The 106,395-nt window shown below is 70.2% G+C and carries 131 protein-coding genes and 2 tRNA genes (2 of these 133 running past the window's edge); 52 read left to right on the top strand and 81 right to left on the bottom strand.

Translation table 11 applies throughout. The features are described 5' to 3' along the window. Both ABD875_RS16880 and ABD875_RS16875 read left to right on the top strand, forming a co-directional pair. Window positions 1–212, top strand: partial view of an ABC transporter ATP-binding protein gene (locus ABD875_RS16880; protein WP_345180284.1) — the final stretch only. The gene continues 1,525 nt to the left of window position 1, outside the view; the window shows 212 of its 1,737 coding nt (coding positions 1,526–1,737); the start codon falls outside the window, past its left edge; it ends in the stop codon at window positions 210–212. Continuing rightward, the gene (locus ABD875_RS16875; RefSeq protein ID WP_345180282.1) at window positions 212–2,149 is read left to right on the top strand and encodes an ABC transporter ATP-binding protein; all 1,938 of its coding nucleotides are present in this window, start codon (window positions 212–214) and stop codon (window positions 2,147–2,149) included. Before ABD875_RS16880 ends, ABD875_RS16875 begins: the two co-directional genes overlap by 1 nt. A gap of 286 nt (window positions 2,150–2,435) precedes the next feature. Here ABD875_RS16875 and ABD875_RS16870 read toward each other — a convergent pair whose 3' ends face one another. The 30 genes from ABD875_RS16870 to ABD875_RS16725 form a co-directional block, all read right to left on the bottom strand. Further along, window positions 2,436–2,744, bottom strand: coding sequence for a hypothetical protein (locus tag ABD875_RS16870; RefSeq protein WP_345180280.1), 309 nt, complete (start codon window positions 2,742–2,744; stop codon window positions 2,436–2,438). Window positions 2,745–2,754: 10 nt separating this feature from the next. Beyond that, window positions 2,755–4,806, bottom strand: a complete 2,052-nt coding sequence (gene flhA, locus ABD875_RS16865; RefSeq protein ID WP_345180279.1) for a flagellar biosynthesis protein FlhA — start codon at window positions 4,804–4,806, stop codon at window positions 2,755–2,757. Between the two features lie 76 nt (window positions 4,807–4,882). Beyond that, on the bottom strand, window positions 4,883–6,022 hold the full coding sequence (locus ABD875_RS16860) for an EscU/YscU/HrcU family type III secretion system export apparatus switch protein (RefSeq protein WP_345180277.1): 1,140 nt from the start codon (window positions 6,020–6,022) through the stop codon (window positions 4,883–4,885). A gap of 7 nt (window positions 6,023–6,029) precedes the next feature. Further along, window positions 6,030–6,791, bottom strand: a complete 762-nt coding sequence (locus ABD875_RS16855; RefSeq protein WP_345180275.1) for a flagellar biosynthetic protein FliR — start codon at window positions 6,789–6,791, stop codon at window positions 6,030–6,032. A 7-nt stretch (window positions 6,792–6,798) separates the two neighbouring features. Then, window positions 6,799–7,068 carry a flagellar biosynthetic protein FliQ gene (locus ABD875_RS16850; protein WP_243056460.1) on the bottom strand — a complete coding sequence of 90 codons (270 nt, stop codon included), beginning with the start codon at window positions 7,066–7,068 and terminating at the stop codon, window positions 6,799–6,801. 8 nt (window positions 7,069–7,076) lie between these two features. Continuing rightward, window positions 7,077–7,880, bottom strand: coding sequence for a flagellar type III secretion system pore protein FliP (fliP, locus tag ABD875_RS16845; RefSeq protein WP_345180273.1), 804 nt, complete (start codon window positions 7,878–7,880; stop codon window positions 7,077–7,079). Beyond that, window positions 7,877–8,284, bottom strand: a complete 408-nt coding sequence (locus ABD875_RS16840) for a flagellar biosynthetic protein FliO (RefSeq protein WP_345180272.1) — start codon at window positions 8,282–8,284, stop codon at window positions 7,877–7,879. Before ABD875_RS16840 ends, fliP begins: the two co-directional genes overlap by 4 nt. Before the next feature lies 1 nt (window position 8,285). Continuing rightward, window positions 8,286–9,041 (bottom strand): flagellar motor switch protein FliN, encoded by a 756-nt coding sequence (gene fliN, locus ABD875_RS16835; protein WP_345180270.1) that lies wholly within the window; start codon window positions 9,039–9,041, stop codon window positions 8,286–8,288. Then, window positions 9,038–9,997 carry a flagellar motor switch protein FliM gene (locus tag ABD875_RS16830; protein WP_345180268.1) on the bottom strand — a complete coding sequence of 320 codons (960 nt, stop codon included), beginning with the start codon at window positions 9,995–9,997 and terminating at the stop codon, window positions 9,038–9,040. The genes fliN and ABD875_RS16830 overlap by 4 nt, the downstream gene beginning before the upstream one ends. Window positions 9,998–10,089: 92 nt before the next feature. Next, entirely contained in the window at window positions 10,090–10,533 is a 444-nt protein-coding gene (locus ABD875_RS16825) for a flagellar basal body-associated FliL family protein (RefSeq protein ID WP_345180266.1), read from the bottom strand. Next, window positions 10,530–11,510 (bottom strand): OmpA/MotB family protein, encoded by a 981-nt coding sequence (locus tag ABD875_RS16820; RefSeq protein WP_345180264.1) that lies wholly within the window; start codon window positions 11,508–11,510, stop codon window positions 10,530–10,532. Before ABD875_RS16820 ends, ABD875_RS16825 begins: the two co-directional genes overlap by 4 nt. Further along, on the bottom strand, window positions 11,510–12,277 hold the full coding sequence (locus ABD875_RS16815; protein ID WP_345180260.1) for a motility protein A: 768 nt from the start codon (window positions 12,275–12,277) through the stop codon (window positions 11,510–11,512). Before ABD875_RS16815 ends, ABD875_RS16820 begins: the two co-directional genes overlap by 1 nt. Continuing rightward, entirely contained in the window at window positions 12,277–12,555 is a 279-nt protein-coding gene (locus ABD875_RS16810; protein WP_345180258.1) for a flagellar FlbD family protein, read from the bottom strand. The genes ABD875_RS16815 and ABD875_RS16810 overlap by 1 nt, the downstream gene beginning before the upstream one ends. A 161-nt stretch (window positions 12,556–12,716) precedes the next feature. Then, entirely contained in the window at window positions 12,717–13,580 is an 864-nt protein-coding gene (locus ABD875_RS16805; protein WP_345180256.1) for a flagellar hook protein FlgE, read from the bottom strand. Between the two features lie 51 nt (window positions 13,581–13,631). Beyond that, window positions 13,632–14,135 carry a flagellar hook capping FlgD N-terminal domain-containing protein gene (locus ABD875_RS16800; protein WP_345180252.1) on the bottom strand — a complete coding sequence of 168 codons (504 nt, stop codon included), beginning with the start codon at window positions 14,133–14,135 and terminating at the stop codon, window positions 13,632–13,634. A gap of 9 nt (window positions 14,136–14,144) precedes the next feature. Continuing rightward, on the bottom strand, window positions 14,145–15,374 hold the full coding sequence (locus tag ABD875_RS16795; protein ID WP_345180250.1) for a flagellar hook-length control protein FliK: 1,230 nt from the start codon (window positions 15,372–15,374) through the stop codon (window positions 14,145–14,147). Next, complete coding sequence (locus ABD875_RS16790) at window positions 15,371–16,312, bottom strand: transglycosylase SLT domain-containing protein (RefSeq protein ID WP_345180246.1); 942 nt, start codon at window positions 16,310–16,312, stop codon at window positions 15,371–15,373. Before ABD875_RS16790 ends, ABD875_RS16795 begins: the two co-directional genes overlap by 4 nt. Continuing rightward, window positions 16,309–16,707, bottom strand: a complete 399-nt coding sequence (locus ABD875_RS16785; protein ID WP_345180244.1) for a flagellar FliJ family protein — start codon at window positions 16,705–16,707, stop codon at window positions 16,309–16,311. The genes ABD875_RS16790 and ABD875_RS16785 overlap by 4 nt, the downstream gene beginning before the upstream one ends. 44 nt (window positions 16,708–16,751) lie before the next feature. After that, window positions 16,752–18,059, bottom strand: a complete 1,308-nt coding sequence (locus ABD875_RS16780) for a FliI/YscN family ATPase (RefSeq protein WP_345180242.1) — start codon at window positions 18,057–18,059, stop codon at window positions 16,752–16,754. After that, the gene (locus ABD875_RS16775; RefSeq protein WP_345180240.1) at window positions 18,056–18,733 is read right to left on the bottom strand and encodes a FliH/SctL family protein; all 678 of its coding nucleotides are present in this window, start codon (window positions 18,731–18,733) and stop codon (window positions 18,056–18,058) included. Before ABD875_RS16775 ends, ABD875_RS16780 begins: the two co-directional genes overlap by 4 nt. Then, window positions 18,717–19,709: a flagellar motor switch protein FliG gene (fliG, locus tag ABD875_RS16770; RefSeq protein ID WP_345180238.1), complete on the bottom strand. Its 993-nt coding sequence runs from the start codon at window positions 19,707–19,709 to the stop codon at window positions 18,717–18,719. The genes ABD875_RS16775 and fliG overlap by 17 nt, the downstream gene beginning before the upstream one ends. A 20-nt stretch (window positions 19,710–19,729) precedes the next feature. Next, the gene (fliF, locus tag ABD875_RS16765) at window positions 19,730–21,328 is read right to left on the bottom strand and encodes a flagellar basal-body MS-ring/collar protein FliF (protein WP_345180235.1); all 1,599 of its coding nucleotides are present in this window, start codon (window positions 21,326–21,328) and stop codon (window positions 19,730–19,732) included. Next, window positions 21,325–21,648: a flagellar hook-basal body complex protein FliE gene (fliE, locus tag ABD875_RS16760; protein ID WP_345180231.1), complete on the bottom strand. Its 324-nt coding sequence runs from the start codon at window positions 21,646–21,648 to the stop codon at window positions 21,325–21,327. Before fliE ends, fliF begins: the two co-directional genes overlap by 4 nt. Next, on the bottom strand, window positions 21,648–22,040 hold the full coding sequence (locus ABD875_RS16755) for a flagellar basal body rod protein FlgC (RefSeq protein WP_345180229.1): 393 nt from the start codon (window positions 22,038–22,040) through the stop codon (window positions 21,648–21,650). The genes fliE and ABD875_RS16755 overlap by 1 nt, the downstream gene beginning before the upstream one ends. Next, window positions 22,040–22,357: a flagellar basal body rod protein FlgB gene (locus tag ABD875_RS16750; protein ID WP_345180226.1), complete on the bottom strand. Its 318-nt coding sequence runs from the start codon at window positions 22,355–22,357 to the stop codon at window positions 22,040–22,042. The genes ABD875_RS16755 and ABD875_RS16750 overlap by 1 nt, the downstream gene beginning before the upstream one ends. Before the next feature lie 172 nt (window positions 22,358–22,529). Then, window positions 22,530–22,913, bottom strand: coding sequence for a hypothetical protein (locus ABD875_RS16745; RefSeq protein ID WP_345180224.1), 384 nt, complete (start codon window positions 22,911–22,913; stop codon window positions 22,530–22,532). Beyond that, window positions 22,910–23,296, bottom strand: coding sequence for a flagellar export chaperone FliS (gene fliS / locus ABD875_RS16740; protein WP_345180220.1), 387 nt, complete (start codon window positions 23,294–23,296; stop codon window positions 22,910–22,912). Before fliS ends, ABD875_RS16745 begins: the two co-directional genes overlap by 4 nt. Window positions 23,297–23,307: 11 nt before the next feature. Continuing rightward, window positions 23,308–24,663 carry a flagellar filament capping protein FliD gene (gene fliD, locus ABD875_RS16735; protein ID WP_345180216.1) on the bottom strand — a complete coding sequence of 452 codons (1,356 nt, stop codon included), beginning with the start codon at window positions 24,661–24,663 and terminating at the stop codon, window positions 23,308–23,310. A 132-nt stretch (window positions 24,664–24,795) separates the two neighbouring features. Continuing rightward, window positions 24,796–25,590: a flagellin N-terminal helical domain-containing protein gene (locus tag ABD875_RS16730; protein ID WP_243056483.1), complete on the bottom strand. Its 795-nt coding sequence runs from the start codon at window positions 25,588–25,590 to the stop codon at window positions 24,796–24,798. Window positions 25,591–25,731: 141 nt separating this feature from the next. Continuing rightward, window positions 25,732–26,613: a sigma-70 family RNA polymerase sigma factor gene (locus ABD875_RS16725; protein ID WP_345180208.1), complete on the bottom strand. Its 882-nt coding sequence runs from the start codon at window positions 26,611–26,613 to the stop codon at window positions 25,732–25,734. Between the two features lie 300 nt (window positions 26,614–26,913). Between ABD875_RS16725 and flgN the strand changes: the two genes are divergently transcribed. The 7 genes from flgN to ABD875_RS16690 all read left to right on the top strand — a co-directional run bounded on the left by flgN (window position 26,914) and on the right by ABD875_RS16690 (window position 32,574). Beyond that, complete coding sequence (flgN, locus tag ABD875_RS16720) at window positions 26,914–27,405, top strand: flagellar export chaperone FlgN (protein WP_345180204.1); 492 nt, start codon at window positions 26,914–26,916, stop codon at window positions 27,403–27,405. 5 nt (window positions 27,406–27,410) lie between these two features. Further along, window positions 27,411–28,784, top strand: a complete 1,374-nt coding sequence (gene flgK / locus ABD875_RS16715; protein ID WP_345180202.1) for a flagellar hook-associated protein FlgK — start codon at window positions 27,411–27,413, stop codon at window positions 28,782–28,784. Between the two features lie 4 nt (window positions 28,785–28,788). Continuing rightward, window positions 28,789–29,697 carry a flagellin N-terminal helical domain-containing protein gene (locus ABD875_RS16710; protein WP_345180200.1) on the top strand — a complete coding sequence of 303 codons (909 nt, stop codon included), beginning with the start codon at window positions 28,789–28,791 and terminating at the stop codon, window positions 29,695–29,697. Window positions 29,698–29,753: 56 nt separating this feature from the next. Then, on the top strand, window positions 29,754–30,158 hold the full coding sequence (gene fliW, locus ABD875_RS16705) for a flagellar assembly protein FliW (protein ID WP_345180197.1): 405 nt from the start codon (window positions 29,754–29,756) through the stop codon (window positions 30,156–30,158). Between the two features lie 17 nt (window positions 30,159–30,175). Next, window positions 30,176–30,412, top strand: a complete 237-nt coding sequence (csrA, locus tag ABD875_RS16700; protein ID WP_345180195.1) for a carbon storage regulator CsrA — start codon at window positions 30,176–30,178, stop codon at window positions 30,410–30,412. 108 nt (window positions 30,413–30,520) lie between these two features. Next, on the top strand, window positions 30,521–32,113 hold the full coding sequence (locus ABD875_RS16695; protein ID WP_345180193.1) for an MDR family MFS transporter: 1,593 nt from the start codon (window positions 30,521–30,523) through the stop codon (window positions 32,111–32,113). Window positions 32,114–32,115: 2 nt separating this feature from the next. Continuing rightward, a complete protein-coding gene (locus ABD875_RS16690) occupies window positions 32,116–32,574 on the top strand; it encodes a MarR family winged helix-turn-helix transcriptional regulator (protein ID WP_345180192.1) in 459 nt (152 codons plus the stop codon). On the opposite strand, the gene ABD875_RS16685 is transcribed toward ABD875_RS16690, so the two are convergent. Genes ABD875_RS16685 through ABD875_RS16675 form a run of 3 tightly spaced genes read right to left on the bottom strand, consistent with a single transcriptional unit; the run spans window position 32,571 to window position 35,916 of the window. Further along, entirely contained in the window at window positions 32,571–34,178 is a 1,608-nt protein-coding gene (locus ABD875_RS16685) for a glycoside hydrolase family 13 protein (protein WP_345180190.1), read from the bottom strand. The two genes, ABD875_RS16690 and ABD875_RS16685, sit on opposite strands and share 4 nt — an antisense overlap. A 30-nt stretch (window positions 34,179–34,208) precedes the next feature. Further along, complete coding sequence (locus tag ABD875_RS16680) at window positions 34,209–34,913, bottom strand: hypothetical protein (RefSeq protein WP_345180187.1); 705 nt, start codon at window positions 34,911–34,913, stop codon at window positions 34,209–34,211. Further along, a complete protein-coding gene (locus ABD875_RS16675; protein ID WP_345180183.1) occupies window positions 34,906–35,916 on the bottom strand; it encodes a hypothetical protein in 1,011 nt (336 codons plus the stop codon). The genes ABD875_RS16680 and ABD875_RS16675 overlap by 8 nt, the downstream gene beginning before the upstream one ends. Window positions 35,917–36,041: 125 nt before the next feature. Here ABD875_RS16675 and ABD875_RS16670 point away from each other — a divergent pair, with 125 nt between their 5' ends. Together ABD875_RS16670 and ABD875_RS16665 are read left to right on the top strand one after the other, a co-directional pair. Further along, window positions 36,042–36,728 carry an iron-dependent transcriptional repressor DtxR gene (locus ABD875_RS16670; protein ID WP_345180180.1) on the top strand — a complete coding sequence of 229 codons (687 nt, stop codon included), beginning with the start codon at window positions 36,042–36,044 and terminating at the stop codon, window positions 36,726–36,728. Window positions 36,729–36,912: 184 nt separating this feature from the next. Next, on the top strand, window positions 36,913–37,266 hold the full coding sequence (locus ABD875_RS16665) for a hypothetical protein (RefSeq protein ID WP_345180177.1): 354 nt from the start codon (window positions 36,913–36,915) through the stop codon (window positions 37,264–37,266). Here the strand turns inward: ABD875_RS16665 and ABD875_RS16660 are convergent. Continuing rightward, entirely contained in the window at window positions 37,236–38,057 is an 822-nt protein-coding gene (locus tag ABD875_RS16660; RefSeq protein WP_345180174.1) for an NAD-dependent protein deacetylase, read from the bottom strand. The two genes, ABD875_RS16665 and ABD875_RS16660, sit on opposite strands and share 31 nt — an antisense overlap. 7 nt (window positions 38,058–38,064) lie before the next feature. Continuing rightward, on the bottom strand, window positions 38,065–38,334 hold the full coding sequence (locus tag ABD875_RS16655) for a DUF2277 domain-containing protein (protein ID WP_345180170.1): 270 nt from the start codon (window positions 38,332–38,334) through the stop codon (window positions 38,065–38,067). Window positions 38,335–38,387: 53 nt separating this feature from the next. On the opposite strand from ABD875_RS16655, the gene ABD875_RS16650 reads away from it, so the two are divergent. Next, window positions 38,388–39,533 carry a saccharopine dehydrogenase family protein gene (locus ABD875_RS16650; protein WP_345180168.1) on the top strand — a complete coding sequence of 382 codons (1,146 nt, stop codon included), beginning with the start codon at window positions 38,388–38,390 and terminating at the stop codon, window positions 39,531–39,533. Between the two features lie 16 nt (window positions 39,534–39,549). Here the strand turns inward: ABD875_RS16650 and ABD875_RS16645 are convergent. Continuing rightward, a tRNA-Arg gene (locus ABD875_RS16645) sits at window positions 39,550–39,622 on the bottom strand. A gap of 237 nt (window positions 39,623–39,859) precedes the next feature. Here ABD875_RS16645 and ABD875_RS16640 point away from each other — a divergent pair. Then, complete coding sequence (locus ABD875_RS16640; protein WP_345180166.1) at window positions 39,860–41,032, top strand: LCP family protein; 1,173 nt, start codon at window positions 39,860–39,862, stop codon at window positions 41,030–41,032. Beyond that, on the top strand, window positions 41,029–41,202 hold the full coding sequence (locus tag ABD875_RS16635) for a hypothetical protein (protein WP_345180163.1): 174 nt from the start codon (window positions 41,029–41,031) through the stop codon (window positions 41,200–41,202). The genes ABD875_RS16640 and ABD875_RS16635 overlap by 4 nt, the downstream gene beginning before the upstream one ends. Here the strand turns inward: ABD875_RS16635 and ABD875_RS16630 are convergent. Genes ABD875_RS16630 through ABD875_RS16615 form a run of 4 tightly spaced genes read right to left on the bottom strand, consistent with a single transcriptional unit; the run spans window position 41,199 to window position 43,185 of the window. Next, window positions 41,199–41,570, bottom strand: a complete 372-nt coding sequence (locus ABD875_RS16630) for an MscL family protein (protein WP_345180161.1) — start codon at window positions 41,568–41,570, stop codon at window positions 41,199–41,201. The two genes, ABD875_RS16635 and ABD875_RS16630, sit on opposite strands and share 4 nt — an antisense overlap. A gap of 9 nt (window positions 41,571–41,579) precedes the next feature. Beyond that, window positions 41,580–42,203 (bottom strand): SAF domain-containing protein, encoded by a 624-nt coding sequence (locus tag ABD875_RS16625; protein ID WP_345180159.1) that lies wholly within the window; start codon window positions 42,201–42,203, stop codon window positions 41,580–41,582. Between the two features lie 50 nt (window positions 42,204–42,253). Next, on the bottom strand, window positions 42,254–42,550 hold the full coding sequence (locus ABD875_RS16620; RefSeq protein WP_345180156.1) for an FmdB family zinc ribbon protein: 297 nt from the start codon (window positions 42,548–42,550) through the stop codon (window positions 42,254–42,256). 41 nt (window positions 42,551–42,591) lie between these two features. Further along, the gene (locus ABD875_RS16615; protein WP_345180154.1) at window positions 42,592–43,185 is read right to left on the bottom strand and encodes a 5-formyltetrahydrofolate cyclo-ligase; all 594 of its coding nucleotides are present in this window, start codon (window positions 43,183–43,185) and stop codon (window positions 42,592–42,594) included. Window positions 43,186–43,208: 23 nt separating this feature from the next. Between ABD875_RS16615 and ABD875_RS16610 the strand changes: the two genes are divergently transcribed. The 9 genes from ABD875_RS16610 to ABD875_RS16570 all read left to right on the top strand — a co-directional run bounded on the left by ABD875_RS16610 (window position 43,209) and on the right by ABD875_RS16570 (window position 49,625). Continuing rightward, on the top strand, window positions 43,209–44,588 hold the full coding sequence (locus ABD875_RS16610) for a UTP--glucose-1-phosphate uridylyltransferase (RefSeq protein ID WP_345180152.1): 1,380 nt from the start codon (window positions 43,209–43,211) through the stop codon (window positions 44,586–44,588). Continuing rightward, entirely contained in the window at window positions 44,581–45,810 is a 1,230-nt protein-coding gene (glp, locus tag ABD875_RS16605; RefSeq protein ID WP_345180148.1) for a molybdotransferase-like divisome protein Glp, read from the top strand. Before ABD875_RS16610 ends, glp begins: the two co-directional genes overlap by 8 nt. Continuing rightward, window positions 45,810–46,280 (top strand): cyclic pyranopterin monophosphate synthase MoaC, encoded by a 471-nt coding sequence (gene moaC / locus ABD875_RS16600; protein ID WP_345180146.1) that lies wholly within the window; start codon window positions 45,810–45,812, stop codon window positions 46,278–46,280. Before glp ends, moaC begins: the two co-directional genes overlap by 1 nt. Further along, complete coding sequence (locus ABD875_RS16595; protein ID WP_345180143.1) at window positions 46,277–46,753, top strand: MogA/MoaB family molybdenum cofactor biosynthesis protein; 477 nt, start codon at window positions 46,277–46,279, stop codon at window positions 46,751–46,753. Before moaC ends, ABD875_RS16595 begins: the two co-directional genes overlap by 4 nt. Then, window positions 46,750–47,349 carry a GNAT family N-acetyltransferase gene (locus ABD875_RS16590; RefSeq protein WP_345180140.1) on the top strand — a complete coding sequence of 200 codons (600 nt, stop codon included), beginning with the start codon at window positions 46,750–46,752 and terminating at the stop codon, window positions 47,347–47,349. Before ABD875_RS16595 ends, ABD875_RS16590 begins: the two co-directional genes overlap by 4 nt. A gap of 61 nt (window positions 47,350–47,410) precedes the next feature. Beyond that, window positions 47,411–48,232, top strand: a complete 822-nt coding sequence (gene sepX / locus ABD875_RS16585) for a divisome protein SepX/GlpR (RefSeq protein WP_345180137.1) — start codon at window positions 47,411–47,413, stop codon at window positions 48,230–48,232. Window positions 48,233–48,293: 61 nt separating this feature from the next. Then, a tRNA-Ala gene (locus ABD875_RS16580) sits at window positions 48,294–48,369 on the top strand. A 425-nt stretch (window positions 48,370–48,794) separates the two neighbouring features. After that, on the top strand, window positions 48,795–49,280 hold the full coding sequence (locus ABD875_RS16575; protein ID WP_345180133.1) for a hypothetical protein: 486 nt from the start codon (window positions 48,795–48,797) through the stop codon (window positions 49,278–49,280). 96 nt (window positions 49,281–49,376) lie between these two features. Further along, complete coding sequence (locus tag ABD875_RS16570) at window positions 49,377–49,625, top strand: hypothetical protein (protein ID WP_345180130.1); 249 nt, start codon at window positions 49,377–49,379, stop codon at window positions 49,623–49,625. 439 nt (window positions 49,626–50,064) lie between these two features. Here the strand turns inward: ABD875_RS16570 and ABD875_RS16565 are convergent, their stop codons facing one another. Next, window positions 50,065–51,555: a hypothetical protein gene (locus ABD875_RS16565; protein ID WP_345180126.1), complete on the bottom strand. Its 1,491-nt coding sequence runs from the start codon at window positions 51,553–51,555 to the stop codon at window positions 50,065–50,067. Window positions 51,556–51,728: 173 nt separating this feature from the next. Beyond that, a complete protein-coding gene (locus ABD875_RS16560; protein WP_345180123.1) occupies window positions 51,729–51,863 on the bottom strand; it encodes a hypothetical protein in 135 nt (44 codons plus the stop codon). Between the two features lie 363 nt (window positions 51,864–52,226). On the opposite strand from ABD875_RS16560, the gene ABD875_RS16555 reads away from it, so the two are divergent. After that, window positions 52,227–52,736: a hypothetical protein gene (locus tag ABD875_RS16555; protein WP_345180120.1), complete on the top strand. Its 510-nt coding sequence runs from the start codon at window positions 52,227–52,229 to the stop codon at window positions 52,734–52,736. 491 nt (window positions 52,737–53,227) lie between these two features. Here ABD875_RS16555 and ABD875_RS16550 read toward each other — a convergent pair whose 3' ends face one another. From ABD875_RS16550 to ABD875_RS16500, 12 genes are all read right to left on the bottom strand, one after another. Beyond that, window positions 53,228–54,520: a tyrosine-type recombinase/integrase gene (locus ABD875_RS16550; RefSeq protein ID WP_345180116.1), complete on the bottom strand. Its 1,293-nt coding sequence runs from the start codon at window positions 54,518–54,520 to the stop codon at window positions 53,228–53,230. After that, the gene (locus ABD875_RS16545) at window positions 54,520–55,188 is read right to left on the bottom strand and encodes a recombinase family protein (protein WP_345180113.1); all 669 of its coding nucleotides are present in this window, start codon (window positions 55,186–55,188) and stop codon (window positions 54,520–54,522) included. The genes ABD875_RS16550 and ABD875_RS16545 overlap by 1 nt, the downstream gene beginning before the upstream one ends. A gap of 282 nt (window positions 55,189–55,470) precedes the next feature. Then, the gene (locus tag ABD875_RS16540) at window positions 55,471–56,124 is read right to left on the bottom strand and encodes a DUF4145 domain-containing protein (RefSeq protein ID WP_345180110.1); all 654 of its coding nucleotides are present in this window, start codon (window positions 56,122–56,124) and stop codon (window positions 55,471–55,473) included. Between the two features lie 203 nt (window positions 56,125–56,327). Continuing rightward, window positions 56,328–56,840, bottom strand: coding sequence for a hypothetical protein (locus tag ABD875_RS16535; RefSeq protein WP_345180107.1), 513 nt, complete (start codon window positions 56,838–56,840; stop codon window positions 56,328–56,330). 45 nt (window positions 56,841–56,885) lie between these two features. Further along, entirely contained in the window at window positions 56,886–57,242 is a 357-nt protein-coding gene (locus ABD875_RS16530) for a hypothetical protein (protein ID WP_345180103.1), read from the bottom strand. A gap of 213 nt (window positions 57,243–57,455) precedes the next feature. Beyond that, entirely contained in the window at window positions 57,456–58,607 is a 1,152-nt protein-coding gene (locus ABD875_RS16525) for a DUF3631 domain-containing protein (protein WP_345180101.1), read from the bottom strand. Next, complete coding sequence (locus ABD875_RS16520; RefSeq protein WP_345180096.1) at window positions 58,604–59,395, bottom strand: DUF3854 domain-containing protein; 792 nt, start codon at window positions 59,393–59,395, stop codon at window positions 58,604–58,606. Before ABD875_RS16520 ends, ABD875_RS16525 begins: the two co-directional genes overlap by 4 nt. A 114-nt stretch (window positions 59,396–59,509) precedes the next feature. Then, the gene (locus ABD875_RS16515; protein ID WP_345180093.1) at window positions 59,510–59,887 is read right to left on the bottom strand and encodes a hypothetical protein; all 378 of its coding nucleotides are present in this window, start codon (window positions 59,885–59,887) and stop codon (window positions 59,510–59,512) included. A gap of 107 nt (window positions 59,888–59,994) precedes the next feature. After that, complete coding sequence (locus tag ABD875_RS16510; protein WP_345180088.1) at window positions 59,995–60,468, bottom strand: hypothetical protein; 474 nt, start codon at window positions 60,466–60,468, stop codon at window positions 59,995–59,997. Between the two features lie 167 nt (window positions 60,469–60,635). Further along, the gene (locus tag ABD875_RS16505; RefSeq protein ID WP_345180084.1) at window positions 60,636–60,854 is read right to left on the bottom strand and encodes a hypothetical protein; all 219 of its coding nucleotides are present in this window, start codon (window positions 60,852–60,854) and stop codon (window positions 60,636–60,638) included. Window positions 60,855–60,988: 134 nt separating this feature from the next. After that, window positions 60,989–61,180, bottom strand: a complete 192-nt coding sequence (locus ABD875_RS22610; protein ID WP_379187888.1) for a helix-turn-helix domain-containing protein — start codon at window positions 61,178–61,180, stop codon at window positions 60,989–60,991. A gap of 665 nt (window positions 61,181–61,845) precedes the next feature. After that, the gene (locus ABD875_RS16500; protein WP_379187952.1) at window positions 61,846–62,271 is read right to left on the bottom strand and encodes an organic hydroperoxide resistance protein; all 426 of its coding nucleotides are present in this window, start codon (window positions 62,269–62,271) and stop codon (window positions 61,846–61,848) included. 43 nt (window positions 62,272–62,314) lie between these two features. Here ABD875_RS16500 and ABD875_RS16495 point away from each other — a divergent pair, with 43 nt between their 5' ends. Beyond that, window positions 62,315–62,758 carry a MarR family winged helix-turn-helix transcriptional regulator gene (locus tag ABD875_RS16495; RefSeq protein ID WP_345180076.1) on the top strand — a complete coding sequence of 148 codons (444 nt, stop codon included), beginning with the start codon at window positions 62,315–62,317 and terminating at the stop codon, window positions 62,756–62,758. Window positions 62,759–62,768: 10 nt separating this feature from the next. On the opposite strand, the gene ABD875_RS16490 is transcribed toward ABD875_RS16495, so the two are convergent. The 6 genes from ABD875_RS16490 to ABD875_RS16465 form a co-directional block, all read right to left on the bottom strand. Beyond that, window positions 62,769–64,091, bottom strand: coding sequence for a DUF2252 domain-containing protein (locus tag ABD875_RS16490; RefSeq protein WP_345180073.1), 1,323 nt, complete (start codon window positions 64,089–64,091; stop codon window positions 62,769–62,771). A gap of 21 nt (window positions 64,092–64,112) precedes the next feature. After that, window positions 64,113–65,678, bottom strand: coding sequence for a peptide chain release factor 3 (locus ABD875_RS16485; RefSeq protein WP_345180069.1), 1,566 nt, complete (start codon window positions 65,676–65,678; stop codon window positions 64,113–64,115). A gap of 104 nt (window positions 65,679–65,782) precedes the next feature. Continuing rightward, the gene (locus ABD875_RS16480; RefSeq protein WP_345180065.1) at window positions 65,783–66,958 is read right to left on the bottom strand and encodes a ScyD/ScyE family protein; all 1,176 of its coding nucleotides are present in this window, start codon (window positions 66,956–66,958) and stop codon (window positions 65,783–65,785) included. 98 nt (window positions 66,959–67,056) lie between these two features. Next, complete coding sequence (locus tag ABD875_RS16475; RefSeq protein ID WP_345180062.1) at window positions 67,057–67,320, bottom strand: DUF3263 domain-containing protein; 264 nt, start codon at window positions 67,318–67,320, stop codon at window positions 67,057–67,059. A gap of 49 nt (window positions 67,321–67,369) precedes the next feature. Further along, a complete protein-coding gene (locus ABD875_RS16470; RefSeq protein ID WP_345180060.1) occupies window positions 67,370–67,768 on the bottom strand; it encodes a PPOX class F420-dependent oxidoreductase in 399 nt (132 codons plus the stop codon). 12 nt (window positions 67,769–67,780) lie between these two features. Continuing rightward, on the bottom strand, window positions 67,781–69,508 hold the full coding sequence (locus tag ABD875_RS16465) for a dolichyl-phosphate-mannose--protein mannosyltransferase (RefSeq protein WP_345180057.1): 1,728 nt from the start codon (window positions 69,506–69,508) through the stop codon (window positions 67,781–67,783). Between the two features lie 32 nt (window positions 69,509–69,540). Between ABD875_RS16465 and rsmI the strand changes: the two genes are divergently transcribed. From rsmI to ABD875_RS16450, 3 genes are read left to right on the top strand one after another with little or no spacing between them, the layout of a single operon-like run. Beyond that, window positions 69,541–70,389, top strand: a complete 849-nt coding sequence (rsmI, locus tag ABD875_RS16460; protein WP_345180054.1) for a 16S rRNA (cytidine(1402)-2'-O)-methyltransferase — start codon at window positions 69,541–69,543, stop codon at window positions 70,387–70,389. A gap of 1 nt (window position 70,390) precedes the next feature. Further along, window positions 70,391–71,227, top strand: a complete 837-nt coding sequence (locus ABD875_RS16455) for an alpha/beta fold hydrolase (protein WP_345180050.1) — start codon at window positions 70,391–70,393, stop codon at window positions 71,225–71,227. Beyond that, window positions 71,224–72,051, top strand: coding sequence for a TatD family hydrolase (locus ABD875_RS16450; protein WP_345180047.1), 828 nt, complete (start codon window positions 71,224–71,226; stop codon window positions 72,049–72,051). The genes ABD875_RS16455 and ABD875_RS16450 overlap by 4 nt, the downstream gene beginning before the upstream one ends. Before the next feature lie 89 nt (window positions 72,052–72,140). On the opposite strand, the gene ABD875_RS16445 is transcribed toward ABD875_RS16450, so the two are convergent. Then, a complete protein-coding gene (locus ABD875_RS16445) occupies window positions 72,141–73,346 on the bottom strand; it encodes an alpha/beta hydrolase domain-containing protein (RefSeq protein WP_345180044.1) in 1,206 nt (401 codons plus the stop codon). Between the two features lie 233 nt (window positions 73,347–73,579). Here ABD875_RS16445 and ABD875_RS16440 point away from each other — a divergent pair, with 233 nt between their 5' ends. From ABD875_RS16440 to ABD875_RS16425, 4 genes are read left to right on the top strand one after another with little or no spacing between them, the layout of a single operon-like run. Then, window positions 73,580–74,743 (top strand): resuscitation-promoting factor, encoded by a 1,164-nt coding sequence (locus tag ABD875_RS16440; RefSeq protein ID WP_345180040.1) that lies wholly within the window; start codon window positions 73,580–73,582, stop codon window positions 74,741–74,743. 17 nt (window positions 74,744–74,760) lie between these two features. Beyond that, entirely contained in the window at window positions 74,761–75,624 is an 864-nt protein-coding gene (rsmA, locus tag ABD875_RS16435; protein ID WP_345180036.1) for a 16S rRNA (adenine(1518)-N(6)/adenine(1519)-N(6))-dimethyltransferase RsmA, read from the top strand. Further along, window positions 75,612–76,520, top strand: coding sequence for a 4-(cytidine 5'-diphospho)-2-C-methyl-D-erythritol kinase (locus ABD875_RS16430; protein ID WP_345180032.1), 909 nt, complete (start codon window positions 75,612–75,614; stop codon window positions 76,518–76,520). The genes rsmA and ABD875_RS16430 overlap by 13 nt, the downstream gene beginning before the upstream one ends. Next, entirely contained in the window at window positions 76,513–78,300 is a 1,788-nt protein-coding gene (locus tag ABD875_RS16425) for an ABC-F family ATP-binding cassette domain-containing protein (RefSeq protein WP_345180029.1), read from the top strand. Before ABD875_RS16430 ends, ABD875_RS16425 begins: the two co-directional genes overlap by 8 nt. On the opposite strand, the gene ABD875_RS16420 is transcribed toward ABD875_RS16425, so the two are convergent. Beyond that, the gene (locus ABD875_RS16420; protein ID WP_345180026.1) at window positions 78,297–78,785 is read right to left on the bottom strand and encodes a MarR family winged helix-turn-helix transcriptional regulator; all 489 of its coding nucleotides are present in this window, start codon (window positions 78,783–78,785) and stop codon (window positions 78,297–78,299) included. The genes ABD875_RS16425 and ABD875_RS16420 overlap by 4 nt on opposite strands. 67 nt (window positions 78,786–78,852) lie before the next feature. Here ABD875_RS16420 and ABD875_RS16415 point away from each other — a divergent pair, with 67 nt between their 5' ends. The 6 genes from ABD875_RS16415 (at window position 78,853) to ABD875_RS16390 (ending at window position 83,035) form a co-directional block, all read left to right on the top strand. Then, complete coding sequence (locus ABD875_RS16415) at window positions 78,853–79,611, top strand: trans-aconitate 2-methyltransferase (RefSeq protein WP_345180023.1); 759 nt, start codon at window positions 78,853–78,855, stop codon at window positions 79,609–79,611. Next, a complete protein-coding gene (locus ABD875_RS16410) occupies window positions 79,608–79,994 on the top strand; it encodes a VOC family protein (protein WP_345180020.1) in 387 nt (128 codons plus the stop codon). The genes ABD875_RS16415 and ABD875_RS16410 overlap by 4 nt, the downstream gene beginning before the upstream one ends. Continuing rightward, entirely contained in the window at window positions 79,982–80,104 is a 123-nt protein-coding gene (locus tag ABD875_RS16405) for a hypothetical protein (protein ID WP_345180016.1), read from the top strand. The genes ABD875_RS16410 and ABD875_RS16405 overlap by 13 nt, the downstream gene beginning before the upstream one ends. Then, window positions 80,098–80,766: a PH domain-containing protein gene (locus ABD875_RS16400; protein WP_345180013.1), complete on the top strand. Its 669-nt coding sequence runs from the start codon at window positions 80,098–80,100 to the stop codon at window positions 80,764–80,766. Before ABD875_RS16405 ends, ABD875_RS16400 begins: the two co-directional genes overlap by 7 nt. Before the next feature lie 105 nt (window positions 80,767–80,871). Continuing rightward, window positions 80,872–82,098, top strand: a complete 1,227-nt coding sequence (locus tag ABD875_RS16395) for an HNH endonuclease signature motif containing protein (RefSeq protein ID WP_345180009.1) — start codon at window positions 80,872–80,874, stop codon at window positions 82,096–82,098. A 607-nt stretch (window positions 82,099–82,705) separates the two neighbouring features. Then, on the top strand, window positions 82,706–83,035 hold the full coding sequence (locus ABD875_RS16390) for a hypothetical protein (RefSeq protein ID WP_345180005.1): 330 nt from the start codon (window positions 82,706–82,708) through the stop codon (window positions 83,033–83,035). A 122-nt stretch (window positions 83,036–83,157) separates the two neighbouring features. Here the strand turns inward: ABD875_RS16390 and ABD875_RS16385 are convergent, their stop codons facing one another. The 5 genes from ABD875_RS16385 to ABD875_RS16365 form a co-directional block, all read right to left on the bottom strand. Beyond that, a complete protein-coding gene (locus tag ABD875_RS16385; RefSeq protein WP_345180001.1) occupies window positions 83,158–83,613 on the bottom strand; it encodes a hypothetical protein in 456 nt (151 codons plus the stop codon). Window positions 83,614–83,830: 217 nt separating this feature from the next. Further along, window positions 83,831–84,505 (bottom strand): hypothetical protein, encoded by a 675-nt coding sequence (locus ABD875_RS16380; RefSeq protein ID WP_345179999.1) that lies wholly within the window; start codon window positions 84,503–84,505, stop codon window positions 83,831–83,833. A gap of 12 nt (window positions 84,506–84,517) precedes the next feature. Next, window positions 84,518–84,676, bottom strand: a complete 159-nt coding sequence (locus ABD875_RS16375; protein WP_345179997.1) for a hypothetical protein — start codon at window positions 84,674–84,676, stop codon at window positions 84,518–84,520. A 2-nt stretch (window positions 84,677–84,678) separates the two neighbouring features. Continuing rightward, window positions 84,679–85,518, bottom strand: coding sequence for a patatin-like phospholipase family protein (locus tag ABD875_RS16370; protein WP_345179995.1), 840 nt, complete (start codon window positions 85,516–85,518; stop codon window positions 84,679–84,681). A gap of 9 nt (window positions 85,519–85,527) precedes the next feature. Beyond that, window positions 85,528–86,547 carry a phosphotransferase family protein gene (locus ABD875_RS16365; protein WP_345179991.1) on the bottom strand — a complete coding sequence of 340 codons (1,020 nt, stop codon included), beginning with the start codon at window positions 86,545–86,547 and terminating at the stop codon, window positions 85,528–85,530. A 41-nt stretch (window positions 86,548–86,588) separates the two neighbouring features. Here ABD875_RS16365 and ABD875_RS16360 point away from each other — a divergent pair, with 41 nt between their 5' ends. After that, window positions 86,589–87,050, top strand: a complete 462-nt coding sequence (locus tag ABD875_RS16360; protein WP_345179986.1) for a hotdog fold domain-containing protein — start codon at window positions 86,589–86,591, stop codon at window positions 87,048–87,050. Here ABD875_RS16360 and ABD875_RS16355 read toward each other — a convergent pair. The 7 genes from ABD875_RS16355 to ABD875_RS16325 all read right to left on the bottom strand — a co-directional run bounded on the left by ABD875_RS16355 (window position 87,034) and on the right by ABD875_RS16325 (window position 92,588). Next, window positions 87,034–88,530, bottom strand: coding sequence for a CehA/McbA family metallohydrolase (locus ABD875_RS16355; RefSeq protein WP_345179982.1), 1,497 nt, complete (start codon window positions 88,528–88,530; stop codon window positions 87,034–87,036). The genes ABD875_RS16360 and ABD875_RS16355 overlap by 17 nt on opposite strands. A gap of 17 nt (window positions 88,531–88,547) precedes the next feature. Next, the gene (locus ABD875_RS16350; protein ID WP_345179978.1) at window positions 88,548–88,892 is read right to left on the bottom strand and encodes a hypothetical protein; all 345 of its coding nucleotides are present in this window, start codon (window positions 88,890–88,892) and stop codon (window positions 88,548–88,550) included. 21 nt (window positions 88,893–88,913) lie between these two features. Next, window positions 88,914–89,741, bottom strand: coding sequence for an amino acid ABC transporter permease (locus ABD875_RS16345; protein ID WP_345179974.1), 828 nt, complete (start codon window positions 89,739–89,741; stop codon window positions 88,914–88,916). A 4-nt stretch (window positions 89,742–89,745) separates the two neighbouring features. Beyond that, a complete protein-coding gene (locus ABD875_RS16340) occupies window positions 89,746–90,396 on the bottom strand; it encodes an amino acid ABC transporter permease (protein WP_345179972.1) in 651 nt (216 codons plus the stop codon). 38 nt (window positions 90,397–90,434) lie between these two features. Beyond that, on the bottom strand, window positions 90,435–91,328 hold the full coding sequence (locus ABD875_RS16335; protein WP_345179969.1) for a glutamate ABC transporter substrate-binding protein: 894 nt from the start codon (window positions 91,326–91,328) through the stop codon (window positions 90,435–90,437). A gap of 38 nt (window positions 91,329–91,366) precedes the next feature. After that, window positions 91,367–92,110 (bottom strand): amino acid ABC transporter ATP-binding protein, encoded by a 744-nt coding sequence (locus tag ABD875_RS16330; protein ID WP_345179965.1) that lies wholly within the window; start codon window positions 92,108–92,110, stop codon window positions 91,367–91,369. A gap of 64 nt (window positions 92,111–92,174) precedes the next feature. Beyond that, window positions 92,175–92,588 carry an NUDIX domain-containing protein gene (locus tag ABD875_RS16325; RefSeq protein ID WP_345179962.1) on the bottom strand — a complete coding sequence of 138 codons (414 nt, stop codon included), beginning with the start codon at window positions 92,586–92,588 and terminating at the stop codon, window positions 92,175–92,177. A gap of 62 nt (window positions 92,589–92,650) precedes the next feature. On the opposite strand from ABD875_RS16325, the gene miaB reads away from it, so the two are divergent. From miaB to ABD875_RS16310, 3 genes are all read left to right on the top strand, one after another. Next, window positions 92,651–94,129 carry a tRNA (N6-isopentenyl adenosine(37)-C2)-methylthiotransferase MiaB gene (miaB, locus tag ABD875_RS16320; protein WP_345179957.1) on the top strand — a complete coding sequence of 493 codons (1,479 nt, stop codon included), beginning with the start codon at window positions 92,651–92,653 and terminating at the stop codon, window positions 94,127–94,129. Beyond that, window positions 94,119–94,850, top strand: a complete 732-nt coding sequence (locus ABD875_RS16315) for a Type 1 glutamine amidotransferase-like domain-containing protein (RefSeq protein ID WP_345179953.1) — start codon at window positions 94,119–94,121, stop codon at window positions 94,848–94,850. Before miaB ends, ABD875_RS16315 begins: the two co-directional genes overlap by 11 nt. A 97-nt stretch (window positions 94,851–94,947) precedes the next feature. Next, entirely contained in the window at window positions 94,948–95,622 is a 675-nt protein-coding gene (locus ABD875_RS16310; RefSeq protein WP_345179950.1) for a hypothetical protein, read from the top strand. 36 nt (window positions 95,623–95,658) lie between these two features. On the opposite strand, the gene ABD875_RS16305 is transcribed toward ABD875_RS16310, so the two are convergent. The 5 genes from ABD875_RS16305 to ABD875_RS16285 are packed head-to-tail and all read right to left on the bottom strand — an operon-like array spanning window position 95,659 to window position 96,904. After that, window positions 95,659–95,880 (bottom strand): hypothetical protein, encoded by a 222-nt coding sequence (locus ABD875_RS16305; RefSeq protein ID WP_345179947.1) that lies wholly within the window; start codon window positions 95,878–95,880, stop codon window positions 95,659–95,661. Next, entirely contained in the window at window positions 95,877–96,128 is a 252-nt protein-coding gene (locus tag ABD875_RS16300; protein WP_345179944.1) for a hypothetical protein, read from the bottom strand. The genes ABD875_RS16305 and ABD875_RS16300 overlap by 4 nt, the downstream gene beginning before the upstream one ends. A gap of 10 nt (window positions 96,129–96,138) precedes the next feature. Continuing rightward, a complete protein-coding gene (locus tag ABD875_RS16295) occupies window positions 96,139–96,600 on the bottom strand; it encodes an NUDIX hydrolase (protein WP_345179940.1) in 462 nt (153 codons plus the stop codon). After that, on the bottom strand, window positions 96,597–96,773 hold the full coding sequence (locus tag ABD875_RS16290; protein WP_345179936.1) for a hypothetical protein: 177 nt from the start codon (window positions 96,771–96,773) through the stop codon (window positions 96,597–96,599). Before ABD875_RS16290 ends, ABD875_RS16295 begins: the two co-directional genes overlap by 4 nt. Next, the gene (locus tag ABD875_RS16285; protein WP_345179932.1) at window positions 96,773–96,904 is read right to left on the bottom strand and encodes a hypothetical protein; all 132 of its coding nucleotides are present in this window, start codon (window positions 96,902–96,904) and stop codon (window positions 96,773–96,775) included. The genes ABD875_RS16290 and ABD875_RS16285 overlap by 1 nt, the downstream gene beginning before the upstream one ends. 18 nt (window positions 96,905–96,922) lie before the next feature. Here ABD875_RS16285 and miaA point away from each other — a divergent pair, with 18 nt between their 5' ends. The 9 genes from miaA to ABD875_RS16240 all read left to right on the top strand — a co-directional run bounded on the left by miaA (window position 96,923) and on the right by ABD875_RS16240 (window position 104,777). After that, entirely contained in the window at window positions 96,923–97,840 is a 918-nt protein-coding gene (gene miaA / locus ABD875_RS16280) for a tRNA (adenosine(37)-N6)-dimethylallyltransferase MiaA (protein WP_345179927.1), read from the top strand. After that, on the top strand, window positions 97,837–98,889 hold the full coding sequence (locus ABD875_RS16275; RefSeq protein WP_345179921.1) for a serine hydrolase domain-containing protein: 1,053 nt from the start codon (window positions 97,837–97,839) through the stop codon (window positions 98,887–98,889). The genes miaA and ABD875_RS16275 overlap by 4 nt, the downstream gene beginning before the upstream one ends. 156 nt (window positions 98,890–99,045) lie before the next feature. Continuing rightward, window positions 99,046–99,945 (top strand): helix-turn-helix domain-containing protein, encoded by a 900-nt coding sequence (locus ABD875_RS16270; protein ID WP_345179918.1) that lies wholly within the window; start codon window positions 99,046–99,048, stop codon window positions 99,943–99,945. Next, window positions 99,942–100,478, top strand: coding sequence for a dihydrofolate reductase family protein (locus tag ABD875_RS16265; protein ID WP_345179915.1), 537 nt, complete (start codon window positions 99,942–99,944; stop codon window positions 100,476–100,478). Before ABD875_RS16270 ends, ABD875_RS16265 begins: the two co-directional genes overlap by 4 nt. Window positions 100,479–100,494: 16 nt before the next feature. Further along, window positions 100,495–102,234, top strand: coding sequence for a gamma-glutamyltransferase (gene ggt / locus ABD875_RS16260; RefSeq protein ID WP_345179910.1), 1,740 nt, complete (start codon window positions 100,495–100,497; stop codon window positions 102,232–102,234). 9 nt (window positions 102,235–102,243) lie between these two features. Beyond that, a complete protein-coding gene (locus ABD875_RS16255; protein ID WP_345179906.1) occupies window positions 102,244–102,528 on the top strand; it encodes a hypothetical protein in 285 nt (94 codons plus the stop codon). Continuing rightward, a complete protein-coding gene (locus ABD875_RS16250; RefSeq protein WP_345179901.1) occupies window positions 102,525–103,166 on the top strand; it encodes an MSMEG_1061 family FMN-dependent PPOX-type flavoprotein in 642 nt (213 codons plus the stop codon). The genes ABD875_RS16255 and ABD875_RS16250 overlap by 4 nt, the downstream gene beginning before the upstream one ends. Further along, on the top strand, window positions 103,159–103,947 hold the full coding sequence (gene dapF, locus ABD875_RS16245) for a diaminopimelate epimerase (RefSeq protein ID WP_345179899.1): 789 nt from the start codon (window positions 103,159–103,161) through the stop codon (window positions 103,945–103,947). The genes ABD875_RS16250 and dapF overlap by 8 nt, the downstream gene beginning before the upstream one ends. A gap of 53 nt (window positions 103,948–104,000) precedes the next feature. Further along, window positions 104,001–104,777 carry an SDR family NAD(P)-dependent oxidoreductase gene (locus ABD875_RS16240; protein WP_345179893.1) on the top strand — a complete coding sequence of 259 codons (777 nt, stop codon included), beginning with the start codon at window positions 104,001–104,003 and terminating at the stop codon, window positions 104,775–104,777. Between the two features lie 69 nt (window positions 104,778–104,846). Here the strand turns inward: ABD875_RS16240 and ABD875_RS16235 are convergent, their stop codons facing one another. Then, entirely contained in the window at window positions 104,847–105,368 is a 522-nt protein-coding gene (locus ABD875_RS16235) for a maleylpyruvate isomerase family mycothiol-dependent enzyme (protein WP_345179890.1), read from the bottom strand. A 51-nt stretch (window positions 105,369–105,419) separates the two neighbouring features. Here ABD875_RS16235 and ABD875_RS16230 point away from each other — a divergent pair, with 51 nt between their 5' ends. Further along, entirely contained in the window at window positions 105,420–106,238 is an 819-nt protein-coding gene (locus tag ABD875_RS16230; RefSeq protein WP_345179887.1) for an AraC family transcriptional regulator, read from the top strand. Here ABD875_RS16230 and ABD875_RS16225 read toward each other — a convergent pair. Continuing rightward, window positions 106,201–106,395 carry the 3' end of a nucleoside/nucleotide kinase family protein gene (locus tag ABD875_RS16225; RefSeq protein ID WP_345179885.1) on the bottom strand. Its footprint extends 396 nt past the window's final position, so only the last 195 of its 591 coding nucleotides appear in the window; its start codon lies beyond the right edge, outside the window — the gene reads right to left on this strand; it ends in the stop codon at window positions 106,201–106,203. The two genes, ABD875_RS16230 and ABD875_RS16225, sit on opposite strands and share 38 nt — an antisense overlap.

Here is a 106,395-nt window from a genome sequence, read left to right as displayed (position 1 = left end):
CGCGGCTCCGCGCGGCGCTGAGACCCGAGACCGTCGACGCGACGGTGGTGATCGTCGCCCAGCGGGTCACCACCATCAAGGACGCCGACCTGATCCTCGTGCTCGAGGACGGCCGGGTCGTCGGCAGGGGCACGCACCACGAGCTGCTGGCCGACTGTGCGACGTACCAGGAGATCGTCACCTCGCAGATGAGCGCGGAGGAGGCGGCCTGATGGCGAAGACGCAGGAGTTCAAGGCCACCGAGCGGATCGAGGCGCCGCAGGGCGGTCCGGGCCGCGGGGCGATGGGCGGCGGCATGGTCGGCCAGAAGGCGATGGAGTTCGTCCCGTCCGGCAAGCGCCTCGCCGCCCGGCTGCGCCCGGACCGTGGCAAGGCCGTGCTGGTCGTGCTGCTCGGGGTCGTCAGCGTCGCGCTGATGTCGGTCGGTCCGCGCATCCTCGGCCACGCGACCGACATCGTGTTCAACGGCTTCATCGGCAAGCAGATCCCGCCCGGTACGCCGGAGTCCGAGTGGCCGCAGGCGGTCCAGGGCATGGACGTCGTCCCCGGCCAGGGTGTCGACTTCGACGCGGTCGCGCACGTGCTGATGATCGTGCTCGCGATCTACGTCGGCGCCTCGGTGCTCGGCTGGCTGCAGGGCTTCATCCTCAACACCGTCGTGCAGAACACCGTCCGCACGTTGCGCCAGGACGTCGAGGACAAGATCAACCGGCTCCCGCTCGGGTACTTCGACCGGTCGCCGCGCGGCGAGCTGCTCTCGCGGGTCACCAACGACATCGACAACGTCAGCACCACGCTGCAGCAGACGATGAGCCAGCTGCTGACGTCGGTGATGACGGTGTTCGCGGTGCTCGCGATGATGTTCTGGATCTCGCCGTTGCTGGCCCTGGTCGCGCTGGTCACCGTGCCGATGTCGCTGCTGGTCACCGCGCAGATCATGAAGCGGTCGCAGGGGCAGTTCGTCGCCCAGTGGCGGCGTACCGGCGCCCTGAACGCGCACGTCGAGGAGTCGTTCTCCGGCCACGCGCTGGTGAAGGTCTTCGGTCGCCAGGAGGAGGTCGAGGCGAAGTTCGCCGAGGAGAACGACGAGCTGGCGAAGGTCAGCTTCGGCGCCCAGTTCGTGAGCGGGCTGATCATGCCGTCGATGATGTTCATCGGGAACCTCAACTACGTGCTCGTCGCCGTGATCGGCGCGCTCCGGGTCGCGAACGGCCAGCTCTCGCTGGGCGAGGTGCAGGCATTCATCCAGTACAGCCGACAGTTCACCCAGCCGCTCACCCAGATCGCGTCGATGGTGAACCTGCTGCAGTCCGGCGTCGCCTCGGCGGAGCGGGTCTTCGAGCTGCTCGACGCCGACGAGGAGCCGGTCGACGCGACCGGCGCCGCCGCACCCGGTCGACGTGGCGAGGTGGCGTTCGAGCACGTGTCGTTCCGGTACGACGAGGACCGGCCACTGATCACCGACCTGTCGTTGGTCGCGCGGCCCGGGCAGACCGTCGCGATCGTCGGTCCCACCGGTTCCGGCAAGACCACGCTGGTGAACCTCGTGATGCGGTTCTACGACATCGACGCCGGCCGGATCACCCTGGACGGCGTGGACATCACCGCGATGCCCCGGGCCGCGCTGCGCAGCCAGGTCGGCATGGTGCTGCAGGACACCTGGCTGTTCGCGGGCACCATCCGCGACAACATCGCCTACGGCCGGCCGGGCGCCACCGAGGACGAGATCCTCGCGGCCGCGCGGGCGACGTTCGTCGACCGGTTCGTGCACTCGCTGCCCGACGGCTACGACTCGCTGATCGACGAGGAGGGCTCCAACCTCTCCGCGGGGGAGCGGCAGCTGATCACGATCGCCCGGGCGTTCCTCACCGACCCGGCGCTGCTGATCCTCGACGAGGCGACCAGCTCGGTCGACACCCGCACCGAGCTGCTGCTCCAGCACGCGATGGCCGCGCTGCGCACGGACCGGACCTCGTTCGTGATCGCCCACCGGCTCTCCACGATCCGCGACGCCGACCTCATCCTGGTCATGGAGGAGGGCGCGATCGTCGAGCAGGGCACCCACGAGGAGCTGCTCGCCGCCAGTGGCGCCTACGCCCGGCTCTACCAGTCGCAGTTCACGGCGGCGGCGGTGGGCGAGGAGGTCTGAGGCGGCGGCGGTTTCCCCGGTGCACCGGGGAAACCGGCACTTCTCGGCCGATGCAACGCCTGAGAAGTGCCAGGAAAGCCTGAGCAGTTAATCCCTTGAACGGCGTGGGGCCACGACCTACCGTGAACGCACACGGGAAAGGAGGTGGTCCGAAGAATGAGTTCTTTCAGGACGCGTGAGGTGACTGCTCGCTAGCAGTCCATCAGCAGTTGGCTGCTGGTGAATCCCAAGCAGTCGCCCGACCCGCAGACGATCCGGTCAGTCACGTCCGCCGGAGTGGCTCCCCTCAGGGGGCCGCGTCTGCGGGTCGTTCCATTTCCGCCTCGAGGCGCGCGGCCTCCCGCTCGGCCTCCGCCTCCGCCTCGGCGTCCGCGATCGCCTTCTCGGCGGCGCGGACCGCCGCCTCGTTGGCCTCGACCACGCCGCGCGACAGGTTCGCGACCAGTGAGCAGCCGGCCCACGCGGCCAGCAGGCAGACGAGCAGCCGCTGGTAGGCCACGTCCGCGGACAGCGTCCCGTCGACCTGAGCAGCCCACAGCGCCGGCCACCCCATCAGCAGGGTGCACGCGACGACGGGCAGCGACCAGGGCGTCATGCGGGGCCCCTCATGCGTGCACGAGCCTCGGCTCGGCCCCGACGACGCCTTCGGAGCGGATCTGGTCGGCGCCGGTGAGCTCCTGGTAGGAGAGCACGGCCAGGCGCGGCGCCATCGGGCTCACCAGGCGGTGGACCGCGGCACGGATCTGCGGCGCGCACACGAGCACCGGACGGATGTTGCGGTTCTCGACGTCGGCGGCCATCTGCGCGAGGTTCGTGAGCAGTGCCTGGCTGGTGTCCGGGTCGAGCGCGATCGCGTGGCCGTGCTCCGACGGCCGCAGCGACTCCAGGATCCGCTGCTCGAGCTGCGGGTCCAAGGTGATGACGTGCAGGGCCTTGTCCACCAGGTACGGCGCCACGATCGCGGGGCCGAGCGCCATGCGGGCGGCCTCGACGAGCGGGTCGAGCTCCTTGGTGCGGGCCGCGCGCAGCGACAGGGCCTCGAAGATCCGGACCAGGTCGCGGATCGAGACTCCCTCCGCGAGCAGGGACTGCAGCACGCGCTGGACCTCGCCGAGGCTGAGCTGGGCGGGGGTGAGCTCGTCGACGACGACGGGGTGGGTGCGCTTGACGACGTCGGTGAGCATCCGCACGTCCTCGCGGCCGAGCAGCCGCGCGGCGTGCGCGGTGATGACCTCGGCGAGGTGGGTCGTGATGACCGACGCGCGGTCGACGACGGTGGCGCCGGACAGCTCGGCCTGGCTGCGCAGCTCCGCCGGGATCCACTTCGCCTCGAGGCCGAACACCGGCTCCTGGGTGGGTACGCCGGGCAGCGAGCCGAGGTAGTCGCCGATGGCGAGCACGGTGCCCGGAGGCGCCTCGCCGCGGGCGACCTCGACGCCGAACAGCATGATCGCGTAGGTCCGCGAGGGCAGCTGCAGGTTGTCGCGGGTCCGCACCGGCGGCGCGACGATGCCGAGGTCGGTGGCGATCTTGCGACGCAGCGACTTCACGCGGTCGAGCAGGTCGCCGCCGCTGGACGGGTCGACGAGGTCGATGAGGTCCGCGGAGAGCTCGAGGCCGAGCGGGTCGACCTGGATCTGCTCGGCGAGCAGCTCGGGGGTGTCCGGCGTCGCGAGCGCGGTCGACGGGACGTCGGCCGCGGCCTCGGCCGCGACGTCCTCGTCCTTGGGGAGCCGGGCCGAGAACAGCAGCAGGACGCCGCCGGCCAGGACGAACGGGAGCTTGGGCATCCCCGGGATCAGGCACAGGCCGAGCGCGGCGAACCCGGCGACGCGCAGCGGCATCCGGTTCGCGCCGAGCTGGCGGATGATGTCCGAGCCCATGTCGGACTTGCCGACCGAGCGGGTCACGATGAGGCCGGTCGCGACCGACAGCAGCAGCGCGGGGATCTGGGACACCAGCCCGTCACCGACGGACAGCAGGCTGTAGGTCTCGATCGCCTCGCCGAAGGACATGCCCTGCTGGGCGACGCCGACCGCGAAGCCGCCGATGAGGTTGACCAGCGTGATGATGACCGCCGCGATGGCGTCACCCTTCACGAACTTCGAGGCGCCGTCCATCGAGCCGTAGAAGTCGGCCTCGGCGTGCACCTCGGCGCGCCGGGCGCGGGCCTCGTCCTCGGTGATCAGGCCGGAGTTGAGGTCGGCGTCGATCGCCATCTGCTTGCCGGGCATCGCGTCGAGGGCGAAGCGGGCCCCGACCTCGGCGACGCGGCCGGCACCGTTGGTGATGACGACGAACTGGATGACGAGCAGGATCGCGAAGACGATGAGGCCGACGATCAGCGAGCCGCCGACCACGAAGTGGCCGAACGTCTCGATCACCTTGCCGGCGTACCCGTCGAGCAGGACGAGGCGGGTGGCGCTGACGTTGAGCGCGAGTCGGAACAGCGTCATCACGAGGACGACGGCTGGGAAGCCGGCGAAGTCGAGCGGCCGGTTCACGAACATGGCGACGAGGAGGACCAGGAGCGCGCCCGAGATGTTGAACGCGATCAGGAGGTCGAGCACCACGGCAGGCAGCGGCACGACCAGCATCACGATGATCATCACGATGCCGACCGGTACGGCCAGCTGGGACAGCCGCTTCAAGGGCACGGAACGCCTCCATGAGTCGATTCGACGAGCGCCGTCCCTGGCACCACACTCCGACTCCGTCCTGGCGTCAGCAGTCTCATCGGCCGGCGGTGGCGTGATCTGAAGGGTTACGGCGACCAGGTCGCGAGATCTCCGGGAGCGGGGCGTCGATGCGCGGGCTCTTGTGCTCGCCGCCGCGCTGGCCCTTGGTACGCCGGCTGATGACGAACGCGAGCACCTGGGCGACGGCGCCGAAGAGCTCGACCGGGATCTCCTGGCCCACGGTCGTGCTGTGGTACAGCGCACGCGCCAGCGGCACGTCGCGCACCAGCGGGACCTCGGCGTCGTTCGCCTTCTCGCGGATGGTCTGCGCGATGACGCCCGCGCCGCGAGCCACGACGCGCGGTGCGCCCTTCTCGGCGTCGTACTTCAGTGCGACCGCGAAGTGGGTCGGGTTCACCAGGACGACGTCGGCGGTCGGGATGTCGGCCATCATCCGGTTGCGGGCCATGGCCAGCTGGCGGGAGCGGATCGCGCCCTTGAGCAGGGGGTCGCCCTCGGACTGCTTGTGCTCCTGCTTGATGTCTTCCTTCGACATCTTGGTCTGCTTGCCCGTCTTGTGCCGCTGGAAGCCGTAGTCGGCGACCGCGAGCACCACGCCGACGAGCGCGACGTTGCGGATCATCCCGAGCGCGTTGTCCTTGAAGCCGTCGATCACGGCGGCCATCGGCACCATGCCACCCACGTAGGGCAGCATCGCCTTGATCGACATCCACACGAGCAACGCCACCAGGCCGCTCTTGATCAGCATCTTCGCGCCGTCCCAGAGCAGGCGCATGCCGAACATCCGCTTGAAGCCGGCGAGCGGGTTGATCTTGCTGAGCTTCGGCTTGAGGGACTTGGTCGCGAGGAAGAAGCCTCCCTGCGCGAGCGCACCGGCGACACTCACCAGCATCACCCCGACGCCGAGGAGCAGCAGCGCGAGCAGCACGTGCATGAGCCCCCGGCCGAGCAGCTCCAGCGCGAGCGCGATGTCGGCCTCGCCGGCGGCCGAGAGGCAGGTCGCCATCAGGTCCTTGAGCACGCCGATCTCGTGGCCGACCAGCTTGGGGATGGTGCCCGCGAACAGCAGCAGCGCCGCCCAGGCGCCGACGTCCTGGCTCCGCGGGACCTTGCCTTCCTTGCGGTTCTCCTTGTTCTTCTTGGCTGTGGGCTTCTCGGTCTTCTCACCGCTCATCGGTCACTCACCCCGCTCCCGACATCGTGGACATCGCCTGCGTCGAGAGGTCGACCAGGTGGTCGATCGCGCCGGGCAGCACGGGGAAGGTCAGCCCGACCAGCAGCAGGGTCAGCCCGATCTTGACCGGGAACATCACGTTGATCGCGTTGAGCTGAGGGGCGACCTTCGTGAGCAGCGCCAGGCCGATGTCGGCGATGAACAGCACCGCGATCAACGGCAGCGCGATCTGCACGGCCGTGGTGAAGAACAGGTCGAACGCCGTGAGCAGCACGCCCTCGAACGTGTTCCACTCGGGCGACGTGCCGAGGGGAAGGAACTCGAACGTCTTCAGCAGGCCACCGATCACGATCAGGTAGCCGCCGCTGACGAACAGCAGGACGGTCGCGAGCATCTGGTGGAACTTGCCGAACACGGTCGTGTTGTTCATCGACATCGGGTCGAACCCGGAGGCGAGCGAGAACCCGCCGAAGACGTCGATGAGCGAGCCGGCCGCGGCGATCGCCTCGAAGAGCAGGCGGCACACGAACCCCATGGCCACGCCGATCAGGACCTGGGTGAAGACGTTCATCAGCAGGCCGATGGTGGTCGCCGGGATCTGCTGGCCGCTGGGAGCCACCGCGAAGGCGAGACCGAGCGAGAGCACGGCCTTGGCCATCGGGGGCACGCTCCTGCCGGAGAACGGCGGGACCACGGCCATCCAGGCCGCGATCCGCACCGACGCGAGCAGGAACGCGATCAGTGGCTCGCCGGCGACGGTGAGCGTCATCGGCCGGTCAGTTGAGCATCGCGGGCAGCCCCGCGAACAGGTCGTTGGTGAACGTCACCAGGGTGTGCATCATCCAGTTGCCGCAGAACAGGAGCGCGATGCCGACGCCGAGGAGCTTCGGCACGAACGACAGCGTGACCTCCTGGATCTGGGTCAGCGACTGGAAGAGCGAGATCGTGAACCCGATGACGAGCGAGGTGACGAGGATCGGCGCCGAGAGCTTCAGCGCGACGACCATGGTGTGGAGCGCGATCTCGATGATGGCGGTGTCGGTCATGAAGGCCCCTAGGTTCCGTAGCTCGAGACGAGCGCTTTGATGACCAGCGCCCATCCGTCGACGAGGACGAACAGCAGCAGCTTGAACGGCAGCGACACCATGACCGGCGGCATCATCATCATGCCGAGCGCCATCAGCGCCCCGCTGACGACCAGGTCGATGACCAGGAACGGGATGAAGATGATGAAGCCGATGATGAACGCCTGCTTGAGCTCGGTCAGCACGAACGCGGGGATCAGCGTCGTCATCGACACCTCTTCCCGGTTGGCCGGCAGCTCGCGGTCGGCGACGTTCGTGAGCAGCACCAGCTCGTCGTCGTCGGTGTTGTCGAGCATGAAGGTCTTGAGCGGCTCGGTGCCGGCGTCGATCGCCTGCGACGCGGTCTTGTCACCGTTGAGGTAGGGCTGCAGCGCGACCTCGTTGATCTCGGAGAGCACCGGGCCCATCACGAAGAGGCTGAGGAACAGCGCCAGCCCGGCGAGCACCTGGTTCGGCGGGGTCTGCTGGAGACCGAGCGCGTTGCGGGTCAGTCCGAGGACGATGAAGATCTTGGTGAACGCCGTGCAGCTGAGCAGGATCGCGGGCAGCAGGGAGATCAGCGTCAGGCCGATCAGCACGACGACCGAGTTGCTCGGGTCGTTCGTGACGCCCTCGAGGTTCACGGTCACGTCCGAGCCGCCGTTGCCGCCGCTCGGTCCGTTCGGCCCGTTCGGACCGCCGGGAACGGCGGTGGCCGCGGCCGGGAGCAGGAACACCGTGACCAGGACGGTCGCGGCGACGAACAGGGCCCGGCCGAGCTTGCGGCCGATCACGACGCCCTCTTGGTCGCGGCCGCGAGGGCCTGCTTCCAGGTGTCGACGCTCAGGACCGAACCGGCGAGCGGGGACGTCGAGACACCCTGCTTGGGGAGCGAGACCAGAGGCTTCTCGGACGCGCCGTCCTCGACAGCCTCCTCGAGCTCGGGGAGCTCGATCTCGTCGGGGTCGAGCTCGGTCAGCACCCGGACCTGGTGCTCGGTGGTGCCGAGGACGAGGACCTTCGAGCCGACCGACACGACGGAGATCGTCGAGCCGCGGGTGATGTGCTGGCGGTGCAGGATCTGCACCATCGCACCGCTCTTGCCGCGGAACTTGCGGCCCCCGACGCGTGCGAGGAGGAGCAGCAGGCCGAGGACGAGCGAGAGCGAGAGGACCAGGCGTACGGCGAGCTCGACCACGTCAGCTCGCCGCGCCGTCGGTGATGATCTCGGTGATGCGCAGGCCGTAGTCCTCGTCGATGACGACGACCTCGCCGCGGGCGATCAGCCGGCCGTTGACCAGCAGGTCGGCCGGGCTGCCGGCGGCGCGGTCCAGCTCGAGGACGGTGCCGGGGGCGATGTCGAGCAGCTCGCGGACGGTCATCCGCGCGCGGCCGATCTCGACGGTGACCTCCATGTCGACGCCGTGCAGCATCTCGATGCCGCGGGGCTGCGTCGGTCGCGGCGCCTCGGCGGCAGGGGCGGCCGGCGCGGCGGCCGGCGACGACGGGACCGTGAAGGCGGCGTCGAGCAGGACTGCCTCGGGGACCAGGATCGCGGCGGCGGTCTCGGCGCCGTTCAGCGGGATGGTCACGAACGGGAAGCCGACGTCGCCGACGACCAGGCCCGGCTCGATCTGGCGGGCGGCGCCGGCGCGAGCGCCGAGCGCCTGGGCGAACGAGTCGATCGCCGGCTGGAGCGCGGCGGCCAGGTCGAGGCCACCCAGCGGGCTCGAGGCCAGGGCGGCGACGAGGTCGTCGCCGACCAGCACCGCGACCCGACCGGTCGCGTCGCCCTCGAGGTCCGCGATGACCGCGCCGGCGAACGGCTCGGCGACACCCTCGCCGCCCGGCAGCGGGGTGCCCGCGGTGAGCGGCTCGGCGGCCGGCAGGACGGCGGCTGCGGCCGCGGCGGCCGTCAGGGCGATCTGGATGTCGGCGGTGGGCGCGGTGGTCATGCGTTCTCCTTCGAGGTGCCCACGATGAGGGCGGCGAGTCGGTGTCCACTGGCACCGGCGGTGGCGTGGGCGAAGCTGATGCCGTCGACGACCACCTCGAGGGGGGCCGCGGCGGGGTGGGCGAGGCGGAGGGCGTCACCGGGCTTGAGGGCGGCCAGGTCGACCGGGCCGAGGTTGGTCGGCCGGAGCCGGACCGCGACGTCGACGGGGACCCGCTGGAACTGCTGCTTCAGCTCGGCGGCGGCGCGCTCACGCTTGACGCGCTCGTGGTCGGACAGCTCGGCGGGGGCGCCGGCACGGACCAGGTGGGGGAGCAGGCCGGAGAACGGCATGCAGAGCGTCATGCGGAAGCTGCGCTCGTTGATCCGGAGCTCCAGCGCGGCGGCGACCATCACGTCGGCCGCGCCCGCGACCTGGGCGAACTGGGGGCTGTACTCGACGCCGCGGACCTTCGGCTCGAACGAGCCGATCGTCGTCATCGAGTAGCGCATCTCGCCGAGCAGCCGCTCGATCATGCCGCCGGCGACGCCGGCCTCGATCTCGGTCAGGGGGCGCTCGGGCTGGTCGATGCGCCCGGGGCCACCGAGCATGTGGTCGACGCAGGTCATGATCGCGACGAGGGGGAGCTCGAACACGCCCTGGGCGAAGAGCGGGTCGGCGGAGAAGATCGTCAGGTACGTCGAGTTGTCGAGCGAGTCGATGTACTCGGCGTAGGTTCGCTGGTCGACCGACGTGAGCGTGACGAGGCAGACGGTGCGCAGGGACGACGTGAACACGGTCGTCGCCTGGCGGCAGAAGCCGTCGAGCGCCAGCTGCAGCATCCGCGAGTGCTCGCGCGACAGCTGGATCGGCTGCCGGAAGTCGTACGGCTGCGGCTCGGGCCGCCGGTCGCCTCGGGCAGGCGCGTCGGACGTAGCCGCCTCGGGGTGCGCGGTGAGCTCATCGGTGGGGGGCACACCCAACCATTCGGCGCTACGGACGCCGACTTGAGTGGATTCGAAGATCCGCCCGAAGTGTGACCCAGATCACATATCGGGTAACGAAGGGGTCACTGGGTGACGAAGTCGGTGAAGTACACCTCCAGAACCTCGCCGTGGTACAGGTGCTCGAGCTCCTTCTGGAGCTCCTCCTTCAGGTGCTTGCGCTCCTTCGGCGCAGTGACCTCCTCGATGCTCTTGCCGCTGAACAGCTCGATCGTGGCGTCGAGGGCCTTGCTGCCGTCGACCTCGTCTGCACCCTCCACCAGCTGCAGGGCGAGACCGACGCGCAGGTAGTGCCCCTCGTCGAGGTTGATCTGGATGGCCTCCAAGGGCGCGACCTCGCCGGGCACGGGCGCCGCCTCGGCGCCGGACGGCTTGAGGAAGAACCAGTAGCCGGCGCCCGCCACCAGCACCACCACGAGGGCGATGATGATCAGCTTCTTCTTGCTCTTCTTCGGCTGGTCCGCGCCGTCGGCAGTGGTCTCGGCCTCGTCCTTGGTCTTGGTGCTCATCCTTCGTCTCCCTCGTGGGTGCCCGCATGGGGGGCTGCTGACTCGTGGGTGCCCGACTGGGCGTTGGTCTCGTGGGTGCCGGACGTGGCCTTCGTCTGCTGCGTGCCCGAGCGGGCGTTGATCACGTCGTCGATCAGCTGGCTCGACATCGCGTCGGTCGCCGGGAGGACCACGATGTCGACCCGCTTGTTGATGTCCTGTGAGCTGGCCAGGCTCGGGTCGATCAGCGGCTCGGTGTGGCCGAAGGCGGACGCGGACAACCGGGTCTGCGGGATGCCGTGCAGCTCGTTCAACCGGCGCAGCACCGTCACCGCGCGCGCGGCCGACAGGTCCCAGTCGGTGGCGTAGAGGCGCGGGCGGACCTTCTCCTGGTTCGTGTGGCCGTCGAGCCGGAGTGCGTTCGGGATGTCGGCCAGGACGGGTGCCAGGGTGTCGACGACCTGCTGGCCGCGCGGGCTCAGCGTGGCGACGTCGGGCTGGAAGACGACGTGCCGGGACACCAGGCTCACCACCAGGCCGCGCTCGTCGATGACCGTGCGCACGTCGTTGCTCAGACCCTTCGCCGCCAGGGCGCCCAGCAGCTTCGCCTCGACCGCCTTGAGGCTGTTCGCCTCGGCGCGGGCCGCGGCCAGCTGGCGCTGGCGCTCGGTCTCCGCGTCGGAGGTCACCGGGCTGCCGGGCGTGCTGTCGAGGCTGTCGATCAGGGCACCGGTGACCAGGTCGGGCTCGACCGCGGACTCCTTGTCCTCGAGGATCGACTGACTGCCCTGGAGCACGCTGCTCTCGGCGCCGAACCCGACGGACAGGCTGTCGCGGAGCGCCTCGTACTTGGTCTGGTCCACCTGGCTCATGGCGAACATGACGATGAACAGCACCATCAGCAGCGTGAGCATGTCGGCGTACGTCACGAGCCACCGCTCGTGGTTCTCGTGCTCCTCGTGATCCTCGTGCCGGCGGCGCCTGCGGGCGGCTGACATCAGGCGGCCTCCTCCTCGCGTTGGCTGGCCGGGAGCAGCGACCGCAGACGCTGGGCCACCAGGCGCGGGTTGGACCCGGCCTGGAGGGCGCCGACGCCCTCGATCACGAGCTCCATCTGGGCGACCTCGAGCTCGCCGAGGCGAGTGATCCGGGCGCCGAGAGGCAGGAAGAGCGCGTTGGCCGACAAGACGCCCCACAGGGTGGCGACGAACGCGCCGGCGATCAGGTGGCCGAGCTTCTCCGGCTGGGCGAGCTGCTCGAGCACGTGGATGAGGCCCATGACGGTGCCGACGATGCCGATGGTGGGGGCGTAGCCGCCGGCCGCGGTCCAGAACTTCGCCGCCTGCTTGGTCTCGGCCTTCTTGGCGTGGACCTCGGCCTCCAGGATGTCGCGCAGCTCCTCGGGGTCGGTGCCGTCGATCGCCATGGTCAGCGCCTTGACGAGGAACGGGTCGTCGAGGTCGGCGACGTAGTCCTCCAGCGCGAGCAGGCCCTCGCGGCGGGCCTTGTCCGCCAGCGTGACCAGCTCGGGAACGAGCTGGGCCGCGCTCGGCGCGGGGCTCGTGAAGGCCTTGACCATGCCCTGCATCGCGAGCTTGGCGTCGCCCATGGTGCCGCCGGCCAGGCAGATGACCAGGGTTCCACCGAACACCAGCAGCATCGGGGGGATCAGGATCATCGCCATCGGGTTGCCACCCTCCATGACGTTCACCACCACGACGATGATGAAGGCCAGGGCGATGCCGATCAGGGTTGCCGGATCCATCAGCTTTCCGTCCCGTCGATGCGGTGGAGCTCGGTCACGGTGCCCAGGTGTGGCGGAGCGGGCTCACTGAACGGCTCGACGTCGAGCAGGGTGCTCAGGGCGAGGATCTCGCCACGGTGGCGCCGCACGGCGGAGACGACGTCCTCGAGGGCGTCCACGACGACGTACTTCTTGCCGTCGACGAGCGTGATCACCGTGTCCGGAGTCGCGTCGATGCGCTCGATCAGGTCGGAGTTCAGAGCGAACACCGTTCCGGAGAGTCGCGTGAGCGTGATCATGGGTACCGTCCTTGGGCTGTGGTGCGAGCGGCCGTCCGTGGCTGCTCGGTCTATAGATCGGCGTCAGCGGTCCAGACCTGAGACGTACGTCCGAAAAAGCAGGGCGCCCGGCACCGCTCCCGGAGGAGCCGGTGCCGGGCGCGCAGGCCGGCCGTTCGTCGTCAGCGCTTGATGTTGACGAGCTCCTCGAGGACCTGGTCGGAGGTCGTGATGACCCGCGAGCTGGCCTGGAAGCCGCGCTGGGCGAGGATCAGGTTGGTGAACTCCTGGGCGAGGTCGACGTTCGACATCTCGATCGCGCCGGAGATCATCGAGCCGCGGGTGCCCTGGCCGGAGATGCCGAGCTGCACGCCGCCGGAGGCGGTGCTCTCGCTGAAGCTGGTCTCGCCGGACTTGTTCAGGCCCATCGGGTTCGCGAAGTCGGCGATCGCGATCTGGGCGATGACCTCCTTGGAGCCGTCCTCGAACGTGCAGGTCACCTTGCCGTCACGGCCGATCTCGTACGACTGCAGGTCGTAGGTACCGGTGGTGTCCTGGGCCGGGAGCGAGATGTTGATGAGGTCGCTCGCGTCCGACGGGGTGCTCATCACGGCGTCGCCGGAGGCGTCGACCGCGTAGCCCTGGACGTAGCCGCCGCCGGGGTTCACCAGGTCGCCGTTCGGGTCGAAGTTGAAGGCGCCGGCGCGGGTGTAGGTCGTCGTACCGCCGCGGTTGATCACGTAGAACCCGTCGCCCTGGAGCATCAGGTCGGTCGGGCGGCCGGTGGTCTGCGCGGAGCCCTGGTTGAAGTTGGTGTTGGTCGCCGCGACCTGGACACCGAGCCCGACCTGGATCGGGTTGCTGCCGCCGACGCCGGCGCCGGCCGCGGAGCCCGCGGTGAGCATCTGCGACAGCGTGTCCGAGAAGACCGTCGAGCTGGACTTGAAGCCGGCGGTGTTCGCGTTGGCGATGTTGTTGCCGGTCACGTCGAGCATGGTCTGGTTGACGCGCAGGCCGCTGATGCCGGCGAAGAGGGAGCGAAGCATGTGGATCTCCTGGGTGGTGTCAGTGGAGCTGGGGGGTCAGAGGTCAGGGGTTCAGGGAGCGGGGGTGTCGTCGGTGGGGGTCTCGTCGGTGGCCGTGTCCGTGTCCGTGGCCGGGGTCCCGGTGGCCGGGGTGCCCGGGGCAGGCGGCGTCCCGACGGACTGGACCTGGCCGAGCGAGACGCTCTGGCCGCCGATCTGGAGCATCGGCCCGCTGGCGTCGAAACTGACCGAATCGACCACACCGGAGATCGCCTCACCGTCGGCGTCGATGTAGGTGACGCTGCGGCCCACCATGTTGCTGGCGCCGAACGACACCGACGTGGCGAGCAGGGCCGCGGTCTGGTCGGCGACGTCCTGCATCTTCTCCAGCGACGTGAACTGCGCGGACTGGGCGAGGAACTCGCCCGAGTCGGCCGGGTTCAGCGGGTCCTGGTAGCGCAGCTGGGCGACCATCAGGTTGAGGAACATCTCCTTGTCCTCGCTGCTGGTCGAGCTGGGGGGCGTGTAGAGCCCGGGCTGCGTCGTCCCGACGGCTTCAGTGGCTCCAACAGTCACGGTGGCTCCTCACATGGTCACGTCGAGGCCCGTGTGGGCCCGCGTGACGGAATCGGTGGACCGCGACGGGTTCGTCGGGGCCGGGGTGCCATCCGTGGCGTTGCTGCTTCCGTTCGTGTGGTTCCGGGACTGCTCGCCGGTGGCGGCCTCGCCACCCGGTCGCCCGGTTCCGGTGCCGGCACCGCCGGCGAGGTCGGTGGGTACGCCGGAGCCGCTGGCCGCGGGCGCCGGCTGGCTGACCGTCGTGCTCGGCACGGTGCCCGCGAGGTCGCGGACGACGATGCGCGAGTCGCCGCGGCCGATCAGGTCGAGCAGGCGGTGCAGCTCGGACGCGCCGTCGGTGATGGCGGCCCGTGCCTCGGCGCCGCCGGCCAGGCTCACCTCGAGCTGGCCGCTGCGGCTGGTCAGCACGACCCGCACCTCACCGAGCGCCTCGGGGTTCAGCTTGATGGTGACCCGCTGGGGACCGTTCGGGTTGTTGACGACCCGGACCACCTCGGGGAACACCTGCTGGGTGACCTGGCTGGAGTCGACCGGAGCGGCCGTGGTCGTCGTGACGACCGGCGCGGGCCCGGCGACCGGGGCCAGCGCAGTGGGCGTGGTGGTCGGGGCGGTCGTCGACGCGGCTGCCGGGCGCTGCTCGACGCGCGTGACCGCGACGTCGGGCAGCTCGGCGTCCGGCGTGGACGACTCCGGGGTCGTGGTGGTGCCGGTGGCGGGCTCGTCGGCCTTCGCCGGCTCCTCCCCGACCGGAGCTGCCGGAGCAGCCGCGGGGGCGGCAGCCGCGACGGCGGCCGTGACCGCGGGCGGGCTCGCGAGCGTCGCGACCGCGGCGACCGTGGGGGCTGCGGCGGCTGCCGCCGGTGCCTCCTCGGCCGGGGCGGCCGGCTGGGCCTGAATGATCATCGGCACCACGACCGGGACGACGGCGGCGGCCGCGGTGAGGTCGGGCAGCGCGACCGGCGCGACCTCGACGGCCGGCGACCCGGCGGGCACGGGCTGCGCCGCGTCCTCGGCCGTCGGCGCGACGAGCGTGTCGACGAGGTCGGCGTTGGCGGGGTCCGGGGTGGCCGCGGCGAGGTCGACGGCCGGCTGGGCCCCCGCCTCGTCGAGCAGACCCTGCACCAGGGCGAGGAAGGCGTCGCCGGTCGAGCCGGAGGTACCCGGCTGCCCGGTGGACGCACCGGCCTGGCCGGCACCGAGCCCCGGGAACAGACCGGCGATGGGAGTGGTGGTCATGCGGCCTCCAGCTTGGACATGATGGAGCGGACGTAGTTCGTTGTCTCCGTGTACGGCGGGATGCCGTTGTAGCGGAGCACCGCGCCCGGGCCGGCGTTGTAGGCCGCCAGGGCGAGCTCGGTGCTGCCGAACCGGTCGAGGAGGCTGCTCAGCAGCCGGGCGGCGCCGTCGACGGCCTGGGCCGGGTCGTAGGGGTTGGTGACACCGAGGCCCTGCGCGGTCGCGGGCATCAGCTGCATCAGGCCCTGGGCGCCGGCCGGGCTGGTCGCCCGCGGGTCGAAGGCGGACTCCTGGCTCGCGACGGCGGCCAGCAGCTGCGCGCTCACGCCGTACTTCTGGCTCGCCTGCTCGAACAGGCCGGCGTACGGCGTGCCCGCGGCGACGCTGCCGCCGGTGGCGACCGCCGGGCTCACCGCAGCCGACGGGTCGGGGAGGACGCGGCGGATCGCGGTCGGAGTCTCGTAGACCGAGCTGATCTTCACGTTCTCGCCGGGGCGCGGCGCCTCGATCATCTTGTTGTCGCCGATGTAGATGCCGACGTGGTGCACGGGCGAGCCGAACGCGAGGATGTCGCCGGGCTGGGCGTTGGCCAGGCCGCCCTCGACGGGCCGGCCGGCCTCGGCCTGCTGGTAGGACACCCGCGGGAGCTCGTAGCCGAGGTCCTTGTAGACCCGCTGCACCAGACCGGAGCAGTCGAGACCGTTGTTCGGGTCCGTGCCGCCCCACACGTAGGGGACGCCGAGGTACTTCTTCGCCGCGGCGACCACGGCCTCGCCCTGGGTCCCGCCGGTGGCGGTGGTCCCGGCGGTGAGCTGGCTGAGCTGGTCGGCGAACTGAGTTCCCGCGGTGCTCGTGGTGCCCGCGCTCTGCGCCGGGGCGAGCGCCGCCAGCTGCGCCTGGATCTGCGCGATCCGGCTGGTCACGTCCTGGACACTCATGCCGATGCCTCCAGCTCGGTCTGGGCGCGGCGCCAGAGGTCGGTGCCGACCTCGTCCTGCTCGCGGTCCTCGCGACGGCGGCGCTCCTCGAGCGCGGCGGCGACGCGGCGGGCGACGAGGGACTCGACAGCGGCGAGCCGGCTGCGGTCCTCGATCCAACGGTTGCGGGCCAGGAGCGTCAGCGCCTGGGCGGACTCGAGCTCGACGCGCGCGGCGACCAGCGCCTCCCCGAGGGCCTCGCGGTGGTGCTGGCTGGCCTGGAACGACGCCACGTCGGTCGTGCCGGCGGTCGAGACCTCCCGCAGCTGACGCTCGAGCTCGGCGATGCGGTCGAGCACCGCACGCTCCTCGCCGAGGGCGGCCGCGAGACCGATCCGGCTGTCGCGCTCGCGCACGCTGCGGAGGCGGACCAACCCACGGAGGTTCGAGCCGGCGCGCTTCACGAGGCCATCAGCTCGTGCAGGGCCGACCAGGTGTCAGCGGCGGGCGTGGTCTCGTCCATGTCCTGGCGCAGGAAGGCGTTGATCTGGGGGAGCAGTGCGATCGCCGCGTCGGCATCGGCGTCCGCGCCGGCGACGTACGCGCCGATCTCGACGAGCTCCTTGACCGAGCGGTGCGCGGCCAGCAGCCGACGCAGCCGGTTGGCGTCCTGCTTGCCCTCCGGGCTCGTGATCGCCGAGGCGACCCGGGAGATCGACTCGAGCACGTCGATGCTCGGGAAGTGGGCCGAGGTCGCCAGCTCGCGCGAGAGCACGACGTGGCCGTCCAGGATGGAGCGGGCGGCGTCGCCGATCGGGTCCTGCAGGTCGTCACCCTCGACGAGGACGGTGTAGAGGCCGGTGATGCTGCCCTCGGGCGAGGTGCCGGCGCGCTCCAGCAGGCGGGGGAGGAGCGCGAAGGCGCTGGGCGGGAAGCCGCGGGTCGCCGGCGGCTCGCCCGCGGACAGGCCGATCTCACGCTGGGCGAGGGCGACGCGGGTGAGGCTGTCCATCATCAGCACGACGTGGCGGCCGCTGTCGCGGAACCACTCGGCGATGCGGGTGGCCACGAACGCGGCCCGCAGCCGGACGACGGGGGGCTCGTCGGACGTCGCGACGACGACGATCGAGCGCGCCAGGCCCTCGGGACCGAGGTCGTTCTCCAGGAACTCGCGGACCTCTCGGCCACGCTCGCCGATCAGCGCGATCACGGAGATCTCCGCGTCGGTGCCGCGGGCGATCATCGAGAGCAGGCTGGACTTGCCGACGCCCGAGCCGGCCATGATGCCGAGGCGCTGGCCGCGGCCGCAGGCGATCAGGGAGTCCATGGCGCGGACGCCGAGTCCGAGCTGGGTGTCGATGCGCGGTCGGCTGAGCGCGGCCGGCGGGGTGTTGTCGACGACCACCGTGTCGAGGTGGCCGAACGCCGGGCCGCCGTCGATCGGGCGACCGAGACCGTCGAGCACGCGGCCGCGCAGCGCCTCCCCGACGGGGATGCGCAGGCCCTCGCCGGTCGCGCGGACGTGGTCGCCGGCGCGCAGGCCGGTGGTCTCGGCGAGCGGAAGGCAGGTGAGCAGGGACTTGTCGCTGGCGACGACCTCGATCGGGACGATCCCGGCTGCGCCGTCGACCTCGAGCAGGTCGCCCAGCGCCGCGGAGACGCCGGCGACGGTGACCCGCAGGCCGAGCAGGCCGACGACGCGACCGCGTTGGGCGGGACGGACCGCGAGGCGCGCCCGCTCCACGCGGGTCTCGGTGAGCACGGTCATCGCAGCGCCTCCCGGAGCCGGTCCAGGGCGGTGTCGATGCGCAGGTCGATGGCGTTGGTCTCGGTCTCCACGACGGCGTCGTGGAGCGTGAGCTGGGGGTCGACCACGAGACGGACGCCGTGCTCGGCGAGCGCGGCGACCGCGTCGCTGTGCACGACGGAGGGGTGCAGCCGGACGGTCGTGGTGGGGTCGTCGGGGAGGACCGCGAGGACCCGGGTGACGACAGCGGCGCCGGGGTCGGCTTCGCACGCGAGCTCGTGCCCGACGATCGTCTCGGTCAGGTCGAACGCGAGGTCGACCGCCTGGTCGGCGATCCGGGTCGCGACGTCGTGGGCGGCGGAGCGCAGCGCGTCGGCGGCGGCGACCAGCGCGGCGACTGCGGTCTGGTGCTCGCGCTCGCGGCGCAGCTCCTCCTCCCGGTGGCGTTGCTCGACCATCGTCGCCGTGGTGGTGGCCAGCTCGAGCGCCTCGCGGCGGCCCTCGGCCCAGCCGACGGAGTAGCCCTGGGCGCGCGCAGCGTCCCGGGTCCGCTCGGCGAGCAGACCGAGGGCGGCCTCGGTGACCTCGTCGCCGAGGACCGCGTGGTCGCCGAGGCGGGTCCAGACTCCGTTGCGCAGGTCGGGGCGGGCCACGGACTCGTAGCCGGCCGCGTCCAGCTCAGAGGACAAGCTCATCGTCACTGCCCCGGTGGATGGTGATCTGGCCCTGCTCCTCGAGCTGGCGGATGACCCGGATCACCGACTGCTGGGCCTCCTCCACCTGGACCAGGCGGACGGCACCGAGCAGCTCGATCTCCTCGACGAGGTTCTCGGCGGCGCGGGACGACAGGTTCGACGTGATCTTGTTGCGGACCGGCTCGCTGACGCCCTTGAGCGCGAGGGCGAGGTCGGCCTCGACGACCTGGCGGACGACGAGCTGGATGGAGCGGTCCTCGAGGTGGATGATGTCCTCGAACATGAACATCCGGCTGCGGACCTCGTCGGCCAGCTCGGCGTCGAGCGCCTCGAGGCCCTCGACGATCTGCCGCTCGGTGAGCCGGTCGGACCGGTTGATGATGTTGACCAGCGGGTCGACGCCACCGACGCGCGACATCTCGCTCGGCTGGAGCACCGACGACAGCTTGCGCTCGAGGTTGGCCTCGACCGTCCGGATGATCTCCGGGGAGGTCCGGTCCATGACCGCGATGCGGTGAGCCACCGCTGCCTGCTGGCTCGACGGCAGGCCGGACAGCACCAGCGACGCCTTGTCCGGCGTCATGTGGGCCAGCACCAGCGCGATCACCTGGGGGTGCTCGTCGGCGATGAAGGTCCGCAGCTGGACCGGGTCGGCCCGGTGCAGGAACTGGAACGGCATCTGGATGGCGGCGGCCTGGAGCCGCTCCATGATCTCGGCGGCCTTCTCGGAGCCGAGGGACTGCTCCAGCATGTTCTTGGCGAAGCCGAGGCCACCCTGCGCCCAGTTGGCGCGCGCCTTGGCCATCTCGCGGAACTCCTCGAGGACCGAACTGCTCTCCGAGGCGTCGACGTACTCCAGGCGTGCGATCTCGGCGGAGATCGCCTCGACCTCGCTGTCCGAGAGGTGGCTGAGCACCTGCGCGGCAGCGTCCTTGCCCAGCTGGATCAGGACGATGGCGGCCTTGCGGACGCCCATGCTTGCAACGTTGACGGTCATCAGGAGCGCTCCACCAGCCAGCCGCGCAGCAGCGTGGCAACGTCTTCAGGCTGGCCGTCGGCGAGGCTCGCGAGCTCGAGTCGCATCTCGTCGGCCACGTTGTTCTCGGCAGCCTCGAGCGCGGCGAGCGCCGGGTTCGGCTCGATCGCGACGGCGGACGCGGCCCGCTCGGCTGCGTCGAGACGCAGCTGCTCGACGAGGTAGGCGGTCTGCTCCTCCTTCTTCTTGGCGCGGCGGCGAGCGCTGAGCCAGGCGATGAGGACGATGAGCAGGACCGCGACGCCGATGCCCAGGTTGCGGGCCAGGCGCCAGGTCTGAGCCTGCTTCTCGGCCGCGGCGGCGGCGGCGAGCTCCTTGGCGGCGGCCTCGTCGGCCGTGCGGTCGAACGGCATCGTGGAGACCTCGACGGTGTCACCGCGCCGGAGGTTGATGCCGAGCGTCCCCTCGATCAGCTCCTGGACGTCGGCGACGTTGACCGCCTGGGCGGCCGTGGTGTCGAGGACGGCACCCACGTGCATCGAGTTCACGCTGCCGGGGGCGGTCTCGCGGTGCTCGACGGTCTTGTCGACGCCCCTGTCCTCGGTCACCGAGCTCTTGGTGTAGGCGGAGTTGCCACCGGTGCCGGCGTTCCCGAAGGAATCCATCTGGCCGTCCGGGCCGACGACGCCGGTCGCGCCGGTGCCGCCCGCGGGGCCGCTGTACTTCTCGGTGTTGCGGTTCGACGAGAGAACGGGGGCTTCCTCGTCCGTGCCGTAGGTCGTGGACTCCTGGACGGACTTGTCGAAGTCGAGGTCCGCGGTCACCTGCACGATGGAGTTGCCGGGGCCGAGGATCGTGTCCAGCATGGTCTGGATCCGCTTGACGGTCGCCTGCTGGAAGTCGTTGAGCTGCTGGTCGCGCGAGCTCGCACCCATGGCACCACCGTCGTCGCCGTTCGACAGCACCTTGCCCGATGCGTCGGTGACGGTGACGTCGGCCGGGTCGAGACCGTCGATGCTGGAGGCGACCAGGTGGACGACGCCCTGGACCTGCTCGGGCTCGAGGCTCGTGCCGGCGCTGGTGTCGACCAGGATGGACGCGGTCGGCGGGTCCTGCTCGTCGGAGAAGACCTCCTTCTCCGGCAGCGCGAGGTGGACGATGGCGGTGTTGACGCCGTCGACGGCCTCGATGGTGCTGGCGAGCTCGCCCTCCATCGCGCGCTTGAAGTCGGTCTGCTCCTGGAACTCCGAGGTGGAGATGTCCTGGCCGTCGAGCAGCGAGTAGCCGGTGTCGCCACCGGACTCGGGCAGGCCCTTGCCGCTCAGCGCGATCCGCGTCGAGTAGACGTCGTCGCGCGGCACCATGATCGTGCCGCCGCCGTCGGCCAGCTGGTACGGCGTGCCCTCGGCGGTGAGCTCGTCGACGATCGCCGACGCGTCCTCCGAGGCCAGGTTGCTGTACAGCGGTGCGTAGTTCGGGGTCGAGACCCAGCGGAAGACCATGAACGCCGCCAGCACGAGCGCGGCGACACCGACGACGGTGACGACGCGCTGACCCGGCGTGAACGCCATGAACGTGGTACGGACGCGGGTGAGCGTCCGGTTGAGGTTCTGCTTCATCCGATCGGCATCCGCATGATCTCGTTGAAGGCCTCCATCGCGCGGTTGCGCACGGCGACCGTGAGCTGAGCGGTGACGGAGGCTTCAGTGGCGGCGATGGTGTAGTCGTGGATGTCGTCCAGGTCGCCGGTCGCGGCCTGCACGGCCAGCCGGTCGGACTTGTCCTGGACGGCCTCGAGGTGGTCCAGGCCCTCGACGAGCATGTCGCCGAACTTGGCGCCGGTGACCTGCGAGGAGCCGTTCACGGCCTCGGTGCCGGCGGGCATCACGGGAGCGACGCTCGGCGTGAAGCCGAGGGCCTCGATTGCGTTCACACTCATCAGGCACGTCCGATCTGAAGCGCCGACCCGTAGGTCTCCTGCGCGTCCTTGGTGACCTGGGCGGCGGCCTGGAAGCCGCGCTGCGCCATCACCAGCTGGGTCATCTGGGAGGAGAGGTCCATCTCGGGGGCTCGCACGTAGCCGTCGGCGTCGGCGAGCGGGTTCGACGGGTCGGAGACCAGTCGGCCGGCCGGGTCGCTGACCGCGATGCCGGCGACCTCGACGCCACCGCCCTGCGACTCGCGCATGATCAGCATCTGGGCCTGGAACGCGTCCTGGTCGGTGCTGGTGACGGTGTTGACGTTCGCGATGTTCGACGCGAGCGTGTCGAGCCAGGTCTGGTGCGCACCCAGCGAGGAGCTCGCGATGCGCAGCGTGTCGAAGGCGCCCATTACTGAGCCACCGTCTTCATCAGGTCGAAGCGGTCGGTCGTCGCCCGCGTCATGATCTGGTACTGGAACTGGGTCTGGACCGCGGCCATCGTCTCCTTGCGGAGGTCGACGTTGTTGCCGTTGGCACCCACCGGGGTATCCGTCGCGAGGAGCGCGGGCTGGAGGTCAGCGGTGAAGTCGCCGGAGTCGATCGCCGCGCGCAGGCTCGTCTCGAAGTCGACGTTCACGGCGCGGTAGCCCGGGGTGTCGACGTTCGCGATGTTGTCAGCGATGACTCGCTGCCGCTGGGCGATTCCGTCCAGTGCTGAGTCGAGCACCGCACCGACCGGACCTGAAATGGCGAACGACACGCCAGCCTCCGTAGATACGAGGGTGGTGCCGGTCCTTCGGCCAAGGGGGAGAGCAATCCGTCGCTCAGTGATTACTTCGGCGTGCGGGCGCTCGACTTGAGGAGATGTCGAGGGAGATTCGCCCTGTTTTGAGCGTGATTCAGGCGTCGACGTCGAGGTACAGCGAGGGAACGCTGCGTCCTCCGGTCGCGCGGTCGACGCGTGCGGCGAACTGGTGCTGCCGGCGGGTGCGGTCGACCACGTGGGCCAGTGCGCGCTCGGCGCGCTCCTGGCGGGCGCGGATCTCGACCGCGCGCTCGACCAGGTCGTCCGGGATGGGACCGGCCAGCTGCGGCTCGTCCCACGGGTCCAGCGCCTCGTGGTCGGACTCGGGGTCGACGAGGAGCCGCTCGACGTAGATGACCTCGAGCTCGAGGCGGTCCAGCGCGGTCTCCCAGTGCAGGTGGTGGCGCGCGTCGAGCGCACCCGGCTGCAGGTCGTCCGACGTCAGTCGGGTGATCCGGCGGTGCGCGGTGGTGCTCATGCCGAGGCCTGGAGGAGCGACATCGCGGCGGCCCGCCAGGTGTCGCGGAGCTCCGCGACGAGGGACAGGCAGGACTCGGTGATCTTGAGGTCCTTGCCCATGTTGGCCTTGATCAGCTGCGAGTGCAGGAAGTCGTAGATCGCCGCGAGGCCCGGCCCGCCCTCCCAGGCGTCGACCTTGAGGCTCGCGCGGAGCTCGAGCACGATCTCCTGAGCGTGGAGCAGCGGCTCGTGGGCGTCGCTCGGACGGCCCTGGCGCAGCGCTTCGGCGGCACGCTCCATGTCGAGGTTCAGCCGCTCGCAGAGCATCACCAGCAGCTGGGCCGGGCTGGCCGTCTGCACGGTCGCGGCGAGGTAGGTGTCTCGGGGATTCTGCATGCTCATGGCTTGGTACCTCACGACCAGCTCGGGAGGCCGGCGATCTGGCTGGCGAGCCAGTTGCCCTGGCTCTGCAGGCCGGACAGCGCGGTCTCGAGTGCGGAGTACTGCTTCTCCAGTGCCGCCCGGCGAAGCTCCAGGCGGTCGTCCCAGTCGGCGATCGACTTGGTGAACCGGGTGACCGTCGCGTCGCGGCTGGCGATCGCGGAGGTGAGCGTGCCGCTCACCCGGTCGCAGGCCAGCGTCGCGGTCGACTTGAGCCGGGCGGCCCAGCCGTCCTCCGCGGTCGTGGCGCCTGCCGTGAACATCGCGGCCACGGCAGCGGGGTCCTTCGCGTAGGCCTCCTTGAACTTGGCCTCGTCGAAGACGAGCTTGCCGTAGCGGTCGGTCTGGATGCCGACGTCGGCCATCGTGCTCGTGCCGCCCTGGACGAACACCGTCTCGAGGAGCGAGTTGCGGACGCCGCGCGCGGTGGAGTCGCCGGCGAGAGCGCCCCCCGCGGAGGTCGCGGTCTTGGTGGCGGTGAGGCCGTCGATGCCGCCCAGCAGCGAGTTGAGCTGGGTGACCAGGGCCTTGACCGTGTCGGTGATCGTGGTCGGGTCCTGCGCGACGGTGACCGTCGCCTTGGAGCCGATGGTGGCGCTCGGGTCGAGCGTGACGTCCACGCCGGGCGCCAGGTTCGTGAACGTGTTGCTGCTCGAGGTCGCGGTGATGCCCGCGCCCAGGCTGATCTGGGCGTCGGAGCCGGCCGAGACGGTCGCGCCGCCGAGCAGGTCGCTCTCGTCGTCGTTGGTCAGCGTGAAGTCGGTGGTCGCGCCGGTGGCCGTGGACTGGGCCAGCAGCCGGTAGGTGCCGTCGGCGGTCTTGACCGCGGTCGCGGAGACGCCGGTGTCCTTGCTGGACGCGTTGATCGCGGAGACCAGCTCGGTCAGCGTGCCGCCGCCGGTCGCGATGTCGTGCACCGTGCCGTCGTGGGTGGTGATCTTGATGCCGGCGCCGGCGACCACGACGTCGCTCATGTCGGCGGAGTCGGTGAAGCCGAGCTGGGTCCGTGCGGCCAGCTTGTCGACGGTGACGTTGAAGGTGTTGGCGAGAGCGGTGCCGGCGACCTTGACGGTCACGCCGGTCGCACCGGGACCAGTCACGGTGCCCTTCACGGTCTGCCACGTGGTGGCCTTCGAGAGGGCGTCGGCCTTGTCGCGCAGCAGCGTCGTGTCGGTGTTGGTCGCACGGAGCGCAGCGAGCTTGGCCTTCTCGGTCGCCTGCTGGTTCTCGAGACGGGTCTGCGGGAGGGCTTCCAGCTGCATGAGCTGGTCGATGATCTCAGCGGTGTTGAGCCCGCTCGCCAGCCCGCTGATGCTGCTCGTAGCCACGAAGTCCTCCTGCTGTGTTCGAAATGGTGGGCAGGCCTAACTGCCCGGAATCCCCGGGGGAGTGGTGACACTCCCCCGGGGATTCCATGGGAACCGTCGGTGGATCAGCGGGTGGCCGATCCACCTACGAGATCAGCGCAGCAGGGAGAGAACGCCCTGCGGGGCCTGGTTCGCCTGCGCCAGCATGGACGTACCAGCCTGCGACAGGATCTGCGAGCGGGTGAAGCTCATCATCTCCTGGGCCATGTCGGTGTCGCGGATGCGGCTCTCCGACGCGGACAGGTTCTCGATCGCGGTGTTGACCGAGTTGATGGTGTGCTCGAACCGGTTCTGCAGGGCACCGAGCGACGCACGCTGCGTGGAGATCGAGTTGATCTCGGTCTGCACCGTGGTGGAGTCGGTGATGACCGCGCCGGAGACGTCGAACGCCTTGAGGGCGGCCGCACCGTCGACGGTGATCGTGTCGGCGGTGTCGTAGCCGACCTGGAAGGTCAGGTCAGCGTCGTTGAACAGGGCCACACCGTTGAACTTGGTGTTGTCCTTGATCCGGACGATCTCCGAGTGGAGCGCGTCGAACTCGCCCTGCAGGGCGGCCTCGGCGTCGGCGTTGCCGGTGACCGCACCGCTCTGGTACTGGACCGAGAGGTCGTTCATGCGCTGCAGCATGGAGTGAACCTCGGTCAGCGCACCTTCAGCGGTCTGCACGACCGAGATGCCGTCCTGGGCGTTGCGGGCGCCGACCTTGAGGCCGCCGACCTGGGCGCGCAGGCCCTCGGAGATCGCGAGACCGGCGGCGTCGTCGCCGGCACGGTTGATCCGGTAACCGCTCGACAGCTTCTCGAGCGACTTCGACAGCTGACCCTGGGTGACCGAGAGGTTCCGGTACGAGTTGAGGGCGTCGACGTTCTGGTTGATGCGGAGTGCCATGAGGGGGGTTCCTTCCTTGGGGGGTGTGACTGCTGGACCCCATCCGTGGGATCCGTCAGGAGATCTATCGGTCGGTCTCGAGGCGGCTTGAGGAGGATTCCGAGAAAACTTCGAAGAATCTTCCGCGGCCGTCGGTCACGGTCAGGCGCTGGCGTTGTACGACGTGCTGGGGGCGCTCATCATCTGGCCGGTCATCTGGCCGGTCATCTGGCCGCGCAGTCCGGCGGCGTGCCGGTCCGCGACGGCGGTGAAGTACGCCTGGCGGCGCCGGGCGGCACAGCCGTTCGGGCGCGCGGCCGGCTCGACGAGCTCGGGGTCGAGCGCCATGTTCAGGGCGTCGCGCAGCAGCACCATCGCCTCGGCGCGGAGCTGGGAGACCCGCGACTCGGTCACGCCGAGGGTCTCGGCGATCTCGCCCATCGGGCGCTCGGCCAGGAAGTACTGCTCGACGACGAGCCGCAGCCGGTCGGGGAGCTCGGCGATCGCCTCGGTCAGGTACGTGAGCCGCTCGCGGTGCTCGAGCATCGCCTGCGGGTCCGGGGCGTTGCTGACCAGGCGCTCGCCGATCATGTCGTCCTCGGAGGCGCTGAGCGAGAGCACCTGGGCGCGCGACACGTCCTCGTCGTTGGCGATGACCTCTTCGAGGGTGATGCCGGCGGCCTGGGCGACCTCGGCGGTCGTCGCGGTCCGGCCGAGCACGGTGGCCAGGTTGGCCCGCGTCATGTCGAGCTCGCGGGACCGGCGGCGCACGGAGCGCGAGGCCCAGTCGATGCTGCGCAGGTCGTCGACGATCGCACCGCGGATGCGGGTGGCGGCGTACCGGTTGAAGGGCACACCGCGCTCGGGGTCGTAGGCGTTCGCTGCTTGGACGAGTGCGGTCAGTCCGGCGGAGGTGAGGTCGTCGCGGTCCACGTGGGACGGCACGCGGGACATGGTCTCGCGGACGATGTGTCCGACCAGTGCCATGTGCTGCACGATCAACGCCTCGGAGCCCGGCGGGACGTCATTCTTCGGGGGATTCACGCCGGAAAGCGTGCATAGAAAATCCGGCGTTGTCATCCAATACCGGGGAATTCGGGCCGAATTCGAGAAGTGGGCTGAATCACCCTCAAGTCCCCCTAAATCGGTGCCGATGCATGACCCAGGAAAGTCTCGCACTCCGGTGCGAAAGCCGGCGTTCTGAAGCCCTCTGAGGCTCCGCCCGTCCCGCGTGCGTCACGCGTGCTAATCCGTGCGCGCAGCACAGCGAAAGCTCTCGGCAAAATCCCTCAACACCGCCGCGCGCTGTCCGATGGAGTGATCTAGACCAAGAAATCACCATCGATGGGAGCAGGACACGTGGAGAAGCTGACGTGGGTCCTCTGGAGGGAGCGCGAGCTCCTGGAAGGTCTGCTGTACCGGCTCGAGCTCGAGGAGCTGGTCATGTCCAGCGGGCGCACCCGATGGATCGCGGCCTCGGCGCGCGACGTCGAGGAGGCGGCCCGCCAGATCCGCGAGGTCGAGGTGCTCCGCGCCGTCGCCGCGGACGAGGCCGCCGAGACCGTCGGCCTGCCGCCGAACCCCAGCCTGAGCGCTCTGGCCACCGCGGCTGACGAGCCCTGGGCCACGATCCTCACCGAGCACCGCGACGCGCTGATGGTGCTCAGCGACGAGATCATCAAGGCCGCCGCCACCAACCGCAGCCTGATCTCCTCCGGCCTGCGTGCCGCGCACGAGACCCTCCTCGGCCTCGGCAACGGGGCCAAGACCTACACCGCCGACGGCGCTGTCGCTGTCGGACAGACCCGCTCGGCCGTCCTCGATCGGAGCCTCTGACACACATGGCTGGCACCTTTTCCTCCATCAACACGGCGCTGACGGCGCTGCGCTACCAGCAGGTCGCGCTCGACATCGCGAGCACGAACGTCGCGAACGTCGGGACCGACGGCTACGTCCGCCGTCGCGTGGTCGGCGAGACCCTCGGCGCGGCCAGCGGGCCGGCCCTGTGGGCCCGGTCGAACGACACCGCCAGCGGTGTCCAGACGTCGCGGGTCGACCGGATGACCGACGCCCTGCTCGACGTCCGGGTCCGTCGCGAGCGCGGCCGCCAGGCCTACCTCGACATGCGCGCCCTGTCGATGGCTCGCGTGGAGACCGGTCTCGCCGAGCCCGGCGACAACGGTGTCGCGAACGCCCTCGGCAAGTTCCGCGCCGCCCTGGGCGACGCCGGGAACGCCCCGGGCAGCGACGCCGCCCGCAGCCAGGTCCTGGCTGCGGCGAACACGCTGGTCGACGCGATCAACCTCCAGGCCACGCACGTCAACGACGAGATCTCGGACCAGCAGGCGCACCTCGACGCCGGTGTCACCGAGATCAACACGCTGGTGAAGAACCTGGCGGAGACCAACCGGACGATCTCGGCCGCCAAGGCGGGCGGCTCCGACACGACCACGCTGATGGACGCCCGCGACGCGATCGCGCTGCGGCTGGCGACGCTCACGGGCGCGAAGGCGACCGAGGGCGCCGACGGCCTCATGAGCGTGACGCTCGACGGCAAGGAGCTCGTCACGGGCTTCGACTCGGCCACGCTCAAGGCGACGGCCGGACCGCCGGCCACCACGTTCGAGCTCGACCCCGACGCCACCGGCGCCACGGTCACGCTGACCAACGCGGGTGTGGGCGGCGACCTCGGCGCCACGGCCGAGCTGCTCGACAACGACCTCCCGCAGTACCTCGCCGACCTCGCCGTGGTCGCCCAGGACCTGGCCGACCACGTCAACGCCCAGCACAACGCCGGGTACGACGCAGCGGGCAACGCCGGCGGCGACCTCTTCTCCTACACCGCCGGCGACGTGCTCGCGACCCTCAAGGTCCAGATCACCGACCCGAACGAGCTGGCCCTCTCCGAGGTCCCGGGTGGCGGCAAGGACGGCAACAACGCCGCCGCGCTGTCGAAGTCCGTCGACGTCGACGACTCCTACCAGCGCCTGGTCAACGGCTTCGGCAGCAAGGTGAACTCCGCCAAGCAGCTCGCCGACAACCAGCAGGCCCTGACCAAGCAGGTCGACAACGCCCGCGAGCAGCTCGCCGGAGTCAGCCTCGACGAGGAGACCGTGAACATGGTCAGCGCGCAGCGTGCCTACGAGGCCGCAGCGCGAGTGATGTCCACCATCGACCAGGTGCTCGACACCCTGATCAACCGAATGGCGGTGTAGTCGCATGCCCACCGTGCGCATGACGCAGACGATGATGAGCCACCAGGCCATGGGTGGCATGCAGATCGGCCTCAACCGGCTCGCGAAGGTGCAGGAGCAGCTCGCCACGGGCCGGATCATCAACCGACCGTCCGACGACCCGACCGGGGCGACCTCCGCGATGCGGATCCGCACCTCGGTCGCGGCCCAGGAGCAGTTCACCCGCAACGGCGAGGACGCGATGGGCTGGTTGAACCAGCTCGACGCGAGCCTGGCCGACGCCACCGACCAGGTACGCCGGGCCCGCGAGCTCGCCGGTCAGGCGACCAGCGGCGCCGTGGGTCAGCCGTCGCGCGACGCGCTCGCCGCCGAGATCGACCAGATCCGCGACGGCCTGATGGCCACCGCGAACGCGACGTACCTCGACCGCCCGGTCTTCGGTGGCGTCACGTCCGGCAAGGTCGCCTACGAGAAGGACGGCGCGGGCGTGATCACGTACGCGCCGACGGCCACCGCGACCCAGGGCGTGCTGCGCACCGTCGGCGACGGTGCGGTCGTGCGCGTCGACATGGAGGGCCCGGACGCGTTCGGCCCCGACGGCGACTCGGTGTTCGACCACCTCGCGGCGCTCGCGACCGCCCTGCGCAGCGGCGACGCCGCCGGGGTGACCGCCGCGGCCGACGCCCTCGACCTCGACGGCAAGAACATCATCAACTCCCAGGCCGAGATCGGCGCGCGCACCAACCGCGTCGAGTACTCGCTCACGGCGGCGTCCGACGCCGCCCTGCGTCTCAAGTCGTCGCTCTCGGAGATCGAGAACACCGACATGGTGAAGGCGACCGTCGACCTCCAGCTGCAGACCGTGGCGTACCAGGCCGCCCTGGGCGCCACCGCCAAGGTCATGCAGCCCAGCCTGTTGGACTTCCTGCGATGATGATGACCACGACCCTCACCGGGGAGTCCCGGACGTCCCGACCCGATGGAGACACCGTGACTGTGACCGAGACCGACTCCGAGCTGCCCGTGATCGAGCTCGTGCACCCGATGCCCGGGTTCCCCGACCTCCACAAGTTCGCCCTGGTCCAGCTCGACGACGCCGGCCGGCTCTCCAGCCTGACCTCGCTCGAGCAGCCCGACCTGCGCTTCCTCGTGGCGCCCCCGGCGCCGTTCTTCCCCGACTACGAGCCGGAGGTCGACGACGAGGTCGCCTCGGAGCTCGGCATCGTCGAGGTGGAGGACGTCCTCCTGCTCGTCGTGCTCAACGCGGGCCGTTCGCTGGCCGAGACGACCGCCAACCTGGCGGCTCCGGTCCTTGTGAACACGGTCACGCGACGCGCCGCTCAGGTGATCTTGGACCGTCCGGGCCTGCCCGTCGCCGCACCTCTCATCGCATGAGTGGGTAACGTGGGCGCATGCTGGTTCTGAGTCGCCGTGCCGGAGAGAGTGTCGTGCTCGGTGAGGACATCACCGTCACGGTGCTCGAAGTGCGTGGCGACGTCGTCCGCATCGGTATCGATGCCCCACGTTCGCTGAAGGTCCACCGCGCCGAGCTGCTCGCCCAGCTCGAGGAGAGCAACCGGCAGTCGGCGTCCCCGAGCGAGGACGTCGTCGCGGAGCTCTCCAAGGCGCTGGGCCGCGACAAGGAGTAGGGCCACCCCCGCTCCGCACCACCCGGGCGCCCGTCGCGAGACGGGCGCCTTCTTTCGGGAATATAGTTGTCATTGACAACCTTATAGTCGTTCGTGAAGAGAGTCACCGTGCCCCAGCCCCCCACCTCCGCAGCGCCCGCCGGTGCGCCGGCCGCCGACGTGCCGATGTCGCACCGCGAGATCCTGGAGGCCCTCAGCGGCCTGCTGCTCGCGATGTTCGTCGCCATGCTGTCCAGCACCGTCGTGTCGAACGCGCTGCCGGTGATCGTCAGCGACCTGAAGGGCAGCCAGACCGGCTACACCTGGGTCGTCGTCGCGACGATGCTGGCGATGACGGTGAGCACGCCGATCTGGGGCAAGCTCTCCGACCTGTTCAGCAAGAAGATGCTGGTCCAGCTGGCGCTGGTCATCTACATCGTGGGCTCGGTCCTCGCCGCGTTCGCGCCGAGCATGGAGGTGCTGATCGGGGCCCGGGTCGTCCAGGGCCTCGGCGTCGGCGGCCTGACCGCGCTGGTGCAGGTCGTGATCGCGACCATGGTGTCCCCGCGCGAGCGCGGTCGCTACTCCGGCTACATGGGCGCCGTCTTCGCGATGGCGACGGTCGGCGGCCCGCTCATCGGCGGCGTCGTGGTCGACTCCGCCCTCGGCTGGCGCGGCTGCTTCTTCATCGGCCTGCCGTTCGCGGTGGTCGCGTTCTTCCTGCTCCAGAAGACCCTGCACCTGCCGGTCATCAAGCGGCCCGTGAACATCGACTACCTGGGCGCCACGCTGATCACCGGCGGCGTCTCCACCCTGCTCGTGTGGGTCTCCCTCGCCGGCAACCAGTTCGACTGGGCCTCGACGGCGACCGCCGCGCTGGTGGCGCTCGGCGTGCTCCTGCTCGTCGCGGCGGTGTACGTCGAGGCGAAGGTCGCGGTCGACCCGATCATCCCGATCCGCTTCTTCAAGGACCGCACGATCGCGCTGGCGACCATCGCCTCGGTGATGATCGGCGTGGCGATGTTCGGCTCCACGGTCTACCTCAGCCAGTACTTCCAGATCGCTCGGGGCATGACGCCGACGGAGGCCGGCCTGATGTCGATCGCGATGGTCGGCGGGCTGTTCGTGTCGAGCATCGTCACCGGCAGGATGATCACCGCCACCGGCCGGTGGAAGCGGTTCCTGGTCGGCGGCATGGCCTTCGTGGTCATCGGCCTCGCCCTGCTCAGCACCATCGACGACACCACGAGCCTGGTCGCGATCGGCGGTTTCATGCTGGTCCTCGGCCTCGGCCTGGGCGCAACGATGCAGAACCTCGTGCTCGCCGTGCAGAACAACGTCTCGATGTCCGACATCGGCTCGGCCAGCGCGGTGGTCGCGTTCTTCCGCTCGATGGGTGGCTCGATCGGCATCTCCGCGCTCGGCGCGGTGCTCAGCTACTCGGTCGCCGAGAAGGTCACGTCCGGGCTGGCGGCCATCGGGATCGACGCGAGCGGCCAGGAGAGCCACTCCGTGCCGGACATGAGCTCGCTGCCCGAGCCGATGCGGGTGGTGTTCGAGCACGCCTTCGGCATGGCCTTCGGCGAGCTGTTCCTCATCGCGGTGCCGTTCGCGGTCGTCGCCCTGGTCTGCGTGGCGCTGATCCGCGAGGTCCCGCTGCGGACGTCGAACAGCGCTCCGGTCGTCTCCGCCGGCGCCGAGCCCGCACCCGCTAGCGTGTGAGGATGGCGTCCACGACCGGGCCCGCCACGCGGGCGGACCTGCTCGCCGGCCTCGACGGTGAGTTCACGGTGCTGGTGCGCCGGATCCGCCGGGTGATCCGGCAGCAGGCCCGCGAGGTGCACCCCGACCTGCAGATCGCGTCGTACCTGCTGCTGGCCTGGCTGGCGAACAACGGGCCGCAGCGCGGCTCCACGGTCGCCGAGCAGCTCGGCATCGACAAGGGCGCGATCAGCCGGCAGGCGCAGCACCTCGAGGAGCTCGGGCTGCTCAGCCGTTCCGCGGACCCCGACGACGGCCGGGCGATGCTGCTGGCCGCCAGCGACGGGGCGGTCGCTCGTCTCGCGCGGATGCGAGACGAGCGCCGCCGGACCCTCGACGAGCGCCTCGGCGACTGGTCCGAGGCCGACCTCGCGTCGTTGGTGAGTCTCCTCGGGCGCTACAACCACGCCCTCGAGGTCTAGCTCCGCAACCAGACGGCGGTGTCGGGCGCGAGCGTGCCGTCGACCGGTCCGCTCGCCATCGCCACCTCGCCGGCCGGCAGGTCCACCGGCGTGGTCCCGCAGTTCAGCAGCGCGGTGATCGGACCGCGGCGGAACGCGACCACGTCGTCGCCGAGCGAGAGCACCTCGACGTCGTCGCCGGCGGTCGTCGCGAACGTACGGCGCACCGCCAGCGCGGCCCGGTAGAACTCGAGCGTCGACTCGGGGTCACCGGCCTCGGCCTCGGCGGTGAGGTGCGCCCAGTCGGCGGGCTGGGGGAGCCACGGCTGCCCGTCGCCCGGGCCGAACCCGTACGGCGCGGCCGTGCCGCTCCACGGGATCGGCACCCGGCAGCCGTCGCGGCCACCCTCGCCGGTGCGGATGAAGAACGGGTCCTGCCGGAACTCCGGTGCCACCTCGACCTCGGGCAGCCCGAGCTCCTCGCCCTGGTAGACGTAGGCGGAGCCGGGAAGCGCCAGCATCGTCATGGTCGCCGCGCGGGCGCGGGCGAGACCGACCTCGCCGCCGCCGTACCGCGTCATGTGCCGGACGACGTCGTGGTTGCTCAGCACCCACGTGGGGGAGCCGCCGACCAGGCCGACGGCGTCCATGGTGCCGGTGATCACCTCGGTGAACTCCGCGGCGGACCAGTTCGCGAGCAGCCACGCGAAGTTGAAGGCCTGGCTGAACTCGTCGTCGCGGATGTACGCCGCCATCGACTCCGGGGTCTGCGTCCACGCCTCGGCGACCATCATCCGGTCGCCGTCGTACTTGGCGAGGACGTCGTGCCAGCGCCGGTAGACGTCGTGCACCTCGGGCTGGTCCCACATCGGCTCGTCCCGCACGGTGCGCTCGACCATCGGGACGTCGGCCGCGTCGCGGCCGTCGCTGCTCGGGGTCTTGCCCTCCTCGACGTCCTGGTCACGCAGGCTCTCCTCCTTGAAGAGGCCGTGCGCGACGTCGACGCGGAAGCCGTCCGCGCCGCGGTCGAGCCAGAAGCGCAGCACGTCGACGAACATGTCGCCGACCTCGGGGTTGCGCCAGTTGAGGTCGGGCTGGCTCGAGTCGAAGAGATGGAGGTAGTACTGCCCGTCGGGCGCCTGCGTCCAGGCCGGACCGCCGAAGACCGACATCCAGTTGTTCGGCAGGGAGCCGTCCGGCTTCGCGTCGCGGAAGATGTAGCGCTCGCGCTCGGGGCTGCCGGGGCCGGCCGCCAGCGCCTGCTGGAACCACACGTGCTCGGACGAGGTGTGGTTGGGCACCAGGTCGACGATGACCTTGAGGCCGAGCTCGTGCGCGCGCTCGATCATCGCGTCGGCGTCGGCGAGCGTGCCGAACAGCGGGTCGACGTCGCAGTAGTCGGCGACGTCGTAGCCGTGGTCCTTCTGCGGCGACGTGTAGAACGGCGAGATCCAGATCGCGTCCACGCCGAGGTCGCGCAGGTACGGCAGCCGCGAGGTGATGCCGGCCATGTCGCCGACGCCGTCGCCGTTCGCGTCCGCGAAGCTGCGCGGGTAGATCTGGTACGTGACCGCGTGCCGCCACCACTCCTGGCCCGACACCGACATTTGATCGTTCAAAGTCATGCTCTCCATTTTGTCAGGCGAACCCGGTTGTCAAGCGAACCGGGCCGGGTCGACGGCCACCCAGAGGTGCTCGGCGCGACCGACGACGCGGCCGTCCGGACCGACCAGCGCCGACGACGTGTGGGTCTTGCGCCCGTCCACCGCGCCGCCGAGCCCGAGCACGACGTGCTCGGCGCCGACCTCCGGGAGCTCCTCGACCCACGCGGTCATCCGGGCGAGCACCATCAGCCGCTCCTCGAGGTCGCCGGCCCAGCCGCCCACGCAGTCCAGCGCGGCCCAGGTGGTCGCGAGGTCGCTCTCGGCAGGGGTCCAGGTCGCCGCGACCCGGGCCCGGCCGGCCTGGGACGCGACCTGCCCGGGGAAGATCCGCAACCCGTCGGCCCGGTCGGTCCCGCACGAGTAGCAGGTCGGGAAGGGGTGCGCGCGGAGCCCGGCGTACGACGCCTGCGCCGCGCGGGCCTCGTCGGCCGGGACCGGGTCGATCTCCACCTCCGGCGCCCTGCTCGGGGCCGGCTCGGCGCGGGCGACCGGTGCGCCGCCGTACGTCGCGACCGCGGTCGTGCCCACGACCTCGACGTCCATCTCGACGTCCAGCGGCGGTGGCGCGAGCAGCGAGACCGTGACGCCGAGCGCGGGATCGGCCCCGGTCAGGGCGGCGAGAGCGCCGGCGGTCCAGCCGCCGTTCCCCGACGAGGGCGGGCCGCAGAAGCGGTGAGGCACGAGGAGGTCAGGCACGGTCCTGACGGTGGCACGTCGGAGGGCTCAGGTCGAACCCCGGGCGCGCTCGCCGGGCACCCCAGGCGCTCAGTCCGACCATCAGCGCGAGCAGGACGACGTTGTGGCCGTACTTCTCGGCGTCGCTGACCTCCCCGATGGGCGTCGTGAGGAACGCGGTGCAGCCGGCGGCGACGACCACCCCGCTGGCGAGTGCGAGGACGTGCGCCTGGCCCCAGTCCCCGCGGTGCGACCAGCGCCAGACGAGGACCACGGCCGCGAGCGCGAGCAGCGCAGCCAGCGTGGTGCCGGTCCGCGTCGGCGGGAGCGCGACCCAGGCACCCGTCGCCAGGAGCGCCGCGGCCCAGACCGCCATCGGCCGGGGCACCGAGCCCGGCACGATCAGCGCCGGTCGCCGTCCGACGACGAAGGCGGCGATGACCAGCGCGCCGGCCGCTGCCGTGGAGGCCGCCAGCTGGCCCCAGGTCGCGGTCGCCTCACCGGCGTCGTAGGAGCCCTTCATGACCAGCGCACACGCCGCGAGGTACAGGACCACCACCACCCAGAGCATGCGGCGCCCGAGCCAGGGAGAGCGACGCCGCCGGCGGGTCAGCGTCTCCACCAGGGCGATCGGGGAGCCGAAGCTGAGGACCATGTGGCCGCCGACGAACAGGAGGGCGAGGTAGAGGCTCAGCCCGATCGGCGCCACGTACGTCGGCGCCGCCATCTCCTGCCAGTAGGGGATGTCGCGGTAGTCGGTGGACCACATCGACTGGTCGACGATCGCGGCCTGGACGACGCCGCACGCGGCGGCCAGCAGCAGGATGCCCGGCCACCCGAGACCGCGGCGCCGGGCCAGCTCACGGATCAGCAGCGCCGGTGCGCCGTACAAGGGCGAGAAGATGATCAGGTTGCCGATCAGCGTGGCCGGGTGCCCGGTGCTCTCGTCGTAGCCCCAGAGGTACTCCGCGCACACCGGGGCCAGGATGAAGAGCCCCAGGGCGGGCAGCCAGGCGGTGCGCACGCTCCGACGCTAGGGACCGCGCCCGGCGAGCGGATCGGCCCCGGGTCGCGCGCTGTGCGACCAAAGTCGGTGCCCGCTGCGCCCATCGGCCCGGCGTGCTGGCGCGATGGGACAGAATGTCCGGCGTGAGCGACCTGATCGACACCACCGAGATGTACCTCCGCACGATCTACGAGCTGGTCGAGGAGGACATCGTCCCGCTGCGCGCCCGGATCGCCGAGCGGCTGCACCAGAGCGGACCGACGGTGTCGCAGACCGTCGCCCGCATGGAGCGCGACGGGCTGCTCACCGTCGAGGGCGACCGGCACCTCGAGCTCACCGACGAGGGGATGCGGCTCGCGACCCGGGTGATGCGCAAGCACCGGCTCGCGGAGCGGTTGCTCACCGACGTGATCGGCCTCGAGTGGGAGCTGGTCCACGAGGAGGCGTGCCGCTGGGAGCACGTCATGTCGGAGACCGTGGAGCGCCGTCTGCTGGACCTGCTCGGGCACCCCACGGAGTCGCCGTACGGCAACCCGATCCCGGGGCTGGACGAGCTCGGCCAGACCGAGCTCGGCGAGGAGTTCATGGAGGGCGTCGAGCCGCTGTCCAAGGTCGCCGCGCGCGAGGAGGGCCGGGTGCTGGTCCGCCGCATCTCGGAGGAGATGCAGAAGGACGAGGTCCTGATGAGCGCCCTGCGGCGCGTCGGAGCGCTGCCCGACAAGACCATCACGGTGCTGGCCACCGACGACGGCGTGCTGGTCGGTTCAGGTGGTGAGACGGCCGAGATCGTGCCCGAGGCGGCCGACCACATCTTCGTCCGGCGGCTCTGATCTGTGGGCCTTTCGACGTTCAGCGCGTAGGATGTGAGTCGGGTCACCAAGATTTGACGCATCTGTGGACTTCTCGTGGGCATTTTGTGGTTAACGGGTGCAGATCCGGGCACTAAGTTGGCGGTACGCGGTCAGAAGAGACGGCGTTTCCTTGGCCAGGGACGGCCGTCACAGGGAGATTCACATGGAACTGATGGAGCTCACGGGCCCGGTCCGAGTGACCGGCGACCACATGCTGGTCATCCCGCACGGACGCACGGCGCTCCGTCGCGGCCTCGACCACGGTGAGTCCGTCGTACTGAAGTCCGCGCAGGGCGACATGTACGCCGCGCAGGTGCTCGACATCGGCTTCGAGCCCGAGGACACCATCTACACCCTCCAGGTCGGCGCCCGGCTGCCCAAGGAGCTCGCTGAGGAGCGGATCGCGGGCCTCGACCCCAAGATCCACGACCTCGCGATGCACGAGCTCGTCGACCTGCTCGGCCAGCTCGCCCACAAGCCCGAGCTCTACCGGCTCGGCATCGGCGCCGTCTGCTGATCGGCCAGTAGCCCGAGGAACTCGCTGCACCCGGCGTCCACCGTGTACGTCGCCAGCTCGTCGCCTCGCGTCGCGCCCCGGTTGACGATCACCACCGGGGTCCCGGCCTTCGCGGCCCGGCGCACGAACCGGAAGCCCGACATCACCGTCAGGCTGGACCCGGCCACCAGGAGCGCCCCGCCGCGCTCGGCCAGGGCGTCGACCGCCGCGTAGCAGCGCTCCACGCGTGGGGCCGGCACGTTCTCGCCGAAGAACACGACGTCCGGCTTCAGGATCCCGCCGCACTCCCGGCAGTCCGGCACCACGAACCCGGCCGTCTCGTCGAGCTCGACGTCGCCGTCGGGGCGGACCTCGACGGCGGCATGACGCTCGGCGAAGCCCGGGTTGAGCTCGGTGAGCCGCTGCTGGAGGGCCTGCCGCGGCGACGTCGCGCGGCAGCCCAGGCAGATGACGTCCGCGATCCGGCCGTGCAGCGCCACCAGCCGCGGGCTGCCGGCGCGCTCGTGCAGGCCGTCGACGTTCTGCGTGATCAGCAGGTCGGGGTGCACGCGGACGAGAGCGTGGTGCCCGGCGTTCGGGTCCGCCCGGCGCATCCGGCCCCAACCGAGGTGGCTGCGGGCCCAGTAGCGCTGCCGCGCGTCCGGGCCGGAGACGAACTCCTGGTAGGTCATCGGCATCCGTGCCGGCGAGCCCGGACCGCGGTAGTCGGGGATGCCCGAGTCCGTGGACAGGCCCGCGCCGGTGAGGACCACCAGCGGGCGGTCCCGCAGCAGGTCGAGCGCCTCCCTCACTCAGCCATCACCGGGCGTACCGCAGCTCGGCCCGCGCACGGGCCTTGGCCGCCTCGACCTCACGGTTCTTGGGCGGGGCGGTCGTCACCAGGTCGTCCAGCAGGTGCTGGGTGAGGTGTGCGATCTCGCGGACCGCCTGGTCGAAGGCCGCCTGGTTGGCCTGCGACGGCTTGGTCGTCCCGCTGACCTTGCGGACGTACTGGAGGGCGGCGGCGGTCACCTCGTCACGCGTGGCCGGCGGCTCGAAGTTGTTGAGCGGGCGGATGTTGCGGCACATGCCACGAGCCTACGTCGCAGAGCCGTCCCCAGGGACCTGCCAGAGTGGCTCGCATGTCTCGTGAGTACGACGTCGTCCTGCTCGGTGCCACCGGCTTCACCGGTGCCCTGACCGCCGAGTACCTCGCCCGGCACGCGCCGGACGGGCTGCGCTGGGCGCTGGCCGGCCGCAACAGGGCGAAGCTCGAGGCGGTCCGCGAGCGGATCGGCGTCGACGTACCCCTGCTGCACGCGGACTCCACCGACCCGGCCTCGCTGGCCGAGGTCGCTGCCGCGACCCGGGTCGTGATCACGACCGTCGGGCCGTACCTGCTGCACGGCGAACCGCTGGTGGCGGCGTGCGCCGCGGCCGGCACCGACTACGTCGACCTGACCGGCGAGCCGGAGTTCGTCGACCTGATGTACCTCGCCCACCACGAGACCGCCGAGCGCACCGGGGCGCGGATCGTGCACGCCTGCGGCTTCGACTCGATCCCGCACGACCTCGGGGCGATGCACGCCGTCCAGCAGCTCGCGGCGTCCGGGCCGGTGCGGGTGCGCGGGGTGGTCCGCGCGGCCGCGATGTTCTCCGGCGGCACGTTCCACTCGGCCATGGGGGCGTTCGCCGGAGCCCGCCGATCGAGCGCCGTCCACCGGGAGCGCCGCGCCGCCGAGCCCCGGCCCGAGGGGCGGACGTCGCGGGCGGTCGCCGGCAAGCCGCACCGGGACCCCGACCTCGGCTACTGGCTGCTGCCGCTCCCCACGATCGACCCGATGGTCGTCGCCCGCAGCGGCGCCGCGCTCGCGTCGTACGGCTCGGACTTCCGCTACTCCCACTACGCCGGGATGAAGCGCCTCACCTCGGCCGTCGGCGCCACCGGCCTGGTCGGCGGGATGTTCGTGACCGCCCAGGTGCCCCCGCTGCGCCGCCTCGCGCTGAGCCGGGTCAAGCAGGGCGACGGCCCGGACGAGGCCCGCCGCGCGCGGTCGTGGTTCACGGTCGACTTCGTCGCCGAGGGCGACGGCCGGACCGTCCGGACCCGGGTCAGCGGCGGCGACCCGGGGTACGACGAGACCGCGAAGATGCTGGCCGAGTCCGCGCTCTGCCTCGCCCTCGACGACAACCCGGCTACGGCCGGCCAGGTGACCACGGCGCAGGCGATGGGGGAGAACCTGCTGACCCGGCTGCAGGCCGCCGGGCTTCGCTTCGAGGTGCGCTGAGCGGGGGAGCGCTGGGTGCCCCAGGCCAGAGTCGAACTGGCGACCTTTCGCTTAGGAGGCGGCTGCTCTATCCACTGAGCTACTGGGGCAGGTGACGGCGCACAGTGTGCCACGCGCGTCCGGTCCGCGAATCACAGCGCCAGTGAGATGGGGGTAGGCGACCGGCCTGGTTGCTGCCGTCGAGACCTCGGAGGTCGTGGCCTGAGTCACAGGTCGAGGCGGCTCGGAGCGCTGACGTTTTGTCTCAACCATCGGCTCACAGGGACACTTAAGGATCGAGCCCTACGCTCGCCCACGTCCCCGACCCGATCCCCCGAGGTGTGTCGATGTCCGACGCTGCGCCTGAGAGCGTCCAGCCGGACTCCACCGCGCCCAAACGCCGGGGCAAGGTGCGCAAGCGGCACACCGTCGGCAGGGTCCTCCTGATCACCGTACTCGTGCTCGCGATGGTCACCGGACTCGGCACCATCTGGCTCTACCGCCACCTCAACAACAACATCAACGTCTACGACCCCTCGGCGCAGATGTCCAACCGGCCCGACAAGGTCGTGGTGGAGGGCCCGAAGGAGCCGCTGAACGTCCTGGTCATGGGCTCGGACAACCGCGACTGCGACGGCTGCAACATCGACAACCTGACCGGCGGCGGCGCCCGGTCGGACACGACGATCCTGCTGCACGTCTCGGCCGACCGGCAGCGCGCGTACGGCATCAGCATCCCGCGTGACTCGATGGTCGACCGGCCGGAGTGCCGCACCGAGGACGGCGACGCGATCCCGGGCGCGGACTACACGATGTGGAACGAGGCGTTCGCCCTCGGCGGCCCCGCGTGCACGATGCAGCAGTTCGAGCAGCTCACCGGCGTCCGGCTCGACCACTTCGTGGTCGTGGACTTCGAGGGCTTCCAGGACATGGTCGACGCCGTCGGCGGCGTCGAGATGTGCATCCCCGAGCCGATCACCGACCCCGCCCATGGCATCAACATCGAGGCGGGGACCCGCAAGCTCAAGGGCTTCGAGGCGCTCAACTACGTGCGGGCGCGCTACACCGTCGGCAACGGCTCGGACACCGGGCGGATGAAGCGGCAGCAGGCGTTCATCGCCTCGATGACGCACTCGGTCGTCTCCGCCGGCACGCTCGCCCGGCCGGACCGGCTGATCCGGTTCCTCGACGCCGCCACCGACTCGCTGACCGTCGACCCCGGCCTCAAGAACATCGTGAAGATCGCCGACCTCGGGATCCAGTTCAAGGACATCGGGCTGAACAAGATCCAGTTCATCACCATCCCGAACATCCCCGACCCCAACGACCCGAACCGGCTCGTCTGGTCCGAGCCGCAGGCGACGGACGTCTGGGACAAGATCGCGAACGACGAACCGCTGACCAAGAAGCTCAGCGAGGACGTCATCAGCGCCGGTGACCTGCCCGGCTCGGGCTCGTCGTCCGGACCGAAGAACGAGGCCGACGCGCAGGCCCTCGAGGACGCCGGGCTCTGCACATGAGCGACGGCACGCCCGAGACCGACTGGCAGCGGCGCAAGCGGCTGGCCGAGGTGTTCGGTGACGCCCTGCCGGAGACGACCCGCGACGAGCGCGACGACGACGCGCCCGCGCGCGAGTCGGCCTCCGACCGGTGGCTGCGGGAGCAGGTGCCCCCGCACCACGGCAGCTAGGGCGTCGGCCGGCCCTGCTGGGCGGCGAGCAGGTCGCGGATCTCCTGGAGCAGCTTCACGTCCTCGGGCGTGCCCGGCTCGGGGCTCGGGAAGTAGCGCTCCTTCGCCTTTGTGTACGGCGCCACGATGACGAAGTAGACGACGGCGGCCATGATCACGAAGGCCACCACCGCAGTGAGCCAGTCACCGATCCCGATGCCCCGATAGTTGTACGCCGAGAAGTTCGGGGTGCCCCCGGCCTTGCCGATCAGGTCCATGAGCAGGTCGACGGTGGCCTGGACGACGGCGGTGAACGCCAGCGCCATGATCAACGCGACGGCGAGCTCGACGACGTTGCCGCGGAGGATGAAGTTCTTGAATCCGGTCATGCAGTGACGCTAGCCCCCGAACGCGATCGTGACGAAGGTCCGTACCGACGCATCGGCGATCGCCGCGACCTCGGTCGGTGCGGCGCCGACGACCACGAGCCGTCCGGTGAGGCCGGACGCCCCGACCTCGGGCTCGGCGTCCGGGATCGCGAGGACGGGCACATCGGTCGCGACGACCTCCGCGCCGCCACCCTGGGGGTCGGCGGAGACCAGGTCGATCCGGTCACCCACGCTCAGCAGGCCCGCCATCGCGGCGTCGGGCAGCCGCACCGGGACCGCCGCGAGGCCGGGGTAGCCCTCGGTCAGCGCCGGCCCGACCAGGCGTACGTCGGTGACGGGTTCGCCGGCCCGCAGCGGCGCGGCGAGGGTGCGCCCGGCCGTGTCGTCGGCCAGGCCGGCCGGGACCGACTCGGGGGCGAAGGCGACCGTCGTGAGGTCGCCCGGCGCCAGCACCGTGCCGGCCGGCAGGTCCCGCGCGGCGACCGGGACCGACACGTGCGGGGGTGCCGGTGCGGCGACGGCCTGCAGCCCGGCCAGCACCGCGACCGCCGTCAGCGCCGCGGCGAGCAGCCGACGGCGCGCGAGGACCGCCCGGCGTACCGGACGGATGATCGAGGTGAGGCGCTCACGCATGCCTCGACGCTAGGAGAGTTCGGCTCGGCGCGAGCCGGTCCTCCACAGGGTCAGTCCGCGGAGCCGGAGCTCGCCGTCGCGGCCGGCTTCGACTCCGACTTCGACTCGGACTTCGTCTCGGTCTTGGTCTCGGTCTTCGTGGTGCTCGCCGACTCCGACGCGGTCGACGAGCCGCGGCTGTCGGTGCGGTAGAAGCCGGAGCCCTTGAAGACGACCCCGACGGCGTTGAACAGCTTGCGCAGCCGGCCCTGGCACTCGGGGCAGCTGGTGAGCGCGTCGTCGCTGAAGCTCTGGACCTGCTCGAAGGCGTGGCCGCACTCGGTGCAGGCGTACTGGTAAGTCGGCACTGGTAGTTCCCTCGTTGGCACTCGACCCGGACGAGTGCCAATCATAGCCGACGACCGAGGAGGACCAGGCCCGATGGCGTCGCCGCGCAGGCCACCGGCCGGTCGTGCGGCTCGACGGGCACGTCGACGCCGACCTCGCCGTCGTACAGCAGCACGCAGGTGAACGTGCCGACCGGCACCCGCCCGAGCGCCCGGTCGTAGGAGCCGCCGCCGCGGCCCAGGCGTGTGCCGGCGCTCGAGACCGCCAGGCCCGGGACGACGACGACGTCGGCGGTCGCGATCGCTCCGGGGCCGAGCCGTTCGCCCGAGGGCTCGAGCAGGCCGCGCGAGGCCGGCGCGAGGTCGGCCTCGGAGCGGTAGACCGCCCAGTCCAGGTCGTTGTCGGGGAGCAGCACCGGGAGGATCACCCGCTTGCCCGCCGCGCGGAGGCCGTCGAGCAGGGGAGCGGTGCCGGGCTCGTTCCCGACCGAGACGTACGCCGCCACGGTCGCCGCCCGGCGTACCACCGGCGCCTCCAGCAGGTGGCCCGCGAGGTCGCGCGCGGCCTCCGAGATCTCGGCGAGCGGGCGGTGCCGGCGGGCCGCGAGCAGCTGGTCCCGCATCGCGATCTTGGCGGGTGATTGCGTGGCGCTCACGCGGGAAGCCTACGATCGTGAACATGGGTAGCGCTGGCTTGAACAGGGCACGCGACAAGATGCGTGACGCTGGGGTGGACGAGGTCGCGATCGAGACCTTCGCCCACTACTACCGACTCCTCGAGCACGGTGAGACGGGCATGATCCCGGAGTCGTCGATCGACCCCGTGGACATGGAGTCCCTCGCGTCGGTCGAGGTGTCCGACGAGGACGCCGCTGCGGCGATCCGGACCACCGCCGTGATCAAGCTGAACGGCGGGCTCGGCACGTCGATGGGCATGGACCGCGCGAAGTCGCTGCTGTGCGTGCGCCGCGGGCTGTCGTTCCTCGACATCATCGCCCGGCAGGTGCTGCACCTGCGGGAGAAGTACGACGCCCCGCTCCCGATGATCTTCATGAACAGCTTCCGCACCTCCGCGGACACGATGGCGGCGCTGGCGCGCTACGAGGACCTGCAGGTCGAGGGGCTGCCGCTGGAGTTCCTGCAGAACAAGGAGCCCAAGCTCCTCGCCAAGGACCTCTCGCCGGCGAGCTGGCCCAAGGACCCCGACCTCGAGTGGTGTCCGCCCGGGCACGGTGACCTCTACACCGCGCTGCGCGGCACCGGACTGCTGGACCAGCTGATCGAGGCCGGCTACCAGCGTGTGTTCGTGTCCAACTCCGACAACCTCGGCGCGGTCCCGGACGCCCGGGTCGCCGGCTGGTTCGCGACCAGCGGCGCGCCGTTCGCGATCGAGGCGGTGCGGCGTACGCCGTCGGACCGCAAGGGCGGCCACTTCGCGCGCCGCAAGAACGACGGCCGGATCGTGCTCCGCGAGACCGCGCAGACGCTGCCGGAGGACCAGGCCGCGCTGGCCGACCTCGACCGGCACAAGTACTGCTCGACCAACAACCTGTGGTTCGACCTGGTCGCCATGCGTGACGTGCTCGACGCGCGTGACGGCGTGCTCGGGCTGCCGCTGATCCGCAACGAGAAGACGCTCGACCCCGGCGACCCGTCGACGCCGAAGGTCATCCAGATCGAGTCCGCGATGGGTGCGGCCGTGGAGGTCTTCGAGGGCTCGCGACTGATCGAGGTCGGCCGCGACCGGTTCGTGCCGGTCAAGACGACCAACGATCTGCTGGTGCTGCGCTCGGACGTCTACGACATCGGCAGCGACTTCGTGCTCGACCAGGTCGCCGCCGACCTGCCGTTCGTCGACCTCGACCGCGACTACTACCAGCTCGTGGGCGAGTTCGACCGGCGCTTCCCCGAGGGTGCGCCGTCGATGAAGAAGGCGGCCGCGCTGAAGGTCGAGGGTGACTGGACGTTCGGCCGCGGCGTGCAGGTGGTCGGCGACGTGACGCTGAAGGCGAGCTCTGCGAACCGGGTCGCCGCCGACACCGTCCTCACCGATGGCTGACCCGGGGACCTCCGTCACCTCGGTCGACGACTACCTCGCCAGGATCCTCGCGGCCTTCGAGCCGCTCCCGGCGTTCCAGCAGCCGCTGATGGACGCGCTCGGCCTCGCGGTGGCCGAGGACGTCGTCGCCGGCGTCAGCCTGCCGTCCTTCGACAACTCCGCCATGGACGGGTACGCCGTCCGGCACGCCGACGTCGTCACCGCCTCCACCGACGCCCCCGTGCACCTGCCGGTGGTCGGCGAGATCGGGGCCGGCCAGGCCCGGCTGCTCGCGCTCGCGCCGGGCACGGCCGCCAAGATCATGACCGGAGCTCCCGTGCCGGCCGGCGCCGACAGCGTGGTGCCGTACGAGTGGACCGACCGGGGCACCGCACAGGTGCGCATCGAGCAGGCGCCGAAGCCCGGGCAGCACGTGCGGCCCGCCGGCGAGGACGTCGCGGTCGGCGACATGCTGATCTCGGAGGGCACCGTGCTCGGCCCGCGCCACCTCGGCCTGCTCGCCTCGGTCGGGCGGGCCAGCGTGCTGACGCGGCCGCGGCCGCGGGTCGTGGTGATCTCGACCGGCTCCGAGCTGCGCGACGCCGGCACCGAGCTCGGTCACGACTCGATCTACGACGGCAACTCCTACCTGCTCGCGGCCGCCGCCCGCGCCGCCGGCGCGATCGCGTACCGGGTCGGGATCGTGCCCGACCAGCCGCAGGCGTTCCTCGACGCGGTCCACGACCAGCTGGTCCGCGCCGACGTCGTCGTCACCAGCGGCGGTGTCTCCCAGGGCGACTTCGACGTCGTCAAGGAGGCGCTCGCGCCCCTCGGGACCGTGTGGTTCGGACCGGTCGCGATGCAGCCGGGCAAGCCGCAGGGCTTCGGCCACGTCGGGGAGGACCGGACGCCGATCTTCACGCTGCCGGGCAACCCGGTGTCGTCGTACATCTCGTTCCAGATGTTCGTGCTCCCGGCGCTGCGCAAGCTGATGGGACGCACGCCGTACGCCCGGCCGACCGTGGAGGCCACGCTGACCCACGCGATCTCGTCGCCGCCGGGCCGGCGGCAGCTGGTGCGGGCGGAGTACGCCGACGGCGTGGTGACGCCGGTGGGTGGACACGGTTCCCACCTGATCGGGGATCTGGCATCGTCCGACGCGCTCGTGGTCGTGCCCGAGGACGTCACCTCGGTCGCCGCCGGCGAGCAGGTCCAGGTCCTGAGGCTCGACGAGGAGTTCTGATGTCCGAGCGACTCACGCACGTCGACGAGACGGGTGCTGCTCGGATGGTCGACGTGTCCGGCAAGGACGTGACGGCCCGGACCGCCACGGCCTCCGGCCGGGTGCTGGTGTCGGCGGAGGTGGTCGCGCTGCTGCGCGGCGAGGGCGTGCCGAAGGGCGACGCGCTCGCGGTCGCGCGGATCGCCGGGATCATGGGCGCCAAGCAGACACCGGCGCTGATCCCGCTCTGCCATCCGCTCGCCGTCTCCGGTGTCACGGTCGACCTCGCGGTCACCGACGACGCCGTCGAGATCCGGGCGACGGTGAAGACCACTGACCGCACCGGTGTCGAGATGGAGGCGCTGACCGCGGTCTCGGTGGCCGCCCTGACGGTCGTCGACATGGTCAAGGCCGTCGACAAGGGCGCGGTGATCACCGACGTGCGGGTCGAGACCAAGACCGGCGGCAAGTCGGGGGACTGGTCGCGATGAGCCTGCGGGCTGAGGTCGTGGTCGCGTCCAACCGCGCGGCCGCCGGGGTCTACGAGGACACCACCGGGCCGCTGATCGTGGAGCTCCTGACCGAGCTGGGGTTCGCGGTGAGCGACCCGGTCGTCGTGCCCGACGGTGAGCCGGTGGGGGCAGCGATCGCCGCGGCCGCGAACGGCGGCGCGCGGGTCGTGCTCACGACCGGCGGCACCGGCCTGACCCCGACCGACCGCACCGCTGAGGTCACGCGGACGCTGCTCGACTTCGAGGTGCCGGGCATCGCCGAGGCGATCCGGGCGTACGGCGTGAGCAAGGGCGTGCCGACGGCGATGCTCTCGCGCGGCGTCGCCGGCGTCATCGGGCAGTGCCTGGTGGTGAACCTGCCCGGCTCGAGCGGTGGGGTGAAGGACGGGCTCGAGGTGCTGCGGCCGGTGCTCGTGCACGCCGTGGAGCAGGTCGTGGGGAGCGACCATTGAGCGGATGGCCGGCGTGGCTCTCCGCGGACGAGGTCACCCTCCGCCCGCTGACCTACTCCGACGCCCGCGCCTGGCGTGAGCTCCGGCGCGCGAACGCGTCGTGGCTGCGGCCGTGGGACGCGACCGCGCCGCCGGGGTCGAACGCCCGGCCCTCGTCGTTCCGCGGACTGGTCTGGCGGCTGCACTCCCAGGCGCGCGCGGGGACGACGTACCCCTTCGCCGTCGAGGTCGACGGCCGGTTCGCCGGACAGGTGACCGTCAACAACATCGTGCGCGGCTCGGCGCAGTTCGCGTCGGTGGGCTACTGGCTGGGACAGGAGTTCGCCGGGCGCGGGGTGATGCCGCGCGCCGTCGCCATGGTGATCGACCACTGCTTCACGACCGCGGGGCTGCACCGGATCGAGGTCGCGATCCGGCCCGAGAACTCCAACTCGCTGCGGGTGGTCGAGAAGCTCTCGCTCCGCGAGGTCGGGTACGCGCCGAAGTTCCTGCACATCGACGGCGCGTGGCGCGACCACCGGATCTACGCGATCACCCGGGAGGAGTGCCCGGACGGGCTGCTCGCGCGGCTCTCGTCCCATGAGTCACACGAGTGAATTTGCGACACACCTGTGGACATCCGCGGGGACCTGAGGTATCGCTCATAACCTCTGACTCGTGGACCTGAGCGCACTGATCTTCGTCGCCCTCGCTGTGGCGTGGGCCGTCTACCTCGTCCCGAAGGCGCTCCGTCACCACGAGGACGACGTCCGCAGCCGTTCGGTGGACCGGTTCTCGCACACGATGCGCGTGCTCGCCCGCCGCGAGCCCGTGGACAGCCGCACCTCCCAGCTGGTCACGCCCGGACAGCCGGCCGTGACCGTGGAGGCCGCGCCGATCGAGGCCGCACCCGCACCCGCGCCCAGCCCGGCCGCCCGCCGGGCCGCCGCCAAGCGCGCCACCAAGCGTCGCCGCAACGTCCTCGGACTGATCCTCGTCGCGACCCTGGCGGTCACCGCCGTCGCGGCCTTCGGCGTCATCTCCTGGTGGTACGTCGCGATCCCGGTCGGTGTCCTGGCCGCGTGGCTGGTGGCCTGCCGGATCATGGTGAAGGGCGAGCGCAAGGCCCTGGCCCCCGCCGCCCGGCTGCCGTTCGTGCCCGCCGAGGAGGAGACCGAGCCGGCCACCGAGGTCGCGACCACCGCGTCGGCCGAGACCGAGACTGACGAGATCGACCCGATGGCCGACACGTCGGCCGGCATGGCCGCGATCGTCGACCCCACGCTGTGGGACCCGGTGCCGGTCACGCTCCCGACGTACGTCACCAAGCCTGCCGCCACCCGCACCGTGCGCACGATCGCGTTCGACGACACCGGCGTGTGGACGTCGGGCCGCACCGACGCCGACGCGCAGATCGCGCGCGAGGCGGACGAGGCCGACAAGGCCGACCGGGCCGCGCGCCAGTCGCGCGAGGCCGGCGACCGGGCGACCGGTTCCTGACGCCGGGGTCGATTCGGTGTCGGCGTGGAGCTGGTGCTAACGTTTCGCACCGCAAGATCCTGGGGCTGTGGCGCAGTTGGTAGCGCGTCTCGTTCGCAATGAGAAGGTCAGGGGTTCGAATCCCCTCAGCTCCACCAAACGAAGAAGGCCTCTGGCCAGCCGAAACGCTGGTCGGGGGCCTTTCTCGTTGTCGGGACGCCTTCGCCGGGGCTACCCCGGGGGCTAGTTCGCTCGGGTGCGCTGGGGTTCGCCATGCGCCTAGCCTGCCCCGTCTCCTAGTGACGTCGTAGCGCGTGGACGCGGCAGCGGTAGCCCTCGCGGGCGCGTGGGGCCAGAACGCGGGTACAGCGGCAGCAGCAGCCCACCGAAGACCGGCAGTCAGCGGCGACTCGGGCAGGTCCACGCGGACCGCGAGAACTTTCTCTGAGCTCGTCTCCGCAGGTAGATGCCGAGATCGCCTCCGCCCCCTCGGTTGGAGGTCTGAACATTCGCCGCGATCTTCTGCACGGTGGTCGCAACGACAGCCCAGACCGGGCCGTCACAGCAGCCTAGGAGGCTCAGCATGACCACGAAGACCGCCACCAAGACTCCGGCGAAGAAGACCACCGCACGTCCGGCCGTGAAGCCCGCAGCGCAGAAGGCGACCCCGGCTCCGAAGGAGCCGAAGCCGACTGCGGGGGCGAAGGCGAAGGAGAGTGCTCACGCGTCCAAGAAGGTCACGAAGCCCGAGCCGAAGACGCTGATCGAAGCGCTCACCACGAAGCAGGCCGCGCTGATCAAGGTCCGGGCGAACGGCACCCGTCGCTCGCTGCCCTACCTCGCGGTGGGGACTGATGAGCGGAAGGCAGCCGAGGCGGTCGCGGCGCGGGCGTCCAAGGGAGAGACCGTCGCGGCAATCGCTGAGGATCTGAACGTGTCGCTGGCGACGGCTCGCCGCTTCCTCACGAACCTCGCCCTCACCCACGCGGTTGAGGCTGGCAGCCACGACAAGTCGTGGAAGCCGGGTACGAAGGAGGTCGTGGTCCACACCGTGACCGCGAAGGCGTGACGCCTCAGCACTACCCGATCCGAGGGGCTGGCCCGTGAGGGGCTGGCCCCTCGTGCCGTTTGTGCTGACACTGATCTCCCGTCAGAAGGAGGAGACGTGCCAGCAAGCATCAAGCGCATACGTGAGTCCTGGAACGTGAAGCAGACCGCCCGCAACAAGGGCATCACCCTCACGATCAAGGTGACCGCGTACGACAACGGGATGGTCGAGGTCGACGGCATCCCGATCAACATCGCGCCGCACTACGACGCCGGTGGCGGCTGGCTCGGCGCTGCCGACGTGATCACGACGACGCTGAGCGAGTTCCGCAAGGAATCGGTCAAGCGCAGGGCTGCGAAGTCCTAGCAAGGGGACAGCCCCCGAGTCGAGACCCGAGGGCTGCCGTGGTGGACGACCTCAGGTCGTCAGACAGTACTCAGCGACTTCCCCGTCGCTGCGGAGTCACTTGGACTCTTTGACCGTCGTGTTCGGGTTCGCCTTGCCATGCTTCGGCGTGACGTAGCGTCCCGTCTTCGCGCTGCGGTACTTACCGCCTCCGCTGGACTTTCCACCCTTGGGCACCGTTCTCACCTCCCTCCCCTTTAGTCACATCTGTCACACCGAACATACGTGCGAAGAACTCAACATGTGGGAAGGCGCGCCGGTATTCGATCTAGATGTAGTGGTCGCTCGCCGATCTAAGGCGTGAAGACTGCGAGCTCGGCCCCTTGGGCCGACCGGGGGCTGCTCATCGGTCTACGGGCTGATGCGTCAGCCCGGTCGGCTGACGCGGCGCGTGGGTAGGTCAGTAGCCCGAGGGCATGGCCAGGACGGCATCGATGGGCTGGGTCATCGTCTCGTAGTTGGCGGTGGTGAAGGTTGCGCCGATCAGTCCGGCTTCCTTGGCGACGACCGCCTGCATCGCCCACATGAGCGCGTTCTCCAATGACGGACCGCGAGGAGCCGCAACGGCCTGACATGCGAGGAACCATGCGAGGTCGGCTCGTGCGTAGAACTGCCTCCGGGTCGCGTCAGACGCTGCCGACACGACCGTGTTGAGGTTCTGTCGCGCCGTCTCCACAGCCGCCTTGGTGCTCGTGTATGTGCTCTCGATGGTGTCGCGCTGAGCGGTAGTCGTTGACGCGAGCAGGTCAAGGATCGCGGCGACCTTGCGCGTGGAGCCCTCGTCCCCAGACACGACCTGTCGGAGTGTCCCAACCCCGACGGACGATCCAGGCCACGTCACGGACTGCAAGCCGTACGTGCCCGCGCCATCGTTGACGACGGGCGTACCCGTCACCGGGACGACCCTGTAGCCCCCATCGGAAGGCCAAGGGACGGGCTTCCCGCCATAGCCGCTCTGCTCCGACAGGTACGTGACCAGCAGACTCGACAGCACCCAAGCGTGGTTGTAGACCTGCGTGCCGAGCGTGTTGCCAGAGTCGTCAGTCACGATGGATGGGTCACGGACAACGCGGTAGATCGCATCAGAGAAGCCGGTCGGAGCGATGATGTCGCGCGGCTCGACGGAGTAGCCCTTGGGCTTGAACAGCGCGCCGTACGCCGCGAACGTCGCCGGATCAACGCCGACCGGCGTGGAGCCGACCTGCAACGTCACGTTGTCGAGGAACACTTCCAGCGCCGCGAACGCCGACGCCGAGTTCTGAGCAGTCAGGGAGACCAGCGCGGGGTCAACGCCGTTCGGCACCGGCAGCCCGTGCGTGCGGGTGTCGAGAGCAGTCCACGTCGTGCCGTTCGGGGAGACGGAGAAGGTGAACTTGCCATCCTTCTCCGCGATGCGCCACCAGCGATGGTTGGTGGAGTCGTACGCGCCCACATCGAGGGATGCCTGGCCCGTGATCTTGGTGAGAAGGCGTCCGCTCTCGATCGAGAACTGCGCCGACCCGCTTGCAGCCGCACCGAACCAGTTTGCCGACAGTCGCACGGTCTGGCCGTTCGCGCTCGCGGTCACCGCGACCTCGGCGGTCAGGGTCACGTCATCCCAGCCAGCCCACGTACTGCGGGACAAGCCGCTGTCGCCGTTGATGCCCGAGGGAATGTTGATGCGCGCTCGTCCTGACACCAAGGTCGGGTTGAAGTCCTGCGCCTCGGTGTCGTAGTTGTAACTGCTGCCGGACCAAGGGCTCAGACCCGAAGCGAAGTCGTTGCTAAAGCCTTGGTCGGCGGCAGTGACGGTCGTCGGTCCTGAGCCCTGCGCGAAGGTCGGTCCTGATGCGCCGGGAGTTCTCTCCAGACCCTTCCCCGCTCGGGTCACCATTAGGTAGTTGATGGTCATCGTTCTCTCCTGACGCGATGGGTTGGTTGGAGACCGCGAGGCCGTGGGCGGAGCGGAGAGCCGCCCGGCGCAGACCGCTGTCACGCCCACGACCCCACAGCAGCCCGCCGAGAAGAGGGGATGGCGGGCTTACCTCGCCCTAGAGAAGTAGGCCAGGACGAGGGGGCGAGGGATCAGGGGTCCAGCAGGTCGCCGGACTCGGCGTAGAAGCGTCGAAGCTCGGTGTTGGTCACCAGCCCGCGCTCGTTCACCGAGAGCAGGTCGTCGGCGATCAGTTGCCGGACGAAGGACGAAGGCTTCTCCCACATCTGAGCGATCTGTCCGATGGGGTAGGAGTCGCCGTACGAGACGGTCGGAGTGCGGGCAGTGCGCCTGGAGGTCTGGGGGCTTGAGGCCATGGGAGTTGCCCGTCCACCGTTCGATCCGTAGGCACGAGTGCCCGGAGGCTGATTGACGCCGCTCATGATGGTGTCCCTTCTGGTTGGGACACCCCATTACACAGAAGATCGGGACCAATCTGGGGCGACCGAAGTTCGTCAAACCGCAAGCCCCGCCTCGAATCACAACTGAGTAACTCAACAAACGCGCCGCGAAATAACTTCACCGCATCGTCGAGATGTGTCCCGCCGCAATCCCCGCGATCGGGTACGATCTCCTCGAAGGAGGTTGCGATGCCCATCAATCCCACTGTCGCCCGACACCTCAATGAGGCGCTCGCGGAACTTCGCGCCCAGCGCGGTGAGCTCGATGCTGCGATCAAGGAGGTAGAGGCAACGATGGCAAGGCTGGGCGGAAGCGCGCCTGCCGCCGAGGCCGCGGCTGATCCCACGAAGGTGGAGGTCGATGCGACGATCATCGCGCCACCCATGAAGGACGCGGTGCTGGACTACATGAAGCAGATCGATCGCGCGGTGACTACGGCACAGGTCGTGGATGCTCTCGCCCCTCGCTACGGCTGGGAGCCGGCGAGCATTCGGTCGCTGATGTCGAGGATGAAGAAGGACGGCGTGCTGGGGAACCCGCAGCGCGGTGTCTACAACCTGGATCCGACCAGCACCCCCGAGACGTCCGAAACCCCCGACGCTGAGTCAGGGGTTTCGGATGAGGTTGCAACTACTGAGGCGGCAGGAGGTGATCGCGATCAAACACCGCCGGGTCCGAGTGACAGTCTCAGTTTCTGAAGACGGGACTGTCACCGTGACGATCGAGCCGCCATAGTGCGCTGATCGTCGCAGGGGTCAGGCGGGCGTCGTTGGCGCGGCGTCCGTCTGGCTCTCTCCCCGGAGCAACCAGCAGTATTCAGTTTCTTGCGACCAAAATGTACACCCGGTCACGAATCCTTGTGCCGTTTCGTCGTTCGGCGCTTTGTTCGAGCGACACGAAACCCACGGTTCGCGTCCATGCCGCGTGCGTCTCTGGCATGCTCTCGACCGGTTGCTGGATTGAGCCCGGCTTGCCGGGTCCTGTCCCTGTGCCTCGTCCTACTTGCAGTTCTGCTCCACATGTTCTCCGACTGTGTCTCCCACATGTTCAACCGAGACAACGAAGGGGAGGTGGTCCGCATGACCGCTTCAATGATGATGCGTAGTGGCCTATCCGCCGCTGCGTTGGTTGCGTCAGACGTTCTTGTAAACGTTGCAGTCATCGCAGGGTCAGGCTGAGTCCAGCAATCTCAGAATGGCTTGCGCTTGCCCGAGCGCCGCAGTTGCACCACGTTGTCCGAGACCTCCTCACCCCGAGCAGCGGCGCGACGTTTGCTGAACTCCTTGCTGTAGTCGCGGCTCGCTTCCTTGAACAAGTGCGCGTAGGTCCGCAGCGTGAAGGCCGCCGACTCGTGACCGAGGTAGGCAGCCACGTCGACCGGGCTCATGCCAAGGTCGATCAGGAAACTCGCGCAGTGGTGCCGCAGCCCGTGGAAAGTCATCTCGATGTGCAGCTCGTCGGCGGCAGGCTTGATCACGCGCTTGTAGAAGTTCCCGTGGTTGAGCGGTCGCGGCTTGCCCTCGTCGTCGTGGTCCCCGAACACGAAGTCTCGCGGCTTGAGGTTGGCGCAGTGCTTCCGCAGCCTGCGTTCGAGGATCTGATCGTGGATCTTGATCGTTCGGGCGCTCGCCTCACTCTTGGGTGTGTCGAGCCGCAGCCCTCCTCCGGCCTCGTACTTGCCCGGGAGGTCGATCACGGTTCGCACGACGCTGAGTTGATCTCCGCGAATGTCCCGGGCCTGTAGTCCCGCGAGCTCGCCGGCTCGGAGTCCGGTGTAGGCAGCAGTCTCGACCAGGAGAGCCCAGCGACGATCGGCCGGGCGTTCCTTGAGCATTCGACCCCAACTGTCTTGACGAGGGGGCGTAGGCAGAGACAGGCGAGAGATGAGGGCTTCGACCTGCTCTGTGCTCGGCATCTTCTTCTGAGGCTTGCGTGCCTTGACCTTGTCCAGGTCGGCGCAGGGGTTCTCGAGGATGAGTTTCCGCTTGCGGGCATGCTCGCAGATTCCGTGCGGCACGAGCATCGTGCGCTTGACCGACGACGGCGCGGGCCGGTCGCCGTTGACCTTCGGCTTGCTGAGGTTCGCTCGGAAGGTGGAGACGGCCCGGTAGTCCAGGTTCTTCATCCGCACGTCGTGGAGGGGCACGAGCTTCTTGTCGACCGTCCACTCGTACGACTCGTACGTGCGCGGCTTGAGATCAGGCTGCTTCACTTCCAGCCACTCCCGAGCAACGTCGATGAACCGTGCGCTGGCGTCCCGAGGTGAGACGTGCTGGCCCTTCATCACGGATGCCTTCGCTTCGATCAGCGCATCGCGGGCGTCCTTGACCCGGTGGCTGTCGACCGTCTTGAACTGGACCTTGCCGCGAGCGTCGGCGTACTTGATCCGGAACTTCGTGACGACCCGTCCGTCGTCGTAGGTGCGGATCACCTTCTGGACACCGCGTTCGACCGACTCGTAGGTGACCTCTGGCCGCGCCATTACTGACCGCCCGTCTGCGATGCCACCGATTCGAGGTCGAGCCGGTGGGAGTTGAGCACCCGGCGCACGGTGCTCGCCCGCCAGCCGTCCGCACCTCGCGTGGTCGGAATCTCGGCGTCCGTCAGAGCCTGGGCGATGGCTCGGAGACTGAGGCCGGTAGCACGCAGATCGACCACCCGGTCAACGACGTCATCCGGGGTAGCCCTTGGCCGTCCGAGGCGTTGGCCCCTCGCCTTGGCTGCCGCGAGGGCCTCCCGCGTGCGCTGCGCGATGATGTCGCGCTCCCACTCCGCGATCTGAGCCATGAGCCCGGCGACCAACTTGCCGTTCGGAGTGGAGGTGTCCACACCGAGGTCGAGGAGCACCATCGCCCAGCCCTGCTTCTTCGCGAGGGCGAGAGTGTTGGAGAAGTCCACGACGGAGCGGCTGAGGCGGTCTAACTTCGCCACGATCAGCGCACCGACCTCGCGAGCGGCCAGTAGCCGCAGGGCTTCGGTCATCGCCGGCCGATCAAGGCTCTTGGCGCTGTAGCCTTCGTCAACGAGCCAGATGACGTCCCAGCCCTTGTGTGCGGCCTCAGCCGCGATGCGTGCGCGTTGAGCTTCTAGTCCGAGTCCACTCGATGCCTGTTCGTCAGTACTGACTCGGAGATACCCGATGACTTGCATGCCTGCTCCCGGTGTTCGCGAACCCCAGTTCGGGTTCGACCGAGGGCAGGCTCTAGAAGGTCGGGCGGGATGTTCAGGAGTCCAGGCACTCCAGATAGAACGGGACATGGGTCACCTCGGGTCGTAGTGATGACCCGTCACGTGACGCCCGGCTCTGCTGCCACATCCCCCGCAGGAGGCGTCCCGTTTCGACCTCGGTGTGGGGGAGTGGATGCCTGCCGCTCAGCGGCTCGCCACTCGTCCTGTTGGTCTAACGGAGATAGTTAGAGATTACCGCCGCGCCTAAAGGATCTCCTTCATGTCCTTCTCGATCTGCTTGCGCTGAAGATGCCCCTCGTAACGCTGGCGGAACGTGTAGAGGTAGTTGACGAGAGCTTCGAAGAACGCGATGGCGTCGTCCGCGTCCTCACGCGACAACGAGGCGTCAACGTCATGTGCGCCAGAGTTCCCAATATTCCGAACAACCGAGGACCACTCGTGCAGGCGCTCATCGATGACCCCAGCGTCCTTCAAGGCGGTCAGTTTCGCGGCGAGAGTCCCGTTCATCTGGCCCTGCTCGGCGCACATGGCTTCGACGCCTCTTCTCGCCATGAGAGCGGCAGCCGTGTAGCAGCGGAACTTGCGACAGCGGATCGCTTCGTCATGAGAGTCCCGGATGCTCTTCGGAACATTCCGGGGTAGCGGCTGGTCAGTCATGGGGAACACCTGCTCCAGAGGACTGTCGCCTCCGTCGTAGTCGGCGTCGCGTCCGAGGACGTAAGGCATTGCGCAACTCGTGCACTTCGCCATCACTCTCTCGAAGGGGTCGAACTCGTCGTCCTCGTCGGGCGTGACCCACCAGCGCTCGACTACTGCGAGGGTTGTCGGCTTCTCGCAGTAGTCGCAGTGCCACGGAATGGTCGGCCGAGGCGCACCGGTCGCCCACGGATCAGTCATGCAGTCGAGGCTAGATCAGATCGCGACTCCTGAACGCGAAACCGGCTCGCGACCCGAACCCGGCGTATCGCGTTCGCCAGACGTGGGGGCGAGGGCGGAGACGGGAGACAGTGCGGCTGCCTACGGCCTGACAGACGCGGGTCGGCCCCGGTGCCCGACGCTGGCCTGATCCTGCGTTCTAGCCCGACTGGCGTCGGCCGCTGCTACCGACCACGTAGCCGGTTGCCCCTGCCGTAGTGCGGTGGGTCTTCGGCCAGCCTCGTGGAGCCTTTGTCCCAGTCGACGTCGCTCGGAGGCAACTGCCGGTGGTCCTCGACGATCTCCGCGTCGACGATGTCTTCATCAACCTCATCAGGCTCGTACGAGACGAGCAGCTCGCCGATGTTCTCCTCCCACTTCGCGAGGGTCAGAGTGATCTCGTTCCGGTTCTCGTACGTCAACAGGAACTCGGCACATCGACGTCGCTCCGCGAACGGGATCTTCTCGTTGCTGAGTGCTCGAACGAGCAGTGAGGCGGCGTCGTCCTGCGCCATCATGATGCGCTCTTGAGCCTTCCTGCGGACCTGTGGCGCGGCTCCACCGTGAGATGCACAGACCGTTGCGCCCTCAATCGGATACTTCTTGCACCGCTCACCGAAGCGGTTCCTGGCGATGCAGCGCTCCGCCGTAGGCAGGATGCCCGCCTTCCGCCTGCGCTTCCTATTGCCCTTGCTCATCGTGCACCTCCATGGGTGATCTCGTCCGTGTGGTCCATGACCAATTCACTCGAAGTCAGCGAGGTTGACCGCGTAGTAGCAGGTCCACTGGACTCGACACGACGGACACGCGTAGGTGCCGTCGAGGCCGCCATCTGACACTTTCGTCTTGACGGGCCAGCACGTCCGACCACACTTCTCGCAACCGTCCGCGTAAGGCAGAGACGCTGCCATCTGCTCGACGAGTTTGAGCCAGTGACGCTGCCCGTCCTCGTACGTGTCGGCGGCGGGACCGACCTCGTTCCGGTTGATCGCCCAGACGAGTTCGTTCAGGGCCTCGCGGACCTTGAAGTACTCGGGCAGCAACCTGTCTCCATGGTCGTAGCTCTCGACTCCAGTCTTGTTCTCACTACTCGGGTTCATCCTTGTTCTCCTAACTAGTTCGATCTGATTCCGGTTGCTGACTCAGCCCATCGAGGTAACGGGGTAACGGAAGGTAACGGCACCACCGGGGGTAACGGCGTACACACCACCGACCTAATTGGTAACCCTTTTGTTAGTAGTAGAGGAGATCCGGTACCCCTATCCCAAGCACAGCCGTTACCTCCCGTTACCTGCGTTGCTTCACGCGTAGATTCACGCATCACGACGGCTTCCGATCACTACCTGCGTGTCGTCTTCACCGAGGTATCTCGTCCACACATCGGCCAGTCCTTCAACGTCTCCGGCCTTGCTGGGCTCGCGGCTATAGCCACGTCGCGGCTCGCCTTGATACTTCACCTGTCGGGACTTCACCCCGTACTGCTCAAGCAGCGTTGCGAGGTCCTTCGCCTCGAGCTCGCGCCCGTAGTAGTCCGACCACGGCGACTCCTCAAAGCCGATCAGCGACTCAAGAATCTCGTCGGTCGGAAGGAACTTCATGGGCTTGCCGCTGTCGCGGTACCTCATCGCAAAGACCGTGCGGAGGTCGCGAAGCAGACGTGTCCGCATCGTCTGCTGTGAGTCCAGGCGGTCGCCCGTCAGAATCGTATCGAGTGCCTTTCGCAGCTCGGCACCCTTCCCGGCGAGGTCGGCGATCGCGAACAGCGAGAAGCAACCTTCCTTCATCCGGTCACTGATGCGTTCGGGCAGATCGCTCGGACGATCATTGGCGGCGGTCTTGCCGTACTCAGCCGCCCAGGCTTCGACGCGTTCCACCAGCGGCGCCGCCTCCTCAACGACGTCCTGGTAGATGAACTCGTCGATCGGCTCGTCCGGCCGGCGACGCTTGAGGCTGATAGGGATCGATCGACGCGACAGCGTGTCCGGGAGGGTTCCGATGCCCGCGAACACCTTGGGGCAGTAGACGTCGAACTCCTTGACCTTGTCCCCGATGAAGCGAGGAACCCGGCCACGTCGGCGGTGACCCTGGTCGAGCATTCCGCGCTGCTCCTCGTGGTACTGCGCGGACTTCGGATTGAACACCGCGTCGATCTCGTCCCACAGCAAGGTGGGCATTGAGTCGTTGACCTTGCGGAACAGCACCGCATCGGAGGGATTGACGATCATCCACGGCTCACGGACCAAGACATCCAAGACCTCCATCAGCCGCGACTTGCCGCACTCCGGCTCGGGCGAGTGGATGAAGATGTAGGGCGTCTGCTGACATCGCTTCGCAATGTGCGTGTGGATCACGTAGACCGCCATCACGAGTCGCTGTTCGTCGCTGAGCACCACGAACCTGCCGATGAACGAAGCCAGGTCGTCGATCAGCGCGAAGTGCTGAGTCTTCTTGGGCTTCTTGCTCATGACGCGAGCCGTCCCTGTTGCCTCGGCCCCCTCGTCGGCGCGGCCTGCACCAGAGCCCGCAGATCGTTTGGGGTGTGCCCAGCCACGAAGTAGTCATCTAGGCCCTGCTTGGCACCGTTCTGTCCCGCTGGCAGGTCAACCCAGAAGACCCGTGCGCCGCGTTCCCGCAGGAACCGCGTGAGACGCCATCGAGCATCCTGGACACCGGGCTTCGAGACGAGGTCGCTGTCGTAGACGATCGTGAAGGCGCGGCCATCCGTGGGGATCGCGTCCCACTCGTCGCAGAGTTCGGAGTCAGCTCGTCGGCCGTTCTCGTCCCGAGACCGGTAGACGAAGTTCCACACGCCGGACAGGCCCAGGCACACGAGCCCTCGTGACGTCGCCGCGTCCGCCTTCTTGTGGCCCTCGGTGATGAGCACATCGACCGAAGAGTCTTGTAGCGCCTCTCGCATGGACGGGTGGACGTCGATGTAATTGCGAGCGCCGTCAGGGTGCGCGTACTTCATGACTTCGCGCTTCCCTGAACGTGAGGAGTACGTGATCGGCACGTCGGGCCGATAGATCACTGGCGGAACGTCAGAGGCGGGGGCACTAGCGGGAAGGTGGAGAGGGATCAGCAGGCCCTTGTCGCTTCGACGCCAGGACGCACGCGGACGGAAACCGAGTTCTCTCAACTCGTCCAGGCTGCGAACGGTGCGATAGCCGCGCTGCTCGATGACCTCGCGCGAAATGCCGCTCTCCTGCGTCAATTGCCGGAGATGTCGCCCGCTGAGAGGCTTCTTGGACATGGCTACTTCCTTCAAGTCTGTGTTCGGGCGCGGTTGGTAGACCGAGTGAGGCGAGGTAGAGGCGGGGACTGCCTCTTTACAACCGGGGACCTCGCCCCACTCGGGGTCAGGCGGCTACCAGTTGTCGCGGCGGCGCTTCTCGGAAGCGGGGACCGGCACGACGTTGAGTCCACCGCGTCGGTCGTTGAGAGCCGTGAGCACGAGCGCCGGAAGACGCTCGGCCTTCTCCTGCTTCGACAGGTGCCGGTACTCAGCGGTGAGGTAGTAGAACAACTCGCGGAGCGGACAGACCGAGCGGAGGCCGGACTGATCCCGGAGCCACTGGTCGTAGATGCCGCGGATGAGCTCGGCTTCGACCGTACGTGGACCCGACTGCTGGTTGGCCGTGATGCCGTGGCTGTTCTTCAACGCGAGGACTTCGCGCCATGTGAACGGCGGCCGATCGACAACGCTGGTGGGCTGATCTTCCTTAGGCTTTGCGGTGAACACCACGCACTCTCCTTTGGCGTGAGAGGCCCTCCACGGCGATGTTGGCTGCGCCGTCGTGGAGTGGCCGGTGGTGAAGTCGCTAGCCTCTGTCGACTTCGGGATTTAGTCGGTCAGCGACGACTGCGATAGCGGTTCATCTCGTCGGCGAGTCGGGGAACCTGATGGGCCAGCGCGGGCCACTTCTCGAAAAAGGCCTCGTAGTAGCCGTCAGGATTCGCCTCAACTCCGGAGATGGTCTCCTCGGTCGTCGCCACTGCCGAGATAGCGTTGGCATGCGCGTTCTGCGCACGACGAAGGCGCGTCAACTCCGCAACGAGCTCGTCGATCGAGTCGTATGCGCCATCCTGTGCCATGACAATGAGATCGTCGGCGGCACGCGTTTCCTCGCGAATCGTCTTCGCCAACTCTGCACACCGATCCTGATTGCGCTGCTTGGCTTTTCTAACCCAGTCGAGGCCGACCTTCCGACGACGAATACTCTCGCCTCGCGTGTATCGCTCAGCATGGGCGAGTTCGTTGGGGCTCACGTTCGGCTGATCCTTGAACGAATCAAGCTCCTGCTCGGGAGTGGGGATCACGGGCATGTCAGATTCCTCGGTTCTGGAGGTGAGGAGGCAGCGCCTCCTGCCGGACGGTCTGGGCGGATGCCAGCGCAGCGTCAAGTTCACGCTGCCGTCGCTTCTCTCCGAGCACGGCGTCCTCGGCCTGACGGATCTTGCGCTGAAGGTTGGATAGATGGTCACTTCGAAGCTCACCGGCCGACGGCATGGCAAACCTCCTCAAGGGTCGTGTCGATCGTCGCGATTGCGTCGTCCACCTGCTGATTTACGCGCGCTTGTTCAATCAGGGCTCGAATGAGCTTGCTCGGCTTGATTCCGCTCATTCCCGAGATATCCCGAAGAAAAGTCATCTGCTCTGCCGTCAGACGCACGACAATCTGCTCTGGAAAATCGGACTTAGTCTTGGGCATCTTCACTCCTCCCGCATGTCGGCGGTTCTGCTAACCGCATTGCCATAAACCTACAAAATTGGCAATGCAATCTGGGGTGATCTGCATCTCGATCTTTCCGCGTAAAGAATCGAGGTGGTTTATCGAGATAAATATCAGTCGCATTCCAAGTTGCTTTCGGCCCACGATGCGAGATCTGACTCGCGGTACTTCACTCGTCGGCCGAACTTCACAGCGCGCAGGTCGCCAGATCGTCGGGCTCGGATCAGAGTGCTGACATGGAGGCCGTACAGCGCGGCAGCCTCGGGCTGGTCGAGCAGCCGCTCAACCTTCGGTGTGGTTCTCATCGGTGTTCCTCACGGTGTTGACGACGACCTGAGAAACAGAAACGCCCAGGGGGACGCCGCTGTCGCGGTCGTCGCCTCCTAGGCGGTAATCGGTGCTATTGAGTTGTGCAAACACAAGCCTAAGTCAATCCGGGCCGTCCGTGCGTCGGGATCGAAGCCGTGTAGCCGGGGCTACTTGCGGGGCTACCCGCCGAGCGAAGTCCGACGAAGTCCGACGAAGCCCGGCGAACCCGGACGAAACTCGAAACCGGCCGCTGGCCTGGCGAAACTCGGTTGGCACGCTCAGGTCGAACTTCTCGGAGGATGGGCCGAATCAAGTTCGCAATGAGAAGGTCAGGGGTTCGAATCCCCTCAGCTCCACCAGGAACCCGCAGCCCCGGCTGCGGGTTTGTTGTTGGTAGCGCGCTCTGCCGTTGGCAATGAGAAGGTAAGGGGTTCGAATCCCCTCAGCTCCACCAGGAACCCGCAGCCCCGGCTGCGGGTTTGTTGTTGGTAGCGCGCTCTGCCGTTGGCAATGAGAAGGTCAGGGGTTCGAATCCCCTCAGCTCCACCAGGAACCCGCAGCCCCGACTAGCGCATGCGGAACCGGAGGCTTCGAGCCTCCCCGGTCCACGCGAACGACAACGACCCGCAGCCCACGGCTGCGGGTCGTTCGCGTGGTGAGGTCAGGCGAGGTCGATCGCGACGTCGATGTTCCCACGGGTGGCGTTCGAGTACGGGCAGACCTGGTGGGCCTGCTCGACGAGCTGGCGCACGACGTCCTCGTCGGCGTTCGGCACGCTCACCTCGAGGCGGACCGCGAGCTGGAAGCCGCCGGCGTCGTTGCTGCCGAGCGAGACGTCCGCGACGACCTCGGAGTCGGTGGTGTCGACCTTGGCCTGGCCGGCCACCAGGCGCAGCGCGCTGTGGAAGCAGGCGGCGTACCCGGCGGCGAACAGGAGCTCGGGGTTCGCGGCGTCGCCGGAGCCGCCGAGCTCGCGCGGGAGGCGGACGTCGAGGTCGAGGACGCCGTCGGTGGACTGGACGTGGCCGTTGCGGCCGTCGCCGGTCGCGGCGACGGAGGCGGTGTAGAGAGAATTCATGTGCGCAATCATATTGCGCGCAATCAGATCAGGTCAACGCTAAACTGGGTGCATGACCGCCCGGCACCCGCAGCTGGCCCTCGACCAGCAGATCTGCTTCCCGCTGTACGCCGCCAGCCGGGCGATGACGCGGGCCTACGCCGACCTGCTCGGCCCGGTCGGGCTCACCTACCCGCAGTACCTCGTGCTCTTGGCGCTCTGGGAGGCGTCGGTGCCGATGAGCGTGGGCGAGCTGGGTGCGCGGCTGCAGCTGGACTCCGGGACGCTGACCCCGCTGCTCAAGCGCCTCGAAGGCATGGGGCACGTCGAGCGCCGCCGCGACCCGGACGACGAACGGCGGGTGCTCGTGGAGCTGACCCGGTCCGGCGTCGATCTGCAGGACGCGGTCGCGGAGGTGCCGGCCGCGCTGATCGCCGCCGAGCCGCTGACCCTCGAGCAGGTCGAGGACCTCCGCCGCCGCCTCGACGAGGTCCTGGCCGCGGCCCGGGCCGGCTGAGCCGCCCCTCTCAGGTGGCCGAGAGGTCGGCGATCTCGCCGGCCCGGAAGGCCTCGACGAACAGCGCGTGGTCGCGCCGGGCGGTGGCGGCGTACGACACCGCGAAGTCCACGAGGTCCTCGACGAACTCGTCCTCGCGGTCACCGATGACCGCCACGATGGCCTCCTCGGTCTGGAAGTCGACGAGCCGCTCGTCGCTGTCCTCGTCGGAGGCGCAGTGCACCTTCGCCGTCGCGCGACCGAGGTCGGCGAGCAGGGGAGCGATCTCCTCGGGCTCGGTGACGTCGCTCCACTCCAGGTCGAGCTCGTACGGCGAGAGCTCCGAGACGACGAAGCCGGTGTCGTCGATCGTGGTCCAGCCGAGGAGCCGGTCGGCATGGGCCTGCAGCGCCCGCTGGCTGACCACCGTGCGGTGGCCGTCGTTCTCGAAGAAGTCCGTCAACCGCTCGTCGTCGACGACCCGGGCGAGGGTGGGCCGGTTGCCCTGCTTCATGGAGATGACGATGTCGTTCTCGAGCGCCTGGTTGAAGCCCTCGATCAGCACGTTGTACGCCGGCAGCCCGGCGCTGCCGATGCCGAACCCGGTGCTGGCCACGACGTCCTTGACGTCGTAGAACACCGGCTGGGAGAACCGCTTCGACTCGGGGATGGTCTCGAGGTACCGGTTGAACGCCGCCAGCACCTGCGAGCGCTCGGACGCGCTCAGGTGCCGGGCCTGGTCGCCGTCGGCGAACCGGCGCTCGTGGTCGACCACCTCCGTCATCGAGTCGAGCATGGCGATCCGGGTCTGCGTTCGGGCCGCCTGCAGCACCGCGTGGACGGGTCCCTCGGTGTTGTCGAGGCGCAGCGAGAAGTCGCCGAGGTCGTCGTCGGTCGCGCAGTAGCGGCGCACCTGCTCGAGGTAGGAGCGGAGGTAGAGCGCCGCCAGGTCACGGATGTCCTCCTCGGGCAGCGCCTTCTGCCAGCACATCAGCGCCAGGCTCGCGCAGAAGCGGCGCAGGTCCCACGAGAAATGACCGAGGTAGGCCTCGTCGAAGTCGTTGACGTCGAAGACCAGGAAGCCCTCGTCGTTCATGTAGGTGCCGAAGTTCTCCACGTGCAGGTCCCCGTGGATCCACACCCGCGACGTCCGGTCGTCGGCCCACGCGTCGTCGAGCTCCGCCACGTCGGCGGAGAACAGGCACGCCGACCCACGGAAGAACGCGAACGGGTCGGCCGCCATCTTGCGGAACTTCGTCCGGAAGCCGTGCGGGTCGGCGCGGAGCAGGGCGGCGAACGCGTCACCGAGCACGTCGGAGATCTGCTGGCTGCGGGCGTCGTCCTTGCTTCCCATCCCAGCAGCCTAGGCGGACGCTCAGGCTCCGCCCGCCGGCAGCGCCTCGAGCAGGATCTCCGGGTTGTCGCGGGCGGTGACGTTCGCGCGCCAGTTGTCCACGAACAGCGCCAGGTGCGTGCCGTCGGAGCGCTCGAGCACCTCGACGCCGCGCATGCCGGCCAGGGCTGTCGCACCCTCGGCGTTCGTACGCCGCGCGACCTGGTAGTCCAAGCGGGACAGGCGGATCGGTGAGTTGAACTCGTTGGTCATCCGCTCCTGCACGACCTCGAACTGCATCGGCCCGACGGCTGCGAGCACCGGGCTCTGGTCGCCGCGCAGGTCGGAGCGCAGCACCTGGACGACGCCCTCCTGGTCGATCTGGTCGATGCCCTTGCGGAACTGCTTGTACCGGCTGATGTCCGCGGCGGTCGCGGTCATGAAGTGCTCCGGCGCGAAGCTCGGGACCGGCGGGTACTCGATCGCGTCGCCGACGTACATCGTGTCGCCGACGCGCAGCGCCTGAGCGTTGACCAGGCCGATGATGTCGCCGGGGAAGGCCTCGTCGATCGAGGTCAGCTCCCGGCCGAAGACCGCCTGCGCGTACTTCGTCGCGAACGGCCGTCCGGTCGCTGCGTGGGTGACGATCATGCCGCGCTCGAACGTGCCGGAGACCACGCGCGCGTAGGCGAGCCGGTCGCGGTGCGAGGCGTTCATGCCGGACTGCACCTTGAAGACGAACGCGCTGAACTCGTCGTCGACCTGGCGCACCGACCCGTCGACGCCCTCGGTGGGACCCGGCGCGGGCGCCAGGTCGAGCAGCAGCTCGAGCAGCTGCGCGACGCCGAAGTTCTGCAGCGCGGAGGCGAACATCACCGGCGTCGTCTCGCCGGCGAGGAAGCGCTCCTGGTCGTGGTCGGCGTCGTCGAGCGTCAGCAGCTCGTGCTCCTCGACCGCCACCTCCCAGACCTGCTGGTCGTCGGCGTCGACCTCGGAGGCCGGCATCCGCCGCTCCGGCGCGCGGGTCGCGCCGCCGGCGGTGCGGGTGTACTTCACGAACTCGCCCGTACGTCGGTCCAGCACCCCGCGGAAGTCGCCGGCCTCGCCGACCGGCCAGGTCAGCGGCGTCGGGCGCAGCTTGATCTGCTTCTCGATCAGGTCCATCAGCTCCAGCGCGGACAGGCCCGGCCGGTCCCACTTGTTGATGACCGTGATCACCGGGATGCCGCGCAGCGCGCAGACCTTGAACAGCTTGAGCGTCTGCGGCTCGAGACCCTTGCCGGCGTCGACGAGCATCACGGCTGAGTCGACGGCCGAGAGCACCCGGTAGGTGTCCTCGGAGAAGTCGCTGTGGCCCGGGGTGTCGACGAGGTTGACCACGTGGTCGCCGTACTCGAACTGCAGCGCGGCCGACGTGATCGAGATCCCGCGCGCCTTCTCCATCTCCATCCAGTCGGAGACGGTGGCGCGTCGCCCGCCCTTGCCGTGCACGGCGCCGGCCTCGGTGATCACCCGCGCGTGCAGCGCGAGGGCCTCGGTGAGCGTCGACTTCCCGGCGTCCGGGTGGCTGATGACGGCAAAGGTACGGCGGGGACGGGTGTCGGACACCCGCAGAATCTACCGGGCGTCGGCACTCGGAACCGCTTCGGCGAGAGCAGGACGGGACCCCGGCACTCGGGTACCGGGGTCTCGCCGTACGGGGTGCTCCTCGATCAGTCGATCTTCTGCAGCGATCCTCCGAGCTCGGGGTCGGGGAAGATCGGGCCGACGACGTAGGGGTTCTCGGCGACGTCGACACCGCCGGGCAGGATCAGCTGGCCAGGCACCAGCTCGGTGATCGTGGCCGTCCCGCCGTGGCGGCCACGGTGGTGGTTGCCGTAGTTCTTGCTGACCACATACAGGCCGCCGACCTCGGCGCCCGGGATCGGCGTCGGGCTCTCGACCGCGAGCCAGCTCATCTTCGACAGCGTGAGCGCATAGATCCCGCGGTAGCCGGCGCCGAGGTCCACGATCGAGGTCAGGCCGTCGGCGTACCGCTTGCAGTCACCCCAGGGGTGCTCGGGGTCGCACACCGCGTCCGTCGTGCCCGGCTTGATCCGCCAGATCTGCGACGTCCCGGGGGTGGCGGGATAGCCACGCAGCTCGCCGACGTACCAGTTCCCGTCCTTGCCCACGGTCACCGAGGTGGCGACCGCCTCGGCCGCGACCGTCTTCCCCGCGTCGGGCAGACCGGCCGGGGTCACGACCTCGCGCGGCATCAACCGCGCGACCGTCTCGATGTCGCCGTACCTCGACACGCGCAGGAGGTCGTTGCCGGCGGCGTCCGCCACCAGCACGCTGCCGTCCGCGAGCGCCGCGAGGCCGAACGGGTTGCTGTCCTTCGGGAGGTTCTCGAGGTCGTAGGGGTCCGGGTCGGACGCCTGGTACGCCGCGATGTTCGCGACCTCGACCGGGTCGTCCCAGCCCCAGCGCCACTTGTACAGACGGGCCGCGGTCGGGTCGGTCGGCTCACCCCCACCCGTCAGGAGCCAGACCGTGCCGTCCCGGCCGGCCGAGATCGCCGGGGCGAACCCGGTCTCGATCTGGCCGAGCGGGATCTTCTTCGTCGTGGACCCGGACGAGCCGTGGCGCTCACCGCGCCAGACGCGCTTGCCCTCGACGACGAGGCTGAACGTGCCGTCGCCCTCGGTGATCAGGGCCTTCCCGTGTCCGAGGGCGTCGAGCCCACGCGGACCGCTCAGCCCGTCCAGGACGGGGTGCAGCGTGCCGGGATAGTCACTGTCCCAGCCGCCGTGACCGGCGACCGCCGGTCCGGGTGCCCAGGCCGTGAGCATGAGCGCGAGCGCAGCTCCGGCCGTGCCGATCATGCGCGTCCGTCGTGTCGTCATGAGTCCCCTCCCGAGGCTCTGGAGATGTCTCCTTCTGCCTATGCCCGCGACACGACACCGGGCAATTCCCAAAACTGGGTACGTGGGAGGTGGGTCGCTCAGCCGGCCGAGGCCCGGCGTGCGCTGCGCTGCTCCTGGCGCGTGGCGCGCAGCCGGCGCAGCCGCCGGACCAGGCGCGGGGCGTGCGCCTCGGCGGCCGGGTTGTCGATCAACCGGTTCAGCAGCTGGTGGTAGCCGGTCGGGTCGAGCGCGAACCGCGCCTGGACCTCGGCCTCCTTGGCGCCGGCGTGGCTCACCCAGTCCTGCTCGAACTCGAGGATCTCCCGATCGAGGTCGGTGAGCTCGGGGTGGTCGGCGTGCATGGGTACCAGGGTGACATCCAGCGGCGGGTTCGGCGAAGTCGGCACGCGCTCAGACGTTGCCGAGGAACCGCTCGATCTCGATGCGTACGGCGACCCGCAGCGGGTTCGGCTGGGGCTGGCGGTAGCGCAGCGCGTACTGGTCCATCGCCCGGCGTACCGACTGCTCGTCGTTGTGCACGCGCGCCGTGCCCTCGAGCGTCGACCAGCGGCCGCCGTCGACCTGACACGCCGCCACCCGCACCGAGTGGGTCAGGTTGGCGACCTTCTGCGAGGTGCTGAAGGTGATCACCCACGCGCACTTGGCCTCCGTGTCGAGCGCGACGCCGACCGGGACGACGTGCGGCGTGCCGTCCGCGCGGAGGGTGGTGAGCGTGCACAGGTGCCGCTCGGTCCAGAAGTCCAGCAGGGGCCGGGGAAATGCGTTCCAGTCGGGGCGCCAGGAGGTCACGGCGCCACTCTGTCAGATCCAGCGGGAGAACCAGACCCGGTCCAGCCACTCGGAGTGCGTGAGCAGCTGGTTGGTGTAGATGGGCCAGAACCACGCGAAGTTCAGCAGCGCGAGCAGGAAGAACGTGCCGGAGAGGATCACGCCGAAGGTACGCCGGCCCGAGGGGGCGGTCGACGCGCCGATCAGCTTGCCCATCGCCAGCACCAGCGCGAGCACGACGAACGGCAGCGTCAGCACGGCGTAGAAGCTGAAGATGGGCCGGTCGTCGTACAGCAGCCAGGGCAGCCAGGTGGACGCGACTCCGACGACGGCGACGCCGAAGCGCCAGTCCCGCGCGCCGACCCACATCACCAGCGCGAACGCGACCGCGGCGATGCCGCCCCACCAGATGGTGGGGTTGCCGAGCAGCAGCACCTGGCGCAGGCAGTCGCTGCCCTCGGGGGCGTTGCAGCCCTGCGTGCCGGGCTGGATGTCGACGTCGGCGGCGACGCCGACGGGGCGGTTGAGCAGCAGCCAGCCCGAGGGCTTCGAGGCATACGTGTGCGTGCTGCAGTTGAGGAAGTGGCTGTGGAACGCGTAGAGGTCCTGGTGGTAGTACCAGAGCGACCGCAGCGACTGCACGGCCTCGCCCGCGCCGGAGGCGTCCGGCTCGGTGGCGGTCGGCCAGCGCGCGTCCTCGTCCGGGTTCTCGGATACGAACGAGTCGCCCTCGCAGTGGCCGGAGCCGGTGAACTTCGTGTACTGGGTCGACGACAGGCTGTCCTCGTACTTGTCGGCGTGCACCAGCCAGCCCGTCCAGCTGGCGACGTACACGACGAACGCGACCAGCACGAGGTGCACGAACGCCGGGATCCCGTCGACGACCGCGGAGCGCAGGGTCGCGGCCCGGACGCCGAACGAGCGCCGGGCGCCCGCGGACCAGAACCAGACGAGCAGGCCGAACGCCGCGAGCGGGTACGCCGCGGTCCACTTGGTGCCGAGCGCCAGACCGAAGCAGAGCCCCGAGGCCAGCAGCCAGGGCCGGAACAGCAGGCCGCGGACGGGCCCCCACGCAGAGGTGTCCTCGATCTGGGCGGGCACGAGCCGCGCCATCTTCGCGCGGTACCAGTCGCGGTCGGCGACCGCGCAGTGCACGCCGCAGAGCACGAAGAACGCCAGGAAGATGTCGAGCAGCGCGAGCCGCGACAGCACGAACTGCAGCCCGTCGAAGCTGAGCAGGAGCCCGGCGACGATGCCGAGCGCGGTGGACCCGGTGATCCGGCGCGCGAACCGGCACATCACCAGCACCATGAGCGCGCCGACGACGGCCGCGGCGATCCGCCAGCCGAACGGGTCCATCCCGAACGTCTTCTCGCCCAGCGCGATCAGCCACTTGCCGACCTCGGGGTGGACGATCATCGACGGGCCGTCGGTCCAGTGGCCGTCGACCTGCCCGTCGAGGATGCGGTCGTTCGCCTTCTCGGTGTACCCACGCACGTAGCCGTGGTTGAGCAGCGACCACGCGTCCTTGGCGTAGTACGTCTCGTCGAACTCGAACTCGTGCGGCTTGCCGAGCTTCCACAGCCGCAGGAACAGCGCGAGCAGCGCGACGCTGATGCTCGCGGTCCAGCCGACGAAGGGGTCCTCGAGCCGGATCCGGCCGCGGGCCCGGGCCCAGGCGGACGGGACGGGACGGCCCGCGGCGTTCGTGGAGAGAGTGACCCGCTCCTGCTGAGGCTCGGGAGGAGCGGCGGTCGTCACGGGCCGAGGATACGGGCTGACAGGATGGCCCCGTGGATCCTGACGCCGGTGTGCTCGTGCTCGCAGCCACCCCCATCGGCCGGGTCGCGGACGCCCCGCCCCGGCTGGCCGAGGAGCTCGCGACGGCCGACGTGGTCGCGGCGGAGGACACCCGCCGGCTCAAGCGGCTCACCACCGACCTCGGCGTGAGCGTGACGGGGCGGGTGGTGTCGTACTTCGAGGGCAACGAGTCCGCCCGCACGCCGGTGCTGCTCGAGGCGCTGCTGGCCGGGGAGCGGGTGCTGCTCGTCACCGACGCCGGCATGCCGAGCGTGTCCGACCCCGGCTACCGGCTGGTGGCCGCGGCGGTCGAGCACGACGTGCTGGTGACGGCCGTCCCGGGCCCGTCCGCGGTGCTGACCGCGCTGGCCGTCAGCGGGCTGCCCGTCGACCGGTTCTGCTTCGAGGGGTTCCTCCCGCGCAAGGCGGGCGAGCGGTCACGCCGGCTCGCGGCCCTCGGGAAGGAGGAGCGGACGATGGTGTTCTTCGAGGCGCCGCACCGCACCGAGGCCGCGCTGGCCGCGATGGCCGATGCCCTCGGCGGGGACCGGCCGGCGGCCGTGTGCCGCGAGCTCACCAAGACCCACGAGGAGGTACGCCGCGGCTCGCTGGCCGAGCTCGCCGCGTGGGCCGCCGACGGCATCCGCGGCGAGGTGACCATCGTCGTCGCGGGCGCCGCACCCTCCGCCGAGGTCGGCTCGGACCCCGACAGCCTGCGCGCCGCCGTCGCCGACCTCGAGGGCGAGGGCGTCTCGCGCAAGGAGGCGATCGTCGAGGTGGCCCGGCGGGCCGGGGTGCCGAAACGGGAGGTCTACAACCTGGTCCACGGGGCACCGAGCTGACATGAGCCACCCGATCACCCAGTTCACCAACGACGGCCTGACGTTCGACGTCCTCGACGAGGGGCCGTCCGACGGCCCACCCGTGGTGCTGCTGCACGGATTCCCCGAGCGGTCGAGCAGCTGGCGGCACGTCGCGCCGCTGCTGCACGCCGCCGGGTTCCGGACCCTCGCGCCGGACCAGCGCGGCTACTCGCGCGGCGCGCGGCCGAGCCGGCGACGCGACTACACCCTCCGGCGCCTGGTCGGTGACGTGGTCGCGCTCGTCGAGCGGGTCGGCGGGCCCGTGCACCTCGTCGGCCACGACTGGGGCGCCAGCGTCGCGTGGTCCGTGGCCGCGCTGCGGCCCGACCTGGTCCGCACCCTGACCGCGGTCTCGGTGCCGCACCCGGCGGCGTTCGTCGAGGCCATGCTGAGCTCCAGCCAGCTCGCGAAGTCCTGGTACATGGGACTGTTCCAGCTCCCGTGGCTGCCGGAGTGGGCCGCGCACCGCCCGGGCGGCCAGTTCGAGCGCGCCCTGCTGCGCGGAGGGATGACCGGCCCCGACGTCGAGCGGTTCCGCGCCGAGATCGTCGAGGACGGCGCGCTGCCGTACGCCCTGAACTGGTACCGCGCGATCCCGTTCCTCGACCCGGGCGCCACCGGTCAGAAGGTCCGCGTGCCCACGACCCACGTCTGGAGCGACCACGACGTCGCGCTCGCCCGCCGCGGGGCCGACCGGACCGAGGACTGGGTGGACGCGCCGTACGAGCTCGTCGTGCTCGAGGGCGTCACCCACTGGATCCCCACCCAGGCGCCGGCGGCGCTGGCCGAGGTGATCCTCGAGAGGATCACCGCATGAGCCGTCCCGAGGCGCCGGAGCCGCTGCCGCACCCGGTCGTCGACAACCACTGCCACCTCGACATCGCGCGGGGCGACGAGGCCGCGCTGCCGGTCGAGGAGGCGCTCGCGGCTGCCGCCGCGGTCGGCGTGACCCGGATCGTCCAGATCGGCTGCGACCTGGGCGGCGCGCGCTGGGCCGTCGAGGCGGCGGCGACGTACGACGCCCTGGTGGCCGGGGTCGCGCTGCACCCCAACGAGGCCCCGCGGCTGCCGTCGCTCGACGACGCCATGGCCGAGATCGAGGCGCTCGCGTCGGCGCACGACAAGGTGCGCGCGGTGGGGGAGACCGGCCTCGACCACTTCCGCACCGCCGAGGAGGGGCGCGCGGTGCAGGTCGAGTCGTTCCGCCGGCACATCGACCTCGCGAAGCGGCTCGACAAGACCCTGGTCATCCACGACCGCGACGCCCACGACGACGTGCTCGCGGTGCTCGACTCCGAAGGCGCGCCCGAGCGCTGGGTGATGCACTGCTTCTCGGGCGACGCGGCGTTCGCGCGGCGCTGCCTCGACCGCGGCGCCTACCTGTCGTTCGCCGGCACCGTGACGTTCAAGAACGCCGAGCCTCTCCGGGAGGCGCTCGCGGTGACGCCACGCGACCGGGTGCTCGTCGAGACCGACGCGCCGTACCTCACGCCGATGCCGCACCGCGGCCGCACCAACGCGTCGTACCTGGTCCCGCTCACGATGCGGCTGATGGCGTCCGTTCGTGGTGACGACCTGGGTGAGCTGTGTGCCGCGGTGGACGCGAACACCGAGGCGGCGTTCGGTGGGGCGTGGGGGTGAGTGTCGGATTCCCCGGTGCACCGGGGAATCCGTCACTTCCTGGGCGTTGCAACCCCTGAGAAGTGACAGAACTGCCTGAGAAGTCCGGGCTAGCGCGCCTCGGCGAGCACGGCGTCGCGGTCCTCGGGCAGGACGAAGCCGGCGGCGATCGCGGCATCGGTGGCCGCGGTGTACGCCGCGAGGTACTCCTCGCGCGAGCCGTACGCCGGCGCCGCCAGCGCGAGCGTGCGGCCGAACAGCGCACAGATCGGTGACGCCCCGGGTGCGGCGTACCCGGACAGCACGTCCGCCGGTGCGTCCACGGCCGGGGTCCGCACGCCGCCGAGCACGTTGCCGTGCGGGTCGCGCTCGAAGTCGTCGCCGGTCACCGTGAGACGCGGCGCCGACGGCGCGGCGGGTCCGCCGCGCGCCCAGCCCTCGAGCCAGCGCAGCGCGGCGCGGACGACGTAGGCCTGCTGGCCGCGGTTGACCGGGTCCGGGCAGCCGAGGAACGACTCGAGCTCGCCGATCTGGAACAGGTCCGCGTGCGCGGCACCGGCGACCTCCCAGAGCCGGAACCGCTCCGCGTCCGGCTGCCGCGCCGGCAGGAAGTCGAGCCGGCCGAACAGGTCGCCCTCGGTCTGCACCACGATCACCGGCACGCCGACGTCGGGGACCAGGGTCGGCTCGTCGGTGTGCAGCGCCCCACCCGGCCGGCTGTGCACGAGGAAGCCGTCGAAGAGCGAGGCGCCCAGGACGTTCAGGTACGTCGTCAGCGCAGCCGCCGACTGCGACTCACCGATCGCCAGCACGCAGTCCGCGCCCACCTCCGCGGCCAGGCCGCGGGCGACCTGCGTGAAGATGTCGAAGGAGTACCGGTCGCCGGGGTGCGTGAGGTCGCCGTACCGCTGCGGGTCCTGGACCTTCAGGCCACCCGGCCCGAGGCCGGTCGCGACCCGCGCCGCGCCGCCCTCGACGCCGGTCCGCTGCGCGGAGACGCCCGCCCAGGCGTGGCCGCGGCGCACGATCTCCTCCGCCAGGTAGGTCCAGTCCGGCGCCGCGTCCGAGCCGCTGCTGACGTTGAGCCACTCGGTCACGAGGGTGCCGCTGAAGCCCGCGGTCGGGCGCCGGACGACGACCCGGGTCGCGTACGGCGCCGTCGCGGGCTCGGCGTACGAGCTCGCCGTCCCGGCCGCGCGGAGCTCGGTCTCGTCGTACCCGTGGGCACCGAGGTCTGGACCGGGATTCGCCGACATCAGCGAGACGCCGTTTCCGCTGGTCAGCGCGGTGAATGTGGCGCTCGGGGCCTCGGGCACGAGGGAACTTTACTCACGAGACCCTCCTCACGTCGGCCGGAAATATGACACGTTTGGTTTGCATTCGACCCCGAAGGCTGGTGGTCTGGATGACTGATGGCCGGGATCGGGAACGAATCTGACCAGTGCAGGTGGCCGTATGAGGGCCCCACTGCTCCACCCCCGAACAGCACGAGAACGACGTTCGGACGCGCTGGCACCCGAGGACCGGGACGTACGACGTTCGGAGAACTGTGCCCAGCAACGACCAGGGCCACGAGCAGAACAAGCTCGCCCGCGCCTTGAGCCGCGCTTCCCGCAGCCGCACCCTCGTGATCGCCCTCGCAGCGGTCGTCGTCCTGGCGGTCGCCGGGTCCACGTGGGGCTACAGCAAGCTCAGCAAGACCGTGACCCTGTCCCTCGACGGGAAGTCCCAGGAGGTCACCGCGTTCGGCGGGACCGTCGGCGACGTCCTCGACGCGCAGGGCATCGAGGTGAGCAGCCGCGACGTCGTCGCGCCGAGCCTCGACGAGCAGGTCGCGGACGGCACCAAGATCACCGTCCAGTTCGCCCGGCCCTTCGAGCTCGTGGTGGACGGGGAGAGCGAGACCTACTGGGTCACCGCCACCACCGTCTCCGACGCCCTCGCGAACGTCGGCGGCACGTACGCCAACGCGGAGCTCTCCGCGAGCCGCGGCGGCAGCATCGACCGCGGCGGCATGACCCTCTCCGTGGTCACCCCCAAGACGCTCACCGTGAAGCTCGGCGGCCACAAGGCGACCAAGCGCACCATCACCGCGCTGACCGTCGAGGACGCGCTCGAGGACCTCGGAGTGGAGCTCGGCAAGCACGACGAGGTCCGTCCGGCCCCGACCGCGACGCTCGAGGACGGCGACAAGCTGGTCTTCACCAACGTCCGCGTGGTCACCAAGAAGGTCGACCGCGAGGTCATGGACTTCGACACCGTCGAGCAGGAGGACGGCTCGATGTTCGAGGGCGAGTCCTCGGTCGTGCGGTCCGGCGAGACCGGTCTGCGCAACGTCACCTACCGGATCGTCTACCGCAACGGTGAGATCGCGGTGAAGAAGGTCGTCAAGCAGACCGTGCTCGACGCCCCGGTCGACGAGATCGTGAAGGTCGGCACCAAGGAGCCCGTGGCCAACTTCGCCGGCGGCAACACCGTCTGGGACGCGCTCGCCCAGTGCGAGTCCGGCGGCAACTGGGCCATCAACACCGGCAACGGCTACTACGGCGGCCTCCAGTTCAGCCTCGGCACCTGGCAGGCGTACGGCGGCACCGGCCTGCCGAGCAACGCCAGCCGCGAGACCCAGATCGCCATCGCGACCAAGCTGCGCGACGCTTCCGGCGGGTACGGCGCCTGGCCGGGCTGTGCCGCCGCACTGGGGCTCCCGCGCTGACCGATAACCTTTCGGACATGTCGACGTCCGCGGGTCCCCGACTGCTGGGGCCCGCGGACGTTCGTTCGTTGGCCGCCGAGCTCGATCTCCGTCCAACCAAGCAGCGCGGGCAGAACTTCGTCATCGACGCCAACACCGTGCGCCGGATCGTCCGCGAGTCCGGCGTCACCGAGTCCGACGTCGTCATCGAGGTGGGACCGGGTCTCGGCTCGCTGACCCTCGCGCTGCTCGAGGTCGCCGGCCGGGTCGTCGCGATCGAGGTCGACGACAAGCTCGCGGCTCGGCTGCCGGAGACGATCGCGACGTACGCCCCAGAGCAGGCGGACCGCTTCGAGGTCGTGCTCGCCGACGCCATGCGGGTCGAGGAGGTGCCCGGCCCGCCGCCGACCGCGCTGGTCGCGAACCTGCCGTACAACGTGTCCGTCCCGGTGCTGCTGCACCTGCTCGCGCTGCTGCCGTCGCTGCGGCACGGGCTGGTGATGGTGCAGTCCGAGGTCGCCGACCGGCTGGCCGCCGCGCCGGGCTCCAAGGTGTACGGCGTGCCGTCGGTCAAGGCCGCCTGGTACGCCGACGTACGCCGCGCCGGTGCGATCGGCCGCAACGTCTTCTGGCCCGCCCCCAACGTCGACTCCGGGCTGGTGGCGTGGACCAGCCACGAGCCGCCGCAGACCACCGCCACCCGCGAGCAGGTGTTCGCGGTCGTCGACGCGGCGTTCGCGCACCGGCGCAAGGCGCTGCGCGGCGCGCTCAAGGTGCTGGCGCCCGCCGAGGCCGTCGGCGCCGCGCTCGAGTCGGCCGGGGTCGACCCGCTGGCCCGCGGCGAGTCGCTGACCGTCGAGGACTTCGCCCGCATCGCCGAGGGGCTGCCATGGACGAGCTGACCGTCCGCGCGCCGGCCAAGATCAACCTGCACCTCGGTGTCGGCGCGCTCCGCGAGGACGGCTACCACCCGCTCGTGACCGTCTACCAGGCCGTCGGCCTGTACGACGACGTCACGGCCCGGGCCGCCGACGGCTGGAGCCTCGGCATGACCGTGCCGGACTGGATCGGCGCGGACGCCGTACCCCCGGCCGGCGAGAACATCGTCGACCGGGCGGCCGACCTGCTCGCCGCCCACCACGGCGTCGCGCGGATCGGCGCGGTGCACATCGCCAAGGACATCCCGATGGCCGGCGGCATGGCCGGCGGTTCCGCCGACGCCGCCGCCGCGCTGGTCGCCCTAGACCGGCTGTGGGGGCTGGACACCACCGACGACGACCTGCTCGCGCTCGCCGCGCAGCTCGGCAGCGACGTCCCGTTCGCCCTGGTCGGCGGCACCGCGCTCGGCACGGGGCGGGGCGAGCTGGTGACGCCGGTCGACGACCGTGGCACCTGGTGGTGGGTCGTCGTCCCGTCCGAGGTGGGACTGTCCACGCCGGAGGTGTACCGGCACTTCGACAAGATGTTCCCGGACGCTCCGTCCGAGCCGGTCCCGGCCGATGCGCTGCTGCAGGCGATCGCCGACGGTGACGCGTGGGCGCTCGCCGACGCGCTGCACAACGACCTGGAGGCCGCGGCGATCGACCTGCGGCCCGAGCTCGGCAAGCTCATCGAGCAGGGGGAGGGCGCCGGTGCGCTGCGCGGCATCGTGTCCGGCTCCGGCCCGACCTGCGTGTTCCTGTGCGGCTCCGCCGACCACGCCCGCGACCTGGCCGCCACCCTCTCGAACGCCGGCCACCCCGTCGTGCTCGCCGCCAACGGCCCGGTCGCGGGCTCGCACCTGGTGTCGTATGCCTAGCGCCCCCAACCTGCTGAACCTCGAGAAGGTCTCGAAGTCGTACGGCGTGCGCCCGCTCCTCACCGATGTGTCCCTCGGGATCGGGGCCGGCGAGCGGATCGGCATCGTCGGCCGCAACGGCGACGGCAAGACCACGCTGCTCGAGGTGATGACCGGGCTCGAGGAGCCCGACAGCGGCCGGGTCTCGCAGCAGCGCGGGCTGCTGATCGGCTACCTCCACCAGGGCGACGAGCTCGAGGACACCCACAGCGTCCGCGAGGCCGTGCTCGGCGGCCGCGCCGACCACGAGTGGGCCGCGGACGTGCGGATGCGCGAGATCGTCGAGGAGCTGCTCGTCGGCATCGCGCTGGACCGGCCGGTGCTCGGCCTCTCCGGCGGCGAGCGGCGGCGCTGCTCGCTGGCCGCGCTGCTGCTCGGCGACCACGACCTGATCGTGCTCGACGAGCCCACCAACCACCTCGACGTCGAGGCGGTCGCCTGGCTCGCCCGGCACCTGGTGCAGCGACCGTCCGCGATGGTCGTCGTCACCCACGACCGCTGGTTCCTCGACGAGGTCTGCCAGTGGACGTGGGAGGTCCACGACGGGGTCGTCGACGCGTACGAGGGCGGGTACGCCGCGTTCGTGCTGGCCAAGGCCGAGCGGCAGCGGCAGGCCTCGGCCTCCGAGGTCCGCCGCCAGAACCTCGCCCGCAAGGAGCTGGCCTGGCTGCGCCGCGGGCCGCCGGCTCGCACGTCGAAGCCGAAGTTCCGCATCGACGCCGCGAACGCGCTGATCGAGGACGTGCCGCCGCCGCGCGACCGGCTCGAGCTGCAGCGGTTCGCGACGCAGCGGCTCGGCAAGGACGTCATCGACATCGAGGACGTCGACCTGGTCCGCGGTGAGCGCACCCTGCTCGCCCACGCCACCTGGCGGCTCGGTCCTGGCGACCGGGTCGGCATCGTGGGGGTGAACGGCGCCGGCAAGAGCTCGGTGCTGAACCTCATCTCCGGCGACCTCGCGCCCGCGGCGGGCAAGGTCAAGCGCGGCCGCACGGTGGCGCTGCGGCACCTCAGCCAGCAGCTCGACGACGTCGACCCCGACGGCCGGGTGCTGCCGACGGTCGAGTCGATCCGCCGGGTGACCCGCACCGCGGACGGTGAGATCACCGCGACCTCGATGCTGGAGCGGTTCGGGTTCACCGGCGACAAGCTCACCGCGCGCATCGGTGACCTCTCAGGTGGCGAGCGCCGGCGGTTCCAGCTGCTGACCCTGCTGCTCGACGAGCCGAACGTGCTGCTGCTCGACGAGCCGACCAACGACCTCGACATCGAGACCCTCAACGTCCTCGAGGACTTCCTCGACGGCTGGCCGGGCACGCTGATCGTGGTGTCGCACGACCGGTACTTCCTCGAGCGGGTCACCGACTCGGTCTGGGCGCTGCTCGGTGACGGGCAGATCTCGATGCTGCCGCGCGGCGTCGACGAGTACCTCGAGCGCCGCGCCGCGCAGCTGCACCACGACGCCACTCCCGCTGCGGTGCAGGCCGAGCCGGCGTCCGCCGTACCCACGAAGGCGAAGCCGGGCAGCGCCGAGGAGCGCGCGGCCCGCAAGGCGATCGCGCGCATCGACAAGCGCCTGGAGAAGATCGCCGAGCAGGAGGCGGCGCTCAACGCCGAGGTGCTCGAGCACGCGCAGGACTACGAGAAGCTCGCCGAGATCAGCGCCCGGCTCGGCGTCCTGGCCGACGAGAAGGACGAGCTCGAGCTGGAGTGGCTCGAGGCGTCCGAGCTCCTCGACTAGTCAGCGAACGGCGACAGCAGGGTCCGCAGCAGCGCGGCCAGCCGCGCCTGGTCCTTCTCCGGCAGCCCGGCGAGGAAGGTGCGCTCGGCCTCGAGCAGCGCCTCGAAGGCGTCGTCGACGGTCGCGCGCCCGTCCGGCGTCAGCCGGACCAGCACGCCACGGCGGTCGTGCGGGTCGGGCAGCCGCTCGACCAGCCCGCGGGCGGCCAGCCGGTCGACCCGGTTGGTCATGGTGCCGCTGGTCACCAGCGTCTCGCGCAGCAGCCGCCCCGGCGACAGCTCGTACGGCGCCCCCGCGCGACGCAGCGCGGCGAGCACGTCGAACTCCCACGACTCGACCCTGGCCGCGGTGAACGCGTCGCGGCGGGCCAGGTCGAGGTGCCGCCCCAGCCGGCTGATCCGGCTGAAGACCTCCACCGGTGCCAGGTCGAGGTCCGGGCGCTCACGCGCCCACGCCTCGACCAGCTCGTCGACCTCGTCCCGCATGGCAGGGAGCCTAGCGGATGCGTCGAGAATCTTGACATCAAGATAAATGTAGGCGCACGATGAGCCCATGGCGCACACCTGGGACCCGGACCGCTACCTCACCTACGCCGACGAGCGCGGCCGCCCGTTCGTCGAGCTGCTGGCCCGGATCGGTGCCGCCGATCCACGCACGGTCGTCGACCTTGGCTGTGGTCCCGGCAACCTCACCTCCCTCCTGGCCGACCGTTGGCCCGGTGCTGCCGTGGTCGGCCTCGACTCGAGTCCCGCCATGATCGCCGCGGCCACCGACACCAGGATCAGGTTCGACGTCGCCGACCTCCGCACGTGGACGGGCCAGGCCGACGTCCTGGTCTCGAACGCCACCCTCCAGTGGGTCCCCGACCACCTCGACCTGCTGCGCCGCCTGGTCGCGCAGGTGACACCGGGAGGCTGGTTCGCCTTCCAGGTGCCGGGCAACTTCGCCGAGCCGAGCCACACGATCCGCGCCGAGCTCGCCGCGGAGGAGCCGTACGCCGCGCACACGCAGGACGTCGCCGTCCCGAGCAGCCACGACCCGGCGGTCTACCTCGACGCGCTCGCCGCGCTGGGCTGCGCGGTCGACGCGTGGGAGACGACGTACCTCCACGTCCTCACCGGGCCCGACCCCGTCTTCACGTGGGTGTCCGGCACCGGCGCTCGCCCGACCCTGCAGGCGCTGCCCGACGGTCTCCGCTCGGAATTCGAGGCGGAGTTCAAGCGCCGGCTCGCCGCGGCCTACCCCGAGCGGGAGCACGGTGTCGTGCTGCCGTTCCGCCGGGTCTTCGCGGTCGCCCAGGTCCCGGCATGAGGCTCCACCACGTGCAGGTCGCCTGCCCCCGCGGTGGTGAGGACGCGGCCCGGCGCTTCTACGGTGAAGGCCTCGGCATGACCGAGGTCGCCAAGCCCGAGGCGCTCGCCGGCCGGGGTGGCTGTTGGTTCCGCGCCGGGTCCGCCGAGGTCCATGTCGGCGTCGAGGAGCCGTTCGCGCCGGCCCGCAAGGCGCACCCGGCCCTGGTGGTCGACGACCTCGACGCGGTCGGTGCCCGGTTGGCCGGGCTCGGCTTCGAGGTCGACTGGACCGAGCGGCACACGTTCCCCGGGTTCGAGCGGTTCCACACGTTCGACGGCCACGGGAATCGGGTCGAGGTGCTCGGCTACGTCCCCGTCAGCGTGGTGCCGTGTTCGGCGTGACGGGACTCGCGCTCCGCAACGCCGCCGACGGCTACCGCTCCGCGGCGACCGAGTTCGGGCGCCGGTCCCGGGTCGCCAGCGACGCGTGGGACTCGGCGACGCCATGGTGAACGAACCCGAGGCCCGGCAGGTCCGGCTGATTCCGCCGTGGTGGACCGCGACCGTCGTGGCGTTCCTGAGCATCCTCACACTGCTGTTCGCCGGGCTCGGGCTCGGGTTCTCGGGTGCGATGGCGACCGCGTCGCTGGCGCTCGCTGTCGCGACCGGTGGATGCCTGGTGGCCGCCTGCTCGACGCTGACCAGGCGCCGCCCCCGTCGGGCCGCCCTCGACACCCGTGCGGACGGAACCGTCGTGATCGACTCGCCGGTGCTCGCGTCGGTGGGTCTGTTGGTGTCGTGGGGCGGACTGCTGGTGGCCTGCGGCATCTACGCCTGGGTCGCGGTCACCGACTTCGACGAGAACGAGTCTCCGGGGATGACCCTGATCGCGGTTCTCGCAGCGCTCGGCACGGTTCCGGACCTCGTCCGGCTGGCCCGCGGCCGCCTGTACCGGTGGCGGCTGACGCTCGCTGGCGACGGCATCACCTACCGCGGCTATCGGACCTCGGTCCACGCAGCCTGGGGCCAGGTCCGACGGGTCGAGATCCAGCGCCGCGGCCCGGCAGGAGTCCGGGTGGAGATGAAGGACGGCAGCTTCGTCGTTCCGGCGGCAGCGTTCACGGTTCCGTCCGAGCAGATGCTCGACGAGATCCGTGCTCGCGCACGTCGCTGAACGCTGCCCGGCCCGCAAGGCAAAACCTCAGAAAATTGTCCACACCCCAACAAAACAAGGGGTTCTGGGCCCCTGAGTGTCGGTGGTCAGTGCTTGGGTTGAACCATGACAGCGCAGACCACACGGCGACACCGGGTGTCGGTCGCGACCGCACAGATGCGGGCCGCGGCCGATGCTGTGGCGGACGCGTCGGTGTGGTCGATGGACGCTGCCGAGACCGCCGCGACGTTGGTCGAGCTGACCCGGCACGAGGCCGAGGTGGCGGAGCTCAAAGCCCGGGTCGCCGCGCACGCCGACGACCTGCACGTCGGCCAGGAGGTCGGCGCATCGGACGCCGCGAGCTGGTTGGCGCACGCCACCAAGACCACCCGGCCGGCGGCGCACGGCGTGGTGAAGCTGGGCCACACGCTCGAGGTCCACCCGCAGACCCGCGACGCCCTCGCCCACGGTGACGTGCTGCTCGACCAGGCCCGGGTGATCATCGAGGCGGTCGACCAGCTCCCTGGCGACGTGGACACCGGCCGAGCGGAAGCGCATCTCCTGGCCGAGGCCCAGCATCACGACGCGAAAGCGCTGCGAACGTTGGGCAAGCACCTGTTCGAGGTCATCGCCCCCGACGAGGCCGACGCCCGCGAAGCCGCGATCCTCGAAGCAGAGGAACGGGCCGCGGACCGGTCGTGCCATCTGACGATGTACGACGACGGGCACGGCAAGACCCACGGCCGGTTCACGTTGCCGACGCTCGAGGGTGCAGCGCTCCGCAAGATGCTGCTGGCGTTCGCCGCGCCCAAGCACCTGGCTGCCACCGGCGCCGAGCGGCTGTCCACGCCGGAGTCCATGGGGCAGGCGTTCAAGGAGCTGATCCTGCGCATCCCCGCCAAGAACCTGCCCGAGTCCGGTGGGCTGCCCGCGACGCTGCTGGTCCTCATCGACGAAGACTCACTCATGGGGCGCGTCGAGAAGGCGGGCATCCTGGACACCGGCGAGAGGATCAGCCCCGCCCTGGCCCGTCGGCTCGCCTGCCAGGGCGAGATCGTCCCCGTCGTCCTGAGCGGCGACTCCGAGCCGCTCGACATCGGCCGCGGACGACGCCTCCACACCCGCCACCAGCGCTACGCGATGCTCGCCCGCGACCGCGGCTGCCGGGCAGCAGGCTGCGACCGCACCCATGGGCTCCACGCCCACCACAAGGTCGAGTGGGCCAAGGGCGGCGACACCAACGTCGTAGACGGCGTCACGCTCTGCCACTGGCACCACATGAAGGCCCACGACGCCAGCTACGCGACCAGCTACCAGCCCAACGGCGACGTCACCTTCCACCGACGCCAATAGCCACGGGACCGAAGCGCGCTCATCTGCCGATGAGCGGTTCTCTGAACTCCGGGCCGCGACCGAACAGTCTGCTGTCTGCGCTGGTTGCTGGCGCCGCGCTCCTCATCATCGCCGGAACGGCTCGGCTGACCCGTGCCCCGCGCTCTAGGGGCGCACGTCCGGTCCGCTCCTGAGCGCTCTGCAAGACCGGCCAACGCGGTCACAGCGCGCTCACGCGATGAGCGGGCATCCGCGCGAGGGACGGCCACGCAACGTGCCCTAGAGTCCTCGCGTGGTTTACATGGGCAGGTTCATTCTCGGTGTCGCTCTCTTGATCTCGGTGGTCCAGGTGACGTCCGATGGCGAGGAGGCGCTCCCGCTACTGGTCCTCTCACTCCTGGTCACTGGACTGGCACTCTGCCTTCCCTCTGGTCGCCGGGACGACGCGGGCAAGTAGGGCAGGGTTTCCATGGGAGCCGGACGTTGACCGGCGCCATCAGGACGAACCCCACTCATCCGCCACACTGATGCCGATGGCGCGAACGTCCGCATCTGCCGCGATCCGCACTCTCATGCCGATGAGCGGGGATACGCCTTCCATGCGATTCACGACTGACAGACTAGGAACATGACCGAGGCCGTCGCGACGACAGACGGGCCGCTGCGTCCATTAGACGGGCCGTGGGGTAGAGCCACCCTCGTCTTTCAACTCGCGCTGTTCATGCTCCCGGCGATCACAGCATGGACCTCGACAGCAAACGCAACGATCTTCCTGCCACTGGTAGCGCTGCCCACCGTGCTCGTCGCCGGGCTCGTCATGCTCGCGTTGCCAGCCTGGCGCGCCGTCGGGATCCGGGTCTGCCTGGCCACGCTGCTGGCAGCGTTACTTGAGGTGGGCTTGTCCCTCGCTCTGATCGCGGCGTACTCATCGCAGAATCCTGGCTGGGACCTGTCCTAGCCCATCCACGCTCCGCGGGCCAAGGATGCGCAACCATCCGGCTGCCGCAATGCGCACGCACATGCCGGCGATCCCGCCCAACGCAGTGCGGACTCGGATGTCGGCGAGCCGGTCCATGAGCCTTAGCTCGCTCCCTCTGACGCTTCGGGCTCGACAAGTCCGCGGCGGACTGCTTCTTCTAGAGCGGTCCATTCTTCGGAACCCACGTCAGGCATGCGCACGGCATAGCCCTCGCAGATGCGCCACGCTATTTGCAGCCATTCGAGGTCTTGACGGACCCTTTCGTCATCTCTAGGGAGTTTGGAATGGGTATCGGCGCGGACCGAGAGCGAGTTGGCCGCCTTGTCGAGCATGTACTGGAGATCAGAGACGTCAAGATCCAGATCTGTCGTCGTGATCTCATGGGCTGACCGCGCTGCGCGCACGACGTCGCCGTCGGCGAGCGCCGCGCAGGTTTCTACCGCGGCTGAGTCACGCTCCTGTCCGCACGCCGAGATACTCGCCCCGACAATGGCAAGTAGAACGGCCGTTCCGGCCCACGGGTGAACGCCGCGTCTGAACCGGTGCATGTAGGCCATCTTCCAGGTATCAGAGCGGCACTTCGACCTCGGAGTGAAGGCTGGCACCAATCTGGTGTGATGAGGCGGACGGCCAAACGTCCGGATCTGCCGCGTTGAGGCGAAGCGGCCTTCCCCAGCCCCGGGCGACGCTTCCTTACCGCTGGGTCGGCCCCAACGCGGTCCTGAACCTACGCACGCATCTGCCGCGATCCGCGCACTCCTGCCGAGGCGCGCCTCACGCCAGCGGACCGTACGGGCTAGGTCCTCCTGACTTCGCCATGGAGTGAACGCCGACCGGGTCGAGCAGGGTGCACCGAAGCGTGTAGTGGCCGTCGTGACCCCAGGTGTCGGTCGCCTCGAGATTCCGCCAACGCCTGCGCTGCGGGTCGCTGACCGTCATCGGACCTTCGTCTGGTCCGACGTAGAGAGGGTGGCCGAACTCGACACGCATGCCGGGGGACGTGTCCAGACGGATCTCCTCGACGCGCCAGGTGTAGATGAGCGGTGGCATTCCTTCGCGGGTCGCAAGGCCCTCCATGTACGCGAAGTGGTCGACGTGCAGGTAGAGGTCGCCGCCCAGTCGGACCCCCGCCGCCGGGGGTCCGAGGTCGCCCAGGACCATCCACTCCTTGTACGCGAGCAAGCCGAAGTCCAGGACGAAGCAGTCCTTCATCGGTTCCCGCGCAGCTCGGACGACGTCGGCGCTGACGCGATACAGCCCGGCATCGTCGACAGCAGTGCAGGACAGTTCCGGCTCCGACGTCGGCTGGAGGCGATCGTGTCGCGGGTAGCCGAACTCGAGCGCGAACTGGCGGACGTCACCGACCGCGAAGTCGCTGTAGTTCCCGTCCTGCAGCACCCAGGCCGCAAGCCCGATCCACCAGTCCTGCTCCGTCACGGCTTCACGCACGGGCGATCCTGGCTAGCGCCCGAACGCCTTGCGGCCGAGGACGACCACGCCGGCGCCGAAGAAGCCGATCATCGCCCAACCGATCGGGCCGCTGCCGTCCGCGACGAGGGCGACGCCGGCGACCACCGGCACCAGGCAGGCCAGCGCGGCCAGCAGGAGGGACCAGCTCATCACTACCCCCAGATCTCTCGGGCCAACGGGGCGACGGCGGCCGCCTGGGCGCGGCCGGCGCGGGCCGAGGCCGCCCGCCGGGCCGGGTCGAGGACGTTCTTGCCGATCGCCTTCACGGAGTCGGCGTCCGGCGACACGACCAGGTGCGGCGTCGAGCCGAGGAGCTGCCCGGCGCTGCGCAGTGGCCCGAAGGCGCGGTCGAGCGGCGTGAACGCGAGGACCCGGTCGCAGTCCGCGACCAGGTCGGCGTTCGAGCCCGACCGCACGCCGCCGTCGACGTACTGCCGCCCCTGGATCGGCACGGGCGGGTAGACGCCGGGTACGGCGCAGCTCGCCGCCACCGCCTCGAGCAGCGAGACGCCGTCGGAGCCGTCGAACGTCCGCAGCTCGCCGGTCTCGACATCCACCGCGGTCACGTGGAGCCGGCCGCCCGGGCCCCACTCGAGGACCGGCAGCCGCTCGCGGACCGCGTCGAACCGCTCCTCGACGCTGGGCAGCTTCCCGGCCGCAGCGCGCTTCGCCGACCACTGCCCGACCTCGCGCCCGAACGCCTCGAGGTCAGCGCGGGCACGGGCCATCGCGCGGACGTACCCGAGCAGCACCAGCGGGCTGATCCGGGCCAGCGGTGCGGGCTTGGGTGGGGAGACCTGGTAGTCGAACAGGTCGCTCAGCGCATTGCCGGTCGTGAGCTGCGCGCCGACGACCGAGCCGGCCGACGTGCCGACCACCCGGTCGGCGGTCGTGACGTCGACGCCGAGGTCCTGGAGGCCGAGCAGCAGCCCGGTCTCCCAGGCGATGCCGGTGATGCCGCCGCCACCGAGGGCGAGTCCGCGTGTTGCCATGCCCGGACGCTACTGGGCGGACGCCAGCCCGAGCGCGTCGAGGTCCCGGATCGCGGTGCAGCCGCGCGCCACCATCGCGGCGAACATGCGGTCGCCGCGCTCGGTCCGGTTCGTGCTGTATGCGCAGCCGAACGTCGCGACCAGCGGCACCTGCAGCAGCGCGAACGCGTAGTCCTCCCAGCACAGCTCGGCGGGATAGTCCGTGACGCCGTACCCCACCAACGCCTGGTGGTACGCCGCGACCAGGTCGCGCTCGTGGGTGCGCCGGTCCTCGACCGAGAGGCTGGTGGCGATCACGTAGGCCAGGTCGCGCGCCGGCAGCGCGAGGCTGAGCGTCTGCCAGTCGACGGCCGCGACCTCGCCGGTGGGGGAGAACAGCAGGTTGTCGAGGCGGTAGTCGCCGTGCACCAGGCCGAACCGCTCCTGACGCGCCAGCAGCCACGGCCCGATCGCGGGCACGCACGCGCGCAGCGTCGCCGCGTCCTCGGGTGAGACCAGGTCGCCCAGGCCGTCGAGGAACAGCTCGGTCGTCGGGCCGTACATCTCGAGCAGCAGCTCGATCTCCTCGGGCCCGTTGAGCGAGAGCGAGTCGACCTCGGTCAACGTCGGGTCGCACCAGCGCGGGCCGTGCAGACCCGCGAGGTTCACGACCGCGGCGCGCGCCTCCTCGGGCGTGCAGCCGGCGATCTGCTCGCCCGGGACGGCGGGCGCGAGGTCCTCCATCACGATCACGAAGTCGCCGGTCTCGTCGATCTCCGCGTGATGGCAGTACGGCGTGCGCACCGCGACCGTCGACGCGACCTGTTGGTAGAAGCGCACCTCGGCGCGGTACGCGCCGGCCATCATCTCCCGCTCGCCGGCGTTCGCCGGCGGCAGCTTCACCAGCACGGTGTCGCCGTCGTCCATCCGCAGGCGGAAGCACGTCCCGATCTGGCCGGTGCCGATCTGCTCCGCCTCGACGCTCCCGACTGGGCGCCCGAGCACGCCGCCGAGCCAGTCCGGCGACAGGTAGAACGTGTTCTTGTTCACCCCGGGGACGCTAGCAGTTACCGATGGGTAATATACCGGGCATGAGCCAGGTCCAGACGATGTGGAACACGACCAGCCGACTGCCGCTCGGCGACCGGGTCTTCTCGCTGCTGTTCGCGCAGAAGGCGCCGTACTTCGCCTCGATCCGGCCCCGGTTCACGGTGATCGAGCCGAACCACGTCGAGCTGCTGATCCCCAAGCGCCGCCGGGTGCACAACCACCTCAAGACCGTGCACGCGATCGCGCTGTGCAACGGTCTCGAGGCGGCCATGGGGGCGCTCGCCGAGGTGACGATCCCCGCGGACAAGCGGTGGATCCCCAAGGGGATGGAGGTCTCCTACACGGCGAAGGCGACCGGCGACGTCACGTGCGTCGCCGAGACCGATCCCGAGCAGTGGACGGCGGAGAACCCCGATCTCCCCGTCCGCGTCCGGGGTCAGCTCGCGGACGGGACCGTGGTGATCGAGGGCGTCATCCGGTTGTGGGTCACCCCTCGGCGCTGACCGCCGTCAGGAAGATCGGGTTCGTCAGCGCCACCATCGGGCTGATCGACGAGGTGCCGCGGCGGACCTCCGCGCGCACGAACGGCGTACCGCCCGGAACCATCGCGTCCAGGGTGATCGTGCCGTCGACCGCGGTGGCCGTGCCGAAGCTCGTGAGCCCGGGGCCGAGCAGCGTGGCGGTGCAGTCCGGGACACCGGAGACGTCGAGGTGCACCGCGACCTGCTGGCCCGGGTCGCTGGGCACGCGGTCGCCGCACTGGCCGCTGACGTCCTCGAGGGTCGCGGTGAAGTGCAGGTCGACCGCGGACGACTCGGCGATCCAGGAGTGCCCGCCGCGGTAGCCGGCGATGATGGCGGCGGCCGACAGCCCTTCGGCGCGGACCACGGTCTGCGCCCGCCCGATGGCGTTGCTCTCCCGGTGGGTGTCGGAGTTGCCGACCGCCGGCTTGAACGTGCCGGCGGTGAGCAGCTCGTGCCAGCGCCGGAGCGCCGCCTGGTTGGTGGCGGCGTTCGTGCCGCTCCACGGGCCGTTCCACACCTCGATGGCGTCCATCGCGGCGAACGTGGGCTCGAAGTCCCATCGGATGGAGGGGACCGGGACGTTGGGGTGCGCGGCGATCGCGATGCCACCCGCCTTGCGCACCTGCTGCGTGAACCGGGCGAGGTTCTCGTCGTCGGTGTAGCGCCAGTCGATCCAGGTCCCGGCCGGGATCCCTGTCGCCAGCCAGTGCCCGGCCCGTGTGGTGACCTCCTCGCCGGGGATCACCAGGAAGTCGTCCGGGACGTAGCGACCCCAGGTCTGGGTCGCCGAGCTGGTGTTGTGCTCGGACGTGCCGATGAAGTCGAGGCCGGCGGCCTTGGCGTAGCCGAGCACGTCGACCTGGGTCTGGGACCCGTCGGAGTGGACGGTGTGCACGTGCAGGTCGCCGCGGTACCAGCCCTGGCCGGTCCCCGTGACCTCGACGGGAGCGGGCGTCGGGACGAACGCCGTACCGGACTTGCCGAAGTGCAGCGTGATCGTCACCTCGTAGTCGACGCGCGAGATGACCTGGTACGGCCCCAGCGCGATCCGCCACCTGCCCGGCGTGATCGGTCCCGGCACGTAGCCGGGCGTGGCCGAGGTCTTGCTGAGCTTGAACGACGTACGCGCCCCGCCGGACCAGCCGCGGAACCCCTGAGCGTTGCCGAGGCCGTTCCCAGGCGGGTCGAAGATGCCGATGTCGATGACGTTCTGGCTGTAGCCCGGGCCGGGGACGGTCGGCGGGTAGGAGTACGACACCTCGATCTGGCGCACGCCCTTCGGCACCTGGAACGGCAGGTAGTGCCAGTCCTGGCTGTTGGTCGGGCCGAAGTGGCCCCGGAGGACCTTCCTCGTGCTCGAGCCGGCCGCGGCCGGTTCGAAGGTGGTCAGGGCGGCGGTGGTGGCGATGCCGGCGCCGGCGAGCAGCAGGGCGCGACGATCCAGGTGACGGTTGCTCATGAGGGCCACAGGATGACTCACCGCAGTGCGCGATGCGCGCCGATTGCCGCAAGCGTCAGCAAAACTCCACCGGCGACCGCGCGGCTCGGCAGCCGGCCCTTCGTCCGACGGCCCAGGAGTGCCTGGTTCGACTGGCTCGACAGGACCGACCCGTTGCTCTGGTGCGAGAACGCCGACCCGGTGCTCTGGTGGGAGAAGGCCGAGAGCGCCGACATGGAGGACGCGATCGACGCGGCGGACGCGAACGAGAACAGGCTGCCGGCCGAGGCGATGGATCCGGCGCTCCCGATCGACAGGATCGAGTCCTGCGAGCAGATCGACAGGATCGAGTTCTCCGAGCGCCACGACCAGATGTTCGCCATGTCGCGCAGCGTAACCAGAGTTCAGACGGCGCGGCCGCTGACCAGGTCGGGGCTCTCCATGATCGGCTTCTCGCCGACGTACTTGCGCTGCAGCCAGGTCGCGAGCGCCGCGAGCATGAGGTTGACGGTGATGTAGATGGCGGCGAGGACCACGGCGGTCTGGAACTGGTTGCCGAACTCGATCCAGATCTGACGCCCGACGGTCGTGAGCCCGGGGGCCAGGACGTAGAACCCGAGGCTGGTGTCCTTCAGCGCCACGATGCACTGGCTGATGATCGCCGGGATCATGATCTTCACCGCCTGGGGCAGCTGGATCGTCATCATCACCTGGGTCTTGCGCATGCCGAGCGCGTACGCCGCCTCCGCCTGTCCCTTCGGCACCGCCAGCACGCCCGCGCGGAAGATCTCGGCGAGCACCGACCCGTTGTAGAGCGTCAGGCCCACGACGACCGCCCAGTAGGACGGCAGGCTCGCCGGGCCGAAGAACAGGAACAGGATCAGCAGCAGCAGCGGCACCGCGCGGAAGAACTCGACCACCAGCCAGCAGGGCCACCGCAGGAGGCGGTGCACCGAGAGCTTGCCGACGCCCAGCGCGGCACCCACGAAGACGGCGAGCACGACGGCGAGTGCCGCCATCGCGAGCGTGTCGAGCAGGCCGCCCCACAGGACCTCGACGAACGCCGGGGTCACGAACGGCTCCCACAGCTCGTAGGCGAGCTCGCCCTGCTCGTTGAGGTACCAGACGAACCACACGGCCAGGCCGAGCAGGACCACCGCCGAGACGAGTGTGTAGACGCGGTGCCGGGCCCGGGTGCGCGGGCCGGGGGTGTCGTAGAGGACCGAGCTCACCGGGTCACCTCGCTACCCGCCAGCGGCGCTCGAGCCCGATCGCGCCGGCCGAGATCGCCTCGACGAGCACGATGTAGAGCGCGGCGAACACCAGGAAGATCGCGGTGTCGTCGGCGCTGTTGTTGGTGAAGTAGCGCATCCGCCCGGTCAGCTCCATCAGCCCGAACACCGCAGCGATGGAGGTGTTCTTGGTCATCGCGATCAGCACGCTCGCCATCGGCGGCACCACGGCGCGGAACGCCTGCGGCAGCACGACCGCGCTCATGGTCTGGGCGAACGTGAGGCCGATCGCGCGCGCGGCCTCGGCCTGGCCGAGCTGCACGGCGTTGACCCCCGAGCGGATCGCCTCGCAGACGAACGCCGACGTGTAGACGCTGACCGCGATCACGCCCTTCACCAGGAACGGGGTGCTCACGAACCAGCCCAGGTTGGGGGCCGCGACGAACACGAAGATGAAGACGATCAGCAGCGGGGTGTTCCGCACCAGGGTCACGTACGTCGTGGCCACGCCCCGGAGCAGCGCGATCGGACCGACCCGCATCGCCGCGAGGACCGTCCCGAGGACGAGCGAGCAGAGCCCGGACAGGACGGCCAGCTGGATGGTGAGCCAGAAGGCCTGGAGCACCAGGTCCCAGTTCTCCAGCATGTCGTCCATGCCCGGATCCCTCCTCGGTCAGCGGTGTGGTGCGTGGGTCAGTCGGCGGGGCACTCGTCCATCGCCGGCGGCTCAGGGGTGTCGACCCCGGACTGGCCGAGGGTGGCCTCGAAGGCCGCTGCCCAGGCGCCGTCCTCGTAGGCGTCCTCGATCGTGTCGGTGATCCACTCGCACATCTCCGGGTGGTCGAGCGAGTAGCCGACGCCGTACCGCTCCTCCGAGAACGGCTCGACGACCACCTTGAGCTGGTCGGGGTTCTGGGCGGCGTACCCGAGCAGGATCGCACCGTCGGTCGTCATCGCGTCCACGGTGCCGTTGAGCACCTGGTCGACGCACTCGGAGTACGTGTCGAAGCCTCGCGGCTTGGCGCCCTCGGCCTCGATGTTCTCCAGGGACGTGGAGCCGGTCACCGAGCAGACCTCGGTGCCCTTGACGTCGTCGAGGCTGTCGATGTCGCTGTCGGAGCGGACCAGCAGCTGCTGGCCGGTGACGTAGTACGGCCCGGCCTGGCCGACGACGGCGCGGCGCTCGTCGGTGATGGAGTACGACGCGATGACCAGGTCGACCTGGCCGCCTTGGATGAACGGCTCGCGGTTGTCGGAGATGGTCTCCTTCCACGTGATGTCCTCCGGCGCGATCCCGAGGTCGGCGGCGAGGATCTTGCCGATCTCCGGGTCGAGACCCTGGGGCATCGAGTCGGTCGCACCCTTGAACCCGATGCCCGGCTGGTCGAACTTCACGCCGATCACGACCTTGCCGGAGTCGGCGAGCTCCTTCATCCGGGTGCCGTCGTCGAAGTCGTCCGCGGCGCCCTCGGCGACGTCGACGTCGGTGCCGCTGTCGTCGTCGTCTCCCGCGTCGCCGCACGCGGCGAGTGCCGCAGCCAGGACGAGGGCGACCGCAGCTGCCTGGGCCCTCCTGATGTGTCGCATGTCTTCTCCTCTTCCGAGTAAGGGTGAAGCGCTGACGGTCAGTGCTTGAGGATCTTGCCGAGGAAGTCTCGGGCGCGGTCGGTCCGCGGGTTGCTGAAGAACTCGTCGGGGGTGTTCTCCTCGACGACCACGCCGTCGGACATGAACAGCACGCGGTCGGCGGCGGTGCGGGCGAAGCCCATCTCGTGGGTGACGACGATCATCGTCATGCCGCGCTGGGCGAGGTCGACCATGACGTCGAGGACCTCCTTGATCATCTCCGGGTCGAGGGCGGAGGTCGGCTCGTCGAACAGCATCACCTTGGGATCCATCGCCAGCGCGCGGGCGATCGCGACCCGCTGCTGCTGACCGCCGGAGAGCTGAGCGGGGTACTTGCCGGCCTGGCTGTCGACGCCGACTCGTCGCAGCAGCTCCATCGCCCGCTGCTCGGCGTCCTGCCGGCCGGTCTTCCGCACCTTGATGGGGCCGAGGGTGACGTTCTCGAGGACGGTCTTGTGCGCGAAGAGGTTGAAGCTCTGGAACACCATGCCGACGTCGGAGCGCAGCTCGGCCAACGCCTTGCCCTCCTGGGGGAGCGGTTGGCCGTCGAGCGTGATCGTCCCGCTGTCGACCGTCTCGAGCCGGTTGATGGCCCGGCACAGCGTGGACTTCCCCGAGCCGGACGGCCCGATCACCACCACGACCTCCCCCCGGCGCACCGTGAGGTTGATGTCCTGGAGGACGTGCAGCTCGCCGAACCACTTGTCCACGTGGTCGAGCACCACGAGCGCGTCAGCCGCCATGCACCAGGACACTAGTCCAGAGATGGCCCGTTCGGGCCATGCCGTGCCTGGGGTGCCGGAACCGTTACGAGATGGCGACCTTCAGGTGGGACCACACGTCAGGCCCCTCCCAGGCCTCCTGTCCGGGTGCGAGCACCCACTCCAGCCCGACCAGGCGGGGACAGTCGCACGTCAGCTCGGGGTCGGCGCCGAGCGCGGCGACGCCGGGGTCGACCTCGACCCGGAAGATGCTGGAGGCGCCGTCGTCCCCGCGATGCTCGACCCGGCGGACGAAGGCGGACCACGTCACCTGGAGCCCGACCTCCTCGGCGACCTCCCGCCGGACGGCGTCCGACGCTGACTCGCCGGGCTCGATGCCCCCGCCGGGCAGCGTGAGGTACTCCTCGCCCAGGTGACGGCCGCTGGCGTCCTTCGAGCGGTGTCGCACCATCAGGACCCGCCCCTCGCGCTCGATGATCGCGGCGACCCGTTCTCGCATGGCTGCAGTGTGCCTGGCTCGGTTGGGCCGGTCGCGGGCACCCGCCGTACCCTGGGACGGCTATGGCGAGCGCGTCCCGTACCTATGAGGTCCGCACCTACGGGTGCCAGATGAACGTCCACGACTCCGAGCGGCTCACCGGGCTGCTGGAGGACGCGGGGTACGTCGCCGCACCCGCCGACGAGCAGGCCGACGTGGTCGTGTTCAACACCTGCGCGGTGCGTGAGAACGCCGACAACAAGCTCTACGGCAACCTGTCGCACCTCGCGCCGGTCAAGGCCGCGAACCCCGGCATGCAGATCGCCGTCGGTGGCTGCCTGGCGCAGAAGGACCGGTCGACGATCACCGCGAAGGCGCCGTACGTCGACGTGGTCTTCGGCACCCACAACATCGGCTCGCTGCCGGTCCTGCTCGAGCGCGCCCGGGTGATGGAGGAGGCGCAGGTCGAGATCCTCGAGTCGCTCGAGGTCTTCCCGTCGACGCTGCCCACCAAGCGCGACTCGGCGTACGCCGCCTGGGTGTCGGTGTCGGTCGGGTGCAACAACACGTGCACGTTCTGCATCGTCCCGAGCCTGCGCGGCAAGGAGAAGGACCGCCGCCCGGGCGAGATCCTCGCCGAGGTCGAGGCGCTGGTCGCCGAGGGCGTCTCGGAGATCACGCTGCTCGGCCAGAACGTCAACGCGTACGGCGTGGAGTTCGGCGACCGCCAGGCGTTCTCGAAGCTGCTGCGCGCCTGCGGCGACATCGAGGGCCTGGAGCGGGTCCGCTTCACGAGCCCGCACCCGGCCGAGTTCACCGACGACGTGATCGAGGCGATGGCCGAGACCCACAACGTGATGCCGCAGCTGCACATGCCGCTGCAGTCCGGCTCCGACAAGGTGCTGAAGGACATGCGCCGGTCGTACCGCCAGGCGAAGTTCCTCGGGATCATCGAGCGGGTCCGCGCCGCGATGCCGGACGCCGCGATCACCACCGACATCATCGTCGGCTTCCCGGGCGAGACGGAGGAGGACTTCCAGGCGACGCTGGACGTCGTCCGCGAGGCGCGGTTCTCGAGCGCGTTCACGTTCCAGTACTCCAAGCGCCCCGGCACGCCCGCGGCCACGCTGCCCGACCAGATCGCGCCCGAGGTGGTCAAGGGCCGCTACGAGCGGCTGGCCGCGTTGGTCAACGAGGTCGCGTGGGAGGAGAACAAGCGCCTGGTCGGCCGCACGGTCGAGCTGATGGTCGCCGAGGGGCAGGGCCGCAAGGACACCGCCACCCAGCGGCTCTCCGGCCGGGGTCCGGACAACCGGCTCGTGCACTTCGCGCCGCCGTCGGGAGTGGAGGTGCGCCCCGGCGACATGGTGACCGTCGAGATCACCTACGCGGCGCCCCACCACCTGGTCGCGGACGGCGACGTGATCGACGTACGCCGTACTCGCTCCGGCGACGCCTGGGAGGCGCGGACCTCCGCCCCGGCGCCGGCTGGAGTCTCCCTGGGCATGCCGGCGATCGGCGTGCCCGCCCCACTACCGGAGGTCGACGCCTGTGCCCGCTGACGCACCCACCATCCTCGCGACCTCGGGAGGTGCAGGAGCTCACGAGCGCCTGCGCTGGGGCGTCGCGCCCCTGACCGACCTCGCCGTCGAGCTGTCCGGCGTCAGCGGCCGGGCTCCGAAGGTGACCTTCCTCGGCACGGCGTGCGGCGACGACGCAGGACTGATCCGCGACTTCTACAACGCGGCGCAGGACCGGGGATTTCACGCCTCGCACCTGCAGCTCTTCACCATGCCCAACGTCGAGGACATCACCGCGCACCTGCTCGAGCAGGACGTCGTGTGGGTCTGGGGCGGCAGCGTCGCCGGGCTCCTCGCGATGTGGCGGCTGCACGGCGTCGACGAGGCCATGCGGTCCGCCTGGGAGGCCGGTGTGGTGCTGACCGGCGTCTCGGCCGGCTCCCTCTGCTGGCACGTCGGCGGGACGACCGACTCCTTCGGCCCGCAGCTGCGGCCGATCACCAACGGCCTCGGGTTCCTGCCGTGGTCCAACGGGGTCCACTACGACAACGAGCTGCAGCGGCGTCCGCTCTTCCAGTCCCTCGTCGCCGACGGCACGCTGCCCGCGGGCTACGCCACCGACGACGGGGCGGGCCTGCTCTATCGCGGCACCGAGATGGTCGGCGCGTACGCCGAGCTCGACGGCGCCGGCGCGTACTTCGTCGAGCGCGGACCGGACGGCGCCGCCGTCGAGACCGAGCTCGAGGTCACCCGCCTGCGCTGAGGTTCATCCACAGCTCCCGAGAAGCGCCTTGCCCGGCGCGTCCGTGGGGTCGAGGCTTCTCGCCTTCACACCTCATCTCGGGAGAGGAACACCCTTCATGCGCTCGATCCCTGTCGCGACCGCCGTCCTCGGCGTCGTCGCAGCCCTGCTGACCACCGCTGCCCCCACGACCGCGACCACCGGCTTCGACGCCCGCGCCAGCCTGTCCGGCCAGCGGACCTGCGCGAAGACCGCCACGACCGGCGTCACCCGGCGCACAGTGGTCCTCGACAACTCCCGGTCCGCGCACCGCGTGCAGTTCAAGGTCGTTCGCGTCGGTGACCACCTCGCCCAGCACAAGGTCTACGTGTGGGTCCCGGCTCACCGGACGAGGTCGGTCGTCGTCTCCGTCCCGCAGCGCACCACCGCCTCGGTGCGCGTCCGCGTCCCGGAGATGGGCGGCCGGGCCCTGCGGCTCTCCGCGACCGTCTCGGCGCTCCGCTCCTGCTACGTCGCGACCGTCGCGCCGAAGGCGGCCTTCGGCGGCGTCTCCTGCCACCACGGCGACTCGATCGCCCAGATCGTGCTCGACAACCGAGCCACCAGCGACGAGAAGGTCGACTACACCGTCGCGTCGTCGTACGGCGACTCGACGGCGACGTTCACCGTCCGGCCCGCCTCGGTGGCCAACTACTACCTGCCGGTGCCCGCCGGGCGGTCGACCCGCGTCAGCGTGACCGCAGCCGGTCAGCGGGTGCTCTCGACCGACATCGCGGCCGCCGGCTGCCGGTAGCGGTGGCGGTGGATCCGAGACAGGACTCGCCCTTCCTCAACCACCGTTCGAGCGGGGGTCCTTGCTCGGGTAGCCCGCCTTGGGCGGGATGCCGGTCGGGTTCTCTTCCACGCTGCCGGGCGCCTGCTCGGGCGGGGGGTCCTCGTCCGCCGCGCGGTGCTTGGGCGAGGTGTCGCGGACTCCGTCGTCGCCGTGCTGGTTGGAGTTGGAGGCGCGGAGCTCCTCGTGCGGGTTCGTCTCCGGGTTGAGCTCGCTCATGCCGGCGACTCCTCGGTCTCGTCGTGCTCCTCGTCCCGCGTCGCCTTGGTCGAGGTGTCCTCGCCCTCCTCGACCTCGTCCATCATCGGATCGGGGACCTTCTCGGCGATCGACGGGTTGCTGCTGACCGGGGGATCGGGGATCGCGCGGTCGCCGTTCTCGGGAAGCGCGTCGACGCCGCCGGGGTTGGGCTCGCCGGGCTCGATCTCGGGCTCGGGCATCGGGCCGAGGTCGTCGTCGGACGTCATGGTCGCCTCCTCAGAAGCCAAAGGTGGAGTACGCCGTGGCCGTACCCGTTCGCAACCCGTCCAACACGGCACGCTCGTGCGGCACCACCGGGTCCGGCAGCGCGTCGAGCGCCCACCACCGGAGCTCGGCGGCCTTCTCGGTCTCGACGATGCGGGGCTCCCCGGCCCAGGAGCGGGCGGTGAAGAAGAAGTCGATCCGCTCGTCGATCGGCTCGCCGCCCCGCGTGCGCTGCATCGCGGTGACGAACGTCAGCTCGACGTCGGTCACGCCGAGCTCCTCGAGCGCCTCGCGGTGCGCGGCGTCGTACGCCGTCTCGCCCTTCTCCACGTGGCCCGCCGCGGCCGCGGCCCAGTGGTCGTCCATGTAGCCGGTGTTCTGTCGCAGCTGCAGCAGCACCTCCGGGCCGGTGTCGCCGTCGCGCATCAGCAGCACGTAGGACGCCGGCACGACGACGAAGCGACCGTGGGTCACTCCGCGGGCTCCTCGTCGGTGTCGAGGTCGTGGGGAGTCGCCTCCGGCTCGCCGAACTCGTTGTAGTGGGTGCCGGTGTCCTCGGAGTCCGCACCGGGCTCGGTGCCGTCGAACTCCTCCTCGTCCGGCTCCTCCTCCGGCTGGATGTCTTCAGTCAGGTCGAACTCGCTCATCACGCACCTCCTGCGTCGTCGGACGGCTCGTCGAGCGACGTCTCGGCGTTCTCCTCCTGGCCGTCACGCGCCGGACCCTCCGGGTCACGCTCGTCGTGGTGGGGCTCGGGCGGCGTCGGTGTCTCGCTCATGTTTGCCAAACTAACCACATGCCACCCAACCCACACGCGCCGGTGGTGGCCGTGGTGGGTGCGACCGCTTCCGGCAAGACCGGTCTCTCGCTCGACCTCGCCGAGCGCCTCGACGGCGAGATCGTGAACACCGACGCGATGCAGGTCTACCGCGGCATGGACATCGGCACGGCGAAGCTCCCCGAGGCCGAGCGGCGCGGCATCCCGCACCACCTGCTCGACACCCTCACCGTCCGCGACCCTGCGACCGTCGCGGAGTTCCAGGGCTGGGCGCGCGCGGAGATCGCGGAGATCCGGGGCCGCGGCCGGACGCCGGTGCTGGTCGGGGGCTCGGCGCTGTACACCCGCGCGATCCTGGACCGCTTCGAGTTCCCCGGGACCGACGACGCCGTACGCCGTCGTCTCGAGGAGGAGCTCGCCGCGGTCGGGCCTGCGGCCCTGCACGCCCGGCTCCGTGAGCTGGACCCGGAGGCGGCCGGTCGGATCCTCGTCGAGAACGGGCGGCGCACCGTCCGGGCGCTCGAGGTCATCGAGCTCACCGGCCGGCCGTTCACCGCGTCGTTGCCGACGATGGAGTACGTCGACCCGCGCACGGTCCAGATCGGCGTCGACATCGACCGGCCGACGCTGGACGCGCGGATCGAGCAGCGCGTCGACCGGATGTTCGCCGACGGGTTCGTCGCCGAGGTCGAGCGGCTGCTGGCCGAGGGCCTCGCCGAAGGCCGCACCGCCGGGCGGGCGATCGGCTACCGCGAGGTCGCGGCGTACCTCGGCGGCGAGCTCAGCCTCGACGAGGCCCGCGAGCGCACGGTGATCGCAACCCGGAGGTTCTCCCGTAAGCAGGACTCGTGGTTCCGCAAGGACCCGCGGATCACCTGGATCCGGTACGACGACCCGGAGCTGCTCGACAAGGCGCTGGCGGCGGTGCCGGCATGAGGCGCTGGCTGGTCGTCGGCCTGCTTCTCGTGTCGGCGTGCGGCGTCGAGGTCGAGGAGGAGGTCGTGGCCACGCCCAGGGCGGTCGGGCCGCTCGGGCCGCCGATGGCGTCGAGCGGCTCCTTGGTCACCGCCGTCGGCGGCGAGATCGTCGCCTGCGAGGGGTGGGGCGGCGGCGACTGCGACACCGTCTACGACATCGGCTCGGTCACCAAGCAGTTCACGGCGGCCGCGATCGTCGAGCTGCAGTCGATGGGACGGCTGGACGTCCGCGACCGGATTGGCCGCCACCTCGACGGCGTACCGCCCGACATGCGGTCGATCACGATCCAGCAGCTCCTGACGCACACGTCCGGACTCGTCGGCTCGCTCGGTGACGACTACGAACCGCTGTCGCGAGACGACCTCCTCCGCGAGGCCTTCGCGTCCGACCTGCGGTCGGCGCCCGGCACGCGTTACCTCTACTCCAACGTCGGCTACACCCTGCTGGCCGCGATCATCGAGTCGGCGTCGGGCGAGGGCTACGAGCAGTTCCTGGCACGCCACCTCTTCGAGCCGGCCGAGATGACGAGAACCGGCTACGTGCTGCCGGACTGGGAGAGCGCCGACGTCGCGGTGGAGTACGACGCCCGTGGCCGCGCCCACGGGACGCCGCTCGACCACCCGTGGGCCGAGGACGGGCCGTACTGGAACCTCCGCGGCAACGGCGGCATCCTCTCGACGGCGCGCGACATGTTCCGCTGGAGCCGGGCCCTCGACGGCGACGAGCTCAGAGAGCTGTTCCGTCCTCGCGTCCGCGAGGGCGCCCACGCGGACACCTGGTACGGCTACGGCTGGGTCGTCCTCGACAGCCCCGTCGGCCGGGTCCAGTGGCACAACGGCGGCAACGGCTTGTCGTACGCCGAGGTCACCCGCACCCCCGCCGAGGACGCGTTCGTCTTCTGGGTCACCAACCGCAGCCGCGGCCCGGGCTGGAACCTGGAGCGCAACGGCCTCACCAACGCGCTGGTTTCGAGGCTCGCTTCGCTCGCACCTCAACCACCGCTCTGAGCAAGATCGGTCGGGTGGTTTCGAGGCTCGCTTCGCTCGCACCTCAACCACCGCCTCCCGGTGGTTGAGGTGCGAGGAGCGCCAGCGACGAGCCTCGAAACCACCTGAGCAAGATCGGTCGGGCGGCCGAGGGCGGTTCCCCGCCAGACTGAGGACATGACGGGGATGGACAGGCTGCGCGAGCTGCTCGACGCGGTGCTCGACGAGCAGCACCGCACGCTCGACGAGATGGCCGAGGGCGCGTTCGTGTCGCCGTTCCACTTCACCCGCCAGCTGTCCGCCGGCGCCGGCGAGCCGCCGGTCGCGATGCGGCGGCGGGTGATGCTCGAGCGGGCGGCCTGGCAGCTGCGCCACGGCAGCAGCGTCACCGATGCGGCGTTCGCGGCCGGCTACGAGTCCGTCGAGGGCTTCGCCCGCGCCTTCGCCCGGGCCTACGGCCACCCGCCGAGCGAGCGCACCGACGGTGGCCACTGGCTGCCGGCGCCCAACGGCATCCACTTCCACCCGCCCATGTCGCTGTGGGTCCACACCGGGGAGAGCACGATGAGCCAGCCACTGGAGCTGATGGTCCACCACGACCTCGACGACACCCGCTACGTCATCGACCTGGCCAAGCAGCTGTCCGAGGACGACTACCGCCGCGAGGTGCGCACCCGCGTGCACGGCTGGGAGGGCGAGGAGGCCAGCGTGGCCGCCGTCCTCACCAGCCTGGTGTTCACGAAGGAGGTGTGGCTGGCCGCGATCCTCGGCGAGGACTTCCCCGACGGCCGGCCCGACGACGTGGTGGCGCTGCAGCGTCGGCACGACGACGTCGCCCCGCGCTGGCTGGAGATGGTGCGCGACGTCGAGCGCCGCGGCGCCTGGGACGACCGGATCGTCGACGCGCTCTGCGACCCGCCGGAGAGCTTCGTGCTCGGCAGCATCGTCGCGCACGTCCTGTCGTACGACGCGCACCGTCGGCTCGGCGTCCGCGCGATGCTCACCGAGCTCGGGGCGGAACCCGACGAGGGCGACCCGATCAACTGGCTGCGACGGCGTACGGAGGCCACCGCGTGAAGACGACGTTCTACACCGCGACCACGCTCGACGGCTTCATCGCCGACGAGCACGACTCCCTCGAGTGGCTGTTCGTGCAGCCGCAGGACGAGGGCGGGCCGATGAACTACGACGACTTCATCAAGGACGTCGGCGCGATGGCGATGGGCGCGACGACGTACGAGTGGCTCGTGGACCACCTGGCGAAGACCGGTGAGAAGTGGATGTACGAGATCCCGTGCTGGGTGTTCACCCACCGCGACCTCGAGCCGATCGGTGACGAGATCACGTTCACGTCGGCACCGGTGCCGGAGGTGCACGCCGCGATGGCCGCGGCGGCCGGGGGCAAGGACCTGTGGATGGTCGGCGGCGGCGACCTCGCCGCCCAGCTCGCCGAGCACGGACTGCTCGACGAGCTCGTGCTGTCCATCGCGCCGGTGACCCTCGGCGCCGGGCGCCCGCTGTTCCCGCGGCGCTGGAGCTTCGAGCTGCAGGAGCTCGACCGCAACGGCGCGTTCCTGTGCGCGCGCTACGCGGTTTCCGGCCCGCTCTGAGCGGGCACCGACCGGTATGCGCCGCCTCGCGATCGCCGTACCGCTCGCCCTGCTCGCCACCCTCCTGGCCACGCCGGCGCACGCCGACCCCGGACCCCTCAAGGTCCCCACCCGTCAGGGGTACGGCGGCGCGGTCACCTCGGTCGACCCCTACGCGTCCCGCGTCGGGCTGCGGGTGCTGAAGGCCGGTGGCAACGCCGTGGACGCCGCGGTCGCGACCGCCGCCGCGCTCGGGGTCACCGAGCCGTTCAGCGCCGGCATCGGCGGTGGCGGCTACTTCGTCTACTACGACGCCGAGACCGGGAAGGTCCGCACGATCGACGGCCGCGAGACCGCACCGGCCGCGATGCCGCGCGACGCGTTCATCGACCCCGAGACGGGCGAGCCGTACAACTTCTCGCCGGAGCTGGTCACCAGCGGCGTCTCGGTCGGCGTGCCCGGCACCCTCGCGACCTGGCAGCGCGCGCTGCGCCGGTGGGGCACGCTCCCGCTCGACCGGGCGCTCGCGCCCGCCGAGGTGCTGGCCCGCCGCGGCTTCCGCGTGGACGCGACGTTCCGCGGCCAGGTGAAGCAGAACCTCGAGCGGTTCCGGGCGTTCACCTCCACCCGCGCGCTCTACGGCCGGCTCCCGAAGGTCGGCTCGCTGTTCCGCAACCCCGACCTCGCCGACACCTACGACCTGATCGCCGACCACGGCCCGCGCCGCTTCTACGACGGCGCCCTCGCTCGCGAGATGGTGCGCGCCGTACGTCGGCCGCCGACCACGAGCAGCACGCAGCTGCCGGTGCCCAAGGGCTTCCTGGCGGTCGGTGACCTGCGCGGCTACCGCACCATCGACCGGGCGCCCACGCACGTCGAATACCGCGGTCTCGACGTCTACGGCATGGCGCCGTCCTCGTCGGGCGGCTCCACGGTCGGCGAGGCGCTCAACATCCTCGAGAACCACGACCTCGCGGGCGCCACGCCCGAGCAGGCGCTGCACCTCTACCTCGAGGCGAGCGCGCTCTCCTTCGCCGACCGCGGCGCGTACGTCGGCGACCCGGACTTCGTCGACGTGCCGCTGGACACCCTGCTGAGCGACGAGTACGCCGCCGAGCGCGACGAGCTGATCGACCCCGGGAGCGCGATGACCAAGCCGGTCGGTGCGGGCGACATCCCGGACACGGAGAACGTCGAGACCACGAACCTCACGGTCGCCGACAGGTGGGGCAACGTCGTCGAGTACACGCTCACCATCGAGCAGACCGGCGGCTCGGGCATCGTGGTCCCCGGGCGCGGCTTCCTGCTCAACAACGAGCTCACCGACTTCAGCCCGGTCTACGACGAGGCCGACCCCAACCGGATCGAGCCGGGCAAGCGGCCCCGCTCCTCGATGTCGCCGACGATCGTGCTCCGCGACGGCAAGCCGTTCGTCGCGGTCGGCTCGCCCGGCGGCTCCACGATCATCACGACGGTGCTGCAGATCCTGCTCAACCGGATCGACCTCGGCATGACGCTCCCGCAGGCGCTGCGCGCGCCCCGGGCCACGCAGCGCAACACGGCCGCCGTGCTCGCGGAGCCGGGCTTCGTCGACCGGTACGCCGAGGCGCTGGAGGCGCTCGGACACGACGTGCAGACCTACGAGGACATCTTCACCGGCACCCAGGAGATCGGTGCGGCGACCGGGATCGAGTTCGGACCGGGCCGCCTGTTGACGTCGGTCGCCGAGCGTGACCGCCGTGGCGGAGGCTCGGCGCTCGTGGTGCGACCTCGCTAGCATCGGGTCATGAAGGCGGCTGACGTCTACGAGCTCTCGGTCGAGCGGCACCTGCACCGGTGGACCCGTCCGCTGCACGTCGTCGGCGCGCTGACCGAGGCGCTGCTGTTCGGCAGGTCCCATCCGCCCTCGGCCGGTGACCTCGTCGTCCGTCGGAAGGCCGACCACCAGGTGGTGGTGCGGTTCGCCGACGACCATGCCACCTACTTCGAGGTGGAGAACCAGCTCGCCACGATGAGCGCGGTGGAATTCCAGGAGGCCTGGGGCATCACCGCCGGTACCGTTGAGGCGTGACGACCGCGCCCGCCTGGACCGAGATCACCACCGTCGACGAGCTCGTCGACCTGCTCGGCGAGCCGATCCCACGGGTGCGTGACAAGGACCGGCCCGCGCTGCTGCCGGTCGACCGGGACTGGCTGGCGGCGTCGCCGTTCTGCGTGCTGGCCACGGCGTCGGCCGACGGCCGCTGCGACGCCTCGCCGAAGGGCGACCCGGCCGGCCAGCTGGTGCACGTCATCGACGACACGACCATCGCGCTCGCGGAGCGTCCGGGCAACAAGCGGGCCGACGGCTACAAGAACATCATCGAGAACCCGTTCGTCGGGCTGAACTTCCTCATCCCCGGCCGTGGCGACACGCTGCGCATCAACGGCCGGGCCCGGCTCGTCGCCGACGCGCCGTTCTTCGACGAGATGGTGGTCAAGCGCCACCGGCCGGTGCTCGCGGTCGTCGTCGAGATCGAGGAGATCTTCTTCCACTGCGCGAAGGCGTTCCTGCGCTCCGGGATCTGGAAGCCGGAGACGTGGGACCCGGACGGCGTGGTGCCGCGGCGCGCGGTGCTCGCCCACGAGGTCGAGCCGAGCGGGATGACGCTCGAGCAGCTCGACGAGTACTACAAGCCGGAGAACTACGAGAGGGGGATGTATGCCTGAGTACCCCTTCCTCAAGGGCCACGGCACCGAGAACGACTTCGTGCTGCTGCCCGACCACGACGGCAGCATCCACGGTGACCTGTCCGCCGACCGCGTCCGCGCGCTGTGCGACCGGCGCGCCGGCATCGGCGGGGACGGGGTGCTGCGCGTCGTACGCCGCGGCGACGGCTGGTTCATGGACTACCGCAACTCCGACGGCTCGATCTCGGAGATGTGCGGCAACGGGATCCGCGTGTTCGCGCGCTACCTCGTCGACGAGGGCCTGGCGACCTCGCCGATCCCGGTCGAGACCCGCGACGGCGTCAAGGTGCTCACCGTCGACGGCGACCTGATCACCGCGGACATGGGCACCCCGAAGGTGCTGGGTGAGAGCAAGGTCGGCGTCCCGGGACACACCTGGGTCGCGCGGCACGTCGACATGGGCAACCCGCACGCGGTCGCGTTCGTCGACTCGCTCGACGACGCCGGGACCCTGCTCGAGGCGCCCGAGCACGACGACGACACCTACCCCGACGGCGTCAACGTCGAGTTCGTCGTACGCCGGGGCGAGCGGCACGTCGCGATGCGCGTGCACGAGCGCGGCTCGGGCGAGACCCGCTCCTGCGGCACCGGCGCCTGCGCGGTGATGGTGGCCGCGGCGGTCGCCGACGGCAACGGGCCGGGCTCGGCGTACCAGGTGGACGTGCCGGGCGGCACGCTCACCGTGACCTGGACCGAGGACGACCGGGTGCTGCTCACCGGCCCGGCCGTGATCGTCGCCCGGGGCACGACCTCGCTGTAGCCGGAGACCAGCACGCTGACAGTCGAACTGTGAGCATGGCTATGCTCCGAGCCATGGACATCAACGGAGCCAGTGCCATCGTCACGGGCGCAGCGTCGGGCATCGGCGCCGCCGCCGCCCGTCAGCTCGCCGCGAAGGGGGCGATCGTCGTGGTCGCCGACCTCCAGGCCGACAAGGGCGAGGCCCTTGCGAAGGAGATCGGGGGCGTCTTCGCCCAGGTCGACGTCACCCAGACCGACCAGATCACCGCCGCGGTGAACGCCGCCGCCGAGATCGCGCCGCTGCGCGCGGTGGTGAACTCCGCCGGCATCGGCTGGGCGCAGCGCACCATCGGCCGCGACGGCCAGATCGAGTCCGCCCACGACCTCGCCGCGTTCACGCGCGTGATCGCGATCAACCTGATCGGCACGTTCGACGTGGTCCGCCAGGCCGCGTCCGTGATGAGCCGCAACGAGCCCGACGCCGACGGCCAGCGCGGCGCGATCGTGAACCTCGCGAGCGTTGCGGCGTTCGACGGCCAGATCGGCCAGGCGTCGTACTCCGCCTCCAAGGGCGGTGTCGTCGGCATGACCCTCCCGGTTGCCCGCGACCTGTCCGCCTCGGGCATCCGCCTCAACACCGTCGCGCCCGGCCTCATCGACACCCCGATCTACGGCGAGGGCCCGGACTCCGAGGCCTTCAAGGCCAAGCTCGGTGAGAGCGTGCTGTTCCCGAAGCGTCTCGGCGTGCCGGACGAGCTGGCCAGCATGGTCGTCGAGTGCATCACCAACAGCTACATGAACGCCGAGGTGATCCGGGTCGACGGCGGCATCCGGATGCCTCCCAAGTAGCCGCCGGGATCGGGTCGTCCGCCTCAGGAGTGGCTATAGCCCCGTGAGAGGCGGACGACCCGATCCACCTCAGGCCCGGCGACCCATCCGGGCCAACAGCTTCGTCTGCCGGTCGGCGTCCTCCGGGGCGTCGACCGGCTGCTTGAAGACGCCCTCGTCGTAGGCGTGCTCGCCGAACCCCACGAACGCCTGCTCCATCGCGTCCATGTCGGCGTCGGTGAACGTCGTCGGCTGGCCCGAGGCCGAGCCCAGGTCCCAGCCGTGGACGACCAGGTCGAAGCCGTAGAAGTCGTCGAGGGTCGCGCCGATCGTGGTGCGGCCGAAGAAGCCGTCGTACTCCCGCGCGCGCAGGTCGTCGGTGACGCGATCGCGTACGGCGGACAGGTGCGCCGACCAGATGGTGTCGGGCGAGCCCTCCGGACGCGCCCCCAGCTCGGCGCCGTGGGTCTCGAGGAACTGGCGCTCGGTGTCGACGACGTGGTCGACGACGTCGGCGGCGGTCCAGCCCTCGCACGGGCTGGCGGCGGACCAGTCGGGGGTCGCGGAGACGGTGGCGGAGAAGCGGTCGGCTGCGTCGTCGAAGAAGGTCATGGCGCCAGCATCCGTCGCGCGATGTCGGCGGGGCTTGTAAGAATCCGACACATGACCCGGCGGATCGACCCGACTCCCGGACAGGTGGCAGAGCGCGCGCACCTGCTCGACGCGAGCGGGTACACGCCGCCGATCCACCGGTTCGCGCCGTCGCCGGAGCTCGCGCCGCTGGTGCGCCGCTACTGGATGCCGGTCTGGTCGCTGCCCGACGGGCACACCTCGGTGCAGCGGGTGCTGCAGTACCCCGTCTGCCTGATCGTGGTCTCCCACGAGTACGCCCTGCTCGTCGGCCCGACCAGCGGGCTGTCCAGCCAGGAGCTCACCGGCACCGGCTGGGCGCTCGGCACGATGCTCCAGCCCGCTGCCGGAGTCGCGCTGGTCGGCGGCTCCGTGGATGCCCTCACCGACAAGGCCGTCCCGCTCCCCGACGAGGCGCTCACCGCCGCGATCCGCGCCGCGATCGGAGACGACCCCGACGACCCGGACCGCCAGCAGGCCGGTGTCGATGCCGTCGAGCGCGCGCTCGACGCGCACCTGCCGGTGGACGAGGAGGGTCTGCTGGTCAACGCGATCGTCGAGTACGTCGAGGGCGACACCGAGGTGCACCGGGTCGGCCAGATCTGCGAGAAGTTCGCGATCACCGAGCGCACCCTGCAGCGGCTGACGGCCCGGCGGATCGGGCTCTCCCCGAAGTGGCTGATCCAGCGGCGTCGCCTGCACGAGGCGGCCGAACGGCTGCGCGAGAGCGATCGGGACCTCGCCCGGATCGCCGCCGACCTCGGCTACACCGACCAGGCCCACTTCGGCCGCGACTTCCGCACGGTCACCGGGCTCACGCCGGGGGAGTTCGCGGCGGAACCCACTCGCTGAGGTCGACCACGACGTCCGCCCGGCGGGCCGCCTCCTCGATCCGCGCGGCGTTCGCCTCGTCGACCCGGGCGACCCAGGCCCGCGCCTGCGCAGGGTTCTTGCCGAACGCGACGTGCCGCGCCACCAGTCGCTCGATGCGGACCGCGTCGTCGACGAC

Source organism: Nocardioides caricicola (assembly GCF_039541135.1).
GTDB lineage: Bacteria > Actinomycetota > Actinomycetes > Propionibacteriales > Nocardioidaceae > Nocardioides > Nocardioides caricicola.
This window is presented reverse-complemented; position numbering and strand designations above follow the sequence as displayed.

Excerpts from the sequence above, each read along its gene's own strand:
- ABD875_RS16270 (WP_345179918.1), top strand. The coding sequence starts at position 99,046 with ATGACGGGGATGGACAGGCTGCGCGAGCTGCTCGACGCGGTGCTCGAC.
- fliS (WP_345180220.1), bottom strand. The coding sequence starts at position 23,296 with ATGAGCATGCAGAATCCCCGAGACACCTACCTCGCCGCGACCGTGCAG.
- ABD875_RS16275 (WP_345179921.1), top strand. The coding sequence starts at position 97,837 with ATGAGGCGCTGGCTGGTCGTCGGCCTGCTTCTCGTGTCGGCGTGCGGC.
- ABD875_RS16790 (WP_345180246.1), bottom strand. The coding sequence starts at position 16,312 with ATGAGTGTCCAGGACGTGACCAGCCGGATCGCGCAGATCCAGGCGCAG.
- ABD875_RS16775 (WP_345180240.1), bottom strand. The coding sequence starts at position 18,733 with ATGAGCTTGTCCTCTGAGCTGGACGCGGCCGGCTACGAGTCCGTGGCC.
- ABD875_RS16795 (WP_345180250.1), bottom strand. The coding sequence starts at position 15,374 with ATGACCACCACTCCCATCGCCGGTCTGTTCCCGGGGCTCGGTGCCGGC.
- ABD875_RS16540 (WP_345180110.1), bottom strand. The coding sequence starts at position 56,124 with ATGACTGATCCGTGGGCGACCGGTGCGCCTCGGCCGACCATTCCGTGG.
- ABD875_RS16710 (WP_345180200.1), top strand. The coding sequence starts at position 28,789 with ATGCCCACCGTGCGCATGACGCAGACGATGATGAGCCACCAGGCCATG.
- ABD875_RS16555 (WP_345180120.1), top strand. The coding sequence starts at position 52,227 with ATGCCCATCAATCCCACTGTCGCCCGACACCTCAATGAGGCGCTCGCG.
- ABD875_RS16825 (WP_345180266.1), bottom strand. The coding sequence starts at position 10,533 with ATGAGCACCAAGACCAAGGACGAGGCCGAGACCACTGCCGACGGCGCG.
- ABD875_RS16730 (WP_243056483.1), bottom strand. The coding sequence starts at position 25,590 with ATGGCACTCCGCATCAACCAGAACGTCGACGCCCTCAACTCGTACCGG.
- ABD875_RS16550 (WP_345180116.1), bottom strand. The coding sequence starts at position 54,520 with ATGGCGCGGCCAGAGGTCACCTACGAGTCGGTCGAACGCGGTGTCCAG.
- ABD875_RS16455 (WP_345180050.1), top strand. The coding sequence starts at position 70,391 with ATGAGCCACCCGATCACCCAGTTCACCAACGACGGCCTGACGTTCGAC.
- glp (WP_345180148.1), top strand. The coding sequence starts at position 44,581 with ATGGCTGACCCGGGGACCTCCGTCACCTCGGTCGACGACTACCTCGCC.
- ABD875_RS16305 (WP_345179947.1), bottom strand. The coding sequence starts at position 95,880 with ATGAGCGAGCTCAACCCGGAGACGAACCCGCACGAGGAGCTCCGCGCC.
- ABD875_RS16310 (WP_345179950.1), top strand. The coding sequence starts at position 94,948 with ATGCGCTCGATCCCTGTCGCGACCGCCGTCCTCGGCGTCGTCGCAGCC.
- ABD875_RS16290 (WP_345179936.1), bottom strand. The coding sequence starts at position 96,773 with ATGAGCGAGTTCGACCTGACTGAAGACATCCAGCCGGAGGAGGAGCCG.
- ABD875_RS16525 (WP_345180101.1), bottom strand. The coding sequence starts at position 58,607 with ATGAGCAAGAAGCCCAAGAAGACTCAGCACTTCGCGCTGATCGACGAC.
- fliF (WP_345180235.1), bottom strand. The coding sequence starts at position 21,328 with ATGAAGCAGAACCTCAACCGGACGCTCACCCGCGTCCGTACCACGTTC.
- ABD875_RS16520 (WP_345180096.1), bottom strand. The coding sequence starts at position 59,395 with ATGTCCAAGAAGCCTCTCAGCGGGCGACATCTCCGGCAATTGACGCAG.
- ABD875_RS16755 (WP_345180229.1), bottom strand. The coding sequence starts at position 22,040 with ATGGGCGCCTTCGACACGCTGCGCATCGCGAGCTCCTCGCTGGGTGCG.
- ABD875_RS16820 (WP_345180264.1), bottom strand. The coding sequence starts at position 11,510 with ATGTCAGCCGCCCGCAGGCGCCGCCGGCACGAGGATCACGAGGAGCAC.
- ABD875_RS16400 (WP_345180013.1), top strand. The coding sequence starts at position 80,098 with ATGGTGAACGAACCCGAGGCCCGGCAGGTCCGGCTGATTCCGCCGTGG.
- ABD875_RS16805 (WP_345180256.1), bottom strand. The coding sequence starts at position 13,580 with ATGCTTCGCTCCCTCTTCGCCGGCATCAGCGGCCTGCGCGTCAACCAG.
- flgN (WP_345180204.1), top strand. The coding sequence starts at position 26,914 with ATGGGAGCAGGACACGTGGAGAAGCTGACGTGGGTCCTCTGGAGGGAG.
- ABD875_RS16640 (WP_345180166.1), top strand. The coding sequence starts at position 39,860 with ATGTCCGACGCTGCGCCTGAGAGCGTCCAGCCGGACTCCACCGCGCCC.
- ggt (WP_345179910.1), top strand. The coding sequence starts at position 100,495 with ATGCGCCGCCTCGCGATCGCCGTACCGCTCGCCCTGCTCGCCACCCTC.
- ABD875_RS16285 (WP_345179932.1), bottom strand. The coding sequence starts at position 96,904 with ATGAGCGAGACACCGACGCCGCCCGAGCCCCACCACGACGAGCGTGAC.
- ABD875_RS16340 (WP_345179972.1), bottom strand. The coding sequence starts at position 90,396 with ATGGACGACATGCTGGAGAACTGGGACCTGGTGCTCCAGGCCTTCTGG.
- ABD875_RS16780 (WP_345180242.1), bottom strand. The coding sequence starts at position 18,059 with ATGACCGTGCTCACCGAGACCCGCGTGGAGCGGGCGCGCCTCGCGGTC.
- ABD875_RS16230 (WP_345179887.1), top strand. The coding sequence starts at position 105,420 with ATGACCCGGCGGATCGACCCGACTCCCGGACAGGTGGCAGAGCGCGCG.
- csrA (WP_345180195.1), top strand. The coding sequence starts at position 30,176 with ATGCTGGTTCTGAGTCGCCGTGCCGGAGAGAGTGTCGTGCTCGGTGAG.
- ABD875_RS16595 (WP_345180143.1), top strand. The coding sequence starts at position 46,277 with ATGAGCCTGCGGGCTGAGGTCGTGGTCGCGTCCAACCGCGCGGCCGCC.
- ABD875_RS16875 (WP_345180282.1), top strand. The coding sequence starts at position 212 with ATGGCGAAGACGCAGGAGTTCAAGGCCACCGAGCGGATCGAGGCGCCG.
- ABD875_RS16385 (WP_345180001.1), bottom strand. The coding sequence starts at position 83,613 with ATGGCCTACATGCACCGGTTCAGACGCGGCGTTCACCCGTGGGCCGGA.
- moaC (WP_345180146.1), top strand. The coding sequence starts at position 45,810 with ATGTCCGAGCGACTCACGCACGTCGACGAGACGGGTGCTGCTCGGATG.
- ABD875_RS16870 (WP_345180280.1), bottom strand. The coding sequence starts at position 2,744 with ATGACGCCCTGGTCGCTGCCCGTCGTCGCGTGCACCCTGCTGATGGGG.
- ABD875_RS16330 (WP_345179965.1), bottom strand. The coding sequence starts at position 92,110 with ATGGCGGCTGACGCGCTCGTGGTGCTCGACCACGTGGACAAGTGGTTC.
- ABD875_RS16415 (WP_345180023.1), top strand. The coding sequence starts at position 78,853 with ATGGCGCACACCTGGGACCCGGACCGCTACCTCACCTACGCCGACGAG.
- ABD875_RS16475 (WP_345180062.1), bottom strand. The coding sequence starts at position 67,320 with ATGCACGCCGACCACCCCGAGCTCACCGACCTCGATCGGGAGATCCTC.
- ABD875_RS16665 (WP_345180177.1), top strand. The coding sequence starts at position 36,913 with ATGGAACTGATGGAGCTCACGGGCCCGGTCCGAGTGACCGGCGACCAC.
- ABD875_RS16425 (WP_345180029.1), top strand. The coding sequence starts at position 76,513 with ATGCCTAGCGCCCCCAACCTGCTGAACCTCGAGAAGGTCTCGAAGTCG.
- ABD875_RS16565 (WP_345180126.1), bottom strand. The coding sequence starts at position 51,555 with ATGACCATCAACTACCTAATGGTGACCCGAGCGGGGAAGGGTCTGGAG.
- ABD875_RS16530 (WP_345180103.1), bottom strand. The coding sequence starts at position 57,242 with ATGAACCCGAGTAGTGAGAACAAGACTGGAGTCGAGAGCTACGACCAT.
- ABD875_RS16240 (WP_345179893.1), top strand. The coding sequence starts at position 104,001 with ATGGACATCAACGGAGCCAGTGCCATCGTCACGGGCGCAGCGTCGGGC.
- ABD875_RS16375 (WP_345179997.1), bottom strand. The coding sequence starts at position 84,676 with ATGAGCTGGTCCCTCCTGCTGGCCGCGCTGGCCTGCCTGGTGCCGGTG.
- ABD875_RS16350 (WP_345179978.1), bottom strand. The coding sequence starts at position 88,892 with ATGGCGAACATCTGGTCGTGGCGCTCGGAGAACTCGATCCTGTCGATC.
- ABD875_RS16255 (WP_345179906.1), top strand. The coding sequence starts at position 102,244 with ATGAAGGCGGCTGACGTCTACGAGCTCTCGGTCGAGCGGCACCTGCAC.
- ABD875_RS16685 (WP_345180190.1), bottom strand. The coding sequence starts at position 34,178 with ATGACTTTGAACGATCAAATGTCGGTGTCGGGCCAGGAGTGGTGGCGG.
- ABD875_RS16815 (WP_345180260.1), bottom strand. The coding sequence starts at position 12,277 with ATGGATCCGGCAACCCTGATCGGCATCGCCCTGGCCTTCATCATCGTC.
- ABD875_RS16410 (WP_345180020.1), top strand. The coding sequence starts at position 79,608 with ATGAGGCTCCACCACGTGCAGGTCGCCTGCCCCCGCGGTGGTGAGGAC.
- ABD875_RS16745 (WP_345180224.1), bottom strand. The coding sequence starts at position 22,913 with ATGAGCACCACCGCGCACCGCCGGATCACCCGACTGACGTCGGACGAC.
- ABD875_RS16360 (WP_345179986.1), top strand. The coding sequence starts at position 86,589 with ATGAGCCAGGTCCAGACGATGTGGAACACGACCAGCCGACTGCCGCTC.
- ABD875_RS16390 (WP_345180005.1), top strand. The coding sequence starts at position 82,706 with ATGACCGAGGCCGTCGCGACGACAGACGGGCCGCTGCGTCCATTAGAC.
- ABD875_RS16370 (WP_345179995.1), bottom strand. The coding sequence starts at position 85,518 with ATGGCAACACGCGGACTCGCCCTCGGTGGCGGCGGCATCACCGGCATC.
- ABD875_RS16235 (WP_345179890.1), bottom strand. The coding sequence starts at position 105,368 with ATGACCTTCTTCGACGACGCAGCCGACCGCTTCTCCGCCACCGTCTCC.
- ABD875_RS16860 (WP_345180277.1), bottom strand. The coding sequence starts at position 6,022 with ATGAGCGGTGAGAAGACCGAGAAGCCCACAGCCAAGAAGAACAAGGAG.
- ABD875_RS16625 (WP_345180159.1), bottom strand. The coding sequence starts at position 42,203 with ATGCGTGAGCGCCTCACCTCGATCATCCGTCCGGTACGCCGGGCGGTC.
- dapF (WP_345179899.1), top strand. The coding sequence starts at position 103,159 with ATGCCTGAGTACCCCTTCCTCAAGGGCCACGGCACCGAGAACGACTTC.
- ABD875_RS16850 (WP_243056460.1), bottom strand. The coding sequence starts at position 7,068 with ATGACCGACACCGCCATCATCGAGATCGCGCTCCACACCATGGTCGTC.
- ABD875_RS16480 (WP_345180065.1), bottom strand. The coding sequence starts at position 66,958 with ATGACGACACGACGGACGCGCATGATCGGCACGGCCGGAGCTGCGCTC.
- ABD875_RS16610 (WP_345180152.1), top strand. The coding sequence starts at position 43,209 with ATGGGTAGCGCTGGCTTGAACAGGGCACGCGACAAGATGCGTGACGCT.
- ABD875_RS22610 (WP_379187888.1), bottom strand. The coding sequence starts at position 61,180 with ATGAGAACCACACCGAAGGTTGAGCGGCTGCTCGACCAGCCCGAGGCT.
- ABD875_RS16690 (WP_345180192.1), top strand. The coding sequence starts at position 32,116 with ATGGCGTCCACGACCGGGCCCGCCACGCGGGCGGACCTGCTCGCCGGC.
- ABD875_RS16335 (WP_345179969.1), bottom strand. The coding sequence starts at position 91,328 with ATGCGACACATCAGGAGGGCCCAGGCAGCTGCGGTCGCCCTCGTCCTG.
- ABD875_RS16420 (WP_345180026.1), bottom strand. The coding sequence starts at position 78,785 with ATGCGGGACGAGGTCGACGAGCTGGTCGAGGCGTGGGCGCGTGAGCGC.
- ABD875_RS16355 (WP_345179982.1), bottom strand. The coding sequence starts at position 88,530 with ATGAGCAACCGTCACCTGGATCGTCGCGCCCTGCTGCTCGCCGGCGCC.
- miaB (WP_345179957.1), top strand. The coding sequence starts at position 92,651 with ATGGCGAGCGCGTCCCGTACCTATGAGGTCCGCACCTACGGGTGCCAG.
- ABD875_RS16510 (WP_345180088.1), bottom strand. The coding sequence starts at position 60,468 with ATGCCCGTGATCCCCACTCCCGAGCAGGAGCTTGATTCGTTCAAGGAT.
- rsmA (WP_345180036.1), top strand. The coding sequence starts at position 74,761 with ATGTCGACGTCCGCGGGTCCCCGACTGCTGGGGCCCGCGGACGTTCGT.
- flgK (WP_345180202.1), top strand. The coding sequence starts at position 27,411 with ATGGCTGGCACCTTTTCCTCCATCAACACGGCGCTGACGGCGCTGCGC.
- ABD875_RS16395 (WP_345180009.1), top strand. The coding sequence starts at position 80,872 with ATGACAGCGCAGACCACACGGCGACACCGGGTGTCGGTCGCGACCGCA.
- ABD875_RS16635 (WP_345180163.1), top strand. The coding sequence starts at position 41,029 with ATGAGCGACGGCACGCCCGAGACCGACTGGCAGCGGCGCAAGCGGCTG.
- ABD875_RS16325 (WP_345179962.1), bottom strand. The coding sequence starts at position 92,588 with ATGCGAGAACGGGTCGCCGCGATCATCGAGCGCGAGGGGCGGGTCCTG.
- ABD875_RS16810 (WP_345180258.1), bottom strand. The coding sequence starts at position 12,555 with ATGATCACGCTCACGCGACTCTCCGGAACGGTGTTCGCTCTGAACTCC.
- ABD875_RS16535 (WP_345180107.1), bottom strand. The coding sequence starts at position 56,840 with ATGAGCAAGGGCAATAGGAAGCGCAGGCGGAAGGCGGGCATCCTGCCT.
- ABD875_RS16430 (WP_345180032.1), top strand. The coding sequence starts at position 75,612 with ATGGACGAGCTGACCGTCCGCGCGCCGGCCAAGATCAACCTGCACCTC.
- fliG (WP_345180238.1), bottom strand. The coding sequence starts at position 19,709 with ATGGGCGTCCGCAAGGCCGCCATCGTCCTGATCCAGCTGGGCAAGGAC.
- ABD875_RS16505 (WP_345180084.1), bottom strand. The coding sequence starts at position 60,854 with ATGCCCAAGACTAAGTCCGATTTTCCAGAGCAGATTGTCGTGCGTCTG.
- fliN (WP_345180270.1), bottom strand. The coding sequence starts at position 9,041 with ATGACCACCGCGCCCACCGCCGACATCCAGATCGCCCTGACGGCCGCC.
- ABD875_RS16855 (WP_345180275.1), bottom strand. The coding sequence starts at position 6,791 with ATGACGCTCACCGTCGCCGGCGAGCCACTGATCGCGTTCCTGCTCGCG.
- ABD875_RS16650 (WP_345180168.1), top strand. The coding sequence starts at position 38,388 with ATGTCTCGTGAGTACGACGTCGTCCTGCTCGGTGCCACCGGCTTCACC.
- ABD875_RS16450 (WP_345180047.1), top strand. The coding sequence starts at position 71,224 with ATGAGCCGTCCCGAGGCGCCGGAGCCGCTGCCGCACCCGGTCGTCGAC.
- ABD875_RS16495 (WP_345180076.1), top strand. The coding sequence starts at position 62,315 with ATGACCGCCCGGCACCCGCAGCTGGCCCTCGACCAGCAGATCTGCTTC.
- ABD875_RS16490 (WP_345180073.1), bottom strand. The coding sequence starts at position 64,091 with ATGGGAAGCAAGGACGACGCCCGCAGCCAGCAGATCTCCGACGTGCTC.
- ABD875_RS16630 (WP_345180161.1), bottom strand. The coding sequence starts at position 41,570 with ATGACCGGATTCAAGAACTTCATCCTCCGCGGCAACGTCGTCGAGCTC.
- miaA (WP_345179927.1), top strand. The coding sequence starts at position 96,923 with ATGCCACCCAACCCACACGCGCCGGTGGTGGCCGTGGTGGGTGCGACC.
- ABD875_RS16545 (WP_345180113.1), bottom strand. The coding sequence starts at position 55,188 with ATGCAAGTCATCGGGTATCTCCGAGTCAGTACTGACGAACAGGCATCG.
- fliE (WP_345180231.1), bottom strand. The coding sequence starts at position 21,648 with ATGAGTGTGAACGCAATCGAGGCCCTCGGCTTCACGCCGAGCGTCGCT.
- ABD875_RS16560 (WP_345180123.1), bottom strand. The coding sequence starts at position 51,863 with ATGTGGGAGAAGCCTTCGTCCTTCGTCCGGCAACTGATCGCCGACGAC.
- ABD875_RS16575 (WP_345180133.1), top strand. The coding sequence starts at position 48,795 with ATGACCACGAAGACCGCCACCAAGACTCCGGCGAAGAAGACCACCGCA.
- ABD875_RS16300 (WP_345179944.1), bottom strand. The coding sequence starts at position 96,128 with ATGACGTCCGACGACGACCTCGGCCCGATGCCCGAGCCCGAGATCGAG.
- ABD875_RS16655 (WP_345180170.1), bottom strand. The coding sequence starts at position 38,334 with ATGTGCCGCAACATCCGCCCGCTCAACAACTTCGAGCCGCCGGCCACG.